The organism is Paracidovorax wautersii, from assembly GCF_900113035.1.
GTDB classification, from domain to species: Bacteria; Pseudomonadota; Gammaproteobacteria; order Burkholderiales; family Burkholderiaceae_C; genus Paracidovorax; species Paracidovorax wautersii.
In genome coordinates, this window is the sequence record NZ_FONX01000006.1 from 56771 (window position 1) to 168625 (window position 111855).

Genomic DNA, 111855 nt, shown 5'->3' on the forward strand with positions numbered 1-111855 from the left:
CAAGGTGTAGGTGGCGGAGGCCGAGGCCACGAAGAGGTTGATCGGCTGGGCCGCATCGCCGACCGGGCGGATGTAGATTTCGCCCTTGTCGCGATCGCACTCGACGATGACCTCCCCGGCCGGATTGACCGCGGGCGATGAGAACGCACCCGCGGGGGAGAGTCCGGGCGTGGCGGAGGGCGAGCCGGGCGAGGCTGGCGGTGCGGAAGCGGGCATCGGCGGGCCGCCGCAATGGCTGGAATGGATGTTGCCGAACACGTCGGTGATCGGCGTGCCCTCGATGCGGATGCGCGTGGGCTCCTTCAACGACACGATGGCCTCGGCGGCGACGCCGTCGCTCGCCTCGACGACCTGCAGCGCATGGGCATGCAGCCCGAAGGACAGGGCCGTGACGAGGAGGATCCGCCGCGCGGCGGGAGGCAGTCGCTTCCAGCGCTCGCGTGTCGGCGGCAAGGGCACGCGTGCTGGCGCGGTTGCGGCGCGCGCGGCCGGGCCTGCGCCGCCGACGGCGCGGCGGGCCACGGGCAGGCGCAGTGGCGTGCGCGCGGTGTCACTTGACCGCATAGGGCACCTCCTTGAATCCGATGACGTGCATGCGAGCGCCGGCATGACCGAAGTCGATGCGGTAGGCCTTGAGTTCGTTGGCGGTCTCGTAGCCGTTCACGAGGGTGCGCAGGCGTCCGCGCACGACCAGCGACTGCGCTTCCTCGCTGGCCACGAGCTGCTGCGGCGCGAATGCCGTCGCGGCGTTGATGCGCTTGAGGCGCTCCGCCTCGACTTCCTGGCGCGCCTTGAGCGCGCCGTATTGCGCCGGGTCGACGTAGCCGAGCAGGATGTCCTTCTTCCAGTCGATGGAGCTGGGGGTGACGTCCAGGATCAGCCAGGCGACGAAGCTGCCCATCTGCTCGAGGTACTCGCTCGATGCCTGGTCGGCCGTGACCCAGAAGGTCTTGCTCAGCGACGGTGGAACGACCACGGTGCGCACCGTCCCCAGGAGCTGGAGGATGACGATGAGCGCGACGAACAAGCCCGCGGCCAGCGCGCCCACGGCCAGGCCCAGTCCCCGGTTGCGCCGGCGTAGCTCCTTGAGGTCGCCGCTGAGTCGCTCGAAGTCCATGGTGCGCCTCGGCTCAGCCGACCATCCGGCGGAGATGGGACGGCGGCGTCACGCGCATCGACGTCGCCGGGTTGGTCGGCAGGTGCCAGTAGAGCCAGTGGAGGGCGAACGCGGGGTGCTTGTCCGCCTTGAGGCGCGATATCCAGCGCGAGATGGCGAACCCGGCGGCCATGCAGACCGCGAACGCCACCTTGCTCGACGACAGGTAGCCGACGAAGAACATGAACACGATGGGCGCGGCGACGTCCACGTCCCAGAAGCCCAGCTTCCAGCTGTCGTCGAGACGCCGCGGGATGTAGGTGTCCGCTTGCATGGGGGCCTCCGGAATCGGGTGCGCCGGGGCTCAGACGACCGCGCCCATGATCGCGCCGGCGATCACCAAGCCGACCGCCGCGAAAATGGCCAGGCCGACATAAAAAAGGACGGGGCCGAAGTTGCGCAGCGCCGACAGCGAGATCAGCGCGACCACGAAGCCGACGAAGCCCACGAGCGCCTTGATGCCGGGGCCGAGTTCCGCGATCTGCGTCAATGCGCTGGTGAGCGGCCCGGTGATGCCCGTGAAGGCCACCAGGTCGAGTGCATGGCTCGGGAACGCGAGCGCCAGTCCCGCGATGGCGAGCGCCAGCAGACAGACGAAGGCGATCAGCTTGCGCGCGGACGAGCGCCGGGCGGCCGGTGCGGGGGCGGAGAGGATGGCGATGCTCATGAAGAACTCCTTTGGAAATGAAGGACTGAGGGACGGGACGGCCGGATGGCGGGCCGGAGGCGCTCGGGCCGCCGGTAGCTGCCGGAGGTGGAGCCGCTGCGGCGCGGCGCGGTGGAGCCCGCGGGCTCTTCGGGTGGATCCGGGCGAAGGCCGCCGGGGGCCGGCAGCGTCCGGATGGCGTCCGTAGGGCGCGTCCTCATGGGGCGTCCTCCGGATCGGATGCCGAGAGCGTGATCTCGACGCGCCGGTTCGCGAAGCGGCCTTGCGCGGTGTCGTTGCTCGCGGCGTAGCAGCACGCTCCGGCGGCCTCGATGTCCACGGCCGCCGGCCAGCGCGGGAGGCGGTGGCGCAGGTGGTCGCGCACTGCGCGGGCGCGCGCCATTGCCAGCGCGTCGTTCACGGCCTGGGGTCCGGCGCTGTCGGTTCTGCCGACGATGCGAAGCCGGTGCAGCGCTCCGGCCTCCGAGGCCTGGCCGGCAGCGGTGTCCAACTGCGCCCTGGCCGCCTCGTTCAGCCGTGCGTCGCCGAACGGGAAACGCACGGTCACGGCGATGTCGCCGCGCCGCTGCGGCCTGGCTGCGCCTTCGGGCTCATCCGGTCTGTCGGGAGATGCGGGGGACGGCTGCGGCGTGGCCGGGACCGCGGTGCCGGCCTCGTGACCCTTCGATGCGGGAGCTTGCTGCGCGGAAGCTTTGCGCGGCGTCTCCGGCGAGGCGAGGGGCGCAAGCGATGCCGGCCTCGGGCCTTGCTCGGCATCGTGTTGCCGTGCGGGAGCAGCCTGCGCAAGGGTCTTGGGCGTGACGCGGGGGCACGCGTCGTCGCTGCACAGCACGAACGGTGCGAAGCGGGCTGTGTCCATCCGGGGGCCGCTTTCCGCCTGCGCGATGCGCAGCGCACCCGTGTGCGGTGCGGCCGCGGCCGGCGCCGCCGCCGAGGGGGCTGCCGGCGGACGCAGCAGGGCGCAGGCGCAGAGCGCGAGTGCGCCCATGCAGCCGGCGATCCAGGTCCCGCACCTCATGGCGCCACCCTCGGGCTGATCCGCACGTGGTAGCGCACGGAGGCCGCCGGGCGGGCCGCCGCTGCGACCGCCGTGCCTGTGCCCGTGCGCGTGCCGCCAGCGGCGGGACCGCGGGACGGGGACGATTGCGCAGCGACGGCGGCAGCCGGCATGGCGGCCGGTGTCTGCGGCAGCCGGCGGTAGACCTTCCACGCATACTCCGAACGGGCCCGGGCGCATGCCTCGCCCTTGAGTTGCGAGCACGCGGCGTTGTAGGCGCCTACCGCGTTCCACGTGACGCCGTGGCGCGCGAACGCATCGGCGAGCAGCCAGGCGCCGACCTGCAGGTTGGTGCAGGGGTCGTACAGATGCGCCTCGGTGATCCCATGGCGCGCGAGCTTCGGGAGGTGCGAGCTGTTGATCTGCATCAGCCCGATGTCCCGCGTGCCGGTGCGTGCCTGGTGCGTGTTGTTGACCGCGCGCGGATTGAGCCCGGACTCGACGCGGGCCACGGCATAGAGAAGGTGGGCGGAGATGCCGTAGCGTTGCGCCGCGACGTCCCAGCACGCGCTCGCCGTGCCCGGCGCGGCGTGCAGCAAGAGTGCGGCGATGAACGGTAGAGATCGCATGACTTGTCCCATGGATGGCGGTCCGCGCCCCGGGAACCGGAGGCGGAGGCGCGACCGGCGGGGCCGGGCAAGGTCGGATGCGGGTGGTCAGGATGCGGCGGTGCAGCCTGGCGGAGGGTCGGGCCGGCGGCGGGTCGCGCAGCCGGTCGGGGTCGGTGGCGCGGGGTCAGCGCTCTGCGTGTGCGGCGTGGGCCGAGGCCCCGCTCGCGCGCTCGGCCATGTTCAACCGGGCCTGGCGCAGAAGTCGGGCGCCGCTTTCATCGATGCGGCGTGCCTGCGCGACGCAGGCGGTGGTGAGCTGGTCGAGCTGGAAGTTCGGGTTCGGATGGCGGTTCGCCGGTGAGCGCTGCAGCTCGCGCAACTGCTCGTACTGCGCGCGCCACATCGATTCGCGCCGGCGCGCCGTGGTGGGAGGACGCAGGACCAGCTGGGTGCCCAGGAACCGGAAGACCTCCTGCTGGTCTGCCGAATTGGCCAGGCTCAACGAGACGGCGGCGCTGATCAGATCGGGGAAGCGGAAGGTGGGGCAGACGTTCGCCGCACTCTTGAGGATGCTGTACAGCCACGCGTATTCCTCGAGCCACAGCCTCGCCTCGACTATGGTGTCGGCGGGCGCCTGCGGGTTGGCAGGGCGGTGCTGGATCGGTTCGTCGCGCGATGACAGGGCATGGTCCATCTCGATCTCCTGAGCGTTGGCGCGGTCCTGGGACCGCGGCCGCATCGAACACAACTCGGTGCCATGAGCGTACGGGCGGCGGTCCATGCTGTCGCCCTGGAATGCGATGGATATGGGGGGGATTTCGGCGACAGCTCTCGGCAAGCGCGCTCGGACGTTGCCTTGGCGCCGCGCCAGCCCTGGGCTTGCGCGAGAGAGCCGCTAGCATTGGCACATCACAACCTGACTGGGAACGCTCTACATGGCCAAGAACGCTGCACGCACCTATGCCGACATCACCAAAGAGATCGAGTTGCTCCAGAAGGAAGCGCAGGACCTGCGCAAGAAGGAGGTCGCGGAGGTCGTGGCGCGCATCAATGAAGCGATAGCGCACTATGGCCTGCGCCCCAGCGATCTCAAGTTCGGTGGGCAACGCCCGAACGTCAAGGCCCAGGTCGCCGGCACCGCGAAGAAGGCGCCGGACAAGCGCAAGGCGCTGGCAGCGAAATACCGGGACGACAAGGGCAATGCCTGGACCGGCCGCGGGCCGCGTCCGCGCTGGCTGCGCGATGCCCTGGAGCAGGGCAAGGTGCTGGAGGACTTCGCGGTCTGAGGCCTGGAGGAACGGTGCTGGACTTCGGCTGCGCATCCGCCGGTCATGACCGGCGGTGGAAGTGCGCGATCGCGCGGGTGGCCAGGGCGCACACCAGAACGGGCGCTGCGGCCCAGGCGGCCGGATGCAGCGTCCAGGGCCAGACCATCGCCAGCACGCTCGCGCACAGCGTGAAGATCGCGGCGCTCACGCACAGGGCGAACATCTCCGGGTCGTGCTGCCGGAACTCCCTGGACTTGACGGCGCGCTCGAGGAAGGCGTCGGTGGCCAGCGCCAACGCGAGGAGCCAGTACTTGGGCAGCCACTCCAGCAGCATCGCGAGGCGGTAGGAGGCCAGAACGAGCAGCGCGTCGATGGAGCGGAAGTAAGGGTTGTTGAACAGCCGCTGGTTCACCCGCGCCATCTCCCGCCCGACGGCCTGGTCCACGCCCGTGTGCGCGGGGGCGCTTGACGCGGCGGGAACCGGCGAGGCGGCGGCGGCATCGGCCTGCAGCTCCATCATCCTGTCCAGCATGCGCTCGGCCGTGTCGGCTCCCCAGAAGTCGCTGTTTTGCTGATGCTCCTGGCGTAGCTGCTGCATGAAGCGCTCGGGCGGCTGTGCTGAGGGCAGGTACAGGACCAGCAGCAACAGTGCCGTCAGCGAGGCGATGGTGACGACGCGGATCATGATGGCCGTGCGCTACCGCGCCCGTGGTCGGGGTCGATGATCTGGAAGCGCCCCTTGATGCGCCTGCCGCCGGAGACGGATGCGAAGTAGTGCAGATTGGGCAGCTTGCCCAGGATGTCCGCCGGCACGGCTTCTTCCTGGGTCTCGGTGATCTGCGTCGAGTAGGACGACGAGAAGTCGCCGAGGTGTGCGTCGGCACCGTGGTTGAGGCCGACACGAACGGTATGGATGGCCGTGCGGCCGAAGGTCTCGACCACGAACTCCTGGGTCGGGCCGTCCTTGGTGCGCAGCGCGATCAGATTGTTGAGGTTGCCGAGCACCATGCGCGCCGCGTCCTCGCTCCCGAGGCGCCGCGCCAGGTCCGCCAGCGTCTGCATCGCGCAGGTGGTGTAGATGCCTCCCTCGGCGCCCTTGTTGAGAATCTCGATCAGGGGGAGGTTGATCACGTTGGAGACTTCGTCCACGAACAGCGAGATGCGCCGGTAGGCGCCCAGGTTGTAGCGCATGCCGGCGCGCGCGGCGAGGTCCGCGAGCGCGAGCGCTCCGATCGCCGACGCCACGGAGGGATCGGGCAGCGAGTCCACGCACATGTACAGCACGTGGCCCGCCTGCTCGATCTTCTCGAGGTTCATGATGGGGCGCGTGTCGTCGGCATCGAAGGGATCGGGCGAGAGGGTCTTGCCGAGGTCGCCCGAGGTGAGCATGGACAGCACCGGCAGCAGGTTGGCCGTGATCTTCTGGTAGTGCTCGCGGTCGTGCCTGAAGGTCCGCACCTGCGCGTCGATGGTCTTCGTGCGCTGCGCCTCCGGGACATGGTGCTCGTAGTACGAGACAAGCCCGAGCAGTTCGTTGCTCGATGCCTCGGAGGGACGGCGGATGTTCCCGCGCTGCGCGTCGTGCAGCAGCTTCTTCATCTCGGGCACTTCGCGCCAGCCGGGCCCCAGCATGGCGGCATAGTGCCGGCGCAGCGTTGCCTCCAGGATCGGCTCGATGCCGCCCTCGATGTAGCGCGTGAGCTTGAGCAGGTTGGGGCGCTCCTCCAACTCCACGAGGCCCTGGACGACCACGTTCACTGCGTCCCAGCCGAAGGCGCTGAAGGCACCGGCCGTGTCCGGCGGCATGATGGACTGGATGCGGGAGGCGACCTCGCTGGGCTTTTGCCAGTTGAAGGTGAAGTCGATGCGAATCCCCGTCTCGGGGAAGGCGGGATGGAATTCCAGGAAGGTGTCGGGCTCGCGATAGCGCTCGCAGGCCCATTTGACGACGCGCTTGAGGCGGTGGCTGTTCTTGGGGTCGATGACGATGACGACATCGCCGCGCCGCACCGCCTGGGTGATGAGGTTGGCGAGCGCGACGCCTTTGCCGGCCTGCGTCGTCCCGACGAGCAGGGTGCCCCCCTCCATGTTCTGCAGTGGCCGGTACAGCGGCCGCTCCTGCGGCTCGACGCCGTGGATGTACGGCAGGCCGATCTCGGCGTCCGGCTGGGGATCGACGCGGTATCCCAGCAGCTTCAGCAGGGCGGGCGGGACCAGATAGTCCCGGTAGTCGATCTTCGCGAGTTCGTACAGGCGTTGGGAATGGACAGGCTGCCACTCGAAGCCCTGGCCGATGTAGACGCTGTCGGGTCCTGCGAGCAGCCTTTCCAGCTGGGCGGGGACGATGACTTCCATCGCGTGGCCGGAAAGGGAAGCACGGACGACGAGCACGCGCAGGGCCTGCGCCGTTCTGGCAAGCGCGGCGAGAAGGCAGGCGATCGCCATCGGCGCCGCCAGCAGCCATGGCAGCGCCCGTACCGCGGCCTCGAACAGGGTCACGGCGAACGCCAGGTACCACGCCAGGCACGCATAGCCCTCGTAGGCGCGCCGCCAGGGCATCTCGTAGCGGCGTACGAGCATCTCAGCGATTCCCGCTGCCTGCGTCCGCCGCGGGCTCCATTCCCGAGACGAAGGGCGGCGCGATGGTCAGGCCCAGGCATGCCTCGCCGCCGAACACCCAGGTCGAGGTGGGCGCCGGTCCGTCGCCGCCGCCCGCCAGCATGCGTGCTTCGCGCAGCGCGCGCAGCGCCAGCGACGGCTCGACATGTCGGCGTTCGAATTCCGCGAGCGCCACGAACAGGCCGGCGGGCGTCGCTGCGGCCATCGGAGCGGCGCTGCCGGTGTTCAGGGCGTCGACGATGTCGACGAGGGCCGCGCGCACGTGCGGAGCCAGGCGCATCGGGGCGTGCAAGGCCAGGGAGGGCGCGACGGGAGGGTCCGCTTGCGCCGCGGAGGAGGCGTCGCTCGCAGATGCGCCCTGGACGGTCGACTGGGGGCCCCCGGTGTCCGCCGCCCGTTCGCCGGTCTCGGGCGCTGGCGTCCCTGGGCCTGCGGCGCCGAGGGCGCTGACCGGCAACTCGAGCTGGTGCGGCTCGGCCCTTGGAGACGCCGCGGGTAGCGGGCCGGGCGCGCGGGAATGCGCGGGCGTGGGCGTGGGCGTGGGCGCGGCACTGCCCTCCGGGGCGGCCCCGAGCTCGGCGGCGAGCGCGTCTGCCAGCGGTTCGGGCCTGGGTTCGAGGCCGGCCAGCACGGCAGCGGCCGCGGCGAGCTTGACCGCTTCCAGCGGTGTCTTGGCGCCGGGGGGCGCGATCGTCCAGAGCGGCTTGCCGTCGGCGCGCGTTTCGAAGACGCCTGCGCCGAGCAGCACCTCCAGCATCGTCTCGGGCGCCTTCGGGACGCCTGGCAGTTGGTCGGCTTCGAGCAGCTTGCGGACGTCAGCGGCCGCGTTCGGCCAGACGAGGAACAGCCCGTCGCGGCCGTACCAGACGCGGGAACGCTCGCTGTTCGGCAGCCAGGCGGGATGGGTCGCAACGAGGCGGCGCAGCGCATCCACGAGATAGCGCTCCAGGTGCGATCCGAGCTGGGGCTTGCCGTAGCGGTCGGCGCTGGCCTTGAGGAACCGGTCGATGACCAGGGCCGCGGAGCGGCGGACCAGCTCGGCCAGGATGTTGTGCTCGCGGTACAGCGGCATCCCCGACAGGCTTGCCATCATGTGCGGGACCACCACCGTGTTGCCCTGGGCCAGATGCTGCAGCGTCTCCACCGGCACGATCTGGGGCAGGACGAACAGCGAGAGGCCGGGGCTGTCGGGGGCGTTCGGGATCCACTTGAGGTAGTAGCGCGTCACGGCATGCTGCGACAGCCACGGGTGCAGGCCGAGCAGATAGGGCTGCCACTCGCTGCCCGCGTGGTCGGTCACGATCACCTGGCCCAGCGTGCGGTGGACTTCAGCGCACAGGCCTGCGATGAACGTGGCCAGGCGCCAGCGCGGCTCCAGGTGCCGGCGCGTCGTGATCGTGGCCCGGCCCGAGAAGATGTGTGCGTCCGTTCCCTGGAGCGCGAAGAAGGCCGTTTCCAGTCCCACTTGCAGAAGGCCGCCCGGCACATTGAAGTAGTTGGCGGGCGTGGCTGGCAGTAGGTGCACGAACGCCGCATAGCGGCGCACGAGCGGCAGCACATCGCGCTCGAAGGTCGGGCGATCGGTGCCGTAGCAGATCTTGATGCGCGACAGCAGATTCGCGTGCGCCGCCAGCAGTTCGTCGAGTCCAAGCGCCGGGAAGCCCGGATCCACCGCGGGGTAGGCGAAGGCGGCTGGCGCCTGCGGTGGCACGGCTGCGGGACTCTCCGGCGCGGCATCGCCGGGCTGCCCCGCAGGGGCTTCTCTTGGTGGAAATGCGTCGACGGGCTGCATGGCCGGTCCTCCGTCCGTGTGCGTGTCCTTCCTCTGTACGGGGGTGGTGCCGGCAACCGGCGAGGTGGGCGCGCGGGCGGATCCGCCGCGGCAGGGTCAGTCGCGCGAGGTGTGCAGCCGTGCGTTCGGAGCGAGGCGCCACTGCAGGCAGGCCGGGTCCGGCAGCGGTGGCGTGGGAAAGCTCATCTGCACCCGCGGGTCGCGGGGAAAGCGGACCATCAGCTTGCAGAAGGGGCAGTTGCCGGCCGCGTGCGCGGCGGCGCCCGCCTCGGCAAGGTGTTCGCTGCCGCAGACGGCACAGGTGACCAGGGAGAAGCAGACCTCCTTGGCATTCCAGATGCCGTCGAGGTGCCGCGCCAGGTCGAAAGCCCGATCGAAGCTGAGCCGGGGCGTGCGCCGGCAGATGCCGCGATAGTGGCGGTACGCGCCCAGCAACGCCTGGGCCGGGTCGAAGTCGAGGCCGCGCAGGCGCCGGTAGAGGCTTGCGAAGACCGATGCCTCCGTGCGGTCCAGCAGCGTGCCGCCGTGGTACCACTCCGGCGTCTCGGGCGAGCGCCCGCGCGGCGGCACGCAGTGGTCGGCATGGAGCAGGCGCAGGATCTGGCGCTGGTGGAGTCCGCTCACGATCTCGATCGTGCGCAGGCGCGCGCCGAGCTGCGCGCATTCCCTGGCGAGCCCGAGCCGCTGGAGCTGGCGCTCCGCGTGGCGTACCGGAGCGGTCGGCAAGGGGGGCGGCGGCACCATGTCGCAGTCACATGCAGGGCGCCTGCTCGGCGGCCGCCACCGGAGCAGCGGGCAGGATCGGCGCAGGCGGATGGACGGCGCAGAGGGCGCCGGCGAGTGGCAGGGGCGAGCGCAGAAGGGTGAACAGGTCGGCGCGCGGAGCGAACAGGGTCTCGTTGCCAACGTTGGCCACGATGGCGAGAATCTGTGTGCTGGACAGTGAGGCGAGGTATCGGGCGTCGGGCTCGCGCAGTCCAAACAGCCCGCAGGCCAGGGTGGGGTCGCGGCTGATGCTGTCGCGCATCGTCAGCAAGAGCGTGAGGTTGGAAAGCTGGACCTCCGAGAGATCGATGGCGACCATGGGTACCTCCTCCTTGGTGTGCCCCCTGGGGGCGAGGTGACGTGCCGTGCTCGGCGCCGATTGGCTGCAGGCAGGTTCGCGCCAGGTTCCGCCTGCATGCGCGTGCAGGCAGGTTAGAGCTTATGCTCTGAAGTGTGATTTTTTCAATAGAAATTGCTCTAAATTGTTTCGACAGGTACCGATGTGGCCTGGAAACCGGCAGATTCGGGGTGGCGGCGGACGATGGAGCGGTTGACGGTCACGAAATCGTGGCAAAGCTGGGTGGCATGGCAAAGAGCGAAATGAACAAGACATCGAGGACCAAATCCCGGGAACTGGAAGTGCAGGCAGCGGATGGGCGCGCCGACGAGGACGCGGCGCTGTCCGTCAGCCTGAAGGCCCGGCTGCTAGAGCGCCTGCGCGATGCCCGGATCCCGGAAGGGCACAAGCAGGCCGTGCACCTGGCGGAGATCACCGGCCGGGCCTACCAGACCACGCGCCGCTGGATCGACTGCACGGCGCCGGGATTGCCGGACCTCGCCTCTTTCAAGCTGCTGTGCACGGGCATGGACGGCGACCCCTCGTGGCTGTTGGGGCTGCTGGGCGAGAAGCGGTCCCTGCGCCAGGCCCTGGCCCCGACGGAACCCGCCGCCGCGCCGGACGGCGAGCCGGAGGAGTGGGTGCAGGATGTGGCGAGCGAGGTGCGCGACCAGATGTATGGCTGCTGCGCCAGGCGGATGCACGGCGACGATATGGAGCCGGACATCGCAGATGGCGACACGCTGTTCGTCGATTTCGCGGTCACCGAGTTCCGCGGCAACGGGAACTATCTGATCGCCTGCGACGGGCGCGAACTCGTGCGCACGCTCGAATACCGGCCGGGCACGGGCCTGGTGCTGGGCTGTGCCAACACCCGGTATCCGGAGACGGTCATCAAGGACGCCGCCGAAAGCACCCGGCGTCAGCTCAAGGTGCTCGGACGGGTCGAGGGCGTCATCCAGGTCCGCAAGTTCTGGAGGGGCTCGGCGCGGCAGGCGCCGCGCTGACCGCACACCGCCGACTGCGGCGAGGGGCCCCATCCCCGGGGCCGGGGATGGGGCCATGCCCGTGCGCCGCTGCGGTTCAGCTTGCTGCGGCGAGGCCTTCCCACTCGCGGGCCGGCAGCTCGATGAGCTTGCCCCCCAGTTCCTCGAACACGGTGGCCCGGTCGTAGTCCGGGATCTCCTGGCTGAAGTGCGTCACGGCATTCACCAGCCCGTAGCCGGAGAGCTCGCCGCCGCTGACCAGATGGCGCAGCACGCCGGCGCGCTCCCCATCGCTGAGCTCGTAGCGGTTGGCCAGCACCTGCACGCTCTTTGCGGGGTCGCCGCGCAGCTGGATGCCCTGGGTCCGTTGCATCTTGCGGGCCGCTTCCAGGAAGGTCGTTTCGGCCACCACGTCCTGGATGACGTCGCGCACCTTGAGGAAGAACGCCCGGTCGTCTGCGAGGAGCGTGTCTTCCTTGTAGACCTGGACGGCATTGTCCTCCGCGCCCAGTGCCCGCCCGATGTGGGTCTTGCGCAGCGCGCGCTCGGGAACGATCAGCCCGTTGCTGCACAGGACGCGGTACAGCAGCGGCTGCACCGACAGCGTGCCGTGCCCGACCTCGGAGTTGGTGATCGCGATGCCCGCCTGCACGATGTCGCCGGGTGCCATCGTGTAGGCCAGCGGCGGAACCACGACCTTGATGTACATCCTCGTGGGCGTGAGCTCCATCGACTCGAAGCGCACGTCGGGCAGGCCGCCCAGGATCGGGATCACCGCGTTGGCCAGGTCGTAGTTGTCCAACCGCCGGTAGCGGTCGGACAGGAAGGCGCGGGCCTGGCCATCCAGGGTTCGCACCATCTTGTGTCCTTCGTCGCACTGCAGCCAGGTGTTGACGTTGCGATCCAGCAGGTCCTGCTGCTCCGTGCGCATGCGCTCGAAGTACGCATAGGGAATGTTCAGCTTGCCGGCCAGTTGGCGGCGCGCGAGCTCGGTGACGGCGAAGCGGCCGCCATCGGGATGGTCGATGACCAGGCGCGTCTCGCCCTGTCCGTCGGTCTCGTGCCGCATCGCCGACGGGGGCAGCACCAGGTCCTTCTTGGTCTCGAGCTGGCGCGTCAGTTCGCGAGCAAGCTCCTCGAGGGTTCGTCCATTGCGCATTTGAATCTCCAAAGACAAATGCGGGGACGCGCCTCCCCTCGGGGAACGGTCCCCGCGGGGTGGTGAACGAAGCGGCGTTCGCCGCTTCACGGTGCGCGCGACGGATGCCGCGTGCCAACTCCAGGGCTGCCTTCGCCGCGCGATGCGCGGCTTGGTCTGGCAGCTACCAGCGGAGCGATGCTCCGGGAGATGCTCCAATGCCTTGTCGCTGACCTCGCCTGTGGCGAAAGTCACCGAGAAGGCGGGTCCGACCTCCGGTCGGACCCGTCCGGGATGGCCCGGGAAGGCGGCGCCTTCGCCGGGACCCCGCCGTCACGCGGCGCGTCTCATCTTTTGCACGATGGACCACCAGACCTCGGCCCAGTCGGCGCCCGGCTTGCGCGGGATGTGGACCTCGACCTCGCGCGCGGGGCCGTGCCGTGCCTCCTTGCGCAGGCGGCGCGCCAGGAAGTAGGAACTGGCCTCCCCGTCGAAGTCGGCGTCAGCGTCGTTGTCGCCGAAGATCAGCACCCGCCGCACGGTGTCCGGCAGCCAGATCCTCTCCAGGTTGCCCGCGCTCAGGCCGGGCCAGACCGGGATGTCCTTGAGCAGGTGCACCGCGATCGCGTTCTCGATGCCCTCGGTGAGGCCGAGCACCTCCGTGGGCTCGAACAGGCGGATGGCCGCGCCGTTGATGCCCGCGGTCAGGACCTTCTTGGCATCGGGCAGGGCCGCCTTGCGCCCGCCGCTCAGGTAGGTGCGGTGCAGCGACACCAGCTGGCCGTCCGGCCCGTCGATGCGCGCGAGCATCGCGGCGTACTCGGCCACGCGGCGGGTCTTGCCGTCGGCACCGCGCTCGTAGTAGCCCAGGCGCGGGTGGTAGCGCAGCGCGCTCGGATAGACGTCCATCCCGAGCCCGCGGCCGCAGAGATAGCGGTCCACCTCGTCGCCCCGCCGGATCTGCAGGCCTTCGTCCCAGATGCGGCGCGCGAGCAGCAGCATGCGCTCGGCGCCGGCCGGCTGCGCGTGGGACGCGGTCGCGGCGGGCAGGCCGCCGACGCACTCGTTGACCTTCTTGAGCGTGGTGACGAAGTCCCAGCCTTTGAGAGCCTGCAGCAGCTTGAAGCCACCGCCCGGCCCGCAAGAATCCCGGTTGCGGCAGTGGTAGTTGCCTTCGCCGTATCGGTCCGTGTACTGGAACCGGTCCGTGCCGCCGCACAGGGGGCACGGCAGGTTCTTGTGCTTGAGGATGCGCTCGTCCACGCCCAGGCAGCGCAGGATCTCGTCCCAGCGGCCGTGGGCGCGTGCCTTGACGTCCTCGATGCGCAGCTCGTATTCCGTCTCCGTCATGGCGACGTCCTGTGCGTTCCGGGCGGCCGCGCGCGTGCGGGCTGCCCAAGTGGTTCTATGCGATGCATGTTTTTCCTCCAATGGATGTGGCGCCCGCGCAGGCGGCCCCGGGGACCGGACCTCCCGCGCGGCAATGGCGCTGGCCTAACGGCCGATCTCGAACGTGAACAGCAGGCCGGCCTGCAGCGCCCGCGACACCGGGTGGTCCGGCCAGTCGGCGGCGCTCACGTACCGCGTGTCGGCAGCCATGGCCTCGCCGTCCTGCGAACGCAGCAGGTAGCCGCTGGGCCGCAGTGCGATGCGGTAGGACTGGATGCGCGAGCCGAGGACCACGAAGGTCCGGCCGGCGATGCCCGTGACGATCTCGCTTTCCTTGATGAGGAACTCGAGTTCCGCGGTGTCGCAGACCGGCACCAGCGGCCGGGAGCGCGCGAAGGTGGCTGCCTGTGTCATGGCTCCACCCCCTGTCCGGAGGTTTCCCTGGCGGGGAGGTCTGCGCACCGGCGCCGGGCCGGGCCCGCGCCGGGGAACGGCGCGGCAGCCGAGGCCGTGCACCGGGACTCGGCGCGGGCGGCCCGCGCTGCCTCGTCGTCCCATCGCGCGGCGACGCCGTAGGCGGCCAGCACGAGCACGAGGCACAGCATGATTTCGAATGAAGACATGGCATCTCCTTGGGTTGCGGAGCCCGCGTCCGCGGGCTCCAGGAAGAGGGGGATCAGGCGAAGAGGTCGCCCTGGAACGAGAGCCACTTGATCTGCTCGTTGATCCACTGGGGGTTCCGGGCGAGCCGAGCCTCGATCCAGCCCGGGTTGCTTGCGAACGCCTCCGCCACCCAGCGCGGGTAGCGTGCGAGCGACTCCATCAGCCACCCCTTCACGTTGCGCGCGATGTGATCGCGGATCTCCTCGCTGTCCACCCGGCCGCAATAGGCGATGGGCGAGAGCGGGCTGCAGCCCACCACGCGCAGGCAGTTGACGAACGAGAAGGGGAGGCGGTCCTTTTCCGGGTCGGTAAAGATCCAGCCCAGGGTCGCGAGCTTCTCGTCCAGCGGCGTTCTCGTGTTCGCCAGATCGCGCACGTCCTTGAGCAGGCGCCAATGGAGATACACGATCTCTTCCACCGTCCATTCGTGCGCGTCGTCGTCGCCGTCGGGATCGATGTCGGACCAGTCGGGCGCCCCGACGATCGAGGCACCCGCCAGCGCGGTGCTGGGGAGGATGTAGAAGACGTCCGCGGACGCTGGCGCGCGCGGGCGGCGGGATGCAATGCTTGTCGGCATGGCTGACTCCAGGAAGGGAGGAGGCAGCCCAATCCCCGTGAGGGGCGGGTGCCCCTCGGGGTGAATACTCTCGGCATGGCGCCGAGGCTCGCGGGTCAATGGACCCAGGCTGGTTTGTAGGTAGGCGGGTGATCCGCCGTGATCGGTGTGCCAGCTACCGGTCGGAAAGAGCTTTCGGCGCAAGGCCAGGCGCTTGCCTCGAAAGCCTGTTCCTGCCGGTGCCGCGGACGTGCGCGCGGCCAATGCTCCAGGGCTCGCAGTCGGGATCCGTCCGGTCGGGGTGTCCGCCGGGCCGGGCCCGCGGGCCAGCTACCGTTGGACAGCACCGTAGCGGGACGGCGGGGCGGGGTCAAGGCGCCCGGCGCCGCCCGCGCGGGCTGTCGCCGAAATGCGCCGGATTCGGGTTGGATTTCGGGTGGCGGCGCGCGCGGCGGGCGCCGAAGATCGGCCGCAGGAACCGAAGCACCGGAGGCGGCGATGGCTGATATCCAGATCGTGAAGACGGACCAGGGCGCGGTCAACGCCCGCATCCTGGCGCGGGAGGCCAAGGCCGACTTCCGCAGGGTCGAGGCGGCGAGCCTGAAGGTCCGCACGCATTTCACGAGCGCGGAGGCCAAGCGGTTGTTCGTGCGCATGTTCAACACGCTGCAGCTCAACGCCCACTTCATTTCCGTGATCGCGCGCACGCGCATCGACCACCAGGACGTCGAGAGGGAGGAGACCTCGCTGCGCGCCGACATCGACGCGGTCAAGAACAGGCTCAACCAGGCGCTCGACGGCGCGGAGGCCCTCTTCAAGGCCCATGGGATCAGCAGCTTCGCGACCTATGACACGCAGCCGCTGGAGATCGAGGTCGGCATCCTGTCCTCGAGCGGGCGGCGGTACCTCGAGGTGCTCAACCAGCTCGACCAGCTGATGCCCTTGCTGCAGACGCTGGAGATCCATGAGGTCATCAGCACCCAGGAGCTGGACATCCAGCGCGCCGCGCTGAAGCGCCAGATCAAGGACATCGCCAATTCGGCGCGCCGGCAGGCCACCGGTCTGCGCAGGCGCATGAATGCAATGGGGGCGCGTGATGGAGATCTGGGCGAGGTGGCCCCTCGGCCGGTTGCGCCAGCGGCCGGCGAACCGCGCATGGACGATGCCGCCGCGCTCGACGTCGGCAATGCCAGCCAGTCCGGGGGCGAGCCCGATCCCATCCTCCCGGCGGCGGAACCAGGGAGCGGGGCTGACGCTGCGCACGAGGCCATGGAGCACGCCATGGGTCCGTCCGTACTCAAGCGTGTGCGCCGCAAGCCGGCAGCCCCGGAAGCGAACGGGGAGGCTGGCAGTCAGCCCGGCGCCCAGCCGGGGGGCGACACGGCTGCCCTATCGGGTACCCCGCCGACTGCGGACGCAGGCGCGCCGGTGGATCCCCCGGCCGAGGTGGTGCCGCGGGAATAGTGCAGCGATCACGAACGGCAACGAGGCGGCGCAATCGCGTCCGCATCGCCGCGGACAAGCGCGCAGACCCTTGAAGGGACCGAACGAGGATGGGGCACAGCGCCATCGGCCCAGAGGCTGGGCGGCGGTCCACAGCGGGCCGGTGGAGGCGAAAAAAACCGGCCCAGATGGGCCGGTCTTTCTGCGGTGCGGCTGGGTTCAGTAGCGACCACCGCCGTAGCCGCCATCGCCGTAGCCGACATCCGAACGGCCGGCTGCACGGTAGCCCTGGGCACCATGGCCACCCGCACCACGACCCTCTTCGCGGGGGCGAGCCAGGTTGACGACGATCGAGCGTCCATCGACGGACCTGCCGTGCAAAGCGCTGATGGCGGCCTGGGCGTTCTCGGCGGAAGCCATCTCGACAAAGCCGAAGCCCTTGGAACGGCCGGTCTCACGGTCCGTCATGACCTTGGCGGAGGCGACGCTGCCGAACTCGGCAAAGTTGCTCTGCAGGCTGGAATCGGTGACGGAGTAGGGGAGGTTGCCTACATAGATCTTGCTGGACATGGAAAAGCCTTTATTCATGGGGCGCGCGCAAGGGCGCGCCGTTTGCGCTAGGGATGTGCATGTGGAGGCCACATGCGGACGGATGGAAGGGACGCGGTGGGGCGCAGTTGCTCAGCACGCCGGAGGGTGCTGCATGCACGTTTGCAGCCAGCCTTGGGTGACTGCGAAGATTCGCGCGGCTTCGCGAGAGGCAAAGGCTCTGTCAAAGCGGAACACTCGACAGTAGCTGCCGTTGCCTTGAGAGCGTTGGACCGAGACGGAGGCGCGGAAGCGGCCACAGTCGGTCTGGTGTGTCGCGGGCGAAACGACGTACTTGCCCATGGGAATGGCGGTATTTGGAATCGGGTTCAGTCGGCAACGCAGGCTGGAATGGACCTGCATGAGCATGGAGAAACGGGATAGGCTGCAGCTCTACAGACCCACCGGGCGGCAATAGCCGCAAAAGCTAGCCGCGCGGGACGATGTGGCGCCTTCGGCGGGCGTTGTCGTGGCTGCTGGGAACAGCCAGTTGAACTGGTTTGAGTATATCTCGATTCGTATGGACGAGAAGCTTGATATTCTTTTTGGTTTTATAAAAGCCCTGCCGCACCGATGCGCTCGGATTCCTTCGGCTCCGCGCGCGAGATGCCTGCCGCCGCTGTCTTTCGAGCCTGCCGCATTCTCCCCAGGCGAGGGCGAGGGAACGACTGCGCCGACACGAGACAAGGTCCGCTGCGGGAAGTCACTCCGACTTGTCTCCCGCGGCGTGGCATTCGGTGCTAGGACGTGGCGCCGCGGCCCGGCACCCTATGCCTCTTGGCGCAGGCGCGATATGGTTCCGGCAGCCCGCATGCGCCCGTGTTCTCCGCGGTGACTTCGGGCGGGGACAGCTGGATCTCCTCGACCCTCCAGCCCTGGAGCTGCTTGCGAATTCTCTTCCTCGCGCCTGCCCGCCGCCGGATGGTCTGCCGTCGCTCGCCGCGGTGACCAGAGGCGTCCGCCGAGCGCGGCCATGAACTTGTCGATCGCCACACCGTCCAGGGGACGTCCACGGTGTGCGCCAGCGTGTTGCGTCCCTAGCGTGGGTGTCATCCTGACCTAGCCCCACGTGAACGAGCGGGTCGGCCACCGACCGGCCTTGCCGGTGTAGGAGTCGAACCATGACCTACCCATCCGAACGTCCTGCCGTGCTGCCCGAGACGGGGTTTCTGCGCGAACGCCAGGTGCTGGTGTTCGTGCCCATCTCGAAGTCGACCCTGTGGCGCCGCGTCGACAGCGGCAGCTTCCCTGCGCCCGTGAAGCTGTCGCCCCGGGTCACCGCGTGGCGGGCCGAGGACGTGCGCCGCTGGATCGCGGACCAAGGAAGCCAGCATCCGCGCTCCCCGGCGTAGCGTCCCGCGAGCGCACGGCGCCGGTCGACCGCGAAGGAGCGGCCTGCGCGCGCATGCGCTCGGGTGGATCCGGAGGCACAGGTGCCCCGCCGTCCCGCACGTACGCGGCATCGCCATGGAAGCGTGGCCTGGCCCCGCTGCGCGCGCGGCCGCAAGGAAGGGACCCGCTGCACGCATTGCCGCTGCCCGTGCGGGGCCAACACTGAAACGCCGCAAGGAGGCTGGCATATGGCGTTTTCGATGGATGACCTGTTATGGATGGGCAAGGTGCTGCAGGCGGCGGGACAGGCCGAGCTGATGCCGCGCTTCAACCGCCTCGCGCCGGACCAGATAGCGCGCAAGACCTCGGCATTCGACGTGGTCACGCTGGCGGATGAACGCTCCGAGGCGGCGATCGCCAGCGACCTGGCGCGCCGGTTCCCGGGCGCGCTCATCGTGGGCGAGGAAGCGGCCGGCCGCGACCCGGAACTGCTGGAGCGCATCGGCGGCCGCGACCTGGCCTTCGTGGTCGATCCGCTCGACGGCACCCGCAATTTCGCCAGCGGTCTTCCGCTGTTCGGCGTCATGGCCGCTGCGGTGGTGCGCGGAGAGATCATGGCCGGCGCGATCCACGATCCGGTGACCGGCAGCACGGCCTACGCGTTCAGGAGCGGCGGCGCATGGCTCGAACATGAAGGCGGCGGGCGCCGCATCGATCTGCGGGTGGCTGCACCGGTGCCCCCGGACCAGATGGACGGCGTCATCGGCACCAACTTCCTGCCCGAGCCGCTGCGCACGCGCGTGAACCAGCGCCTGTCCTCGCTGTCGACCACCTGCTGGCTGCGTTGCGCGGCGCACGAGTACCGGCTTGCGGCGGCCGGGCAGGTCCACGCGCTGTTCTACAACAAGCTGATGCCCTGGGACCACGCCGCGGGCTGGCTGCTGCACCGCGAAGCCGGCGGGCACAGCGCGCATTTCGATGGCTCGCCTTTTCTCCCCGCGCACATGTCAGGCGGGCTGATCTGCGCGCCCGATGCGCGGAGCTGGCGGGACCTGAAGGCGGCGCTGCTGGATTGAGCAGGACGGGGTGGGCTGGGCCTCTCGCGGCCCGGCCGCCGCCGGGGCTGGCACGCGCCCGCCCGTCAGCGAATGGAGCGGCGCAGCGTCTGGGACGGCGCTTCGCCGAACTTGTGCTTGTAGGCGGCGGTGAAGTGGCCCAGGTGCGTGAATCCCCAGCGCATCGCCACCCCGGTGACCGTCTCGTCGCGGGAAGCCCCCTCGAGCAGTTCGGCGCGAACGCGTTGGAGGCGGATCGACTTCAGGAACGCCGCGGGGCTCGTGTCGCGGAAATTCTTGAAGCCGGAATAGAGAGCGCTGATGCTCACGCCCGCGTGTTCCGCGACGTCCGCGATGCTGACCTGCTCGCCTGCATGGGCGTGGATGTACTCCTCGGCGCGGCGCACGTAGTAGGGGGCCATCGGCGGCGTCGGGCGCCGCAGTTCGTCGCTGAGGCTGTTCGACTGTCCGAACAGCAGGGCGCTGACCAGCATCTGCTCCAGGTTGGATCGCGCCGCCGGCGACGCCAGCATGCCGCTGTCGTGGGCCGCCTCGCTCACCAGAAGCTCGATCAGGCGGCGCCAGGGCTCGATCTGGGAACCATCGAGCGCCATCCTGGGGGCGAACTTCACCGGCTTCGACAGGTCCCGTCCGAGATGCTGTCCGCAATGCCGCTCCAGCAGGGAGCGGTCGATCTGCACGATGATCTGGTCGCACCCCTTGTGCCCCAGCAGGTGCAGCGGCTCGGTGGGCGTGACCACGGTGCCCACGCCCGGGCTGGAATCGACGGTGGTGTCTCCGCAGCGCACGACGCACGAGCCCGAGATCGGCATCTGAACCAGGTAGGCGTTCTCCATGCGTCCGGGGCGGACCTCCACGGCGGCGCCGTAGCTGAGGCGGTGCAGCGAAATCGATCCCAGCGTGACGCGGTACATGCGCGTGTCCACGGCGTCCCCGGTGTCCAGGACCCGGAGCTCGTGCGGCGAAAGCACCTCGCCGACGCGGCTGCGGGCCTCGTCGGGGTCGTGCGTTTGAAACAGCTGGCGCGACAGCAGTGCCTGGGACCGGAAGGTCTCCGCAAACCCGGAACTTGGCATCCCTTGTCTCCTTGTCGGTCGACCCGTGCGGCGCATCGACGCGCGTCCGGGCATCTTCTCGTCAGCACCTTCCGCCCGCCGGCTGCCTTGCGTGGCTCGCCCAAGGCACCGGCTTCAATGCAGGCGAACCCAAAAAAATGATCATGATTGAAAATGATCTAGCTCATATCAATCCAAAATACCATGAAGCGCGGGGAAGTGGCATCGGGACATCCCGCAGCCCCCGAGGGGGCGGTTGCCGCAGCCCTGCCGGTAGTGAAGCCGGACTCCGCCCGCTTGTGGCGGCAGCGTGCCGGGCAAGGCACTCTCCGGCCGAGCGGGCGCCCGGGAAGGAGGAGGAGCCGCTGCGCGGCGGGTGCCCTGGCTTCCTGCCCGGATCGAGGCCCGACGCGCTCCGCGGCCGGCGCGCCCCGCGCGCTGGCACACGGCACATGCGATGTGCCATGGACGGGGCCGAGGAACCCGACACACATCAAGAAGATGTAGACCCGGGATAGCCGCTGCAAAAAGCGGATGGCGTGCTGGAGGGGGTGCTGAGATGCTATGCACCAAGAGACAACTCCGCTTGCGAAGGACCGGGCCGCGAAAGCAAAAGAGCCCGGCCGCGCATGACCTCACTCGGTCCTGAGTCCCGCCCGGCCCCGCCGCAGGCGGAGGAGTCTCCCGTACTCCACGTCCTTAGAAGGTGCCGAGAATGCCAAATACTGATTCCGAATTGATCCAGCGCGCGAGAGAGATCGCTCCGCGCATCCGAGCCCGTGCTGCCGAGGCGGCGGTCCGGCGCAAGCCGCACGACGATTCCATCCAGGAACTGATCGAGACGGGTATCGTGCAGATGTTCGTGCCCAAGCGCTGGGGCGGCGCCGAAGCGAGCCTGTCCACCGCGCTGGAGGTGATCGAGATCATCAGCGAGGCCTGCCCTTCGACGGGCTGGATCGCCGCCTTCTACATCATGCACAACATCTATGTGCCGAAGTTCCCGGAGCGGGCGCACGAGGAGCTGTTCGGGAAGAAGGGCTATGTGCTGCTGCCGGCGGCCTCGGCCCCCAACATGAAGGCGCGCAAGGTGGACGGCGGCTGGGAGTTGAGCGGGCGGGCGCTGTGGGGGTCGGGTGTGATGCATGCCGACTGGGTCATGATCGGCGGCATGGCCGAGGATGGCCAGCAGCGCGGCTTTCTGCTGCCCGTGGCGCAGGTCCAGGTCGAGGACAACTGGCACTTCGCCGGCATGTCGGGAACCGGCAGCAACGACTACGTCGCCACCAATGTGTTCGTGCCGGACCACCGTTCGGCCGCCATGGGCGAGTTCTACGAAGGTCCGACGGCGGGGTCCCGCCTTTACGACAACCCGCTGTACTCGATTCCCTTCTTCGTGCTGGTGTACTGCACCTTCGCTCCGGTGATCGTCGGGTGCCTGAAGGGGGCCTTGCGGGCCTACGAGGAAACCGTCGAGCGCCGGGTCCGCAACTTCACCGGGGCGGTGGTTAAGGAGCAGCAGCATGCCCAGATCATGCTGGGCGAGTTCCAGATCGCCACCCGTGCCGCCGACGAGCTGGCGCGTGCCGTCTACGGCCACGCCGCCGAGATCCTGGCCGGCCGTCCATTCACCGTGGACGAGCGTTTGAAGCTGAAGGGGCTGACGGCCTTCATCTCGAAGCACAGCCGGGAAACCGTGAACGCCATGATGGGCGCCTCGGGGGCGTCCAGCTTCCACAACGACCAGGCGCTGCAGCGCATCTGGCGTGATCTCAACACCGTGTCGGTCCATGCATTCGTCGACTGGGACGCGACCCGCGAACTGCACGGCAAACACCACCTCGGCCTGCCGCTGACCTACCCGCTCTTCTGAGCCCCGGGCGAGGGCGGGCGACCTTGCGGCGGGATGGCTCCGCCCTCCCGTCGCCGCGTCCCGCCGCGCGCTCGGCAGTGCCAGGCGCGAGTCGTTGAACCAGATTGAAAAAGGAATCCGAGATGTCAAACAACGCTGTACTGAATCCCTCGCCGAAGGCGAGCGCCACCGCCGCCGCGGCGCCATCGCACGCCGAGCTCCTGGAGCGCGCCCGCCGGATCAGCCGCAAGGCGGAGGCGCGCGCCGAGCAGACGGACCGCGAGCGCTGCATTCCGCGCGAGACCATCGCCGAGCTCTACGATGCGGACCTGATGCGGCTCGTGCAGCCGCCGCAGTGGGGCGGACTGGGCCGCAGCTTCCACGAACTGTACGAACTGGTTTACGAGCTCGCGCGCGGCTGCGGCTCGACCGGCTGGATCTACTGCGTGCTGGCGGGCCACTCCGTCGTGGTGGGCACCTTCCCCGCCGAAGCGCAGGCCGCGGTCTGGGGCGATGACAGGAAGGCCCTGGTTTCCTCCGCATTCGCTCCCACGCTGCAGGCGAGGAAGGTCGATGGGGGCTACGAGATCAGCGGCAAGTCGCCCTTCTCGAGCGGCACCGACCATGCGAGCTGGGCCTTGCTCGGCGGCGTGGTCCTCGACGAGAAGGGGGCACCGGCGCGCAAGCTGTTCCTGGTCCCCCGCAGCGACTATGCGATCCACGACGACTGGTTCGTGATGGGCCTCGCGGGCACCGGCAGCAAGACACTGGAGGTCGCCGGGGCCTTCGTGCCCGAGGTGCGCGTGGTCGACCTGCAAGACTTCTTCAGCGGCCTGGCGCCGCACAGCCTCCAGAGCGCGATGGTTGGCGCGGCGCGCGGCGGCATCGACAGTTTCGTGGAGAGCATCCGCAACAGCCCCGGCAAGTTCGGCGGGCGGCCGCCGGCGGAGCTGGAGCTGTTCCAGACGGTGGTCGGCAGCGCGGTCGGGGACGTGACCTATGCCTGGGAACTGCTCCAGAAGATCACGTGCGAGTGCGAGCCCATCGTGCTGAGCGGGCAGGCGATGCCGCCCGAGCAGATCCTGCGCAACCGCTCGGCAACCTCCACGATTTCCAGGCTGTGCCTCGGCGCGCTCGAGCGGGTATTCGAGCTCAGCGGGGGCCAGGGGATCTACAACAACCGCCTGTCACGCGCGCTGCGCGACGTCCGGGCGGCGGCCAACCACGCTGCGCTCAATGCGACGCTGGCGGGCAAGGATGCCGGCCTGCTGGCCCTCAAGCGCGGTTAGCCCCTGAAGACAACCCGGCCGCGCGGCCGGCCCTGCCGTCGCACATGGCGTCGGCCCGTGCCGCTGGCGCCCCCACCCACAAGAGCTCCCAAGATGACCCAATTGATTGAAATCGCCAAGCCCCCGGAAATCCCGGACCGGCTCAAGCGCGTGCTGCGCTTCACCCCCGCGCCCGTGAGCATCGTCACCAGCTTCGACGAGTTCGGAGAGCCGGTCGGGCTGGCCATGTCGGCCATCATGCCCGTGGCCCTCGAACCCTGCTCGATGGCCATCTCGATCAACCGCGACGGATCGGCGTACCGGCATGTCCGCGCGGCCGGCCTGTTCTGCGTGAACCTGCTCAACAGCGCCACGGAGCCGCACTTCCGGCCCTTCTGCGACCCCAGGCTGCGGGAGCAGCGCTTCAAGGACCCGGCATGGAAGGTCCACGAGGGGCTCTGGTATCTCGACGACGCGCCGGCGAGCATCTTCTGCAGGATCGAGCAGGTCGCGCAGTACGGAACGCACGACGTGGTCATCGGCAAGGTGTTCGACATGTTCTCGTCCGGCGACCAGGACATCCTCGGCTGGGGCGACGGCTCGCTGGGACGCCTCCTGCCAGTCACGCCCCATTGAGCCTCGCCGGAGACAAGCCATCATGAAGCTGTACGAAGTACCCTGGTCCATCCATCCCCGCCGCGTCGGCGTCTACCTTGCCGAGAAGGGCATCGAGGGCATCGAACGCGTGCAGGTCGCCCCGCCGCCGGACAGGACGCGGCGCATCATCGAAGGCGTGACGATCGCCGGCACCGTCCCGGCGCTCGACATCGGCGACGGGCAGGTCATCGGCTCCTCGCTCGCCATCCTGGAGTACCTGGAGGAACGCTTCCCTTCGCCCGACCTGATCGGCGCGACCCCGGTGGAGCGCGCGCGCACGCGGGAGTTCATCACCGTCATCGAGGAGGCCACCGTCTATCTGCGGATCTGGGCCTTCAACGGCAGCCGGCTGTTCGCGGCCGAGGTGGCGCAGGACAAGGCGGTCGCGCGGGCCGGGATGGCGGCATGGCTCGGCAAGCTGCAGCTGCTCGAGCGCATGGTGGCGGACCGGGGCGGGGCGTTCCTGACCGGCGATCGTCTGACCACCGCCGATTGCGTCGGCTTTGCCTTGCTGCAGACCACGACCGAGCTGTTCGGCGTCCCGATCCCGGAGGACTGCCCCAGCCTCCAGGGCTGGTATCGGCGCTTCTCCGCACGCCCGAGCGCAGCGGTGCCCGACTTCCCGCCGGTGCTCGGGCTGAGCCGGGGGCTGGTCCAGCAGACGCAGGAAGGCTGACCGGTGTCCGCACGGTCCGCCCGGATCCATCGCAAGAACATGAACGGAGTATCCATGGAGACATTCAGCGTCTGGGGAGCAGCGACTGCGAGGGTCGTCGTCGCCCTGTTCTACCTGGTCACGGCCCTCGGCCTGGCGAAGGACTTCAAGATGGTCACGGGACTCATGGCGGCCAAGGGCGTGCCGGTGCCGGGACCGCTGCTCATCGTCACGATCCTGGTCTGGGTCGCCGGCGGCGGCGCGCTGATCCTGGGCCGGGGCATCGTGCCTGCGGCGCTGGTCCTGCTCGTCCTGACCGCCATCATCACCCCGCTGAACCATAACTTCTGGGCCGCGCCGGCCCAAGAGCGCGCGAACGAGGTCCAGCATTTCGCGAACAACATCGCGATCATGGCCGGGCTGCTCGCGATTGCCGCGGCGGCGTCCGCACGGCCGCTGTAGGTGCGCGTGCGGCACGCAGAACCATGAGGCAGCCACCATGAGCACTCACCACATTGCCAGCGCCCAGCTGGGTCGCGGCGCACCGGCCCGGAGCGCAGGTGCCGCGTTCGCGGACCGCTGGATCTTCGTCTTCATGGCCGCGCTGTTCGTGGCCACGGCCCTGGCGGGCTTCGTCCCCAGCTCGATCGCCAAGCTCGCTTCCGTGCGCGCGGGCGAGCAGGGGCCGATGCCGCCCGTGCTGCACGTCCATGCCGTGTTGATGGGCGGCTGGCTGGCCCTTCTGCTCGTGCAGTCCGTCCTCGTGGCCACGGGCGCGCCCTGGCTGCACCGGCGGCTCGGCATGCTGGCCTTGCTGGTGGCTCCCGCCATGGTCCTCAGCGGCGTCCTGCTCGTGCCCGTCGTCGACCGGCCGATCCACCAGATGCTGGCGGCGCCCCCGGCCGGCACCGAACCCGCCCTTCTGCAACTGCTGCAGGCGTGGATCCCGAACCGGCCCCTGTCGCAGATCCGCGCCGGCGTCGTGTTTGCCGTGCTGATCGCCTGGGCCCTGTGGGTGCGAACCGGTGATCCGCAGACACACAAGCGCCTCCTGGTCCTGGCCACGGTCTGGCCCTTGGGCGCGGGCATCGACCGCATCCCGCTGCCTGGCACCTACCCGGAAAGCCCGGCCGCGTCCGACCTGTACACGCTGCTGTGGGTGGCGCCGCTGTTCGTCTACGACCTGGTCCGGCACCGCAGGGTCCCGCGCGCCTGGTGGATCTGGCTCGCGGTGTGTCTTCCGCTGTCGGCGGCCGTGCACCTGCTATGGGGCTCGGCCTGGTGGATGGCCCACGGGCCGGAGATCCTGGGCCTGCGCTGACCGGGCCCCAAGACCGCCGCCAGCACCCGGGGGCGCGGTGGCCACGTTCATCGCCGCGGCCGGGCCGGCCTGACGGCACCATTCTTCCGAGGAGCATCATTCCCATGAACATCACGACCGAGCAGATCTTCACCGAGGCGCGAAGCCAGAACGGCTTCCTCGACGCGCCGGTGCCCGACGCGATGCTGCGTTCCCTCTACGACCTCATGAAATGGGGGCCGACGTCCGTCAACTGCCAGCCGGCGCGCGTCGTCTTCGTGCGTTCGGAAGCGGAGAAGGCCAGGCTCGTGGAATGCGTGAGCCCGGCCAACCAGCCCAAGGTGCGTTCCGCGCCCGTGACGGCGATCATCGGCATGGACATGGCGTTCCACGAGCAGTTGCCCAGGCTGGTGCCGCACGTCGACGCGCGCAGCTGGTTCGCGGGCAACGCGCCCATGATCGAAGCCACGGCGTTTCGCAATTCGTCGATGCAGGCCGCCTACCTGATCATCGCGGCCCGGGCGCTCGGACTGGACTGTGGCCCGATGAGCGGCTTCGATGCCGACCAGGTCGACGCGCAGTTCTGGCCCGGCACGCAGGTCAGGACGAACGTGCTCTGCACGTTGGGCAAGGGCGACCCGTCCAAGGTCCATCCGCGGCTGCCGCGCCTCGCCTTCGACGAGGTCTGCCGGCTCGCCTGAAGGGCAGGCTTCGCCCGGCGCGGGTCTGCTGTCCCGGACCCGCGCGGGCCTCGCGCGGGCCTTGACCTGGGTCAATGGGACGGCCACGGGCTGTCCTCGGCGACGCGGTGTCCGCCGGCCGGCTTGGCGGGTTTCCGCTTCGGGCGCAAGGCGCTGCGATGGACAGCGCGGGCCTGCTCCCGAAATCGCCCCCAATTGGGAGCAATTTCGGGCTGGCGCCAGCGGGCGCGAATCCGGAGCATCGGGCTCAGATGGAAGCTGGGCGGATGGCTCGATATGGATTCGGAACGGTTGGAACTCTCCACCATGCTGCTGCTTGCCGTGCTCGGGGGCATGACCTACGAGGCGGTGGCCCGCGAGCATGGCATGACGCGCACCGGGGTCGAGCGGCGCGTCAAGGCGCTCGTGCTCCGGCTGGTCCGCGAGATCGGCGTCGAGGGCCTCAACGAGAGCCGCGCGGTGTTCGTGCGCACGCTGCGCGCGCACCGGCTGGCCATCGAGTCGGCCCTGCAGCGGTATGGGCCCATGGCGCCGGCCGGGAAGACGGATGCGCCCGTGATCCTCTCGGACGAGGACATCCAGGCCGCCATGCGGCGCGCGCGGCTGCACACGGCGACACCCGAGCGGGACGTGGCCATGGTGTGGATCCTGCTCGCGACCGGAGCGCGGCCCCTCGAGGTCGCGCGCATGCAGGTGCGGGACTACCTGAACGACGATGGCACCGTCAGGCTGCATTCCGAGGTCCGCGCCGAGGTGGCGGTGAACCGCCGCAGCCGCCCCCTGTACTTCACCAGCGTGCCGGCGCGCGAGGCCATCGACGCCTATCTCGCGGTGCGGGCCCCGGGATCCGCCGGGGCCCAGCCGCTGGCTTACCGGGGGCTGGACCCGGTGCAGGCACTCTTCCTGACGCAGGAAGGCGCTGCCTTTCCGATAGAGCGCATTCCGACCGCATCGGGCATGCGCTACCTCTGCGAGGAGATCCACTATGCCTATCGCAAGATCTTCCGGCGGATCGGCATCCCCGGCCTGTCGGCGCAGAACGTGCGCCACACGGTGATGCACCGCCTGGTGCGCCGGGGCGCGGACGAGGAGCAGATCGGCGAGCTGCTGGGGATCCGCGACGTGCGGCCGCCCCGGTGCCCGCGGCCGAGCCTGGAGCAGCTCATGGAGGGGCTGGTCTAGGGGGCGTGCTCGCTGCCCGGCAAGTCCCGGTTGCTCGCGGAGCGTTCACCTACGCCGCGGGGCCCGGCGCCCTGCGGCATGGCAGGAGGGTGGGGTCCGGCCTGCAGGAGTGCCGACGGCGCATGCGGGCAGCGTGACGACTGAGACCAGGATCGGACCGGGGACCGATGGCGGTCGCACCGGGGTGCGATTTGCCATGGCGAGGCGCGGCCGTTCGCACAACGGTCGAACTTTGCGTGAACATGGCAGTCCCACCGTCCCGGGAGTGCATGACGATGCTTCGTTGCGGCAACCAGATACGCCTGACCCGGCGCGAGGCCGAGGTCTTCAAAGAGATCACCGACTTCGAGCCGGCGGACATCCGCACGCTCGCCGATCTCGAGCGCTATGTCGCGCAATGCAAGGGCTACTACCATGGAACGTCGTATGCCACTGCCTTTCTGCACTGGCTCATCGACGGACAGCTCGACGCATGCGTCGGGCGTCCGGATGCGCGCCAGGGCGGCCGCTGAGGCGGTAGCGGCGTCGGCGGCGTCCGGCTGAAGGACGGGGCCTCACATTCCGGCCCGCGGCCATGGCGAACCGGGGGTATCCGGGAGGCGGTCAGCGCGCGCGAATGTCACTTATAGAGGGTGCACTCATAGCGAGTGCGCTTATAGCGAGTGCTCTCATATCGAGTAGCTCCATAGCAAGTGATCCGATAGCGTACGGATCAAAGGAGTGCTATGGAACTGGAATACGACCCCCTCGTGTGCTTTGGGCGCCACCTGGCAGCGACGCGCCGCAACGCCGGGGTGTCGCAGGAGGCGCTGGCCTACGACAGCGGCATGTCGAGGAGCTACCTCAGCGAGATCGAACGAGGCTTGCGCAACGTGGCGCTGCGCAACATCTGCGTGCTTGCAGAGACCTTGAGGGTTCCCCCGTCGGCGCTGCTGGAGTTTGACCGCACACCCTCCGCCGACAAGGCGCGGCGCAGTCCCAAGCAGCGCAGTGGCGCGCGGCTGGGCGACGAGGTGGCCACGAAAGGCGGGAGAACGGGGTTGGAGCGCGGAAAGAAGGGCAGGGCGGGGTGAGTGCGGCGTTTGTTGGCGCGCCAGCCCGCTGTCCAGTCGGGGCCGGGCGAGCGCCGATGCGCCCGTGCGCGCCGCATGGGCGGCGCGCAGGGCGTTCGGTCTCTGGCGGGCGGCGGGCTCAGCCTGCCGCCGATGGCCGCACCGCCGGGGCGGTGTCCTCTGCGGCGAGCGCGTGCGTGCCCGTGTCGGTCTTGTCCGCGGCCTTGCGGGCGCGTTCCCTGAAGGACTTCTCTGCCTGGGCGTAGGCGTCACTCTCCATCAGGCGCCTGACCTGGGGCGCTGCGGGCTCTTCTTCCATTTCCGGCAGGCAGGCCACGGCGACGTTGCGGCCTTGGCCCAGCGTCTCGGCGACCGCCCTCGGGAACGAAATGAACACGGCCCGCAGCAGGCTGCGCACGGCCCTGCCGATGCGGCGGTTGCGTGTCTCGCGGCTTTCATGGAGCCGGATGCAGCGCTGGCAGCACAGGTACAGGCCGCGATGGCGGCGCCGGAGCGTCTCGTCGCGTTCGAGTTCCGTCAGGATCTCCGCGGCGAGGGTCTCATCGCGGCGCACTTCGGGGTAGAACTCCACCCAGATCTTCTCTTCCTGCCGCTCGATGGTTTCGAGCCGGTGACGGGCAGGGGACTTCTCTTGGGGCATGGCTAAGCCTCCCGTGGTTGGTGTTGAACATCGGAGGACGCAGGGCCGCCCGGCGTGGCCGCGGAGGATCGCGAACGGCGCGGCGGCGGCGCCGTGCGTGCAGCGGGCTGCAGGCTTCAGCGCCGGAAACCCGAACGCGCCTGTTCGGCGATCCTCATCCATCGGCTGGCGATCCGTTCAAGGTACGCCAGGTCATCTGGTTCGATGTCGCCCAGCCTGCGCCGCTGGACGATCACGGCCCTCACGAGCCCCGGGTCGTCCTTCGCGAGCTGGACGACCGTGGCTGCGATCTGCCTGCGGTAGCGGTCGATCATGCGATCAGGCCTGGGCCGTGGCAGACTCGGCCTGGTCTTGCCGGGGAGCTTGCGCCGCCGTGCCGGACCAGGGCTTGAACAACATCGGAATCCGGCGGGGGGCCGGGAGCTGCGCGGCGCGCGACCCGGATCCGCCCAACAGCACGCACACGGCGCGCTGGGCTCTCATCACATTCGTGATCATGGTGTCCTCCTTCCATGAAAAAAGGGGGACACCGCTCCCCATGCCGGGGAAACATGTTCCCCGTCTGGGATGCCTCAGCGGGGCCGAGGCGCTTTGCGGCGATACCTGGCGGCACGCCATGAACGCCTGCGCCCTGGCGGGTGCGGCACTCGCTCTGGGCCGCATGGCGCAGCGACCGAAGCCGCTGCCCCATCCGGCACGCAGTGGCGCGCCTCAAGGAGAGGACGCGCCACGGTTCGCGGTCCGGCGCAAGGCCGGACCGGGTCTCTGGTCATTCGCATGACCGGGCCGGACGGATCCGGCGCACTGCAAGGCGAGTAACGATCGCGACGCCAGCGAGGCTGGACTTCATTGGGCCTGCGTGCAGGCCCCGATGAAGGCTGGGTGGACTCGATGCCCACGGGTAGCCATGGCACTATCGGTCCGCTTGGCCGCAGGCCGCAAGCGGGGCGCGGACACGCGCCACGTTTCCGTTCCGAAGGGCACGCGGCAGCAAGCGCTTCGGGGTGGCGACGAGCGACGCACCGTGCGGCGGCCGGGCGGGGGACCCGGACCCGCGGACGGACGGACCCACGGGCCGCCGGGTCCCGCCAGCCCATGCGCCGGTCCTGGAGGGGCTGGCAACGCGCCTGCGCCAGGCCGGGCCGCGGGGCGATACGATGCGCGGGGCCGGGCCCGCCCCGCATTCTTCCACTCCATGTCTCGCGAGCGATATGCCACAGGCGCTGCACTATCCCACCATCGAATTCAACGATCTCGACGCGCTCAAGCGCTCGCTGCTGGTCTGGGACCGCGTGCACCGCATCGTTCCCGGCGGATACGTCCCGCAGGACCCGCCGGAGGTGGCGACGGCGGTGGCCGAAGGGGTCATCCTGAACCTGGCCGTCGATGCCGCGGAGAAGTCGAGCGCGGCCCACCGCTTCCTGGACTTCTACGCGCTGCGGGAGTCCCAGCGGACCCGCCTGGCCTGGCCCGCCGGCTTCTCTTCCGAGGCGTTCACCCGCATCAATCCGGACAAGATCGACGCCAAGCTCCTGCCGCTGTTCGAGCAGCTGGCGCAGCGCCTGACCGCCGACGGCTTCCTCGAGGTGCCCCACGAGCATGCCGGCGGCTACATGTTCTACCTGGCGGCCTCGGTGGCGCAGCGCCGCGCGCTGGAGCTGACCACGGACTCCTCCGACTGCTGGGCCGTCGGGACCTATTTCGCGAACGACGGGGCCTTCACCGAGGCGGTTTCCGACGAGCGTGCCGACGCCTACCTCGCGAACCTGGCGGTCGTCGATCTTCTTCCCAGGGACCTCGCCGAGGTGCCCATCGACACCATCCTGCGCTACCGCGAGGACACGGTGGAGCTCCGGCATGCGTTTCAACGGGAGCTGCAGCAGCTGCAGGCGGAGATCTCCCGCTGCAAGAACAAGCAGCACGCCCGCTACATCGTGGCGGACTTCGTGCGGCGCTTCGAGCGGGCGAAGGCGGAGTACCGGGCGTCGCTGGGCTTCTTCCGGAAGGAGGGCGTATACAGCATCCTGTCCGTGGGGCTGCCCGTCGCGGCTGCCTTCCTCTCGCTCCCGGGGCTCGGGGGCGGCGGTCCGTACACGCCGTTCGGGCTGGGCGTGGGCACGCTGGCGGGCGCCGTGGCGGCCCTCGCGACGCGTGAACTGGTCCGCAAGCCGAAGTCGGTGGGGTCGTACCTGGTCGACGCCGAGCGGCTGACCCGCACGCCGAGCCTGCTGCTGCACCGCAAGTTCGAGGAGTTCATGAACGACTAGGGTCCCGCCGCCCTTGCTTCCGGTCGGCGGGGGCGGAGGGTAGGGGCGCGGCACAGGCGCCGCTAGGCCGGGGCCGGGGCCGGGGGCGGGGGCTGGTCGATGCGTTGCGCGTAGCGAAAGCTCAGGCTTTGCTGCTCTCCCGACACGGCGGCCGTTCCGCTGAGGTCGCGCACGCGGGCCTGGCTGCGGCCGTAGGCCTGGACATGGCCGGCCGTCCCGCCAATGTGCGGAAAGAAGGGGACCTCGCAATGGCCTTGCTCGATGAGCGCGCGGTCCTGGTCGTGCATCGGGAGCACGATCTGGTGCAGCACGTTGGAGAACTGCAGCACGAAGATCAGGTAGGGGCAGTCGGCATGGCCGGGGCGCCGGCGCAGCAGGGCGTACTGGAACTGGTCATTGGGCATCGGGCCCGGAAGAAACTGCTCCAGCAGCCGCAGCGGGCGGTAGGGATAGCTTTCGAAGGTGTGCGCGGGCGCCAGGATCCAGCGTTTCAGGTGATCGCATTCACCCGCCTCGGGCTCGGGCATGACGGCCAGCGCCATCTTGACGAGGCATTTGAAGACGCCCATGGGCACGTAGGGCTGGCGCTCGAGCTGCAGCGTGACGGTGCGCGTCTCCTCGTCCAGGCGGTGGCGCGGGTCCTTCTCTCCGAGGCGGATCGCCAGGTTCCGAGGGCCCCGCGCGTCGATGCGCATCTGGTGGTCGCGGGACTTGAACGAAGGCAGCCCCTTGCCCGTGACGCGCCCGGTGGCGCGCATGGGCAAGGTCCACTTGGCGTAGTCGTCCTCGACCATGCGCGCGAAGTGCCGGTTGCACGCGTCGCACTCCCGGCGGTCGATCAGGGCCTTGTTGCCGATCTGCTCCGGAAACGCATGGGCCTTGTCCCGGAAGGACGTCTCGGGGTCGGTCCTGCCGCAGTAGCGGCACCGCCGCGGCGAGAGATCGCCGCCGAGGTACTGCGGCCTGGACGTGGAGCGCAGGAGGCCATGCGCGATTTCGTCGTAGCGCTCGTCATACCACCGGGCCGCGGCTTCGTTCTCCCTGGTCGCGGCGGAAGCGTCCCCGCTCTCCTCGCGCAGCACGATGGCGGCGGAGTCCGGGTGGCGCGCGAGGTACGTGGCCAGGCATTCGGCGGTGCGCGGCACGAACACGACGTCGGTGAGGCCCGCCGTGGCCGCGAGTTCCTCCAGCAGATCCGGGTCCACGCCGGCGGCGAGCAGCGGTCCCGGCAGCCGGCCGACGCGGATCCGCTCCGTGACCAGGTAGAGCACGTGCCCCTCGAGGTCGCAGCGGTTGTCGCGCTCGAGCAGCCCGAGCGCGTCGGCGTCGCAGAGCCCGTCCAGCAGTTCCCGCAGGGTCTTCTTGCACGGGGCCGCGATGCCCATGTCGATGGCTCCGCGCTGGGCGAGCAGGTAGGAGCAGGTCAGCCACCCGGCGGCCAGCGCCGCGGGCTGCTCCGAGAGCGCGGGCGTGTGGATGCGGCGGGCGGCCGCCGTCGGGCGGCCTGGGGCGGGGCTGGGCGATGAAGGCATGGAGCGGAATCCGGGATGCGCCGCGCAGACCAGCTGCTCTTGCACCGTTCCTTCCGGCGCACCCCCTTTTGCGCCTATCGTAGCGCGGCTGTCGTGCTCCGCCGGGATGCGCGGGCCGCGGTGGCGGCGTGTGCCGGTCGCCGGACGCCGCGGACAGCGGGCCTGGCGCCGGGCGGACAGCGACATGGCGCCGATATCGCCTCGATTTCAGCGGCATTCCGGCTTGCGCCGCGCCGCATGGCGGCCGACGATGGGGCAAGCCATCCCTTCGCCCATGGACATCCAGCGGTTCGCCATCGCCGGCAGCGAATTCGATGCGGACGATCCCCGTCTGCAGGAGGCGCTCGCGCTGGCCTACGAGTCGCCGCAGCGGCCGCGGTGCCTGTGCTGTCCCGAAGGGGTGGAGATGTATGTCGCGCGCCACCGACAGTTCGTGCTCAAGCGCATGCCGGGCTCGGGAGGGCGGCACCATCCCGGATGCCCGTCCTACGAGCCCGATGCGCACCAGTCCGGCCTCGGCGAGCTCCTGGGCGAGGCCGTCGTCGAGTCCAGCCCGGGATGCTTCGAACTGCGCGTGAGCTTCCCCTGGAGCCGCGTGGCGGGCCGCGCGGTGCCGCGCGGCGAGGCGCAGGATACCGCCGAGGTGGCCGTCGGGCGGCGGCGCATGACCCTGCGGGCGCTGATGCACTTCCTGTTCCAGAGCGCGGGCTTCAACCGCTGGTCGCCCGCCATGGAGGGCAAGCGCAACCAGGGCGTCCTGCACAAGTACCTGCTGGAGGCCTCCGAGAGCATCACCATCCGGGGCGTGGCGCTGGCCGAGCGGCTGTACGTGCCCGAGCCGTTCTCGGAGAGCGGGCGCGAGGAGGCCGCGCGGCGGCGCAGGGAGAAGCTGGCCGTGCTGCATCCACGCGAGGGGCAGAGCCCCCTCGCGCTCGTGCTCGGTGAATTCAAGGCGTGCGACGCGACGGCGCTCGGCCGCCGGCTCTGGATCAAGCATGCGCCGGATGCCCCCCTGCTGGTGGCGACCCGGACCTGGGAACGCATCGAGCGTGCGTTCGCCCCGTTGTTCGAGGCCTGCGACGCCGACACCGGCAGACGGGTCCACCTCGTCATCGCGGCGCTGATCCGGGCGCGGCGCGAGCACACCTACGAGGTCGACGCGGCGAGCCTGATGCTCACCAGCGAGCAGTGGATTCCCGTGGAGGGCGTGCACGAGCTGGGCCTGCTGCATGCCCTCGTCGCGCAGCGCCGGCGCTTCGTCAAGCCGCTGCGCTACGACGCCCGGACGGCGGCCGCCTTCCCCAATGCGCTGCTGCTGGACGCCGGCGGCCAGCCCCTGCCGCTGCACGTGGTCAGTGCCTTCATGCCGGCGAAGGACCGCGCGACGAAGGAGAAGATGGCGCAGGCCGCGGGTGCGTGGATCTGGCGCCTCGACGAGCCCATGCCCGCGTTGCCAGAGGCGCGTTTGGCGCCGCCGGGGGGCGGCATGCGGGCGCTGCGCGGGGCGGGGCCGTGAACGGAGGGCAGGCGGGCCGGACGGCCTGGGTCCATGGGCCTACTTGCGCGGGAGCATGCCGGAGACGATCAGCGTCAGCGCGGCGCGCAGGTCGCGCAGCCCGCGCGCCATGCTGGGATGCGGGTGGGAGCGCAGCCACAGGTCCAGCTCTCCGTAGAACACGGAGCGCACGACGCGCGTCGCGAGCATCGGGTCCACGGTGCTGGCGAGCTCGCCCGAACGGATCGCGGCCTCGAACAGGTTGCTGAGCTCCCGCTGCACGATCTCCTTGCGCCGGTCCACGCTCACGCTTTGCGGCGTCGGGCCGATGTCCGCGTTGCCGCGCTCATGCAGCTTCAGCAGGCCGATCGGGGCCTCGGTGCTGAAGAAGCGCAGGAAGGGCTCGTACCAGCGCAGCAGCCGGTCGATCAGCGGGCCGGGCTTCTTGACCGCCGCCGAGGATTCGGCGAGGACGTCGTCCATGTCCTCGTTGAACACGAGAAACAGCAGATCGCGCTTGTCCTGCGCGTAGAGGAAGACCGTCGCGTGCGAGACCTCCGCGAGCTGGGCGATCTCCCGCGTGGTCGCGCCGTCGAAGCCCTTCGAGATGAACACGCTGCGCGCCGCGGTCTTGATGCGATGCAGCTTGTCCTGCTTGTGGCGTTCGCGCAGCCCGGCGGGCTTGTGGGGCTGCGGCTTGACGCCCGGCGCCTTTGCGCCGCGACGCTGTGCCTTTGCCGGTGACCTGGAGGGAGCGGGATTGGAGGAAGCCATGTTCTGTGGTGGAGCCGGCCGGGTGGGGCCATGACTGGGGTGGGAAAACGGTCCAAGGGGCCTGGGCCGGCAAGGCCCGCCGGCCGCGGGCGGTGGCGACCCCTCTAGGCGATCGCCCGCTCGCGCGCGCGGTCCTCGCCGAAGAGGTCGAAGACCACGCCGCGCAGCCACTGGTTGACGGGGGAGCGGTGCACCTTCGCATGCCAGAAGGCATTGATCGAGATCTCGGGCAGGGCCACGGGATGCGGCCGGGACGTCAGGCCGAACGGCTCGGCGAGCCGGTCGGCGAGCTTGTCCGGCACGGTGGCGATCAGGTCGGTGCGCTGCAGGATGTGGCCGACGCTCACGAAATGGGGGATGGTCAGGCGCGTGGTGCGGTCGACGCCGGCCCGGCGGATCAGCTCGTCCACCGTGCCGTGGCCGGTCCCTGCCGAGACGATCACGAGGTGCTGGGCGGCCTTGATGTCGGCCAGCGACAGCCGCTTCCGGTCCAGTGCGTGGCCCTGGCGGAACAGGCAGACATAGTGCTGCCGGAACAGCCGCCGCTGGAAGAAGCCCGCCTTGAGCTGGGGCAGGAGACCGATGGCGAGATCCACCTTCCCGGACTCCATGTCGTCGCGCAGGTTGACGGCGGTGTTGCGTACCGTGTTCAGTGTGGCGCCCGGCGCTTCGCGGGTCAGGCGCTCCACCAGCGCGGGAAGGAAGACGATCTCGCCGATGTCGGTCATCCCGATCGTGACCGGACGGTTCAGCTTCGCCGGGTCGAAGTCATTCTGCTGGTTGATGCCGCTGTGGATCATCGCCAGGGCGTAGCCGACCGGCTCGGCCAACTGCTCGGCGAAGGGCGTGGGGACCATCCCGGAGGAAGTGCGCAGGAACAGTTCGTCCCCGAACAGCCGGCGCAGCTTGGCCAGGGAGTTGCTGACGGCGGGCTGGGTGAGGTTGAGGTTGTCCGCGACCTTGGAGACCCGCCGCTCCACCATGAGCTGGTGAAACAGCACCAGCTGGTTCAGGTCGATGTCAGAGAGCTCCAAGGGATGTCCTCTCCACCGGGGTCGTGATGGACGCGGGCCTGCGCGCGGGCCGCGCGGCGCAACCCGTCCCGGCCCGCGTTCCGGCAGCCCCATGCTTCGGGCCGCCACTGTTTCTGCTGCTCAAGATGCTGTCTCCGTTGTGGACCCCAGGGGCCCTTATCACATGAACTGACTAGGATTATAAATAACCATGCTCATGTAAAGGATGAATCGGGCTGGGCGGAAGTTTTTGCGGCGTGCGCATCGGGGCGCAGGGCAGGGCGGGGCCGGCGGGGCCGGACAACGCAGAGTGATGGCGCGCAAAGGGCCTGGATGCGCGCAGCGGCGCGGGCTGGCGCGGGACGGCGGGTGGCCTTGCATCGCCCTGCGGCGGGGAGAGCCGGTGCCGCGCAGGCGGGTTCCGGGGGCGGAAGCGGGGCAACATCATTCGGAGTGATGTTGCACATTCAAGCGATTCTATTGGCTGATCTGCTGCGGGAGTCAATCATGGCGTTTGTTCGGTGCATAACAAAAAGCCAGCCCCACGCAGCATGGAAGTCCTCGTTCAGCCCCTCAATCGTGTCGTCCAGGTCGAGCCTGGGGCGAACCTCCTCGACGCCTTGCGCGCCGCGCAGGTGCCGATGTCGTACTCCTGCCTGGCGGGGCGGTGCGGCACGTGCCGCTGCCGCGTGATCGACGGCGAGGTAATGGACAACGGGCGGGAGCAGCAGTTCCCGCTGGACGCGGGCGAGACCTACGTGCTCGCATGCCAGACCCACATCACCGGATCCTGCACGATCGAGATTCCCGAGCCCGACGAGATCGTGGTCCATCCGGCGCGCATCGTCAAGGCGACGGTGAGCGCGGTGGAGGACCTGACGCACGACATCAAGCGTCTCGTGCTCAAGCCGGCCAAGCCGATCGAGTTCTCGGCGGGCCAGTACGTCCAGCTGCAGTTCACCCCGGAGCACGCCCGTCCATACTCGATGGCGGGCACCGCCGGCGACGAGATGTTCGAGTTCCACGTGCGGCTCGTGCCCGACGGGCGCGTCACGGGCTACATCGCCGGCGACCTCAAGGTGGGCGACGCGGTGAAGGTCAGCGGCCCGCTGGGGTCTGCCTACCTGCGCCGCAAGCACGATGGCCCCATGCTCTGCGTCGCCGGAGGGACGGGGCTCGCGCCGATCCTGTCCATCGTCCGCAGCGCCGTCGCCGCCGGCATGGCCAACCCGATCCATCTGTATTTCGGGGCGCGCTCGCCGCGCGACGTCTATGGCCGCGAATGGCTCGAGCAGCTGCGCCGCGAGCATCCGGCGCTGCACGTCCACGTCGTCGTCGCCTCCGGCCATGGCGGCGGGCCCCTGCGCACCGGCCTGGTCACGGAGGCGATCGAGCAGGACCTCGGCGACCTGTCCGGCTGGCGTGCCTACCTGTGCGGGTCGCCGCCGATGGTCGAGGCCGCATCGCTGGTCGTGCGCCGCAAGGGAATCGCACCGGGGCACGTCTACGCCGACGCGTTCTACAACCAAGGTACCTGACAAGGAGAAGACCCCCCATGGATGCTGCCGTCCGTCCTTCCTCGACGCTGAGCGAACGCTCGGCCTTCTACGAGCGCATCGGCGCCCATGGCCTGACGCCGCTGTGGGAGGTGCTGGGCGCGCTGGTCCCGCCGCAGCCGCGCTCGCCGGTCCAGGCCGCCCATTGGCGCTATTCGGCGCTGCGCGAGCATGTGATGGAGTCGGGCCGGTTGATCACCGCGGAGGAAGCCGAGCGCCGGGTGCTGATCCTGGAGAACCCCGCGCTGCGCGGCCAGTCCTGCATCACGCAGTCGCTCTATGCGGGACTGCAGCTCATCATGCCGGGCGAAGTGGCCCCCGCGCACCGCCACACCCAGTCGGCGCTGCGGCTCGTGCTCGACGGCGAGGGCGCCTACACGGCCGTGGACGGCGAGCGGACCACGATGCGCCGGGGCGACTTCATCATCACGCCGGCATGGACCTGGCACGACCATGGCAACCTGGGCAACGAGCCCGTCGTGTGGCTGGACGGGCTGGACATTCCCATCGTGCGCTTCCTGGACGCAGGTTTCGCCGAGAAGAGCCCCGAGCAGTACCAGCAGCCCCTGCGGCCGGAGGGCGATGCGCTCGCGCGCTACGGGGCCAACATGGCTCCGATGGACTACCAGCCGAGGACCTGGGAGCCGACGCGCGTCTTCGTCTACCCGTTCGAGCGCACGAAGCAGGCGCTGCTGGGCATCTCCCACGGCGCGCCGAATGCGCACGAAGGCTTCAAGCTGCGCTACCTGAACCCGGCGACCGGCGCGTCGCCGATGCCCACGATCGGCGCGTACGCGCAGCGCCTGCCCGCCGGCTTCGAGACCCGGCCCTACCAGAGCACCGACGGCACGGTGTACGTGTGCCTCGAGGGCAGCGGCGAGGCCGCGGTGGGTGAGCAGACATGGCGTTTCGAGGAGAACGACGTCTTCGTCGTGCCGTCCTGGCAGCCGCTGCGGCTGCGCGCCGGCACCGACGCCGTGCTCTTCAGCTTCTCCGACAGGCCGGTGCAGCAGGCGCTCGGCCTGTGGCGCGAAGCGCGCCTCTGAGGAAAGACGCCACGGTGCAGCCCCCATTTTTGAAGGACCTTCTGATGAAACTCGCCATCGACCCGCCCCACCTGCACACGCTGTCCATCGCCGGTGGCACCGAGCGTTTCCCGGTCAACCGCATCTACTGCGTGGGCCGCAACTACGCCGCGCATGCCCGCGAGATGGGCAAGGATCCGGACCGCGATCCGCCGTTCTTCTTCATGAAGCCGGCTTCCGCCGCGGTCGACGCGGCGCAGCCCGCGACCGTGCCGTATCCGCCCAAGACCAAGAACTACCACCACGAGATCGAGCTCGTCCTGGCCATCGGGCGGGGCGGCAGCGACATCCCCGTCGACCGCGCGCTGGAGCACGTCTTCGGCTACGCCGTCGGGCTGGACATGACGCGGCGCGACCTGCAGCTCGACGCGCGCGACAAGGGCCGCCCCTGGGAGTTCGGCAAGTCGTTCGCCTTCTCGGCCCCGATCGGGCCGCTGCACCGTGTCCAGGACGTCGGCCATCCCGCGCAAGGCGCGATCAGCCTGACCGTGAACGGGCAGCCGCGCCAGGCCTCGGACATCTCGAAGCTCATCTGGTCCGTCGCGGAGTGCATCGCCTACCTGTCGGAGTACGAGGCGCTGGAGCCCGGCGACGTGATCATGACCGGCACGCCGGAGGGCGTGAACGCCGTGCTGCCGGGCGACGCGATGCGCGGCGAGATCCAGGGGCTGGGGGCCATCGAGGTCCGGGTCGCCTCCTGACGACGCCGGCCCCAAAAGACAAGGAGACCACGATGAACCAGACGACGAACATCTTTCCGGACCAGCCGCGGTGGGAGACCGAAGGCACCCACCGCATCCCGTTCCTCACCTATACGAGCGACGAGATCTACCGCCGCGAACTGGAGCGCTTCTTCTACAAGGGCCACTGGTGCTATGTCGGCCTGGAAGCCGAGATCCCGAACCCGGGGGACTTCAAGCGCACCGTCGTCGGAGAACGCTCGGTGATCCTCGTGCGTGACGCCGACGGCGGGATCAATGTCGTCGAGAACGTCTGCGCCCACCGGGGCATGCGCTTCTGCCGGGAGCGCCACGGCAACCGCAAGGAACTGGTCTGCCCCTACCACCAGTGGAGCTACACGCTCAAGGGCGACCTGCAGGGCGTGCCATTCCGGCGGGGCGTGAAGCAGGACGGCCAGGTGCACGGCGGCATGCCGGCGGACTTCAAGACCACGGACCATGGGCTCACCAAGCTGAAGGTCGCGGTGCGCGGCGGCGTGGTGTTCGCTTCGTTCGACCACGAGGTCGAGCCGCTCGAGGACTTCCTTGGCCCGACCATCCTGGGCTACTTCGACCGGCTCTTCAACGGGCGCAAGCTCAAGATCCTCGGCTACAACCGCCAGCGCATTCCGGGCAACTGGAAGCTGATGCAGGAGAACATCAAGGACCCCTACCACCCGGGCCTGCTGCACACCTGGTTCGTCACCTTCGGGCTCTGGCGCGCCGACAACAAGTCGCAGCTGCGCATGGACGACAAGCACCGGCATGCCGCGATGATCTCGACCCGCGGCACGGGCGGCAAGGCCGAGCAGGTGACCCAGGTGTCGAGCTTCAAGGAGAGCATGCAGCTCAACGATCCGAAGTTCCTCGACATCGTGCCCGAGCCCTGGTGGGGCGGGCCCACAGCCGTGATGACCACGATCTTCCCCAGCGTCATCCTGCAGCAGCAGGTCAACAGCGTCTCGACGCGCCATATCCAGCCCAACGGCCACGGCAGCTTCGACTTCGTCTGGACCCATTTCGGTTTCGAGGACGACGACGAGGTGATGACCCAGCGCCGGCTGACGCAGGCCAACCTCTTCGGTCCGGCCGGCTTCGTCTCGGCCGACGACGGCGAGGTCATCGAGTTCTCGCAGCAGGCCTTCGAAAGCAAGCCCTTCCACCGCGCGGTCGCCGAGCTCGGCGGCCACGGGGTCGAAGACACCGAGCACATGGTCACCGAGACGCTGATCCGGGGCATGTACCGCTACTGGCGCGACGTGATGGAGGCCGAATGATGGCGGCGACCCTGAACTTCGAAGACTGGCTGGCGCTGACCCAGCTGCACGCGGACTACGCGAGCGCCGTCGACTCCGGCAACTGGGACCTGTGGCCCGAGTTCTTCACCGAGGACGGCGTCTACCGCCTGCAGCCGCGTGAGAACCACGAGCGCGGGCTGCCGCTGGCGACGCTGTCGTTCACGAGCAAGGGCATGCTCAAGGACCGCGTGTACGGCATCAAGGAGACGCTGTTCCACGATCCCTACTACCAGCGCCATGTCGTGGGCAGCCCGGTGGTGCGCGGCCTCGACGAGGGCCGCATCCGCTGCGAATCCAACTATGCGGTGTTCCGGACCAAGCTGTCGGACGCCTCGACCGTGTTCAACGTCGGGCGCTATCTGGATGTGGTGGTGCGCACCCCCGAAGGCCTCAAGTTCGCGTCCCGGGAGTGCATCTACGACACCGAGATGATCCCCAACTCCATCATCTATCCGGTCTGAGGCCACCATGCAGACAGCCGCTACGAACCGTCCTTCGAGGCCGGCGAACGTGCGCCGATGGCGTCTGCTCGGCGCGGGGCTGCTGGCGGCCACCTTGGTCGCCGGCGGCCTGCTGCTTCGCGAGCCGCCCGAGGAATGGGGCTGGGCGCAGGCGGCGATCGCAGGCTGCCTGCTGTGGTCCCTCACCTTCTGGTGGCGGCTGGAACTGCCGGCAGAGGCGGCGCCGCCCGACACAGGCCGGACGCCTGCCGAAATGCTGCCCGACCCCGAACCGCCGCCTGCGCTCGAGCCAACGGTCTCGGCCACTGACTTCTCCTACGACCTGCAGCGCCTCGATGCCTCCATCCAGACGTGCATCGGCCTCATGGATCGGGCCACCGAGATGGCGCGCGGCGCCGGCGCAAAGATCGAGGAAGGTGCGGCATCGGTGCGCGAGATCGGCGGGGCGATCTCCAGCCTCGACGAGATCCTGCACGAGTCGTCCAGGACCTTCGGGGAGCTGCGCACGCGTGCTTCGCGCATCGCGGACGTTGCCGGAAGCGTCAAGACCATCGCGCGGCAGACCAACCTGCTGGCGATCAACGCCGCCATCGAGGCGAGCCGCGCAGGCCAGATCGGCCGCGGGTTCGGCGTCGTCGCTGCGGAAGTGAAGGCCCTGGCGGCGCGCAGCGACCTCGCGGCGGCCGAGATCGAGAAGCTGGCCGACGGGCTGCAGCAGAGCTGCGCCCTGACCGAGCAGCAAGTGAGCCGTGCGGCGGACGTGAGCGAGACGGGCCAGCGCTTGAACAGCTCCGTGCAAGGTGTCATACGCGATGTCCAGGAGAGCGCGGCGCAACGCGTGAAGGTGGTGGCGGAGGTCGCCGACGGCCTGCACCTGCAGCAGCGCGTCCTGCAGCGGATGCAGCAGTCGATGGCCGGCGAGGCGATGCCGGCGGTCCATGCGCAGCGCCGGGCGGCGCCAAAGATTCCAAGCCCCATGAGATCAACCTGAGAGTACCGAGCATGAGTGAAGCACCCTGGACCGACGTCCTCGCAGCGGATGAGCTGCCCACCGACGATGTCTGCGGCCTCGCGGTGGACGGGCGCGACATCGCGATCTACACCGTCGCCGATGCCGTCTACGCGACCGACAACATCTGCACGCACGGCCACGCGCGCCTGTGCGACGGATTTCTCGACGGGCACGAGATTGAATGCCCTTTGCACCAGGGCAAGTTCGACGTGCGCGATGGCCGTCCGCTCTGCGATCCGGTGACGGTGCCGCTGCGGCGGTACCCGGTCCGCGTCGAAGGTGGGCGGGTGTACCTCCAGCTGGACTGACCGCATGTCTGCCGCAGAAGTGAACACCATGGATCCGTCGGCCGTGCCGCGCACGGGGCTCAGCCGACGGCGTTTCGCGTCGCTGGCGTGCGGCGTGGCCGCCGTCGCTGCAGGCGGCGGGGCGTTCGCCCAGGGCGACGCGCGCGTGGCCAGAGTGCTGGTCGGGTCCCAGGCGGGCGGCGTGGCCGACGCGATCGCGCGCATCTTCGTGAGCCGGCTGCGGGGCGCGTTTCCGGGGGATGTCATCGTGGACAACCGGCCCGGCGCCGGCGGCCGGCTGGCCGTCGAAGCGCTGCGCAGCGCGCGGCCCGATGGCAGCACCCTGCTGTTCACCGCGGACTTCGTGTTGACGGTCTACCCGCACAGCTACCGGAAGCTGCCCTACGACCCGCTGCGTGACTTCGCGCCCATCGCCGCGCCGGTGCGGACCGCGCTGGTGCTGTCGGCCGGTCCGGCGCTGCCCGCGAGCGTGAAGACCCTGACCGATTTCTTGCGCTGGTGCCGTGCCCATCCCCAGCAGGCCGCCTATGCATCGCCGGGCGCCGGCAGCACGGCCCACTTCGCGGGCTTCATGCTCGCGAAGGCGGCCGGCGTCGAACTGACGCATGTGCCCTACAAGGGCGGCGCCCCGGCCCTGCAGGACCTGCTCGGAGGGCAGATCCCGGTCAGCTTCAACCCGGTGGGCGAGGTGCTTCCCTACCTGCAGAGCGGGAAGCTGCGCGTGCTGGCAACCACGGGCGCCCGGCGCAGCCGCCTGCTCCCGCAGGCGCCCACGCTGGCCGAGGCGGGCTTCCCGGGGATCGTGATCGAACCTTGGCTGGGATTCCTGGCGCCCGCCGGGACGCCGGAGGCGGTCGTGGCCCGGCTCTCGGCAGCGATCGGCGATCTGGCCCGGCAGGCCGATGTGGCCGAAGCCCTCGACCGCCAGGGACTGGACGTGGTGGCGTCGACGCCGGCGTCGCTCGCGTCCCAGATCCGCAGCGACCTGGACCTCTGGGCCCCGGTGGTCAAGGCATCGGGCTTCACGGCGGAGGACTAGCGGCGCTCATGCGCGATCGACCCGGACGCGCGCGGCGCGGCGGTTTCTTGGAAGAACGACCCAAAGGAGACAGAAATGATGATCCGAGCACTCTGGAAAGCAGCATGCGGTGCAGCCATGGCAGCACCGCTCCTCGCGGCGCAGGCCGCCAACATCGGCCTGGTGGCGCCGCTGTCGGGGCCGCAGGCGATCGTGGGCCAGGACCAGGTCGACGGCTTCATGCTGGCCGTCGAGCAACTGGGCGGAAAGCTCGGCGGCCAGGCCACCAGCGTGTTCAAGGAGGACGACCAGCTCCGGCCCGAGGTGGGGCAGCAGGCCGTGCGCAAGCTGATCGACAAGGACAAGGTGGACGCCATCGTCGGGCTGTCGTTCTCCAACGTCCTCATGGGCAGCCTGCCGCGCATCGCGGAGTCGGGCGTGGTCGCGATCGCGACCAATGCCGGCCCGTCGCCGATCGCCGGCGCGCAGTGCAAGCCTTCGGTGTTCTCGATGGCGTGGCAGAACGACGGCGCGGCCGAGGCGATGGGCAAGTTCGTGCAGGACAAGGGCGTCAAGCGCGTCTACCTGATGGCGCCGAACTACCAGGCCGGCAAGGACATGCTGGCCGGCTTCAAGCGCTTCTACAAGGGCGAGGTGGTCGACGAGGTCTACACCCAGGTCAACCAGCTCGACTACTCGGCCGAGATTGCGCAGCTGCAGGCGGCGCGGCCGGATGCCGTGTTCGTGTTCTATCCGGGCGGCATGGGGATCAACTTCGTCAAGCAGATGAGCCAGTCGGGCCTGAGCGGCAAGCTGCCGCTGTATTCGGTGTTCACGGTCGACGGCACGACCCTGCCGTCGCTGCGCGAGGCGGCCGTCGGCACCCTCAGCGGCGGCATGTACGACGCGGCGCTGGACACGCCGGAGAACCGCAGCTTCGTCGCGGCCTTCGAAGCGAAGTACAAGCGCACGCCCAGCCTCTACGCCGCCACGGGCTACGACGCGGCGAACCTGCTCGACATCGCCCTGAAGAAGAGCGGAGGCGATGCGAAGAAGCTGGCGGCGGCGGTCAAGGCCTCCGCGCCGGAGCTCAAGTCGGTGCGCGGCCCGTTCCGCTTCGGCAAGAACAACATGCCGGTGCAGGACTACTACGCGTTCGGGACCGTGCGCGAGGGCGGGAAGGTGACGACCCGGGTCGTGGGCACGCCGCTCAAGGCGCATGTCGACGCCTACGCCGCGCAGTGCCCGCTGAACTGAGGAGCGGCCCGTGAACCCCACGCTGCTGCTCGCGCAGCTGCTCAACGGCCTGCAGTACGGCGTCCTGCTGTTCCTGCTGGCCGCGGGCCTGACCCTGGTGTTCGGGATCATGAGCTTCGTGAACCTGGCGCACGGATCGCTCTACATGGTGGGCGCCTATGCCGCGGCGCTGGCCTACGGCGCCGGGGCGTCCTTCGCGCTGGCGATGCTCGCGGCGATGGCCGCGGCATTCGCGGTCGGGCTGATCCTGGAGGCCACGGTCGTGTCCCGGCTGTACCGGCGCGACCACCTGGACCATGTCCTGGCCACCTTCGGCCTGGTCATGTTCTTCAACGAGGCGGTGCGGATCGTGTGGGGCCCCCAGCCCTTGTTCGTCCAGGTCCCCGACAGCCTGGCCGGCACCGTGGACCTGCTGGGCTTCGGCTATCCCCTCTACCGCTTCGCGATCATCGGAGCCGGGCTCGTGGTCGCCGCCGGCAGCTACCTGCTCATCCACAGGACGCGGGTCGGCATGCTGATCCGCGCCGGCGCGCAGAACCCGCAGATGGTGGCGGCGCTCGGCATCCCCATCGGGCTGCTCAACGCATTCCTCTTCGCCGTGGGCGCCATGCTGGCCGGCGTCGCCGGCGCCATGGCCGGACCGGTGCTGTCGGTGCAGTCGGGGATGGGGGACGCCGTGCTCATCACGACCCTCGTCGTCATCGTCATCGGCGGCATCGGCTCGGTCACGGGGGCCTTCTACGCGGCGCTCATCGTCGGCGTCGTGGACACGATGGGCCGGGTGTACCTGCCCCTGCTGCTGCGCCAGGTCGCCGACCGGTCGGTGGCCGACGCGGCGGGCCCCGCGCTGGCGTCGATGAGCGTGTACCTGCTGATGGCGCTGGTCCTCGCCCTGCGCCCGCAAGGCCTGTTTCCCGCGCACCGCACCTGAGGGGCCGACGATGACCGACTTCCTTCGACCGTCGCGCGCGCTGCTGCCGCTGCTGTTCGTCCTGCTGGCCTGCGTGCCCTTCGCGGCGGCCGCGGCGCAGCAGCCGTTCTGGACCTCGTTCTTCGCGCGCATCCTGGTCTATGCGATCGCGGCGAGCGCCTTGAACCTCGCCCTCGGCTACGGCGGCCTGGTGAGCTTCGGCCACGCCCTGTTCCTCGGCGTCGGCGCGTACGCCGTCGCGCTGCCCGCGTTCCACGGCATCGGCAGCGGCTGGGTCCACCTGCTGTTCTGCCTGGCCGGCGGCGCCGCGGTGGCGCTGGTGATCGGCGCGATCAGCCTGCGCACCTCGGGGATGGCCTTCATCATGATCACGCTCGCCTTCGCGCAGATGGGCTACTTCCTGCTGGTCAGCCTGAAGGTCTATGGGGGCGACGACGGACTGCCCCTGGCCGCGCCGAGCCGCTTCGGCGCGCTGGACCTCGGGTCCGCGCCGGTGCTGTACGGGGCCGCGTGGGCCGTGCTGCTCGCGCTGACCTGGTGGATGTCGCGGCTGCGGGCCGCGCCCTTCGGCATGGCCCTGCGGGCCGCGCGCCAGAACGCCCGGCGCGTCGATGCCATGGGGCTGCAGTCGCGGCGCCTGCAGCTCGCGGCCTTCACGCTGTCCGGCACGGCGTGCGCGCTGGCCGGCGCCTTGCTCGCGAACCTGAATGCCTTCGTGTCGCCGAGCTCGATGTCCTGGTCCGTGTCCGGGGAGCTGATCGTGATGGTCGTGCTGGGCGGCATCGGCACGGTGGCCGGGCCGGTGGTGGGCGCGCTGGTCTTCCTCGGACTCGAGGAGGGATTGAAGGGGGTCACCGAGCACTGGATGGTCCTGTTCGGGCCGCTGATCGTGCTCATGGCCTTGTTCGGGCGCCGCGGCATCGTCGGCTGGATCGAGGCCCTGGAGCTGTCCCGGTGGCCCGCCAGGGCCGGCACCGGACGGGGGAGGCGCTGATGGCTTCGCTGCAAACGACCGATCTGGTCAAGCACTATGGCGGTCTCACGGTCACGGACCGCGTCTCGCTGGACATCCGTCCGGGCGAGCTGCACGCCGTGATCGGGCCGAACGGCGCGGGCAAGACGACGCTGATCAACCAGCTGAGCGGCGAGCTGCGTTCCAGCGCGGGGACGGTCCGTTTCGACGGCCGGGACGTCACCGGCTGGGCCGTGCACCGGCGCGCGCGCGGCGGCCTGCTGCGCTCCTACCAGATCACCTCGGTCTTCGAGGAGTTCACCGTGCTGGAGAACGCCGCGCTGGCTGCCCTGGCGGCGCGGGGCCACGCATGGCGGTTCTGGCGTCCCCTGCTGGCCGACGCCACGGCCAGGGCGGCCGCCGAGGAGGCGCTGCACGCCACTGGCCTGGACGCCCATGCGGGGACGCCCGCGGGCGAGCTGGCCTACGGGCAGCGGCGGCAGCTCGAGCTGGCCATGGCGCTCGCGGCCCAGCCCAGGTTCCTGCTGCTGGACGAGCCGATGGCCGGCATGAGCGTCCAGGAATCGGCCGACGTGACGCGCTTGCTGCAAGGGCTCAAGCGGCGCTACACGATCCTGCTGGTCGAGCACGACATGGACGCCGTGTTTGCGCTGGCCGACCGCATCAGCGTGCTGGTCTATGGCCGGCTGATGTTCACAGGCAGCCCCGAGGAGATCCGCGAGCATCCGGAGGTGCGTGCCGTCTACCTGGGCGAAGAGCTCGACTGAGGGGCCGACGATGCCATCACCATTTCTCTCGGTGCGCAACCTGCAGGCCGGCTACGGCCGGGCCCAGGTGCTCTTCGACGTGTCGTTCGACATCCAGCCGGGCGAGGTCGTCACGCTGCTCGGGCGCAACGGCATGGGCCGGTCGACCACCATCAAGTGCCTGTTCGGCATGCTGCCCCTGACCTCGGGAAGCATCGCCATCGGCGGACGGCGGGCCAACGGCCTGCCGTCGCACCGGATCGCGCGCAGCGGCCTCGCGCTCGTGCCCGAGGGGCGGCAGATCTTCACGGCGCTGACCGTCGAGGAGAACCTCGTCGCGACCGCGCGGCCGGGACCGGATCCCGACCCCTGGAGCCTCGACCGGGTCTATGGGATGTTCCCCCGGCTGAAGGAGCGCCGCGCCAACCTCGGCTGGCAGCTCTCGGGCGGCGAGCAGCAGATGCTGGCCATCGGGCGCGCGCTGATGACCAACCCCCGCCTGCTCGTCCTGGACGAGGCGACCGAGGGGCTGGCCCCCGTCATCCGCGAGGAGATCTGGCAGACCCTGGCCGCGCTCAAGCGCGGCGGGCTGGCGCAGATCGTGGTCGACAAGAACGTGCGCAGGCTGCTGCCGCTGGCCGACCGCCACTACGTCATCGAGAAGGGCCGCATCGCCTGGCAGGGGGATTCCGACGCGCTGCGCCAGCAGCCCGACATCGTTCACAAGTACCTGGGAGTGTGACATCTTGGACCTCAAACTCTATGACTTCTTCCGCAGCGGCACCTCGCACCGGCTGCGCATCGCGCTGAACCTCAAGGGGCTTTCCTACGCCCGCGCGGCCATCGACCTGCGCAGCGAGCAGCACCTGGGCGGGGAGTACAAGGCGGTCAACCCGCAGCAGCTGGTTCCCGCGCTGGACATCGGCGACGCGGTCCTGATCCAGACGCCCGCGATCATCGAGTGGCTGGAGGAGCGCTACCCCGAGCCGCCGCTGCTGCCCGCGGACTCCCTCGGGCGCGCGCGCGTGCGCGCGCTCGCCGCGATCATCGGCAACGACGTCCATCCGGTGAACAACCGCCGGATCCTCGAGGCGCTGCGCCACCGGTTCGGCGCCGGCGAGGATGCGGTCAACGACTGGTGCGGCACCTGGATCGCCGCCGGCTTCGATGCCTTCGAGGCGCTGGTGCGCGCGCAGGCAAGGCCGGGCCCGTTTGCCTACGGCGAGCGGCCCACGGTGGCCGACGTCTACCTCGTGCCGCAGATCGAGAGCGCCCGCCGCTTCCAGGTGGACCTGCAGCGCTGGCCGCGCCTGCTGGAGATCGACGCCGCGTGCGCCGGGATCGACGCCTTCCGCAGAGCGGTCCCGGCCGCCCAGCCGGACGCGGGCTGAGCCGCGGCGGCGGGACGGCGCAGCCATGCCGGAGTTGCCGTCGGGACTGGACCTGAACCTGCTGCGGGTGCTCGTCCAGGTGCACCAGGACCGCAAGGTGTCGCTGGCGGCGGAGCACCTGGGGATGTCCCAGCCCGCGGTCAGCAGCGCGCTGCGGCGGCTGCGCGCCGTGACCGGCGACAAGCTGTTCGTGCCGACGGCGCGCGGCATGCAGCCGACGCCGCTGACCGAGCAGATCGCGCCGCGCCTGGCCGCGGCGCTGGCCAGCATCGGCGACACCATGTCCGGCCAGGTCGCGTTCGACGCCGGCACCAGCACGCGGTGCTTCACGCTGGCCATGACGGACATTGGGGAGTGCCACTTCCTGCCGCCGCTGGCGCGCCTGCTGCGCGAGCGCGCGCCGGGGGTGAGCCTGGCGACGGTGCGCAACACCGCGATCAACCTGCGCTTCGCGATGGAGCAGGGCAAGGTCGACCTCGCCCTGGGCCATCTGCCGGACCTGAGCAACGACTTCCACCAGCGGGTGCTGTTCATGCAGCGCTACGTCTGCCTGTTCCGCAAGGGGCACCCGCTGGACGTCCCGGAGATCGCGCTGCAGCAGTATGCGCAGGCCGAGCATGCCATCGTGCTGTCGGTGGGAACGGGGCATGGCCGCGTCGACGAGGTGATCGAGCGGGCCGGCGTGCAGCGGCGCATCCTGCTGCGCGTGCCGCACTTTGTCGCGCTGGCCGACGTGCTGGAGGACTCGGACCTCGTGGCCACCGTGCCCGAGGTGTTCGCGCGGCGCAGCGTGCGCCGCTTCCACCTGAGCTACCGGCCGCATCCGGTCGCGCTGCCGCCGATCGAGATCGGCCTCTTCTGGCATACCACGTACCATCGCGATCCCGCCAGCGTCTGGCTGCGGGAGCTGATCGCGGACGCATTCTTCGAAGCCCCGGCGGACCCGCGGCGGCACCGCCCGGTGGGGGAGGGCGCCGCCGGGTCCGTTGCACCTGAGGGGGGATTTTCCCGATGACCACTTTCCTGAACCCCGAGGGGATGCACCCGCCTCTCGGCCCCTATTCCCACATGGCGCTCGTGCCGGCGGGCGTGCAGACCGTGACGATTTCCGGGCAGGTGGGCATGCGCGCCGACGGGAGCGTCCCCGGGTCGCTGGCCGAGCAGGCCGACCAGGCACTGCGGAACATCGCCGAAAACCTGTCCTCCGTCGGCCTCGGGATCGACGCGCTCGCCAAGATCACGACCTTCGTCGTCGCCGGCCAGGATGCCCGGTGCCTGCGGGAGGTGTTCGCCCGCCATCTCGGCGCGCACCGGCCGGCGTCCACCGGGATGTTCGTCCACCAGCTCATGGATCCGGCGCTGCTGATCGAGATCGAGGCCATCGCGGTGTTCATGCCCGCGGACGGTCCGGCGCGCCCGGCCTGAAGCCGGCCGGCAGGGGCGCTCCCGCCGCGCAAGCCTGCGGCGCCGGATGCCGTGCGCGGCCGGCCTGTCCCCGCCGCGGCTCCGGCCCGGGGCCGGGGCTAGGCGAGCCCCAGCGGCGCGGGCGTGCGCTGAACGATCTCGCGGAAGCGCTGCCGGAAGGCGTCGGCCTCCCCGAAGCCGCTCAATGGATCGGCGTTCTCGCAGAAGGCCCCGGCGATCTCGGCCCAGTCCGCGGGCGTCAGATGGGTCTCCGCCAAGGGGATCAGCTCCTGCTCCTCCGCCCGGATGTGCCGCCAGGTGAACTCCGCATAGGTGGCCACGGTGCGCTCCAGCATCTCCATGCTCGCGGGCACGCCGGCCTCGAGGTTGCCGAGGTGCCTGCGGATCTCGCCCAGGGCGCGGGGCTCGTGCGCGTGCTGCCGCTGCAGCTCGTCGATGAGCGCGTCGGCCTCGCCCGTGCGCGCGCGCAGCAGGCGGAACAGCCACTGGTCCTCCTTGGGATGGTGCAGGCGGTCGGGGAAGGCGTCGATGTAGTAGACCATCGACCACAGCAGCGGGAAATCCACCGCCGCCCGCTGGCCGCGGAGCTCCGCCAGCAGGTCCCTGAGGTTGCGGACGACGGCCGACAGGCTGCCGTGCTCGGCGCGGATGGTGTTCAGTGCCAGGGTGCGTGGTTCCGTCATGGGATGCTCTCCAGGGCTGCGGGCGAACGCTCAGGGCGCCTCCGCGGCGACGATCAGCGCGTCCAGCGCGAGGGCGCCGTCGGCATAGACCCGCAGCGGGTTGATTTCGACCTCCTGCACCTCCGGGTGCGCCTCCATCAGTGCGGCGATGCCCTGCAGCGCGTCCGCGATCGACGCCCGGTCGCACCGCGGCAGATGGCGGAAGCCATCCAGCAGGGCCCGGCCGCGCAGGCTGTCGAGCATGCGGTCCACGTCGGGGCGGGCCAGCGGCAGGTGCCCGATCGCGGTGTCGCCCAGCGCCTCGGCCAGCACGCCACCGAGGCCCACCATCACGCACGGTCCCCACGACGGGTCGCGCACGCCGCCGACGATGAGGTCCACGCCCGGCGCGGCCATCGCCTCCAGCAGGTAGGACCGGGCGCCGCGCAGGGGGATTGCCTGCAGGGCATCGAGCGCCGCGTCGAGCTCGGCGTGCGAGCGTAGATTCAGGTGCACCCCGCCTGCCTCCGTCTTGTGCAGGATCTCGCCGGTGGCGATCTTCGCCACCACCGGGGCGCCCAGCGCGTCGAAGGCGCTGTGCGCCTCCTCGCGCGACGTGCAGAGCCGGCGCGCGGCCACGGGCACCCCGAACCGGGCCATCAGGTCCTTGGCGCCGTGCTCGTCGAGCGCCCCCGGCGGCAGGGCGGCAGGAGCCGGTGCGGGGGCCCGCGGCGGCGCCGCGACGGCCTGCGCGGCCCGGTGGCGCGCCTGCGCGTCGGCGGCCAGGGCCCGCGCGGCCAGGATCAGCCGGTCGGGGCTCTCGAGCAGCGGGAGGCCGGCGCAGGCGAGCGCCGCCCGGGTGGGCCGGACGTCGTCCTCCAGGCCGAGGCTGCCGAACAGCACGGGCTTGTCGAGCCGCTGCGCCAGCGGCGCCAGGGACGTGACGGGGTCGAGCACATCCGGCTCGTGCAGCGCGAACACCAGCACCGCGTCGATGCGCGGGTCGGCGGCCACGGCGTCGACGACACCGGCGAAGCTGGCGCCGGGGCGGCCGGTGTCCACCGGGTTCTTCACATAGGTGAGCGGCGGCAGCAGGGTCTCGATGCGCGCCTGGCTGCCTGCCGACAGGACCGGCAAGTCGATGCCGGCGCTGCGCAGGCCGTCCGCGATGAGCAGGCCCGGCCCGGCCTGGCCCGTGACCAGCCCGAAGCCGGGCCGGGCCAGCGGCGCGAGGCGCCGCGTCGCCAGCACGGCCGCTGCCTGGGCCAGCGCCTCGGTGCCCTCGACCACGACCGCGCCGGCCTGCTCCAGCCCCGCCACCGTGCGGGCATGGGACCCCATCAGGTTGCCGGTGTGTGAGCGCGCGAAGTCGCCCACGTCGGCGCGGCCCGCCACCAGCGCGGCGACCGGCTTGCGCGCGACGGCGCGGCGGATGGCGTCGGCCAGCCGGCGGCCCTGGCTGACGCCCTCCAGGTGCAGCGCGATCGCGGCCGTCTGGTCGTCGTCGGCGAGCCAGTCCACCAGGTCGGCGGCGTCGACGTCGACCGCGTTGCCCAGGCCGACGGCCAGGGACACGCCGTGGCCCAGGCGGTCGAGCTGCATGGCCAGCGTGAGGTTGACGCCGCCCGACTGCGCCACCACCGCGACGCGGCCGGCGCGCAGCCGCTCGGTGCCCGGCACGAAGCAGGCAACGCAGCCCGCCGCGGGGTGGACGAAGCCCGAGGTGTTGGGACCGAGCAGGCGCATCCCGGTGCGCTGGCAGGTGTCGCGCAGGCGCTCCTGCAGGCGGGCGCCGGCGTCGCCGGTTTCGCCGAAGCCGCCGGCGATGATCCACACGGCGCCGATGCCGGACGCCGCGGCCTCGTCGACGAGGTCGGCGCACAGCGGCGCGGGCACGGCGAGGATCGCCAGGTCCACCGGCGAGGGCAGCGCGGCCAGGCCCGGGACGCATGCGTGGCCCTGCACGCGGGCCTCCCGCGGGTGCACGGCCAGCACGGTGCCGGGAAACCCGGCCAGCGCCTTGAGCGCGTGGTAGCCCGCCTTGGCGGGATCGTTCGATGCCCCGACGACGGCGATCGAGCGGGGGCGCAGCAGGCGCGTGAGGTTGCGCGCGCGCGCATCGGGGGGAGTGACGTGCTCGTCCATGGCTCAGGCCGGGGTGGCGGCGGCGTCGGGGTGCAGCTGCTCGTAGGCGGCGGCGAGCCGGGGGTCGCGGCGCTTCATCTCCGCGTGGCTCACGCGGCCGGTGCGGGTCATGTAGCTGTAGGCGAACTCGACCGGGCTGCAGCGTGCCATCAGCTCGTCCATGCCCTCGTACCAGCGCAGGCTGACGTTGGCGGCATCCCAGATCTTCTTCATCGGGGGCAGCCGCAGGGACTGGAACTGAGCCAGCGCCGCCGGCACGTCGGCCGTGCCCTGGAAGGCCTTGAACAGCGCGACCGCGTCCTCCATGGCCAGGCGGGTGCCCGAGCCGATGGAGAAGTGGGCGGTGCGCAGCGCGTCGCCGAGCAGCACCACGTTGCCGAAGCTCCAGCGCTCGTTCCAGATCGCCGGGAAGTTGCGCCAGTGCGACTTGTTGGTGAGGATGGGATGGCCGCCGAGGTCGTTCGCGAAGACCTCCTCGCACAGGCGGATCGTGTCCTGCTCGCCCAGGTGCTCGAAGCCGGCCCGCTGCCAGGTGTCCTCCTGCACCTCCACGAGGAAGGTGCTCATGCCCGGGCTGTAGCGGTAGTGGTGGGCGCAGAAGACGCCGTGCTGCGTCTGGCGGAAGGTCAGCGTCAGGCTGTCGAAGGGCTTGGAGGTGCCGTACCAGATGAACTTGTTGGGCCGCCAGTCGCAGGTCGTGCCGAACGCCCGCTCGTTCTCGGCGCGCACCCAGGAGAACGCGCCGTTGGCGGCGACCACCAGGTCGGCGCCGGCGAGCTCGGGCGCATCGAGGCCCGTGACCTCCTTCTCGAACTCGATCCGCACGCCGAGCTTCTCGACGTGGGCGTACAGCAGCGTCAGCAGCTCCAGGCGGCCGACCGCGGCGAAGCCGTTGCCCGCGATCGCGATGCGGGTGTCGTTGTGCGCGATGGTCAGGTCCGGCCAGGTCTCCATGTGCGGCATGAGGTACTGGTACATCGCCTCGTCGTCGGCGCGCAGGAACTCCAGCGCGCGGTCCGAGAACACGACGCCGAAGCCCCAGGTGGCGTCGCGCGGGCTGCGCTCGTACACGACGATGTCGTGCGAGGGGTCCCGGCGCTTCATCAGCGCCGCGAAATATAGGCCTGCGGGGCCGCCGCCAAGGATACGGATCTTCATGCTTGCTCCTGTCTCTGCGTTGTGGTGATGGGTCAGCGGGACGCGGTGGCCTCGCTGTTGAGCTTCTCGGTGATGACCTCGCGCAACTGCCGCTTGAGGATCTTCCCGACCAGGCTGGTGGGCAGGCGGTCGACGACCTCGAGCCGCTCGGGCAGCTTGAAGCTGGCGATCTGCTGGGCCTTCAGGAATCCGATCAGTTCGTCGAAGCCGAGGGGCTGACCGCCGTTGGTGACGACGAAGGCGCAGGCCTTCTCTCCGAAGACCGGGTCCGGCATGGCGACGAGCGCCACCTCCTTGACCTTCGGGTGCTTGTGGATCAGGTTCTCGATCTCCTCGCAGCTGATCTTCTCGCCGCCCCGATTGATGAGGTCCTTCTTGCGCCCCTCGGCGAACACGTAGCGGCCCTTCTTGCGGACGATGTCGCCCATGCGGTAGAAGCCGTCCTCGGTGAAGGCCTCGCGGTTCTTCTCCGGCGCGTTGTAGTAGCCGGCGATGGTGTAGGGGCCGCGGGTCAGCAACTCGCCCGGCTCACCGTCGGGCACCTCGCGCCCGTCGTCGTCGACGACCTTGATCTCGTCGTCGTCGCAGACCGGCGCGCCGGAGCTCTCCAGCAGGAGATCCTCGGGGTCGTCGAGACGGGTCATGTTGATCAGGCCCTCGGCCGTGCCGTAGATCTCCTGCGGGATGGCGCCCCACTGCCCGTGGATGCGCCGGCGCAGCTCCGGCGCCAGGCGCGCGCCGCCGTTTTGCACCACGCGCAGCGAGCGCAGGTCGTGGCGCGAGGGGACGTCGGAGTTCAGCCATCCGGTGATCAGCGGCACGGCGGCCGCGATCACGGTCACGCCGTGCTTCTCGACCAGGGGGAACACCTGCTCGGCCTGGGTGCCATGGCCGATGACGACGGTCCCGCCGTAGTAGAAGACCCCGAGCATGCCGGGCGCGGCCAGGTTGTAGTTGTGGCCCAGCGGCAGCAGGGCGAGGAAGACGGTGTTCTCGTCGAAGCCCGCGGCCCTGGCACACAGGCGCGCGTTCAGGACGTAGTCGTCGTGCGTGCGGGGAATGAGCTTGGAGATCGAGGTCGTGCCGCCGGACAGCAGCATCACGGCGACCTCGGCGGCGTTGACCCAGACGGCGTCCAGCGCCTGGCGCGCCGCTTCGTCCATCGGTTTTTCGAGCAGGTCGCGCAGGCTGTGCTGCCCGGCCAGCGCACCGTCGAGCACGAAGGCGCAGCGCAGCGTGGGGCACTCGCGCTGCATGTCCTGGGCCAGCGCGCGGTAGTCGTAGTTCCCGTGCACGCCGGGCACCATGTAGGCGACCGCCCCCGAGGCGTCGATGAAATGCCGGATCTCGCTGTGCCGGTGCGCCCGCAGCGCCATGACCGGGATCGCGCCGATGCGGCTCAGGGCAAGGAAGGCAATCACGAACTCGGCGGAGTTCGGCAACTGCATCACGACCCGATCGAGCGGCCGCAGTCCGGCGCCCAGGAGCGCGGCGGCCAGTGCCTCGGCCTTCGAGAGCAACTGGGCATAGCTCAGCACGCTGTCGTTCTCGATCACGGCAGGCTTGTCGGGGTACTGCGCCGCGGCGGCGCGAACGATCTCGACGATGGGACGGCCTTCCCGGTATCCCGAGGCATTCCAGCGCAACAGGTCCTTGGTCGGCCAGGGCACGCATCCGACAAGCATGGGTTCTCTCCTTGTGTTCTGTTCGCCGCGACGTTGCGACGATGGAGAGACTCTAGGAACGGAGCCGTGCATGAGCCAGCCGGCCCCGGGCATGGTCGCTATTCAGCAAACAAATACCTCGGCGCCGGAGCCATGGCGAATTTATGTTCCTGAATGGCGAGTATTTCCGTGGCGCAGTGGCTCGCGGGGGCGAAGCTTCCTAAGCTGCCCAGACCCCCAACCACAAGGAGAACGAGACATGAATGCTGTTCTGGGCCGCGCCGACGAGCTCCCACAGGACTACTACGAGGGCCTGCGCCAGCGCCACCTGATGCCGCTGTGGCCATCGCTGCGCGCCGCGCTACCCCATGGCAAGCCGGCACGCCGCACCCAGCCCGCGCTGTGGCGCTATGCCGATGTGCGCCCGGAGCTGATGCGCGCGGGCGAACTGGCGCCCATCGAGAAGGCGGAGCGCAGAGTGCTGGTGCTGTGCAATCCCGGCATGAGCCTGGAGGAGCTGAAGGCCACGCCGAGCATCTACATCGGGCTGCAGCTCATCCTCCCCGGCGAGACGGCGCCGAACCATTTGCACACGGCGATGGCGGTGCGCTTCGTGATCGAGGGACGCGGCGGCTACACCATCGTGCGCGGGGAGAAGCTGCCGATGGAGAAGGGCGATCTCATCCTCACGCCGCCGGGGCTGTGGCACCAGCACGGCCACGACGGCAGCGAGCCCGTGGTGTGGCTGGACGCACTGGACCTTCCCATCGTCCAGGGCATGGAGGCCTCGTACAGCATCGAGGGCGTGCCGCAGGAGGTCAGCGTGCAGAACCAGGAGACCCTGGCGCGCTTCCGGCGCGGCGGCGTGCTGCCCTATGCCCACCTGGACGGTCCGCGCGAGGACTTCCCGATGCTGCGCTTCCCGTGGGCCGACGTGCGCGCCGCGCTGCTCGAGCTGGCGGGCGTCACGCCGGCGCAGGAGCCCGTGCATCTGGCGTACGTGAACCCTATGACCGGGCGGGAGTGCATGCCGACGCTGGGCTTCTCGGCGCTGATGCTGCGCCCGGGGGAATCCCGGCGGCTGCGCCGCCGGTCGGCCTCGGCCGTCTTCCACGCCGTCGAGGGGCAGGGCAGCGCGGCGGTGGACGGCAACTTCCTGCACTTCGAGGTCGCGGACACGCTGGCATGCCCCACCCATGCCCAGGTGACGCTGACCAACGGCTCCTCCAAGGAGCCTGCCTTCCTCTTCATGGTGGATGACGCGCCGACCCAGCGCAAGCTTGGCTTCTTCCAGCAGTTCGACTGAGCCCGCCCGGCGCCGGCGCCGCGCGCCGGCGGCTGCCTGGAGGCGGCGCTCCGATCGAAGCGCCGGGCCGGCCGGGCGTTCCCGAGGCAGCAATGTCCGTGCGCCGCGTCCCCGTGGCCGAAGCCGGGGCCTGCTCCCGCCCCGGTGCGCACCTTTCCGAAGAACGCCCCCGACGCTCCCGGCCGACGGACGGCGCGGTCCGCTGCGACCCTGCCGGCGATCGCGGGCCCCAGCGGCACGCGCGTGCGCCGCGCGCGGCCGGAGCCGACAGCGCGCGCACACCTACAGCTTAAGGGTTAGTCCCGACGCATCAGTTTGACTGCCTCCATAAAATAACCATGCTCAGAAATATTCTGGGTCATTAATAAGCCAAAAAAATGAAGGAGACAGGGCTCCGGCATGGAGCTGCGGACACACGGCGCACCGGTCCCTGCGATCGGACCGGCCCGGTGCGCCCCTTGGCCCTGTGCCATGCATTTCGTTCAAAACCCCCCATGGAGACAACATCGTGAAGAGAACGAGGATACACAGCCGCTTTCGTGCGGCGCACCCCGCACTGGCGGCGGCACTCGCGCTGGCCTTTCCGGCCGCGCACGGTTTCGAATTCGACACCGGCAACCCGGACGTCAAGGTCCGCTGGGACAACACCTTAAAGTACAGCAACGCCTTCCGCCTGAAGAGTCCGTCGAGCCTGCTGCTCTCGGACCCCAACGGGGACGACGGCGATCGCAATTTCAAGAAGGGGCTGATCTCCAATCGCCTGGACCTGCTCAGCGAACTGGACGTCACGGCCGGCAACTTCGGCTTCCGCATGAGCGGCGCGGCGTGGTACGACGACGTCTACAACCGCAGCAACGACAACAACGCGCCCGGAACGGTCAACCACCTCTCGCGTCCCTACAACGAGTTCACGGACGCGACGCGCAAGCTGCAGGGCCGCAAGGGCGAACTCCTGGACGCCTTCGTGTTCGGCCGCTTCGACCTCGGCGAGCAGCGCGCGACCTTCCGCCTGGGACGCCACGCGCTGCTGTGGGGCGAGAGCCTGTTCTTCGGAGCCAACGGGATCGCGGGCGGCATGGCGCCGGTCGACATCGCCAAGGCCGTGTCCGTCCCCAACACCCAGTTCAAGGAACTGATCCGTCCCACGGGACAGGTCTCGGGACAGGTCCAGATCAATCCCGACGTCTCCGTCGGCGCGTACTACCAGTACCGCTGGGAGCGCAGCCGCATTCCCGGTGTCGGCAGCTACTTCGAGACCAGCGAGTCGGCGGCGCCTGGCACGGAACGCTACTTCTTCGGACCTGCGTACGCCACCAAGGGGAACGACATCGAGGGCCGGAACTCGGGCCAGTACGGCCTGCAGCTGCGCTTCCGCGGCGGCGAGACCGACTATGGCCTCTACGCCATCCGCTACCACGACAAAACGCCGCAGCTGTACTTCCGCGGCCTCGTCGCGGGCGTGCCGTCCCAGTACTTCAGCGCCTATCCGGAGGACATCAAGGCCTTCGGCGCCAGCTTCAGCCGGACCTTCGGCTCGGTGAACGTCGCGGGCGAGGTCTCGGTGCGCCACAACATGCCGCTGGCCAGCGATGCGCAGGTGGACGTGGCGGGAACCGGAAACAACCGCGGCAATGCGCTCTACGCGGTGGGGCGCACGGCGCATGCGCAACTGTCCTGGATCGCGAACCTGGACCCGAACTTCATCTCGCGCGAGTCGAGCCTGCTCGGCGAGATCGCGTGGAACCGCACCACGAGCGTCACCCGCAACCGCGCAGCGCTGAACCCGAACGGGGACCGCGACGCCGTGAACATCCGGGTGGCCTACGAGCCGCAGTTCCGGCAGGTGTTCTCGGGCGTGGACCTGTCCGTGCCGGTCAGCGTCGGCTACGGCTTCGGCAACTCCTCCGCGCTCGGCTCAGCCTTCCTCGGCGACAAGGTGGGCAACCTGAGCATCGGCATTGCGGGCAACTACCTCCAGGTCTGGCGCTTCAGCCTCGGCTACACGCACTTCTTCGGCCCCGAAGGAACCTTCGTCGAGAACCGCCACGTGTCCTACAAGCAGGCGCTGAAGGACCGCAACTTCATCTCGCTATCTGTGAACCGCACATTCTGACCGGAGGCTGAACAGCATGAACATTCGACACACACTCATGATGACCGCAGCGGCGACCGCGCTTGCTGCCGCCCAGCCGGTGCTGGCGGGCGTGTCCGCGGACGAGGCGGCGAAGCTCAAGACCACGCTGACGCCGCTGGGCGGGGAGCGCGCCGGCAACAAGGACGGGACCATCCCGGCCTGGGACGGCGGCATCGCCAAGTCCGGCGCCGCCGAAGCCTCCGGCGGCCGCCGGGGCGACCCCTTCGCCAACGAGAAGCCGCTCTTCACGGTCACCGCGAAGAACATGGAAGAGCACGGCGCGAAGCTCACGGACGGCGTCAAGGCGATGCTGAAGAAGTACCCGGACAGCTTCCGCCTGAACGTGTACAAGACGCACCGCACCGCGGCCGCGCCGCAGTGGGTGTACGACAACACCGTCAAGAACGCCACGAACGGCAAGCTCGAGGGCGACGTGCCTTCCAACATCTACGGCGGCATTCCCTTCCCGATCCCGAAGACCGGTGCGGAGGTGATGTGGAACCACCTGCTGCGCTGGAACGGCGAGGCCTTCGGCTACGCGACCCGGCAGTACCAGTTCACCGCGGACGGCAAGCGCGTCCTGGTCAGCGCCGCGGGCGGCGACTTCCAGGTGCCCTACTACTTCAAGGACGGCTCGTGGGAGCAGTTCGAGAAGACGCAGGAATACTGGCTGTTCCGCGTGGCCAGCACCGCGCCGCCGATGCGCGCGGGCGAGGCCCTGACCATCCGCTACAACCTGAACGCCGACAAGGATCAGGGCTGGACCTACCTGGCGGGCCAGCGCCGCGTGCGCAAGATCCCCAACCCCTGCTGCGACAGCCCCAACCCCAGCAGCGGCGGCCTGGGAACGATCGACGAGACGCAGGGCTGGAACGGCCGGATCGACCGGTTCGACTGGAAGATCGTGGGCAAGCAGGAGATGTACATCCCCTACAACAGCAACCGCCTGCTGCAGCCCACCAAGGACGAGGAGATCCTCGACGCCCACCACCTCAAGTCGGACTACCTGCGCTGGGAGCTGCACCGCGTCTGGGCCGTCGAGGCGACCGTGCGCCAGGGCAAGCGCCATCTGGCCTCGAAGCTGCGCTACTACTGCGACGAGGACACCTGGATGTGCGTGCTGGGCGACCGCTGGGACGCGAAGGGCGAGCTGTGGAAGACGCTCTGGCTGATCCCCGTGGTCATCCCGGAGCTGCCCGCGGTGTTCGGCGGCACCTTCGGCGCGGTGGACCTGCTCTCGGGCACCGGCTTCGTGTCGACGGTGTTCAACGAAGGCACCCAGTACACGATCAAGGCGCGCCAGAAGGACACGCTGTTCACGCCCGATGCGATGGCCGGCGAGGGTGTGCGCTGAGCCGGCGCTCCCCGGATCAACCCTGCAGTGCGCGCAAGGGGAGGGCGAAGACCGAAGACGCCACGCTTCGGGCTTCGCCTTCGCGGCGCGCGCACGCGAGGGCAGCCCGGCGAGGCTGCCGTTGCGATGAGGGGAAATTGTTCGCTGCGTTAGGAATTTCCCGATGAGATGTACTGTTTTTTCGAGCCGCTCGATCCTGGTGGGGGGGGCTCTTTTTTTTTCCCTGGGTCTGGCCAGCGTCCACGCGGACGCCGTGCGTGAGCCCCTGGCCCGCGCTGCCATCCAATCCCGCTCTGCGCTGAGCTCTGTCTTCCTCGACCTGGCCAGGGCCGGAAAGCGGCTGGTGGCCGTGGGCGCGCGCGGCGTCGTCCTGCTGTCGGACGACGACGGCGCGAACTGGCGCCAGGCCAGCGTGCCGGTGAGCGTCACGCTCACCCGCGTGCGCTTCGCGGGCCCGAAGACGGGCTGGGCCGTCGGGCACTTCGGAACCGTGCTGCACACCGCCGATGGCGGCGAGACATGGCAGCGGCAGCTCGACGGGACGACGGCCGCGAAGCTGGCGCTCGAAGCCGCACAGGCCCGGGCGCAGGCCATGCCTGGCAGCGAGTCCGGCAGGAAGCGCCTGGCCGAGGCCGAGCAGCTCGTGAAGGACGGCCCCGACAAGCCCTTCCTCGACCTGCACTTCTTCGACGACCGGAACGGCGTCATCGTCGGCGCGTTCAACCTGATATTCGGCACCCATGACGGGGGGAAGACCTGGCTTCCGCTGCTCGACCGGCTCGACAACCCCATGGGCCTGCACCTGTACGCCATCGCGGGGATGGACGACACGGTCATCATCGCGGGCGAGCGCGGGCTGGTGTTCCGCTCCGACGACCGCGGCGCCACCTTCGCCCGGCTGAGCACGCCCTACGCGGGCACCTATTTCGCGGCTTCGTTGACGCCGCCGGGCAACGTCCTCCTCGCGGGGCTGCGGGGCAATGTGCTGCGCTCCAGGGATCTCGGGTCGACGTGGGAGCGGCTGGAGGGCGCCCCCCCGGTCTCGATCTCGGCGATGGCGGCGGTCGATGCCGAGACCACGCTGCTGGCCAACCACGCCGGACAGCTGTATGCCACGCGCGGCGGGCGGCTCGAGCATGTGCGGGCGCCGGCGCTGCCGCCGCTCGCCGCGCTCTTGCCGCTGAATGACAACAAGCTACTGGGCGTCGGCATCCGCGGCGTGACCCCGGTGACGCTTTCCACGAATGCCGGGAGGTGAGCATGGCCGTCGCAAACAACACGGCATCGCAGCCGATCGTCACGAACCTCGAGGACTTCGACCGGCGCTCCGGGACCCTGGTCGAGCGCCTGCTCTTCAACAACCGCCTCGTCGTGGTGCTTCTGTGCGTGCTGGTCACCGCCGTCCTCGGCTTCCAGGCGACGAAGCTGCGGCTGAACGCGAGCTTCGAGAAGATGGTGCCCACGGGCCATCCCTACATCGTCAACTACCTCGCGCACCAGAAGGAGCTGACGGGGCTCGGCAATGCCGTGCGCATCGCCGTGGAGAACCGTTCCGGCACGATCTACGACGCGGACTACATGGCCGTGCTGCAAAAGATCAGCGACGAGGTCTTCCTCATTCCCGGCGTCGACCGCTCGTTCATGAAATCGCTCTGGACGCCGAACACGCGCTGGACGGCCGTGACCGAGGAGGGGCTCGACGGTGGGGCGGTGATCCCGGATGGCTATGACGGCTCGCCCGACAGCCTGCAGCAGCTGGCGGTGAACGTCTCGCGCTCCGGCGAGGTCGGCCAGCTGGTGGCGCTCGACGCCAAGTCCAGCGTCATCTATGTCCCGCTCCTGTCGATGGACCGCGAAGGCCGGCCGCTGGACTACGGCCAGTTCTCCAGCGCGCTGGAGCAGGTGCGCAGCAAGTACCAGAGCGAAACGACCGGGATCCGCATCACCGGCTTCGCGAAGATCGTGGGCGACCTCATCGACGGGCTGCAGGAGGTGCTGCTGTTCTTCGCCGCATCGCTCGTCATCGCCAGCGCCATGGTCTACTGGTACACGCGCTGCGTGCGCAGCACGGTGCTCGTCGTGCTGAGCTCGCTGGTGGCCGTGGTCTGGCTGCTGGGCCTGCTGCCCACGCTGGGCTACGCCCTCGATCCCTACTCGATGCTCGTCCCCTTCCTGGTGTTTGCGATCGGCATGAGCCACGGGGCGCAGAAGATGAACGGCATCATGCAGGACGTCGGCCGCGGCGTGCACAAGCTCATCGCGGCCCGCTACACCTTCCGGCGCCTGTTCCTGGCAGGCCTCACGGCCATCCTGGCCGACGTCGTGGGGTTCGCGGTGCTGCTGATTATCGACATCCAGGTGATCAAGGAACTGGCCGTCGCCGCGAGCATCGGCGTCGCCACGCTGATCTTCACGAACCTCATCCTGCTGCCGATCCTGCTGTCGTTCACCGGGGTGAGCGCGAAAGCCGCCGGCCGCAGCTTCACCACGGAGCTGGCCGACATCAGCGGCGGCCGCAAGCACCCTCTGTGGCGCTTCCTCGACCTGTTCACGCAGCGCCGCTGGGCCACCGTCGCGATCGCCGGCGCCGCCGTGCTGGCCGTCGGCGGCCTGGCCGTCGGCAGCCAACTGAAGATCGGCGACCTGGACCCGGGCGCCCCCGAGCTGCGGGCGGACTCCCGCTACAACCGGGACGTGGCGTTCCTCAATGCCCACTACGGAGCCAGCAGCGACGTGTTCGCGATCATGGTGAAGACGCCCGAAGGGGCCTGCACCGACTACGAGACGCTGATGCGGGTCGACACGCTGGAGTGGGAGCTGCAGCAGATCCCTGGCGTTGAATCGACCAATACGCTCGCGCACCTGACCCGGCGGGTGCTCATCGGGCTCAACGAGGGGGACTTTCGCTGGTATGAGCTGCCGAAGAACCAGGACATGCTCAATACCGTGGCGTCCCGTGCCGCGCGTGGGCTCTACAACGATGCCTGCAGCCTGCTGACCGTCTATGCCTACCTGAGCGACCACAAGGCCGAAACGCTGGCGCGCGTGGTCGCCCACGTCGAGCGCTTCGCCGAGGCCAACAACACGCCGGATGTCCAGTTCCTGATGGCCGCCGGCAGCGCGGGCATCGAGGCGGCCACCAACGTCGTGGTGAAGCAGGCCTGGTACGAGATGTTGCTGCTGGTCTATGCCGCCGTGATCGTGCTGTGCTTCATCACCTTCCGCTCGTGGCGCGCGGTGGTCTGCGCGGTGATTCCGCTCATGCTGACCTCAATCCTGGCCGACGCGCTCATGGTGAAGCTCGGCATGGGGGTGAAGGTGTCGACGCTGCCGGTGATCGCCCTGGGCGTGGGAATCGGCGTGGACTACGCGCTCTACATCCTGAGCGTCATGCTGCAGCGCCTGCGCGAGGGAATGACGCTGTCGGAGGCCTACTACCGGGCCCTGCTGTTCACCGGCAAGGTGGTCATGCTGACCGGGGCGACGCTCGCCGCGGGGGTGATCACCTGGGCGTTCTCGGACATCAAGTTCCAGGCGGACATGGGGGTGCTGCTGGCGTTCATGTTCCTCTGGAACATGCTCGGCACGCTCATCCTGCTGCCGGCGCTCGCCTGCTTCCTGCTGCGTGGCCGCGCCACGGCGACCGCGGTGCCCGCGGACGTCGCCGTGCCAGGGACGGGGGCCGTTGTGCACCCGTGACGCACCGGGAGGGCGCGTGGCGGCCGGAAGGGATGCGCCCGCCGCCGCGGCCCGGCCGGTCCCTGGCGTCCCCGCGCTTCCCGCGCGCCCGGGCCGCTTCAGGGTAAATCCCAGGCGGAAACGCAGCCGGCTCCATGTTTAATACTGCTTATAAATAAGCGTGCTCATAAAAGAGTGAATGTAATGTCTGATTCTGTGAAGGTGGATGCAGGCCCCCTCGAGGTGGTCGTGCACCGTATAACGTCGCTGACCCCCTCGATCAAGGAGTTCGAACTGCGCCCGGCGGGCGGCACGCGGATGCTGCCGCCGGCGGAGCCCGGGGGGCACATCAAGGTGGAAACGGGCAATGGCCAATGGCGTGCCTACTCGGTGGTCAACCATGGTGACACCGAGCGCTACGTCATCGCCGTGAAGCTGCGCGGCGGCTTCTCCGAAGGTTCGCAGTTCATGCACGACTTCGTGGGCGAGGGCGACGTGCTGAACGTGATGCCGCCCCAGAACGGCTTCGCGATGGCGCAGGAAGCCGTGCGCGCCGTGCTGATCGCCGGGGGCATCGGCATCACGCCCATCATCAGCCTGGCCCGCAGCATGAAGACGCACGGCGTGCCCCTTGAGTTCCACTACCTGGGCGAGCGCGAGGGCGAAATGGCCTACGCCGACGCCGTGCGGGACGAGTTCGGCGCCGGCGCCAGGCTGTACTTCACGGCCGAGCAGGGCAAGCCGGCGCTGCGCGACTTGGTCGGGGCGTTCCACCCCGGCACGCACCTCTATGTGTGCGGTCCCGAGTCGCTGCTGCTGGACACCCGCAAGGAGGCGGTCTCCTGGCCGCCGGACAACGTCCATTACGAGCTCTTCCTCAATCCGCCGGACAGCCCGGCCGCCATCGCGCAGCCGGCCTACGCGTTCGAGATCGAGCTGGCGCGCTCGGGCAAGGTGCTGGCGGTGCCCGCGGACAAGACCATCCTGGATGTCCTGACCGACGTGGGCATCCACCTGCCCAGTGTGTGCCGCGCGGGCTTCTGCGGCACCTGCGTCGTTCCCCTGCTTGAGGGCGAGGCCGAGCACCGCGACACGGTTCTGTCGGAAGAGGAGCGAAAAGACAGGATCCAAACCTGCTGCTCGCGCGCACCCGCCGGTGCGCGGCTAGTTCTTGATCGTTAAAAAAGGAGAATCCACATGACAACTGCCGATTTGACGCGGCCTCCCTACCGCGCCACCGAGCCCGTGGTCCGCACCACGCACATGCTGTGCGGGACCCTGCTGGCGCAGGACCTGCGCAAAGCCCGCCAGTTCTACGAGGAGATCCTCGACCTGGAGTGCGTCGACCTGGGGCCGGACCGCATGCTCGCGCGTCCCCGTACCCAGCGCAAGCCCGGACAGCGCAACTTCGTGCTGGACGTGCGGCGCGGCGACCGCATCGCCAATCCGCAGCGCGTCTTCCACCACTGGGGCCTGGATCTCGACTCCAAGGCCGCGGTGGACAAGATGCACCGGCTGCTGACGGCCCGCAAGGCGGAGCTGGAGATGCAGCAGGTCCTGGAGGCGCGCTTCCAGCATGGCGCGTACTCGTTCTATTTCAGCGACCGCGACAACAACTGGTGGGAGTTCCAGTACCTGCCCGCGTCGAAACTCGAACATGTTTTCACAGGAGATGCAGTATGACCGAGCAAGTGTTGGACAAGCCGCGCAGCGAGCAGTTCCTGGGGATGTCCCACGGCACGCTCGAATGCCGCACGATCGCCGCGGCGCGCACATTTCGCACCGAATTCCTGGGGCTGGGCACGATCAAGCACTCGGATGTCTCGTTCGTCACCTGGGCGGATGACACGAGCTTCTATCTGGCCTGCGTGGAAACGGGGGACCAGACGGGCGAGCAGGGCCTGGAGAACCGCTGGGAACTGTCCGTTCGCAGCGACGAGGAAGTGGTGGCAGCCTACCAGCAGGCCGAGCAGAACCGCGATCGCTGGCAGATCCGCGCCGTGACGCCGCTGTCCGAGCAGGACGGCTTCAAGTGGTTCGCGGTCCAGGACGCGGACGCCAACTGGTGGGGCATCAGCTCGCGCGGACCCGAGTGGTTCGACCAGGCGTTCGCCAGCGTGGGTGCAGCCCAATGAAGCTCGTGTCTTTCGAGAAGGAGCAGGCGACGCGTGCGGGTGTCGCGCTCAAGGACGTGGTGCTCGACGTGACCCGCCTGCAGGGAGCGACTGGTGGCGCCGCCGCCTTTCCGGGCGAGATGAAGGCGCTGCTGGCGAGTGGCCGGCTCGCGGAGCTCAAGCAGGCCGTCGATCGCGTGGCCGGCGATGCCGCGCTGCTCGCCGAGCTGCGCCGCACGGGTGCCGCGGTCGCCGCGGCGGAGGTGCGCCTGGTCGCTCCGGTGCCGAACCCGGGCCTCGTGCTCTCGAGCGGCGGGGCCTACCGGGACCACCTCAGCGAGATGGCGGTGCAGAGCCACCGCGATCCCATCGGCTTCATCAAGGGCTCGTCCGCGGTCTGCGGCCCCCATGACGCGATCGTGCTGCCGAGCACCGCGCCGGACATGGTGGACTGGGAGGGCGAGTTCGCCTGCGTGATCGGCAGGACCTGCTTCGAGGTCTCGCCGGAGGAGGCGCTGGACTGCGTCGCGGGCTACACGCTGATCAACGACGTTTCGGCGCGGGACTGGATGCTTGGCTTCCTGGGCGCCAAGGGCGAGGCGCCGCTCGATGTCTACATCAAGGGCAGCATGAACGTGCTGGGCAAGCAGTACCCCACGTTCTGCCCCATGGGCCCTTGCATCGTGACCAAGGACGAGCTGCGGGACCCGGGCAACGTGGATCTCTCGACCATCGTCAACGGCGAGGTGATGCAGTCGGCCAACACCCGGGACCTGATCCACGGGCTCGGGCAGACGCTCTCGTACTTCTCGCGCTGGTTCCGCTTCCAGCCTGGCGACGTCATCTCGACGGGGACGCCGGCGGGCATCGGCTTCGCCCGCAAGCCTCCGCGGTTTCTCCGGCCCGGGGATGTCGTGGAGGTCCGGTCCGAGCAGATCGGCTCGCTGCGCAACGTGGTCGCCGGCCGCTGAGACGGGCCCTGCCGAGGGGCCGCCCGCCGGCCCGGAGGTCCGCCAGGAGCGGCCCATAGGGCGCCTCGTACCCGCGCGCCGGGTGCGCGGCGCCCTTGTCATTGACGGGGCGGATCGTCGCTCGCCCCCCGGCTGGACGCGCAGCCACGCATCGGCCGGCCGTGCACCGTGGGCGACGGCCCCCGGATGCGGCCTTCTTCGGCGCCCGCGCCCCGGCGGGCGGCCTACCGCGCGCCCGGCGCGGAGACACCTCGGGCGCCGACCAACCCCTTCGCCGCTGCGGCAGGCGCGGGCAGACCCGGGACGGCAGGGCCGTGCGCGGGAGGAGGTCGAGGGCGCCCGCGGTCCTGCCGTGAGCCGTTCCCCAGGCATGCGCCGGCTTGCCTGCCGCCCGACGCGGGCGCGGCATGCCCCGGTCCGTGCCGTCTGCTACGCGTGTTCGCGCAGTCCCTCGAAGACCAGGCGCAGCGCCGCGCGCAGCGACCGCAGGCCCGCGTCGACGTCGCGGTCGGTCGTATGCAGCCAGCGGTCCATCTCGGAGAGGTAGATGGCCCGGATCACGTGGGCGGCGGGCGCGGTGCCGACGCGCGCAGCCACCGAGCCGGCGGCCTTGCAGGCATCGATCGAGGCGCTGATGGCTTGCAGCGTCGCCTCCGAGCGCTGCTGCACCCGCTGCATCTGCGGCGTGCCGCCCGTGGCGGCGGTGCCGTACTGGTGGATGCCGACCAGGCCGATCTGGGGATCGTTGGCGAAGTACTGGTAGAAGGGACCGAACAGCTGCAGCAGCTGATGGAGCAGGGGCTTGGCGTGATCGACCGCGGCGAGCGCTTCTTCCGCGACGCGGTCGAGGTCGTCGTTGAAGACCAGGAACAGCAGGTCGCGCTTGTCCTTCGCGTACAGGAACACCGTGGCGTGGGACACCTCGGCGATCTCGGCGACCTCGCGGGTCGTCGCGGCGTCGAAGCCCTTCTCGAGGAACACCTTGCGCGCTGCGGACTGGATTCTCCGGAGCTTGTCGAGCTTGTGCCGCTCGCGCAGGCCGAGCGGACGTTCGGAGGCGCCGCCGACGGCTGCCGCTGGGGGGTGGCGTTGGATCTTGGGGGATTTGCTCTGCATTACGGGGTGTACTCAAGGTTGATCGCGCTTATTTTCGATGTTGCCACATCGAGGCATGCGAAGGACCCAGTGAGGAATTCGCGCCTCCGCGAGGCTGGCCGGCGGCGTGGCGTCCACGAAGGCCCCTCGGGGCCGCTCCTGTCATCCTGCCGAGATCGCCGTTCGGGTCCGCAAGGTGCACCGGCGGCTGGGGGCGGGCTAGCTGCGTCCGACGGCCTGGCGGACCAGATCGACCAGGTCCTTGTGCACGCCCTTGAGGCTCTTGCCGGCGAGCACCATGTCGTCCATGACGCCGAGCATGCCCTTCTGGACGAAGATCGCCGTTCGGTAGAGGTCCTTGACCTTCCAGCTGCCGCGCGTGTTGCCGGCCTCGAGCAGCGCGACCAGGTCCTTGATGTGGGGCTGCTCGCGCGGCGTCCACCGGAAGCCGGCGCCGGCGAAACCGATGTCCTGGCGGCGGATGATCATGGCGTAGGCATCGCAGGTGGCGCGGACCCAGGTCTCCAGGCGGACCACGGGATCGTCGGACCGCTGCTTCGCCAACTCGCTCTCGATGTGGCCGTCGAAATCCTCGCTGACCGACTCCCGGATCGCCAGCAGCAGGGCCGCCTTCGATTCGTAGTGGTGGTAGAAGGTGCCCTTGGCGATGCCGGCATGCGCCGCGATGTCGTCGATCGTCGTCTCGTCGATGCCCTTGCTGAGGAACAGCTCCGTGGCGACTTCCAGGAGTTCGCGGGCGCGCTTCATCCCGCGCGGCTGGGAGCGCCTTGGCGCGGGTCCGCCCGTCGGCTCCGCTGGTTTTCTCGTCGTGTTCAAGACCTGTCCTCTGGATGGGCAATGCCCCTCGCGGATCTGCGCCGGCGCGCTGCGCTCCGATGGGAATGTGCCAGTTTAGTGCCGCACGCGGCCCGCATGAGCGAGGTCATGCGCCGCGCCCGGGTCCGCCCCGCGCCGCCAGCGCGCGCTCCACCCTTCGAAGCGCCTGGCGCTTGCGACGCAGCAGCGCCCGGTAGGCCTGGATGGCCGAACGGGACGCGGCTTCCTGCCTGTCGTCGGTCATCGCGACCACTTCCCGGATGTCGGCCAGGCTGCAGCCGAGTTCGCGCGCCGCCACGATGAGTTCCAGACAGCGGATGTCCTGCGCGCCGTAAAGACGGTGGCCCGACGGGCTTCGCCTCGCGGGGGCCAGCATGCCCGCGCGCTCGTAGAAGTGAATGGCGCTCGGCCGCAGCCCGAAGCGTTCGGCCAGAAGGCCGATCGGAAACAGCGCTGCGTCATCCGGCATCACCTGGCTGGGCCCTGGGCGGGGTGGAACTGCCGGGCGCGGTCGGCCTTGCAGGCGGGCGCCATGCAGATCCATGGGAGGCTCAGGCGAAATTGGCCTCGGCGAACTTCCAGTTCACCAGGTTGCCCAGGAAGGTTTCGACGAACTTCGGGCGCAGGTTGCGGTAGTCGATGTAGTAGGCGTGCTCCCACACGTCCACCGTCAGCAGAGCCTTGTCGGCCGTGGTCAGGGGCGTGCCGGCGGCGCCGGTGTTGACGATGTCCACGCTGCCATCGGCCTTCTTCACCAGCCAGGTCCAGCCCGAACCGAAGTTGCCCACGGCGGACTTCACAAAGGCTTCCTTGAAGGCGGCGTAGCTGCCCCACTTGGCGTTGATGGCTGCGGCCAGCGCGCCCGAAGGCTCACCGCCACCCTGGGGGGCCATGCAGTTCCAGAAGAAGGTGTGGTTCCAGATTTGCGCAGCGTTGTTGTAGATGCCGCCGCTCGACTTCTTGACGATCTCTTCGAGCGTCATGGATTCGAACTCGGTGCCCTTTTGCAGGTTGTTGAGGTTCACCACGTAGGCGTTGTGGTGCTTGCCGTGGTGGTACTCCAGCGTCTCCTGGCTGTAGTGCGGGGCCAGGGCGTCGATGGCGTAGGGCAGCGGGGGAAGGGTGTGTTCCATGGTGGGTTCCTTTCGGTGGGGTTGTGAAACTGTGGACGGGAAATTCTGCACCAGGCGTTGGCGAGGCTCGGTCTTCAGAAGCGCGCCGAGAGGCGCAGCAGAACGAGGTTCGCGCCGGGGTTGGGCTTCTTGATGCTGGCATTGGACACGTGGCGCGCGCGCAGCGATACCTCGTAGGCGCCGTCCCGGCCGAAGCGACAGCCCAGACCCAGCGCCTCGGTGAACTGGAAGGCCGTGCTGAAACGCTCCGTGCCCGCGGCGTAGACGTGGTCGAACACGGCGGCGCCCAGCCCAAGGTCCATGAACCAGCCCGACCCAACGCCGCCGATGGCGTGGCGCCAGACCAGCAGGCCCGCGAGGTGCGCGAAGGTCCGGTGGCCGCCCTCCATGCGCGAGGCACGCCAGGCGCCGAGGGAGACGTCCCCGTGCAGGGACATCGGTCCGGCGTTGCGCGCAAGCCAGTCGGGTGCCCGCACAGGCAGGAGCAGCCCCACCGAGGCGACCTCGGTGCGCTGCGAGCCTGCCGTGACGCCCATGTCCGTGTAGAAGCGGGCGGACGAGGGGCCCTCCGGCTGGGCGTGGGCTGCGGCGGGCGCGAGCCAGGCCGCGAGGGCCAGTGCCGCCGCGGCGCAGCGCTGTGGTGCGGCAGCCGCCATGGCTTACCTCGCCGCGAGGCCCGCGCTGGCCGTATCCGCGCCGTCGCCGGTGCCAGCGCCGCCCCGCTGCGCCAGCGCCTCGCCGCGCCAGCCGCCGCCCAGCGCGCGGAACAGGGTCGCCAGCGCGATCTGCCGCTGGGTCTGCACCTGCACCAGCGCCATCTGGCTGGCGAAATCGCTGCGCTGCGCGTCCAGGTAGCGCAGGTGATCGTCCGCGCCGCTGCGGTAGCGCGCTTCCGACAGCCGCAGCGACGCGGCGCTGGATCGCGCCAGCGCCTGCTGTGCCTGCTCTTCTCGCAGCAGGGTGTCCGTGGCCGCCAACGCGTCGGACACTTCGCGGAAGGCCGTCTGGATGGTCTGCTCGTAGGCTGCGACGGCGATGTCCTTGCGCACCTGGGCCAGGTCGAGGTTGGCGCTGTTGCGCCCGCCGTCGAAGATCGGCAGCGTGATCTGCGGCGCGAAGGACCACGCCCGCTGGCCCGACTCGAACAGGTTGGACAGCTCGGCGCTGGAGGTGCCGAACAAGCCGGTCAGCGAGATGCGCGGGAAGAACGCTGCGCGCGCCGCGCCGATGCTGGCATGGCGGCCCTGCAGGCGGTGCTCGGCGGCGCGGATGTCCGGGCGCAGCGCCAGCAGGTCTGACGGTGTGCCCGGCGCGAGGTCCTGCACCAGCAGCGTGCCGGTGTCCGGACGCGCCAGCAGCAGCGACCGCACATCGCTCACGCCGACCAGCAGTGCCAGGGCATTGCCTGCCTGGCGGAACTCGCGGTCGATGCGCTCCAGTTCCACGCGGACCTGCTGGGTCAGGCCGAGGGCTTCCTGGTAGTCCAGGTCGGTGGCCGCGCCCAGGGTGCGGCGCTGCTCGACCAGTTTGAGCGAGGCCGCGCGCGCTTCCAGGGTCTTGGTCGCGAGCAGGTAGTGCTGCTGTGCGCCGTCACGGCTCAGATAGGCCTGGATTACCTCGGCGACCAGGCTGATGCGCGCACTGCTCGCAGCCTCCTCGGTCGCGAGGTACTCCTGCAGGGCCGCCTCGGACAGGTCGCGCACGCGGCCGAACAGGTCGATCTCGAAGGACGCGAGCCCCACGCCGGCCTGGTAGCTGCTCTGCACGCTGGGCATGCCCGGCGCGCGCAGATCCTCCGGCACGCGCTGGCGCGCGCCGCCGCCTTCGGCCTGGATGCCCGGCAGGCGGTCCGCGCGCTGCACGCGGTATTGCGCGCGCGCCGCCTCGACGTTGAGCAGGGTCTGGCGCAGGTCGCGGTTGTTGGCCAGCGACAGGTCGATCAGCTTGCGCAGTGTCTCGTCGGTGACGAAGGTCTGCCAGTCAAGCGTGGCAGCGGCGGATGCTTGCGGGGCAGCCACAGCGCCTGGTTGCGACGCTTCTGCGCCGTCGGTCCACTGCCCGGGAATGGGGGCATCGGGCCGCTGGTAGGTCGGTGCCAGCGAGCAGCCCGCCAGCAGCAGCGCGGCCGCCAGCGCGCCCAGCGCGGACCGGGTCGGGGAAGGCATGAATGGATTACGCATGGTTCGGAACCTCCTCGGCCAGTTCGCGCTCGCGCTCGGACGCGGCCGCCGCGCGGTGGTCGCGGGCCAGCAGGGTGTAGATGGTGGGCAGCACGAACAGGGTGAACAGCGTGCCGATCAGCAGGCCGGCCACCACCACGATGCCGATGGAGTAGCGGCTGGCGGCACCAGCGCCACCGGCGAACAGCAGCGGGATCAACCCGGCGACCATCGCGGCGGTGGTCATCAGAACGGGCCGCATACGGATCATGGCCGACTTCAGCATGGCGTCGGTCGGGCTCAGGCCCTCGTGCTTCTGGATGTCGTTGGCGAAGGACACCATGAGAATGCCGTGCTTGGAGATCAGGCCGATCAGCGTCACCAATCCGATCTGGGTGTAGATGTTCATGGTGGCGTAGCCCAGCCACAACGGCAGCAGCGCACCGCAGATGGCCAGCGGCACCGTCACCAGAATCACCAGCGGGTCGCGGAAGCTCTCGTACTGCGCGGCCAGCACCAGGAAGATCACGATCAGCGCGAAGCCGAACGAGACTATCAGGCGGTTGCCTTCCTTGACGAACTGGCGGCTATCGGAGAGCCAGTCGACCTGAGAACCCGGCGGCAGCGGCTGCGCCTTGAGGAAGTCGACCGCCTGGCCCATGGTGACACCTGGCATCAACACCGCCGACAACGTGGCCGAGTTCATCTGGTTGAACTGTGGCAGTCGATTGGCCTGCGGTTGGACCTCCACATCGACCACGGTGGACAGCGGCACCAGCCGTCCTGACTCGGCGCGCACGTAGTACCCGGTCAGGTCGCCCGGCGCGCGGCGCTTGTCCTGCGGCACCTGGGCGATGACGTCGTAGGAGCGGTCGAACCAGTTGAAGCGGTTGATGTAGTTCTCGCCGACCAGGATCGCGAGCGTGTCGGCCACCGCGCTCATGGTCACGCCCATCTCGCCGGCCTTGCCGGCATTGATGGTCAGGCGCGCCTGCGGGCTGTCGAAGGCGAGGTCGCTGTCAACGAAGGCGAACAGGCCGCTGCCCCAGGCGGCGCCCTTGATGGCCTCCAGCGCGCCATAGAGCTCGCTGAACTCGGCCGGCGAGCGCAGCACCATCTGCACCGGCAGGCCGTCGCTGCCCGCCGGCAGGGCTGCCGGCTGGAAGGCGGTGACGAACGACCCGGTGATGCTCGCGCTGCGCGCGTTGAGCGCGCCCTCGACCTGCCTGGCCGTCATCTGGCGCTCTTGCCAGGGCTTGAGCACGATGCCGCCGAAGCCGACGTTCTGGCCGTTGTTGCCATTGACCATGAAACTGCTCTGGTAGTCGGGGAACTCCCGGAACACCTTCTCTACGGCCAGCCCGGTGCGCTCGGTGTAGTCCACGTTGGCGTACTGCGGCGACTTGGTCTGCACGAACACATAGCCCTGGTCTTCGCCCGGCGCCAGCTCGCGCTGCACGCCGAGGAACAGCACCACGATGCCGCCCAGCACCACGGCGCAAACGATCAGCACCGCGGCGCGGGCGTGCAGCACATGGGAGAGCAGCCGCCCGTAGGCGGTCGATAATTTGTGCATGGTGCGCTCGACGGCCTGGGCGAAGCGGCCCTCGTTCATCTGCGCATTGAGCATGTAGCTGCTCATCATCGGCGAGAGGGTCAGCGCCACCACGCCCGAGACGATCACCGCGCAGGCCAGCGTGAAGGCGAACTCCTTGAACAGCGCGCCGGTGATGCCGCCCATCATGCCGATGGGCGCATAGACGGCCGCAAGGGTGATGGTCATGCCGATGACCGGCCAGACGATCTCGCGCGCGCCGACGATGGCGGCCTTGGCCGGCGACAGCCCTTCCTCGATGTGCCGGTGGATGTTCTCCACCACCACGATGGCGTCGTCCACCACCAGGCCGATCGCCAGCACCATCGCCAGCAGGGTCAGCAGGTTGATCGAGAAGCCGAAGGCCAGCATCAGTGCGGCCGCACCCACCAGCGACAGCGGGATGGTGACGATGGGAATGATCACCGCGCGGAAGGTGCCCAGGAACAGGAAGATGACCACCACGACGATGACCACGGCTTCGAGCAGGGTCTTCATCACCTCGTCGATGGAGGCGTTGACGAAGCGGGCCATGTCGAAGACGTTGACCACCTTCATGCCCGGGGGGGCGGAGCGTTGCAGCTCGGGCAGCAGCGCATTGACGCCCGCGACGATCTCCAGGGGGTTGCCGTCCGGCGTGGGAGAGATCGACAGCGCGACGCTGCGCGCGCCACTGCTCAGGAAGCCGCTGTCGTAGTTCTGCCCGCCCAGCTCGACCGTGGCCACGTCGCCCAGGCGGACCACGCTGCCGGTGGCGCGCTTGATCACCAGGTCGCGGAAGTCCTGGATGCTGCGCATGTCGGTGGCGGCGGTGATCGGAATCAGGTTGTCCTGCCCGCGCAGCGCGCCCGGTGCGGCCTGCACGTTGTTGGCGCGCAGAGCGCCGGCGAGGTCGGCCGCGGTCAGGCCGCGCGCGGCCAGCTTGATGGGATCGACCCACAGGCGCATGGCGAACGTCTGCCCGCCGCCGGCGTCGGCCGACGCCACGCCGGACACCGAGGTGATCTGCGGTTGCGCCACGCGGGTGATGAAGTCGGTGATCTCGGGGATGGTCTGTTCGTCGCTGACGAAGGCCAGGTACTGCACGGCCGATACGCCGTCGGTGATCTTGTTGATCTGCGGGTCGAACGCGCCCTCGGGCAGCCGGTACTTGACTTGCTGCACCTTGGCCAGGACCTCGGTCATGGCACGGTCGGCATCGGCATTGAGCACCAGCTTGGCCTTGATCTCGCTCTTGCCGAGCGTCGAGGTCGAGGTCAGGTATTCGATGCCGTTGGCGCTGGCGATGGCCTGGGCGATCGGGGTGGTGACGAAGCCCTGCATCACCTCCTGCGAGGCGCCGGGGAAGTTGGTCGTGATCACGATGGTCGCGCTCTCCATCGCCGGGTACTGGCGCGTGGGCAGCGAGAACAGTGCGGCCAGGCCCGTCAGCAGGATCAGGGTGCTGAGCGTGATCGAGAGGATCGGCCGCTTGATGAACAGGTCGGTGAAGGTCATGGCTCACCTCCCGCCGGCGGATGCGGCGGCCGCGGCGGGTCTGTCCACCACGCGCAGGTCGGTGCCGGGGCGCACGCGCAGCTGCCCTTCGGTGATCACCACGTCGCCGGCCTTCAGGCCGCGCGCGATGACGACCTGGTCGCCGATGCGCCGCCCCACGACGATGGGCACGATCTCGGCCTTGCCGGTCTTCTCGGGGGTGAGCTCGCGTACCACGGCGGCGGCGTCGCCGGAGGCCGAGGTCATGACGGCCGAGACGGGCAGCGTCAGCGCGTCGGCCTCGGGGGGCAGGGCCACGGCCACGGTCGCGTACATGCCGGGCTGCAGCCTTCGGTCCTTGTTGTCCACCTCGGCCTGGATGGAGGCGTTTCGGGTGTCGCGGCCGACCTGAGGCTCGATCGCGCTGATGGTGGCCTGCACCGGCTCGGCGCCGGCCGTGTCGATGCGCACCTGCACCGGCTGGCCGACCTTGACCCGCGCCAGTTCCTGCTGGGGCACGTCGAAGTTGGCGTAGAGCCTGTTCAGGTCGGTCAGCGTCACCGCCGCCTCGCCCGGGTTGAGGTACTGGCCCAGATCGATGCGGCGCAGGCCCAGCTCGCCGTCGAACGGGGCGCGGATGCGCTTCTGCCGGATGCGTGCCTCCAGTTGCTGGACCTGCGCGGCGGTCTGGTCGCGCTCGGCCTGGCGCTGCTGCAGGATCTCGCGGGACTGGGCGCCAGTGGCGGCCAGCTCGCTGGCGCGCGCGAACTGCTGCTGGGCGAAGGCGGCCGCGGCCTTGACGGCGGCAAGGTCGGCCTGCTCCGGGCCGTCGTCGAGCTGGACCAGCACCGTGCCGGCCTTGACGCGCTGTCCGGGCTTGAAGGAAATCGCGGAGACCCGGCCCGCGACCTCGGCCGAGAGCGTCACCTGGCGCACCGCGCGCAGCTCGCCCAGGGCCTCCAGGCTGACCGGGGCGGCCTCGGCCTTGAGCGTGGTGGCCACCACGTCGATGGGACCGCCGCCGGCCCAACCCCCGCCGCCGGACAACCTGGCCGTGCGCCAGTACCAGAGGCCGCCGCCGATCAGGGCGATGACCACGACGGAGACCACGATCGCCTTCCATGGCGATCCTTTATGGGCAGATGCAGACGGCTGCCCGGCCGAATTTTCACTGACGCTCATTGGGACTGTCCCTCCGGATAAAAACCGACTAACAGTCGGTAACATGCGAATTATTCGACCGTCAGTCGGTTTTTGTCAATACAATCCCCATGCCGCACCCAAGGGTGCGGGCGCGCTTCCGAACCGCGTGCATCCATCAGGAGGTCTTGCCATGCCATATCCGTCGACCCGCCGCCTTCTCGTCACCGGCGCCACCACCCCCTTGGGCCGCCGGGTCGCGGAACTGCTGCTGCGCTCCGCAGAGGTGTCCGTGACCACGACCAGCCGCACCCCTGGCCAGCTCGCCGATCTCGCCGCGCGCGGCGCGCAGGTGCGCAGAGCCGACTTCGACGATCCCGCCTCGCTCGACGCTGCGTTCGCCGGTGCAGAGGGGCTGCTGCTGGTCCGTGCCGGTTTTCCCGGCACGGACGGCTTGCGCCGGCACCGCGCCGCCGTGGAGGCGGCCGTGCGTGCAGGGGTCCGGCACATCGCCTGTACCTCGGTCGTCTGCCCGGATCCCGCTTCGCCGCTCGGCCAGGAGCATGTGGCAGCGGAGGCGGCGATCGAGGGATGCGGCATCCCGTGCACCATCCTGCGCTTGGCTCCGCTGGCCGAGTCGCTCTTCTGCAGGATTCCCCTGGCGCTGCGGGTCGGCCATTGGCCGAGCTCGGCCGGTGCGGGGCGTGTGGCCTACGTGGCGCGCGACGACGCGGCCGCTGCGGCAGCTGCGGCCATGAATGCACGGATGGCGGAACGCCAGCGGCTGGACCTCACCGGGCCGGAGGCGCTCACGCCTGCCGAGGTCGTTGCCGCATGCAATGCGGTCTTCGGCGCCGGCATCGGCCTCGTGCCCCTGGACGACGGGTCGCTGGCCGGCGACCTGGCCGCCGCCGGGATGGCGGCGGCCCTCGTGAAGCAGGCGGTGGAGATGGGGTCTCCTCGTTTTCAGTGCAATAAGTGACGGTACGAAAAGCTAGCACTGGCGCGGAGGTGGTGTTGGTAGATCGTTGATTTCATTGACTTTCCTGTTCACTTTCAAATCTGCGATTCGTGGCGTCAAACCGTGGTCGGTTTCATCCATTGGTGCCAGTTATCGATGCATTTGGCCGCGAAGGCAGGATTTGGTCAGCATAGCGGTCAACCGGGAAGCGAAACACACCCCGCAAGTTGATGCTCTCCAGCCTGGTGGGCGCAATCTTCCCGATCAGTTCCGGTGGAATGACCTGGCGGCGGTTCGACCAGCGATCCAGGACCGCCTGCATCTGTGAGGTATTCCACGCCATCACGATGTTGGCCATCAGGCTCAACGCATCGGCCACAGCCTGCATTTCATCGACACGTTTGGCCTGCGCCGGGCTGATCCGGCCGGTATAAATGGCGCGCTTGAGGGCGTTAACAGCCTCGCCCCGATTGAGCACCCGGCGCAACTCGTTCCTGAAAGCGTCCTTGACAAAGTAGTCAGCCAAAAACGCCGTACGCAGCAACCGCCCCAATTGCACGCCAGCCTCATAGATTGGATCGCCCTGGGCGGCAGAACCGAACCGCGCAAGAGCTGCCACCGCACTGGCATGTCCGCTCATGACCGAGGCTGCCAGGTGCACCAGACTATCCCAATGCTTTTCGATCAAAGCGACGTCGACATTGGCTTCGCACACCGCAGCGATTTCTGCGGGCACTTTGGTGCCGCGTGGCACAAAGAGGTGGCGCTGTTTGAGTTCCTTCAACCGCGGGCAAAGATCAAAACCAAGCAAACGGGCATGTGACATGGCAAAGTCGGTGTAGCCATGGGTATCCACAGCAAGCTGGCTGGTCTCCAGCTTTTCTTGGCGGATGACACCTTCAATGGCCACGCCCGCCTGGCGCTCATTGAGCACAAAGGGCTGCGCATGGAAGATGCCCCACCGGTCTTTTACATGGGAGTAGATTCCAATGGAAGGTGTGTTGCGCCGAGGATCAAGCCGGGCTTGCCACACCCGTTTGGTGGTCTCCATGCTCATCATGTCAGAAGATGCCAAATCGGACCGCCCCCAGGTGGCGGCAATCGGGTGTCGCTGCATGAATTCCAGCACAGCCTGGCAGGCCTGGCTCAGACGCCGTTCGTCCCGCGCCCAGCGCATGGCCTGGCGAATGCTGGTGGCAGACAATTGCGGAATCATGCGCGCGCATTCGACCGCAGTCAGACTGGTGCCGTGGGCCATGATGCCGGCATAGACCATCAGCAGCTCGTCGGTAGAGCGCGGCTCACGTCCGAGCATGATCCAGCTAAAGCGCACCTGGGCGTCAACGGCCAGAATCACTTCCGGCAATTGAACCTCACCGATGCGGTGATCCAAAGCCGCGCGCAGCTTGGTCACTTCTGGGTCTTCGTCCTCTGCGGGCAATGGCGACAAATGGAGTTCATCATCCACGCGCAGTACGCCACTGCGGGCTGCAGCGGCCACCGCATCGACACCGGCAGTTACTCTGGCCAGCAAAGGCTTCAAGAAAGTGGCAGCCTTGCTGGGTAACGATAGACGGGCATAGTGTTTCTTGGACTCTGCCTGCCAACGCTCGTCCGTGAAGAACAAGCGCGCACGACCCCGAAAGCTCAGGCTGTGCTCAATCCAGACCGAGCCATTGCGCACCGCGCGGCGCAGGGCAAACAGGGTGGCCACCTCCAACGCCTGAAACGCCCGTTCCCGGTCTGGGCTGGAGATCGAAACCTGCCAGATCATTCCCAGACTTGGTGCCACCACTTCAACTGGCAGCTTTCTGGATCCTTTGAGATATAAAGCTTGCAGCTTGGCAAGGTACTCGATGGCAGGATGCTCGCCGGTGGCCTGCCAGGGCAGCTTTGCAATGGCGACGAGCAACGACCGCACGGGGCGAATTCCATCAATCAATCCCTCGCGGACCAGGGAGGCCCTGCTCGGTGGTTTGCGTTTCTGGGTTTCGGTGATCAAGGCTTCAAGACGGGCACGCAACTCAGCATCTGGCACCGCACCTTGCGCGCTCAAGGCAACAAGTTCGCCGAGCAGCGTTTTGTACATTGCGGCCCAATTGACGGTAGCGGGGACATCGGCGGCAGCCTGACGCCACAGATCGGCGATCCGGCGCTGCACCATAAGGATCAACTGGTCTGTGGTGGTGAACAGGCAATACCGAAGAAAGCATGCGACCTCCACGGTGCGCGCTGGCTCTTTGATCTTGGCTCCGGCTGAGGGCGGCCTGGAGACAAGTCGGCGCGCGTAGCGGCGCAAGATGAGATCGGGGATGTCTGCCAGGTGCTTATGAACGTCCAGCGTGTAAAGCAGGTCGATGCGCTCCAGTACCTCGCTGATTTGGCGGGTTGAGTGTTTCGCCGGTGCAGCCCATAGCCAACTCTGCTGGGTTTGTCCATCTGGGCGCAGCTCTGAAACTGAGGCTCGCCAGCGATCAAGTGTTGCTGGATCAACGCTGGCGGCGATGGCGGTGCCTGTTTCAACTTCAAGCTGGGCAAGTGCCGCCGCAATCAGTGTCCGAATTGCCCGCTCGTGCACGATCACCAGCTTGTTCTTGTACAGCCATTGACGCGCCCGCACGAGTAGCTGATCGCGGTCGGCGCAGCGCGCCACTTCGTCGCGCAGTTCACGTACCAGTGAGCGGCGCTGGTGCTCGCTCATCCACTGGAATCCAAGGACCGTGCAGGCTACTTGTTGGTGATCGAATAGCGTGCGCCCGCGTTCATACATGGCTCTCAGCGAGGCGACTTCTGGTGCTGCAATGCCAAGCTCGTTGCCAAGGTGGCGCCACAAGGCTACTGGAATTACCCGAAAGGCACCGAGCAAACGCCCACTCATGCGCAGGAAACCAATATGGAGCGCCAGACCAAGCTTGTGGGAATCACCTCGGCGTGCATTGATTGCGTCGCGCTCGGCACCATCGAAGGTGAAAAATGCCTTCATCTCGAAGTCGCTGATATCGCGGGGGAGCCCACGCATCCCCAAAAACGTTGTGTGCCAACCCTGCATCGTGAACCTCAAAAGTGGGAGGCCACCATACCCGTTTACAAAGCGAACAGGAAAGTCAATGAAATCAACGGTCTACCCAGACCACCCCCGCGCCAGTGCTAGCTTTGCGTACCGTCACTTATTGCACTGAAAACGAGGAGACCCCGACCCAGACATCTATGCCGCGGGCGACGTGGCCAACCAGCCGAACACCTGGGCGGGCGGCCGTCTGCGATGCGAGTCGTGGGCCAATGCCCAGAATCAGGCCATCGCCGTGGGCAAGGCCATTGCCGGCGGCGAGGTGGCGTACGACGAGATTCCGTGGTTCTGGTCGGATCAGTACGACCTGAACCTGCAGGTGCTCGGCGTGCCGTCGAACGAGCTCGAGGGCACCCTGCGCGGCTCCGCCGAGGAGGGGGCGTTCTCCGTGTTCCAGATCTCTGAGGGCAGGCTGCGCAGCGTGCTGTCGGTGAACGTGCCGCGCGACATCAAGGTGGCCAAGCGCTGGCTCAAGCAGGGGACCTGCCCGCCGCCGGAGGTCCTCGCCGACCGCACGGTCCGCCTGGACAAGCTCTGAGCGGGCTGCTCGCGGGGCGGCCCGGTGCCGCTGCCGCCTGCAGCCCGGCCACTGGGCGCGTGCGCAGGAGGGATCGGCGCGGGAGCGCCGACGCTATTCGACCCGCAGCTGCGCGGCGACCATCGCGCTCAGGCTGTTCGCGAACTCATCCACGCTGATCTTCTCGGCCCGGTACTTCCAGCGCTTGACGTACCAGTCCTGGATGACGCTCTGCAGGTGCGCCGCCAGCAGGAAGGCTTCCCGGTCGCCCATCTCGCGCACCTGCCGGATCTGCCGCGCCATGGCGGCCTGGAAATCCACCTCGGCGGCCCTGGCCACCTTGCGCTGATCAGCCTCGAGCACGCGCGACTCCATGTACACGAAATAGAACCACGGCTGCAGCAGCTCGGACATGAAGACGTGCGCCCGCAGGCTGCTGTCCAGACGCACCAGCGGCGCCAGAGACGCCTCGTCGAACCAGCGAGGGATCTCGCCGCCGATGTGCCGGATCAGGTCCTCGACCATGGCGGCCAGGGCGTCCTTGCTCTGCAGGTAGCCGTAGAGCCCGCCCATGGACAGGCCGGTGGCCTTGGACAGGTCCCGCAGCGTCATCGCGCCGAAGCCCACCTGGTTGGCCAGCTGGAAGGAGGCCTCGAAGATGGCCCGCAGATTGGCCAGCGCCACCGGCACGCGCTTGACCGTGATGGCGTGCGCGTTGCGCGCGTACACCAGCTCCCACAGCGTGTCGGGCGGGATGGGGTTGATCCGCTTGAACTGTGCGAAGGTGAATCGGGGCTCGAGACCGAGGGACAGGGGCATGGCGGGAAGGCGTGGACGCGGTCGGGTGGGGGGCGGGGCAGGTTGCCCGAATTGACCGCCGGTCGGGAATGATTGTAAACTCCCTCAAAAACCGAGCGAGCGCTCGGTGTTTATTTCGAGCGAGACAACCCCACATGGCCACTGCCACCATCAGCGAGCGCGAGCTCGCCTTCCTGCTTTACGAAGTCCTGGACACCGCGGGCCTGCTGCGGCGCGAGCGCTATGCCGAGCACTCGCGCGAGGTCTTCGACGCCACGCTGGAGACGGCGCGCCAGCTGGCCGAGGATTTGCTGGCGCCGCATCTGCGCGAGGGCGACGAGAACGAGCCACAGTTCGAGAATGGCCGGGCCCGCCTCGTCGCGCCGACCCGCGCGGCGTGGCAGGCCATCGCGGATGCCGGGTTCCTCAGTGCGCACTGGGAGCAGGCCGAGGGCGGGCTGCAGCTGCCGGAGGTCGTGCTGCGCGCGGCGATGAGCGCCTTCTACGCGGCCAACGTCGGCACGGCGGCCTATGCGATGCTGACGATCGGCGCGGCCAATCTGCTGCGCACCTTCGGCAGCCCACAGCTCCGGGCCCGCTACCTCGCGCCGCTGGGCGACGGCCGCTTCGCCGGCACGATGGCATTGACCGAGCCGTCGCAGGGTTCCGCCCTGGGCGACATCAAGACCTACGCCGTGCCCCAGGCCGATGGGAGCTACCGCGTTTTCGGCCAGAAGATGTTCATCTCCGGCGGCGAGCAGGACCTCACCGAGAACATCGTGCACATGGTGCTCGCGCGCATCCAGGGCGCGCCGCCCGGCGTCAAGGGCATCTCGCTGTTCCTGGTGCCCAAGATCCTGCCCGGCGAGCACGGGGCGGCGGACACGCCGAACGACGTGGCGCTGGCCGGGCTGCTGCACAAGATGGGCTGGCGCAACACCACCTCCACCGTGCTGTCCTTCGGGGAGAAGGGCGGCGCGGTGGGCTGGCTGGTCGGCCGCGAGCACCAGGGCCTGGCCCACATGTTCCAGCTGATGAACGAGGCGCGCATCGGCGTCGGCGTCATGTCCGCCAGCATCGCCTGGCGCGGCTTCAGCGAGTCGCTGGCCTACGCGCGCGAGCGGCCGCAGGGCCGCCTGCCGTCGAACAAGGATCCGCTGTCGCCGCAGGTCAAGCTGGTCGAGCACTCCGACGTGCGCCGGATGCTGCTGGTGCAGAAGGCCTACGCCGAGGGCAGCCTGGCCCTGTGCCTGTACGCCTGCAGCCTGTTCGAGGACCAGCACACCCATCCGGAGCCGCCGGCGCGCGCAGCGGCCGGCCGGCTGCTCGACGTCCTCACGCCGGTCGTGAAGTCCTGGCCTGCGCGCTACGGCGCGGCGGCCAACGACCTGGCCATTCAGGTGCTCGGCGGCGCGGGCTACACGCGCGACTACCCGCTGGAGCAGCTGTACCGCGACCAGCGCCTGAACATGATCCACGAGGGGACCGAGGCCATCCACGGCATCGATCTGCTCGGCCGCAAGGTGCTGGCGGAGCAGGGCGCGGGGCTGCGCCTGTTCGTCGACACCGTGCGCCAGGACGCCGGGCGCGCCTCCGAGGCGGGCCTGGGCGACGAGGCGGCGGCCCTGTGCGCGGCGCTGGACCGCCTGGTGGAGGTCAGCGCGGGGCTCGCCGCGCTGCAGCGCAGCGAGCCCGACCTCGGCCTGGCCAACGCCACGCTGTACCTCGACGCGTTCGGGCGCGTGACGCTGGCCTGGATCTGGCTGCTGCAGGGGCGGGCGGCGGCGCGCGCGCTGCCGGCCGCCAGCGGGGAGGCCGCCGACCACTACCGCGGCAAGCTGCAGGCCATGCGCTACTTCTTCCAGTGGGAGCTGCCGCAGACGCACGCCCAGTGGGCGTTGCTCGCGCGTGCCGACCGCTGCGCCTACGACATGCGCGACGCGTGGTTCATCTGAAGCCGCGACGCATTCCCTTTCCATCTCCACCGCAGGACCTTATGAGCCAGGCCGTCATCGTTTCCGTCGCGCGCACCCCCATCGGGCGCGCCTACAAAGGGGCATTCAATGCCATCAAGTCGCCCACGCTGCTGGGCCATGCCATCGGGCACGCCGTCGCGCGCGCCGGCGCCGGCCCGGACGAGGTCGACGACGTCGTCGTGGGCACGGTGCTGGGCGCCGGCACGGCCGGCATGAACCTGGCGCGCAACGCCGCGCTCGCGGCCGGGCTGGGCGTGGCGGTGAGCGGCCAGACCCTGGACCGCCAGTGCGCTTCCGGGCTCATGGCGGTGGCGACGGCCGCCAAGCAGATCATCGTGGACGGCATGCGGGTCGTGGTCGCGGGCGGCCAGGAAAACATCTCCGCGGTGCAGAAGGGCTACTTCGACTGGGCCTCGGCGGAGGCGGACCCCGCCGTCCAGGCCAAGGTGCCGCACGCCTACATGCCCATGCTGCAGACGGCGGAGTTCGTCGCCAGGAAGTACGGGATCGGCCGCGAGGCGCAGGACCTGTACGCGCTGCAATCGCAGCAGCGCACGGCGGCGGCCCAGCAGGCTGGACGCTTCGACGCCGAGATCGTGCCCCTGCCGTCGCGCATGGCCGTGGTCGACAAGGAGACCCAGGCCGTCAGCCACCGCGACGTGACCCTGGCCCAGGACGAGGGCAACCGCCCGGAGACCACGCTCGAGAGCCTGGCCGCGCTCAAGCCCGTGATCGAGGGCGGCAGCGTCACGGCGGGCAATGCCAGCCAGCTCTCCGATGGCGCCGCCGCCTGCGTGCTGATGGACGATGCGCTCGCGGCGCAGCGCGGCCTGAAGCCCCTGGGCATCTACCGGGGCATCGCGGTGGCCGGCGTGGCGCCGGAGGAGATGGGCATCGGGCCCGTGCTGGCGGTGCCCAAGCTGCTGCGCCAGCACGGCCTCACCGTCGACGACATCGGCCTGTGGGAGCTGAACGAGGCCTTCGCCTGCCAGGCGCTGTACTGCCGCGACCGGCTGGGCATCGACCCGGAGCGCTTCAACGTCAACGGGGGCGGTATCTCCGTGGGGCATCCCTACGGGATGAGCGGCGCGCGGCTCGTGGGCCACGCGCTGATCGAGGGGCGCAGGCGCGGCGCGCGCTATGTGGTGGTGACGATGTGTGTGGGCGGCGGCATGGGCGCGGCCGGACTTTTCGAGGTGGTGGCATGAACGGAATCAAGAACTCCCTGGCGGGCAAGACCCTCTTCATCACCGGCGCGAGCCGGGGCATCGGCCTGGAGATCGCGCTGCGGGCCGCGCGCGACGGCGCCAACGTGGTCATCGCGGCCAAGACCACCGAGCCGCACCCCAAGCTGCCGGGCACCATCTACACGGCCGCCGAAGCGGTCGAGCAGGCCGGGGGCAAGGCCCTGGCGCTCGTGCTGGACGTGCGCGACGAGGAGCGGGTCAAGGCGGCCGTGGCGCAGGCGGCCGAGCACTTCGGCGGCATCGACGCCTGCATCAACAACGCGTCGGCGATCAACCTGGCCAAGTCCGAGGACATCGACCTCAAGCGCTTCGACCTGATCCAGCAGATCAACATGCGCGGCACCTTCGTGACCTCGCGGGCCTGCATCCCCTACCTGCGCCAGAGCAGCAACCCCCACATCCTCGCGCTGTCGCCGCCCTTGACCCTGCGCGCCGACTGGTTCGCGCAGCACCTGCCCTACACGATGTCCAAGTACGGCATGTCGATGGTGATGTTCGGGCTGGCCGAGGAACTGCGCGAGGCCTGCATCGCCTGCAACGCGCTGTGGCCGCGCACGACCGTGGCCACGTCGGCGGTGGAGTTCGCGCTCGGCGGCGACGCGATGCTGCGGCAGTCGCGCAACCCGCAGATCATGGCCGACGCCGCCCACGCCATCCTATGCCGGCCCGCGCGCGCCTACACCGGGAATTTCGTGCTGGACGACGACGTGCTGGCCGAGGAGGGCGTGACCGATTTCGATCGCTACCGCAACGATCCGGCCAGCGCGCTGCTGCCCGACATCTTCGTGGACCCCGAGGCGCCGCTGCCGCCGGGATCGAGCTACGCCCCGGCGTCCTGACGCGCGCCGGGCGACCGGCGACTGCGCGTTAGTGCCTATTCCGGTCCGCGCGCAGATGCAGGATAATGAGCACGATTATAAATAGTCGTGCTCAATTTACATGGGGAGACGAAACAGCTTCCGCGGGCGACGCCGGCGGCCAACGGGCCGGGCGTTCGCCCCCGCAGGAGCGTGGTGACCGGGCCGTCCGCCCGGGCCGGTGGCGTCTCCGTACCGAACGCGAGATTCTCGAACAACACCCACGCCCGGACCGCTCCACGTCTTCCGCCATGACCTCTCCCATCACCTTCTCCCGCGACGGCCGCATCGGCCTGGTCGAGATCCACAATCCTCCGGTCAACGCCCTGTCCATCCCCGTCGTCGACGGGCTGGCATCCGCACTGGAGCAGTTCGAGGCGACCCCCGACCTGGACGCGCTCGTGCTGTACGGCCGCGGGCGCACCTGGGTGGCCGGCGCCGACATCACGGCCCTCGAGCAGCCCGGTTTCCCGACGGCGCGCTTCAACACCTTCCTGGCCCGCCTCGAGGCGCAGGCGCGCCCCGTGGTCGTGGCGTTGCACGGCACGGTGCTCGGCGGCGGCCTGGAGCTGGCCATGGCCTGCCACCACCGCGTGGCGCAGCCCCAGACGCGCCTGGGCCTTCCCGAGGTGAAGATCGGCATCATTCCGGGCTCCCTGGGCACCCAGCGCCTGCCCCGGCTCGCCGGGGCCGAGCTTGCGCTGGAGCTGATCTCGAGCGGGCGCATGATCGGCGCGGCGCAGGCGGCCTCGGCCGGACTGGTGGACGCGATCGCCGAGGGCGAGCCGCGCGCCATCGGGCTGGCCGCGGCCCGGGCCGTGCTCGCGGCGGGCGCGCCGCTGCGCCGCGCCAGCACGCTGACCGCCGCGCCGGCCTCCGCCGAGGCGCTGGACCGGGCGGAGGCGGCCGCCGCGAAGAAGCCCGGCTGGCCGCAGCTCGCCGCCGCCGTGCGCTGCGTGCGCGCGGCCCAGGAACTGCCGTTCGCGCAGGGCGCGGCGGTCGAGGCGGCCGAGTTCGAGCAACTGGTGCCCTCGCCCTCTGCGCGCGCGCTGCGCCACCTGTTCTTCGCCGAGCGCGAGGCGATGAAGATCCCCGGCCTGCCGCGCGACACGGCGTTGCGCCCCGTCCGCAAGGTCGGCATCGTCGGCGCCGGCACGATGGGCGGCGGTATCGCGATGAACTTCGCCAACGCCGGTATCCCCACGGTCGTCGTGGAAGTCTCCGACGAGGCCCTGCAGCGCGGCCTGGGGCTGGTGCGCAGGAACTACGAGGCCAGCGCCGCCAAGGGGCGGCTCACGCGCGAGCAGGTCGACCAGCGCATGGCGCTGCTGCAGGGCGCCCTCGACTACGCCGCTCTGGGCGACTGCGACCTGGTCATCGAGGCGGTGTTCGAGGACCTCGCCCTCAAGACCGAGGTCTGCGCCAGGCTGGGCGCGGCCGTCAAGCCGGGCGCCATCATCGCCACCAACACCTCCACGCTGGACGTGGACGCGCTCGCGCGCGCCACCGGCCGCCCGGCCGACGTGGTGGGAATGCACTTCTTCAGCCCGGCCAACGTGATGCGGCTGCTGGAGGTGGTGCGCGGCGCGGCCACCGCGCCGGACGTGCTGGCCACCGTGATGAAGCTGGCCTCCACGATCGGGAAGGTGCCGGTGGTCTCGGGCGTCTGCTACGGCTTCATTGGCAACCGCATGGCCGAGGTGTACATGCGCGAGGCGGAGTTCCTGATCCTGGAGGGCGCCGAGCCGGCGCAGGTGGACGCGGCCGTGGAGGCCCTGGGCATGGCCATGGGGCCGTGCCGCATGCTCGACATGGCCGGCGTGGATGTCGGCGCCCGCACCGTCATCGAGTACGGCAAGGCTGGCGGGCTACCGCCGGATCCGAGCTACCGGGCGCTGGTGCGCAAGCTGTTCGAACTCGGCCGCTTCGGCCAGAAGACCGGCGCCGGCTACTACCGCTACGAGGGGCGCAGTCCGCTGCCCGACCCGCAGGTGACCGCGATCGCCGCGGCGCTGGCCGCGGAACACGGTATCGCGCGGCGCGAGCGCATCGGGCCCGAGGAAATCGTCGAGCGCCTGATGTACCCGCTGATCAACGAGGGCCTGAAGATCCTCGACGAGGGCATCGCCTACCGGCCCGGCGACATCGACGTGGTGTGGGTGGCGGGCTATGGCTTCCCCGACCACCGCGGCGGGCCGATGTGGATGGCCGGGGAGATCGGGCTGGACGTCATCGCCGGCCGCCTGGCGCACTACGCCGCGCAGCGCGGCAACCCCTACGGCTATTGGACGCCGGCCCGGCGGCTGGCGGCCGCCATCGCCGGCGTAGCCCACGAGACACAGGAGACACCATGAAGATTTCATCGACCTTGCAGGAGGTCCAGCCGGACCGCTATGGACAGGAGGCGGACAGCGCCCTCCTGTCGGGCACGGAGGCCCTGGCGCGGCTGCCGCTGGAGCAGCGCTGGCGCGACCGGGCCGCCGGCCTCAACACCGGGGGCTTCATCTCAGGCTACCGCGGCTCGCCGCTGGCCACCTACGACATGGAGCTGCTGCGCCTGAAGGACCGGCTCGAGGCGGAGAACATCAAGTTCCAGCCGGGCGTCAACGAGGACCTCGCGGCGACGGCCGTGTGGGGCACGCAGTTCGTCCAGCTGTATCCCGGCGCCAAGGTCGACGGCGTGTTCGGCATCTGGTACGGCAAGAGCCCGGGCGTGGACCGCAGCGGCGACGCCCTGATGCATGCCAACACCGCGGGCACGGCGCCGCTCGGCGGCGCCATCGCGCTGGTCGGCGACGACCACGCCGCCAAGTCCTCGTCGCGCTCCGCGCAGTCCGACCTGCAGCTCAAGGCCCTCGGGCTGCCTATCCTGTATCCCTGCAACACGCAGGAGATCCTGGACTACGGCCTGCACGCCATCGCGATGAGCCGCTACGCCGGCTGCTGGGCATCGCTGAAGCTCGTCACCGACGTCGTTGAGACGACCAGTGTCGTCGACGTGCGCCCCGCGCGCCTGCAGGTCGCCCTGCCGCCGCTGCCCACCGACCCGCCTGCAGGCCTGCACATCAAGCGCAACGAGCCGCCCCTCGAGATGGAGGCGCGCCTGTACGAGCACCGCATTCCCGCGGCGCTCACCTATGCGCGGGCCAATGGCCTGAACCAGATCCGGCTTCAACCGAAGCAGCCGCGCCTGGGCATCGTCTCGGCCGGCAAGAGCTGGAGCGACGTCCGCGCGGCGCTGGCGCTCCTCGGGCTGGACGATGCCGGGGCGGAAGCGGCCGGCCTGCGCCTGCTCAAGCTCGGGCTGATCTGGCCGGTCGATCCGCAGATCACCGCCGAGTTCGTCCAGGGCCTGGAGGCCGTGCTGGTCATCGAGGAAAAGCGTCCCTTCATCGAAGAGCAGCTGCGCGCCATCCTGCAGGAGCTGGGGGGCGGCGCGCAGGTGCGCGTGGTCGGCAAGGCGATGCCGCCCGGCATGGGACGGCCCGAGCCCGGGCAGCTGCCGATCTCCGGCGAGCTCTCGCCCCAGATCGTCGCGCGCTCGATCGCGCTGCTCGCGGGCATTCCGTCCACCGACGCCGTGCAGATGGCGCCGGCCTCACCGGGCCCGGTGCGCATGCCCAACTTCTGCTCGGGCTGTCCGCACAACACGTCCACCGTGGTGCCCGAGGGCAGCCGGGCGATGCCCGGCATCGGCTGCCACGGCATGGCGATGTGGATCCGCCCGGAGACCACGGGCACGGTCACGCACATGGGCGGCGAGGGGATGTTCTGGGTCGGCCAGTCGTCCTTCACCGACGAGCGGCATGTCTTCGTGAACATCGGCGACGGCACCTTCTACCACTCGGGCAGCCTGGCGCTGCGCCAGGCGGTGGCGGCGCGCGTGCGCGTGACCTACAAGGTCCTGTACAACGGCTACGTCTCGATGACCGGCGGACAGCACCACGATGGCGACGTCACCGTGGCCCGGATCATCGACATCGCGCGCGCCGAAGGCGTGGGCCGCATCGTCGTGGTCACCGACGACACCGGACGCTACGACGGGGTGACGCTGCCCGATGGCGTGACGCTGCGCCCGCGCGTCGAGCTCGATGCGGTGCAGCGCGAGCTGCGCGAGTTCGACGGCGTGTCGGTGCTGGTCTATGACCAGGCCTGCGCCACGGAGCTGCGCCGGCTGCGCAAGCGCAAGAAGGCGCCCGACCCCGACAAGCGCACCTTCATCAACGCCGAGGTCTGCGAAGGCTGCGGCGACTGCGGCGTCAAATCCAACTGCATGTCGGTCGAACCGCTGGAGACCGAGCTCGGCCGCAAGCGGCGGATCAACCAGTCCAGCTGCAACAAGGACTTCTCCTGCGTGGAAGGCTTCTGCCCGAGCTTCGTCACCGTCCACGGCGGGCAACTCAGGCGCCCGGCGCGCGGCGGGGCCGCCGGTGGCGACTGGCCGGCGCTGCCGGAGCCGACGCTGCGCGGCGTGGAGGGCGGCTACAACGTCCTGCTGGCCGGCATCGGCGGCACGGGCATCGTGACCGTGGGCACGGTCCTGGGGCAGGCGGCCCAGCTCGACGGCCTGGCCACCAGCCTCCTGGACCTGACCGGCCTGGCGCAGAAGTACGGCGCCGTGATGACGCACCTGCGCTTCGCGACCGATGCGGCCGCGATCCCGAGTTCGCGCCTCACGGTCGGCGAGGCCGACGCGGTGATCGGCTGCGACCTGATCGTGACGGCGAGCCAGGAGGCCTTGTCCAAGGTCGCCGCCGAGCGCAGCTTCGTCGTCGTGAACACGGCGGTGAACCCCACCGGCGAGTTCACCAAGTCCCCCGACTGGGATCCGCACGCCGAGCAGTTGCTCAACCGCCTCGGCGAGCGCACCCAGGGCCATCTGCACGCGCTCGACGCGAGCCGCCTGGCCACCACCCTCATGGGCGATGCGATCGCCATCAACATGTTCCTGGTCGGCTTCGCGTGGCAGCACGGCCGCATCCCGGTGACGCTGGCGGCGCTGCAGCGGGCGATCGAGCTCAACGGCGTCGAGGTCGATTTCAACCGCCAGAGCTTCGAGTGGGGCCGGCGCGCCGCCGTGGACCTCAAGGCGGTCGAGCGCGCCGCGGCCAAGGCCTCGGATGGCCAGGTCATCCAGTTCGCGCCGCGGCCGCTGCAGCGCGTGGAAGACATTGTGGAGGACCGCAGCCGCCGCCTGACCGACTACCAGAACAGCGCCTACGCGCAACGCTACCGCGATCGGGTGGCCAAGGTGCAGCGCAAGGACGCGGCCATCGGCGCCAACGGCCGCCTGGCGCGCGCGGCCGCGCGCTACTACTACAAGCTGCTGGCCGAGAAGGACGAGTTCGAGGTCGCCCGCCTGTACAGCGCGCCGGAGTTCCGGCGCTCGATCGAGGCGCAGTTCGAGGGCGACTACAAGCTGCACTTCCACCTGGGGGCCTGGCCGTTCGGCCGGCGTGACGCCGAGGGCCACTGGCACAAGCGCGAGGTGGGACCCTGGATGCTGTCGGCCATGGGCGTGCTGCAGCGGCTGCGTGGCTTGCGCAACACCTGGCTCGATCCCTTCCGCCGCACGCCGGAGCGCAAGCTGGCCCTGGGCCTGCTCGCGCGCTACGAGGCGGATCTCGATCTGATCCTCGGGCAGGCGGCGCCGGAGACGGCTGATGCGGCGGTCGAACTCGCGGCGCTGCCCGAACGGATTCGCGGCTACGGCCATGTGCGCCAGGCGCACGCGGACAAGGTCGAAGGAGTGCGGGCGGAGCTGCGCGAGCGCCTGGCTCGCCAAGGGGCGGAGCAGCTGGCGGCCTGACGCGCACCGGGCCGGAGCGTGTCTCCGGCCCACCCAGGCGCCCCGGAGAGGGCGCACTGAGTAAGTAGAACAAAACGAGACCAGGAGACATGTCATGAGCACAGCTTCGCTGCGGCACCCGCCGCCGCCCCCGCGCGCGTCCCGCCGCACGCTCCTGCGCGCCGCGGGCGCGGCGGCGGCCTGCCTCGCCGCCCCGGCCCTCGCACAGCCGGGCGCCGTCGTGAAGTTTACGGTGGGCTACCCGCCCGGGGGGCTGATGGACGCCATCGCGCGCTTGCTGGCGCAGGGATTGGAACGGGAACTTCGGCGAACCGTGATCGTGGAGAACCGCCCCGGGGCGGGCGCGCGGCTGGCCGCAAGCCTCTTCAAGCGCCAGCCAGCGGACGGAACGAACCTGATGCTGGCCACGGACTCCCTCATGGTGCATGCGCCGCATGTGTTCACGAGGCTCGGCTTCGACGTGTTCCAGGACTTCACGCCGGTGGCGGCGGTCTCGAGCTTTTCCTATGTGCTGGCCACGGGTCCGGACCCCAGGGCCGACTCGCTGGGGGCGCTGGCCGAATGGCTCCGCAGAAGCCCTGATCGCGCGGCGTTCGGCCACCCCGGCGCGGGCAGCGCGCCGCATTTCTTCGGACTGGTGCTGGGCGAGAAGTTTGGCGTGCCGCTGACGGCCGTGCCCTACCAGGGCGGCGCCCCCCTGCTGACGGCGCTGGCGTCCGGCGGGCAGATCACCTTTGGCGTCAACGCGCTGGCCTCGGACATGCTGGAGTTCCACCGGTCCGGCAGGACGCGCATCCAGGCCGTCACCGGCGACCAGCGCAGCGCGCTGCTTCCCGACGTTCCCACCTTCGGTGAACTCGGCTATCCGTCCGTGCCCCGCGGCTGGTCGGCCCTCTACCTGCCGCACGACGCGGCGGCGGAGGTGGTGTCGCGCCTGAACGAGGCGCTCCAGGCGGTGCTGGCGCAACAGGAGGTGCGCGAGCGCATCGCCGGCTTTGGCATGCAGACCGAGAGCGGCAGCGCGCAGCGGTTGGCCAGGCTCGCCCGCGCGGACTACGCTACCTGGAAGCCCATCATCGAGAAGTCCGGCTTCAAGCTGGACAGCTGACGCGATGACAGGCACGGATGGACAAAAGGGGCCCGGGCTCCTCGAGGATGCATCCCCGGTCCCGGCGCGGCATCTGCCGCACCGGGAAACCCTGGCGCTTGCGGCCATGGAGGCATCTCCCGACGGGATCCTGATGGTGGACCGGGCAGGGCACATCGTCATGGTCAATGCGGCCATGGAGGCCATCTCCGGCTATGCGTCCGAGGAACTGTGCGGACAGTCGGTAGGCATCTTCCTTCCGCCGGCCGCCCGCGACGCGCACGCCCGCCAGCTGGAGGCGTATTTCCGGTCGCCGTCGGGCAGGCCCATGGGCAGGGGACAGGATTTCCGGATCATGCGCAAGGACGGCAGCCTGACGGCCGTGGCTATCGCGCTGGGCCACACGGATGTCTCCGGCGGAACCGCCGTGGCATTCGTGCGCGATATCTCGGACGTGCGCGGGCTGGAGGCCAGGATCCGCTTCCAGGCCACCCACGATACGCTGACGGGCCTGGCCAACCGCTGGCAGTTTGGCCTGGAACTCGAACAGGCCATCGCCGTTTCGGAGCGAACGGGCCAGTCCTTCGCGTTGTTGCTGCTGGACCTGGACGACTTCAAGGCCATCAACGACGGCTATGGGCATGCCGCGGGCGAACGGCTGCTGCTGGAGGCGTCGCGGCGGCTCCAAAGCGCGCTGCGTGCCGGCGATACCGTGGCGCGGCTCGGTGGCGACGAGTTCACCGTGGTCCTGCCCGCGATCGCGCAGCCCCAGGACGTGGAGCAAGTGGCCGCCAAGCTGCTCGGTGTCCTGTGCCAGCCCTACCGGATGCACGGCTTCGATCTGGCGTTCAGCGCCAGCCTGGGAATCGCCGTGTATCCCAGGGATGCGCGGGACGCCACCACGCTGCTGCGCTACGCGGACATGGCCATGTACCACGCCAAGAATTCCGGCCGCGCCAGCTACGCCTTCTACGCGCACCACATGGGCTGGCGCATGGAGGAGAAGCTCCAGCTGCGCGAGCAGCTCAAGATCGCGCTGGACTCCGACGGGCTGGAACTGCACTACCAGCCGCAGGTCAATGTGGCCACGGCCGAGGTCGAATCAGTGGAAGCACTGCTGCGATGGACCCATCCCCAACTCGGGGAGATCCCGCCCAGCCGTTTCATCCCCGTGGCGGAGGCCACGGGCATGATCCTCGCACTGGGTGCCTGGGTGATCGACCGCGCGTGCCGGCAGATCGCCGCGTGGACGGAGGCCGGCCTGCCGCTGCGTGTCGCGGTCAACCTGTCGACGCAGCAACTGCGCCAGGTGGACCTCGTCGAGCAGATCGAGCGCAGCCTGGCTCGGCATGGCGCGCGTCCCGATCTCCTGGAGATCGAAGTGACCGAATCGGAAGCCATGGCGGATCCGGAGCAGGCCAGGCAGGTGCTGTGGCGCCTGCAACGGCTGGGCATCTCCATCACGCTGGACGATTTCGGGACCGGTTATTCCTCGCTGGCCTATCTGAAGCATCTGCCGGTGTCGCGCATCAAGATCGACCGCGATTTCCTGCGCCCTTTGTTGCGCAGCCCCGAAGATGCCGCCCTCGTGCGGGCCATCGTCGTGCTGGCGCAGACCCTGGGCCTGCGGGTGGTGGCCGAGGGCGTGGAGAGCACCGAGCAGCTTTCGCTGCTCGTGCGCTACGGCTGCGATGCGTACCAGGGCTGGCTGTTTTCCAAGGCCGTGGCGGCGCACCAGATTGCCGGGCTGCTGCGGTCGGCGCCGCCGGACGACGCGCTCCCGCCCACCCATATCGATGCGGCGAACGAGACGTGGGCCCGCCGCATCCCTTCTGAAGTCCAACTGTCCAAGTAGGAGAACCGCCATGGGAAATGCATTGGTGCATTCGGGAGACGCAGCGCAGCCTGGATCGAAGCCCCGCCCCGGATGGGCGCGGCGCCGTCTGCTGCGCGCCGCGGCCTGGCTCGCGCTGGCACCAGCCGGCTGGGCCTTCGCCGCCGAGCCGCTGGTCATTGGCCAGTCCCTGCCCCTGGGCAGCGCCGACGACGGCAGTGCCGCGCGCGCCAGTGCGGGCGCCCGGGCCTACATCGAGTTCGTCAACGCCTCGGGAGGCATCCGCGGGCGGCAGCTCAAGCTGCTCACCTTGGACGATGGAGGCGACCCGCGCCGCCACGTCGACAACCTGCGCCAGCTGGTCACCCAGCACAAGGCGGTCGCGTTGCTCAACTGCGTGGGCGATGCCGCCTGCGCGGCGGGCGCGCAGGTGGCGCGCACCGAGAAGGTGGCGCTGATCGGCCCGATGTCGGGGGCGGCAGCCCTCGGCCGGGACGCCAACCCTTATGTGTTCCGCACGCGCGCGACCTATGCGATGGAGGCGGAGGCGCTGACCAAGCAGATGCTGGCGCTCGGCACGAGCAAGGTCGTGATCGTCACCGACCGGCTTCCCGTCTCCGAGGGCGCGGCCGCGCTGCAGGAGGCCTTCGCGCGGCAGCGCATCGCATCGACCGTGCTCGACGTGGACCCTTCCGCGTCGGCATCGGTGGCGCGTTTCCGCTCCGAGGCCACTTCGGGCAGGTACCACGCGATGTTCGTGGACATGGGCGTGGAGGGCTTCGCACTCGTATCCAGGCTGAGCCAGGAAGCCAGCGACCGGTGGCCGTTGTTCGTCACGACCTTCGCCGCGGGCAACGTGAACTCGCTGCTGACCGGGTTCTCGGGCAGGGTGGTGGGTTTCACCTCGGTCGTTCCCAACCCCGAGGTCGCGTCGATCCAGTTGACCCGGGACCTGCAGGAGCACGCGGAGCGTTTCGCGGGCGGCGGACAGGCGGTGACCTTCGCCGGGATGGAGGGCTACATCAACGCGCGCATCTGCGTGGACGCGCTGCGGCGCGCCTCCGCGGCGGGCATGGTCGACGCGCGCGGCGTACTCGCCGCCATGAACACCATGGGCAGCGTCGATCTCGGGGGCTTCACCGCGAATTTCTCGGCCTCGCCCTCCGCCGCCTCCGACCGGGTCGATATCGTCGTGCGGTCGCGCAGCGGGCACCTGTTGAAGTGACGCCGGCATCCCGCCGCCTCGGCGCTGACTGCCTAGCCCTGCGTGAATCTCGTGCAAGGGTCCGACTGCAGAGACGGCCGATCACCGAGGTAGAAAGTCCCCGGACTTCAGTGACCGGATGCCAATAGTTGTGGCGCCACCTGACGCAGCAGCGTGCGAAGCCACTTGTTCGCGCCGTCGCCATGGACCCGACGATGCCAATGCTGAACCACGGTGAAGCGGGGCTGGGCAATGGGCAGCGCGAAAACGTGCAGACGCGGCCTATCCGGATGGAGGGCGACAAGGCTCTCGGGTACGGCCGCCACCAGGTCGGACTGCGCAACGAGCGAGGGCACGGACAGAAAATCCGGAACCTGTAGCTGCACTCGGCGGGAAGGCGAGAGAGCGGCCAGCGCGGCCTCGATGCGTCCGATGGCCGGGCCGCGCGGCGTGACCACACAATGCGCGCTGCGCAGGTAGCCGCTGACCGTCTGCAGCTCTGCGCGCAATGGATGGGATTTGCGCGCAATGCCGACGTACTGCTGCTCCAGCAGCCGTTGGCGATAGAGGTTCGGATGGGCCTTGCTGGGCGTGCCGATCACGAGGTCGATCCGGCCCGCCTCGAGCTCGGCCCACACCTCCTCGCCGCCTGCACGCACGATCTCCAGTCCGATGCGCCAGTCTTCGTTGGCGATGCGCCGCAACAGGCCGGGCAGGAACACAAGTTCCGCCACGTCGATCATGTGGATGCGGAAGACCCGGCTGGAGCGCTGCGGATCGAAAGACTCGCTCAGTCTCTGGACGCGCTCGAAGTCGAGCAGCAGACGCTCGGCCTCGGTGGCAAGCTTGATTGCCAGCGGCGTGCGCGTCAACTGGTTTCCCGATCGCTCGAACAGCGGGTCGCCATAGTGCGCGCGCAACCGGGACAGCGCATGGCTGACCGTCGATTGGCTCAGGTTGAGGCTCGCTGCTGCGGCAGTCACGCTGCCATGCCGGGCCAGCGCTTGCACCACCCGCAGCAGGTCAATGTCGAGGGCCATGCGTCAATTTCAGGGTTATCGATGCCGTCGATGGATTCTATGGCCCACGTCGTTGGGCGTCGCGCCGAGCCGTTCCTAAGATGGCTGTGGATTCGCCCACAACAAGGAGACACGCATGCTTCGTCAGTTCGTTCGATTCATTGCCGCCGCGCTCGCGTTTGGCGCGTGCGGCGTTCAAGCTCAGCCGCAGACGGGTTTTCCGGTCAAGCCCGTTCGCATCGTGATTCCCTACCCGGCGGGAGGACCAGTCGATGCTGCGGGCCGCCAGATTGCCAAGGGCATGCAGGAGATGCTCAAGCAGCCCGTGATCGTCGACAACAAGCCGGGAGCCAGCAGCACCATTGGCAGCGCCGAGGTTGCACGGGCCCCAGCGGACGGCCATACGGTGCTTCTGACGCTGGCCGATAGCTTTACCTACGTTCCTCACCTCTTCAAGAAGCTGCCCTACGACCCCTTTAAGGACTTCGCATTCGTCACCCAGTTGGCGCTGACACCGCCTGTGCTGATCTTGCGGACCGACGCGGGTGTCTCAGGGCTGAAGCAAATTGGCCCGGGCGGTGCTGCGCTCAACTACGGCACGTGGGGCCCAGGGAGCTACCCGCACCTGATCGGCTCGGCGCTAGCCCGGCAGACGCGCGGCAACCTGACCATCGTCGCCTACAAAGGAGGTGCGCCCGCCGCGCAGGATCTCATGGGCGGACATATCCAGATGACGATCGCCAGCATTCCGCAGGCTTTGGACATCCAGCAGAAGGGCCTTGCCACCATTTCCGCCATCGCCGGCACGCAGCGTTCACCGCTGATCCCCGACGTCCCCACCTTCGTCGAGCTGGGCTTCACCGATCCGACTTTCGCGGTCCCGATCTGGCTGGGCCTGGCCGCACCCGCCGGAACTCCCGTGTCCGTGGTGAGCCGGCTTCGGGATGCCGCGGTCGCGGCGCTGAAGCTGCCGGAGACGCAGAAGTTCCTCCAAGGCTTCGGATGGCGCGCGCTGGGCAACTCGCCGTCCGAGTTCCGCGCGGCGGTGGAGCGCGAGGGGCCTGTGATCGCGGAAGCCATGAGGCTCGCGGGCGTACAGCCGGAGTAGCCGAGCGATGCCGTCGAAGGGTTGTACCCATGCCGAGGAGTGGCGCATCCCCAGCACCTCGGATCCTGATGCGTGTCTGTTTGTCCGAAGGCGCGGCAAGCCCGGATCGGTGCCCGCGGTGTTGGTTCACGGCTTCTTTCAGCCGGGGTCGGCCATCCTGGACGTTCCCGGCTATTCGCTCCAGCAGGCGCTTGCGGACGCGGGGCTGCGTGTCTATCTGTTCGATCTTCGTGGCTATGGCCGTTCGAGCCGCCCGGCCTTCATGGAAGTCCCGCCCCAGCACAGCCGCCCTGCGCTGGGCTGCATGGCCGATGCGGTCGCAGACCTCGCCGACGTCGTGGCGTTCGTGCGAAAGCAAGAGGACGTCGCCTGCGTGGACCTGATCGGCTATTCGTGGGGCACGGCTCGCAGCGCCAACTTCACGCTGGCGGCCCCGGGGTGCGTGCGCCGCCTGGCCCTCTACGCGCCGGTCTGGCGCCCCGCCGCTGGCGCCGCGGCGAACGTCGGTGACGGCAAGGTCCCCCCAAACCTCGACCCCCGCCTTGGCGGCTACACCGTCGTGTTGCGTGGTGCGCTGAGGCGTGGATGGGACTGGGAGATTGGCGCTGCCGACGCGGCGGAGTATCGAGACCCCGCTGCGCTGGCGTGTGCGGAAAGCTCGCTGATGGATTCCGACCAAGGGCGTGGCAGCTCTGCCGAAGGCTTCCGCGCACCCATGGGCCCAAAGGTGGATGCGCTTCAGGTGCTCCGGGGAGGACAGCTCTTCGATGCACCCCGGCTGCGCCACGACCTCCTTCTGGTGCGAGGCGCGCAGGACAAGCTCTCGAGCGAGGGTGATGCCGCGGCCCTCTTTGAGTCTCTCGGGTCGCCGCACAAGCGGCTCGTGACCATAGACCGGGGTACGCACCTTCTGCATCTGGAGCATGCGCGGTGGCGGCTGGTGGACGAACTGGCGGGATTCCTCGCGGGCGACAGGGTGTGAACTGCGCGGTCGGACTGTGGCCTCCAGTCATCCGCGTCCCGGGTTCCGCGAGCCCGTAGTTCGCTCTCGGGCTGGTGGGCTCCATCAAGACGCGCATCTGCGTGGACACGCTGCAGCGCGCCTCCGCGGCGGGCATGGTCGACGCGTGCGGCGTACTCGCCGCCATGAACAACATGGGCAGCGTCGATCTCGGGGGCTTCACCGCGAATTTCTCGGCCTCGCCCTCCGCCGCCTCCGACCGGGTCGACGTCGTCGTGCGGGCGCGCAGCGGGCACCTGCTGAAATAGCACGGGCCGCCGTTCGTTTCCCGCCTACGCCCGCGAGCAAGTGCGCGTGCGACCGCTGCGCCAGCAGTTCTCCAGTGCATCGCACCGATCGCCGATGGGCCGTGTCCGTGCGAACCGGCCCTAGTCGCGGCGCGAGGGCCGCCGGGCCGCCGGCGATGCGCTGGCGGTCCCTGAGCGGCCGGGGGTCGCTTGACCGCCTCGCGCCGAAGCCCCGGTACGGAGGACATCGATCAGCATGTCCATGGACGCGGTCCGGGTGCGGTCCTTCAGCGTGACGAGCCCCATGGCCACGGCAAGCGGGTTCTGGTCTTCCAGCTGCGACAACTCGCGCACCTGGAGGCTGCACAGCCCACAGCCCGGGCGCTCCGCGCCCATGGCCTGCGGCGCGGCGAGGATGACGGCATCGGTCCGAAGCGCGTACTCGCGCAGGACGATGACGCTCTCGCATTCCAAGGCCAGCGGCAGCATTCCCTTCTCGTCGCGGGCGATCAGCTTCGCCAGCCGGGCGCTCAGGATCGCGGGGATATGGACGGAGGCGAGCCGCTGCGCCCGCAGCTCCCCGAGGGTCACGGTCGCGCGGCCGGCCAGGGGATGGCCTTCGCGGCACATCAGGCTGAGCCGCATGCGCCCGATCGGCTCGACCGCGCAGCGTTCATGGTCGATGAGCTCGCGCACATCGGCGACGAAGAAGTCGAGTTGCTCCTCCATCAGCCTTCTTTGCAGCTCCCGGGTGTGCGCGACGTCCAGCCGCACGCCGACGCGCGGGTGGGCTTGCTGGAACGCGGCGATGGCGGGGAGCACCACCGCCGGCGCGGACAGCGGGCCCGCGCCCACGACCAGGTCGCCGAGCTCGCCCGTGCGCAGGAGCCGCAGCTCCTCGGACAGCTCCTCGCTGCTCAGCAGGAGCCTTTTGGCCCTGGCGAGCACCCGCTCGCCTGCCATCGTGAGCCGGACCCCGTTCGCCCGCCGGTCGAAGAGGGGCATCGACACGGACTCCTCGAGGGCGGCGACGCTGCGGCTGAACGCGGAGGCCGACAGGAAGGCCCGCTCCGCCGCGCGCCCGAAGTGCTGTTCCTCGGACAGCAGCACCATGTGGTGGAGCTGTTTCAGGTTGATGGGCATCGCTGTCGCCTCCTGTGTTGCGCATGGCCGCCAGGCCCGCGCGCTCCCGGCATCCGCGCGGTTCACTCGCGGGACACGGGGTCCGCCAGATCCGGTGGGCCGCCATGGCGCTTCAGGGCGCGGCGGTCGCCGAGGCCGGCGCCTCGGTGCCGTCCTGCGGTGCCTGGGGGTCCTGGGCCGCGTCGAAGGATTCCTCGAGGAGCCGGGCCATGTCCTCCAGGTTCATCACGAACTGCGCGAACTCCAGCCGGCGGTCCTTGAGGGCGATGCCGCGCCTTGCGGGGGCCATGGCGGCATGCTGCGTCTGGAGTACGGACTTCCCATCCAGGTAGTCGAGCAGGTCGTCGACCTCGAAGGCCTCGGCGCGCCAGAAGCGGCGCGGCGGCTCTCCGGGACCTCTTCCCACGTAGCCGCGCACCAGCAAGTTGATCAGCTCGTGCGCCTGTCGCACCGGGTGGGCGCCGCAGCGGTAGCCGCTGAAGGCGCGGTTGGCCGTGACCACGCAGGTGCGCACGCGCGCCGGGGCGGTGGCGTCCCAGCCAAGCGCCTTGAAGAGCCGCGCCTGGTTGCCGGGTTCCGCGAGCCATAGGGCGCGGAGGTCCAGTTGCTCCTCTGCCTTCAGGACCAGGTCGTAGCTGTTGCGCAGCTCGTGCGGCGAGCACGGGTGGTAGGCGTTCTTGCATTCGATGACGAAGAGCACGCCATCGCGGTAGCAGAAGATGTCGGTCTCGCGCCTGCCGCTGATGTTGAAGTCGAAGCTCTCCCGCACGAGAAAGCCCGCTTGCCGCAGCGCCGTCGCCACGGCCACCTGCATCGGATCGTCGGCCGCCGCGGTCACGCCCTTGATCCCGCTGGCGTGCATGATGCTGCGCGCGAGGTTGGACTTGGCCACGATCGCCGGTGGAATGGCGATATAGTCGCCCTTGGGGTCCAGCGAGTGCACGAACGGCCGGTACTGGAGGTCGATGTACACGTTGGCGCCCGCCGCGGAGTTCGTCGTCGGCAGCGACAGCAGCGAGATCAGCTCCTGCGCCTTCTCTGGCGACATCACGACCTGCAGCATCCGCAGCAGATCCGCGCGTGGCGCGACCATCACGGTGGACCGAAGCCCCAGGACCCTGCGCTTCACTGGGTCGTCCACCGTTTCCAGCTTCTTGCGGAACATGGTGTCGATGAGGTTGAACAGCCGTTGCGCCTTGAGCAGGTCCATGATGGAGAGCTGCCCGCTGACCCGCAGGTCGGTGCTGCCGGGCGGCTGGAAGGTGTCGATCAGGGCGCCTTGGAGGAGAGGGAACTCCTCCAGGAACGGGCCGTCGACATTCAGGATCTCGATCAGCGGCGCAAGACTTGGCAGCGTGATCACGAACCGCTCTACGGGCTCTGTCCGGAGCGAAACGAACTCCAGCAGGCCGGCCTGGAAGAACGCGGACAGCGCGTCCTGGAACGAGGGCAGCTTCGGCTGCTCACCGCCCAGGTGCCGCTCGGACGAGGCCGCGCGTATCAGCAACTGCTGGTCGGCCTGGATGTAGCCCAGCCGGACGGATCGTTCGAATTCGGGATCGATGGCCGAGACCAGCACCCCGGCGGGGGTGGCTTGCGCCTTGTACGGAAGGCCATCGAGCAGGACCTCCGCGTCGATCAGCTCGTTGAGCCTCAGGGCGTCCACCAGCAGGCTGGAATAGACGCCCTCATGCGCCGATGCGGCGTGGTCGTCGGTCCAGGTCCACGTCCGGGCGCCGATGCCGGGACCGTCCCGCGAGATCATGTAGAGCCGGGAGAACGCCGATGCGAGCTCGGTGGCGCTCCAGCGCAGCGGCTGGCTCTCGTCGGCCTGCTCGCTGCCCAGCCAGTTGATGGAGAACGAGGAGTTGACGAGCGCCAGCAGGGTCTTGAGGGCCGCGCCTCGGCGCGCCTTCAGGCGGTCGACGATGCTCCGGTGGATCTGCCTCGCGGGCCCGGCGAGCGCCAGCAGCGCCTGCACGGACTGCAGGTACTGGACCTGCTCGGACGGCAGCGGCGAGGTCGCGGACAGTTCGAGCGCCGCCGCCACGATCTTCTTCAGGCAGCCGCCGTCGTATCCATAGCGCGAAGCGCGCAACAGGCCGTCCTTGCGCATGCGCGCGAGCCACGTGCTGCCGTCGAGGCGCAGCAGGGCCAACGTGGACGCCACGGCGTCGCGGCGGTCGTTCGCTGCGATGCACCCGGCCAGGCGCTCGTAGAGAGCCTTGGCCTCTTCACGCGTGGCGGTGGGCGCCGGCAGTGCCTGGGCCGCCGCCGCCATGGCGGACAGGGTCGGTGCCTTCAAGAGTTCGGCGATGCATGCGGCCAGGTCCAAGAGGGGCTCCTTCGTGTATTCAGCGCGGGCCTGGCCCGACCGGCCGCCTTCGTCGCCGGCTGCCGCGCCGTTGGCGCGCGGCACCTCCATCTTATTGCAAGGATTGCAACGCTAGGCGGCTTAAATTGCATTGGACGCAAGCTGCCGCCTTGGCTACTCTCCTGGCGAACACGGTACTGGGCGGCCCCGCGCGCACCGGCCCGCAACAAAAGAGACAAAGGAGACAGCGATGGCGTATTCGAGGAGAAGGATCCTGCAGGCCGGGTCGGCTGCGATGGCGCTGGCCGCGTCCGGTCCGCTGCGCGCGGCGCCGGGGCCCGAACTGGCGCGCATCCTCGTGGGCTTTCCGCCGGGCACGACCACGGATGTCGTTGCCCGCAAGATCGGGGACCGGCTCGTCAACGACTATGCGCCGGCCGTCGTGGTGGAAAGCCGCCTCGGGGCGGGCGGTCAGCTCGCCGTGGTCGCGGTCAAGGCCGCGGCGCCCGACGGCGCCAGCATTCTCGTCACCCCCATGTCGATGCTCGGCGTCTATCCGTTCACCTACCGCAAGCTTCCCTATGACCCGGCGGCGGATCTCGCGCCGGTGTCCATGGCCGCAACCCTCGATTGCGGCATCGCGGTCGGCCCCGCGGTCCCGGAGCAGGTGCGGACGGTGAACGACCTGATGGCCTGGTACAAGGCGCACCCGGACCGCGCCAGCATGGGCTCGCCCGCCACGGGGTCGACGCTGCATTTCGCGGCCATCTCGCTCGGCAGGGCGGCGGGCGTGGAGATCACCCACATCGGCTACAAGGGCTCCGGCGCGGCGATCACGGACATGATCGGCGGCAACCTTCCGGCGCTCTGCAGCCCGCTGGGCACTTTCCTGAACCAGCCCAGGCTGCGGCTCCTCGCGACGACCGGGTCCGAACGGAGCCGGTTCACGCCCAAGGTGCCCACGCTGGTGGAGCAGGGCTTCAAGAACATGGTGTTCCAGGAGTGGTACGGCGTCTACCTGCCCGCCGGGGCACCCGCGTTCGCGGTGCAGAAGCTCCATGCGGCCGTGCACCGCGCGCTGGCGTCCAAGGAGGTGGAGGAGAGCTTCGCGTCCTTCGGGATGGAGGTGTCGCCGTCCACGCCTGCGCAACTGACGGAGGCGCTGCGCGATGCCCAGAAGAAGTGGGAGCCGATCGTCAAGAGCATCGGCTTCAGCGCCGACAGCTGAAGCGCACGCTCCCGGCCCTGCCATCCGGCCGCGACCCGCCGCAGCCGCGCCGGCGCTGCGCGCGGCACCGGCAACCGCAGCGGCCCCTGGGTGCCGCCGCTGCATCCATCGCTTCGCCCGCACGCATCCGCCCGCACGCATCCGCCTGCACGCATCCCACTGCCTTACCCCGGGGTCGGCCGGCCGCCTTCGCCCGCGACACTGCGCGACCGCCCCGGCTGGCAGACCAGCCCGGGGCCCTGCGGCTGGCCACGGCCGGGGGTTGAAGCCCGGTGCGAGGCGTGGAAGATGCAGGCGGAGGTGTCAGACATGTCCTTTCGAATGCAGTTGGCCTCGCTCCCGGACGGCGCGGGGTCCTTTGAGGTGTTGAGCTTCGCGACGGTGCGTCGCCCGGCGCATGGCGCCGCGCGCCCCTTCGACCCCGTGCTCGCGGCCACCGTGGGCACGCAGCTGGAGTACGGCAACCTTTTTGCCTATCTGTTCCGCCGGTTCGGCTATCCCAACGAGCCCTGGGACCGGCGCAACGAGCTGGCGCGCTATCTGCTCTCGACGCGCCGCGCCGACTTGTTCCTCGGCGTGGCGCCCCGGCTCGACGGCCGCGCCGATCTCAGCCTGGTCTTCCTCGGCCCCGCGGGACTTGGACAGGCGGCCCGGTCCTTCTGCAGCGCGCCCGTCGAGGCCTGGGAGGGCAGGGCGATCGCGCACGGCGCCCCGAGGGACTGGCCGGGGTGGCTGGGGCCCGCCTCTGCCGCCTCCAGAGCAAGCACCGACCCGCCAGGGAACCCCGCGGACGGCCCGGCACGCCGGCTGCGCGAGGCGCTGCGGCCCCGGCCCGGCGATCCTCCCTCCGTGGCGCTGCGCAAGCGCCGGTACCTGCAGCGCTGCCATGAGCTCTACGCGCGCGTCGAGCCTGCGCCACGGCCGCTGCAGCGGCCCGCCGCATTGAAGGACTGGTCCGATGCGGATCCGCTCAAGCCCTACGCCCTGGCCGCCACACAGGCGCTGCGCGAGCTGAAGCGCGACGTGCGGCTTGGCGACGGCGCGATCGATGTGTTCGGGGCCCGGGCGCCCACTCGGCGCGCGCTCGCCGGCGCGGAGTCCGCCGACCTGTCCTGGAACGCGCTCGTGCCGCAGAACGCCCCGCTCGTCGCCGAGTTGCAGCGGGCGCTCGTGCGCCTCGGCAGAGGCGACGCGCGGCTGGGTGTGGCCCGCGCATTGGCCCTGCTGCAGCGCGAGCCCGGGCGCGCCAGCCGCTGAGGAGCGTCGCATGCAACCCACCGGACGACCGAACAGCGCCAGCGGCTGCCGTCCGGTGGCCTGCGTCTGCCCGCTCCAGGGGACGGTCCGCCGGAATAACCTGCCCGATTTCCGTGCAATCGCAGCAAAATCGGTAGTTGCGTTGCCCGGCACTGCGTGTCGGGCGGCCTGCCGACAGCAATATCCGCTGGCGGCGGGGAGTCGTTGGCCGCCCACAAGGTAGACCAGTGTGTTCCATGTCCATGCACGGTGCGCCCGCCGCCGTGGGGATTCTCTGGAAGGAGGGTGGGCGGGAGAAGAGCCATGGAGAACTGGGCGGGATCCCTGATGCAGGCCATCGACCCCGACGGCGCCGAGGACGAGGTGTTCGCCCATATCGCGTTCGCCGCCAGGGGCCTGGGCTTCGAGTGGTGCGCGTTCGGGCTGCGCGTGCCCCTGCCGGTGACCGATCCGAAGGTCATGCTGGTCAACGACTACCCCGCGGTGTGGCAGCACCGGTATCTCGAGGCGGGCTACGTGCGCGTCGACCCCACGGTGCTGCACGGGCGCAGCAGCCAGGTGCCGCTCGTCTGGAGCGAACAGGTCTTCGCATCGACCCCGGGGCTGTGGTCCGAGGCGCAGTCCGCAGGCCTGCGCTACGGCTGGTGCCAGTCGAGCCTGGACGCGTACGGGGTGACGAGCATGCTCAGCCTGTCGCGCTCGTCCGAGCCGATCACCGGCACGGAGATGGCGGACAAGCGGATGCAGATGTCCTGGCTGGTGAACATCGCGCACATGGCACTGGGCCGCCACTTCAAGCCCAGGCTGTACGGACCGCCGGGCGCCGACCTGACGGCCCGGGAGACGGAAGTGCTCAAATGGACCATCGACGGCAAGACCGCCGGGGAGATCGCGCTCATCCTCTCGATCAGCATCGATACGGTGAACTACCACGTCAAGAACGCGACCCTCAAGATGAATTCGCCCAACAAGGCAACCGCCGCCGTTCGCGCGCTCGCGATGGGCCTGCTGTCGTGAGAAGCGCAGCGACGGTTTGACGGGCCGCCGCCGCTCTCCGAAACTGTCGGGTGCGCGCGGCGGAGCGCCCGGCCCGCGGCATAGGCGCACGATGACGACATGACATGGCAATACGGTCCCGCGTACGGTGAAGGTCCCTGGCTGTCCAGCACGGATGGCTTTGTGCGGCTGTCGCTGGACGCCATGCTCGACCTTCGGCTGGAGCACATGCTTTCGCGGCTGGAACAGGACCCCCAGGACATTGCGCGGTGCGGCGCACAGACCGCGATCTGCGGCTACAGCGAGTGGTTCAGCCGCGCCGCGCCGTGCCTGAGCATCGGCTGGGACTGGCGGCTGGTGTGCGCGCCGGGCGTGCTCGGGCTGGCGCGCGTGGGCTGGCCCCGCAGCAACGTCATGTTGATCGACCGGCATGGCGCCGACTACGCCTGGCGGCGCAATCTCGAAGTCCTGGGCACCGTGGTGGACGCGCTGCCGTGGCGCGACAACCCGCGGCAGGTCCTGTTGCGCTGCACGCTATAAGTGTCCTCCAGCAGTTGGTAGTACCGCAAAGCGCGGGCTGACGATGCAATGGCGGCTCGTCAGTCGTTGCTGGAGGCCGATGTGGAGATTATTGAAGGCACCCCGAGGTCCCTGTCGCCGGAATTGTTCGAGGGCATTGCGCGTTACCGGCACAAGGTGTTCATCGAGACGCTCGGATGGGAGCTTCCGGCCCGCGAGGGGCTGGAGCTGGACCAGTTCGACCGCCCCGACACCATCTATCTGGCCGCCCGCGAGTACGACGGCCGCCTGGTCGGCACCGCCCGCCTGATGCCGACCGACAAGCCCTATCTGCTCGGCGAGGTGTTCCCGCAGCTGATGGGGGGCGTCGAGCCGCCGCGGCGCGCCGACGTCTGGGAACTGTCGCGTTTCGCGGCCGTGGATTTCGCGCAGGCGGGGGCCCATCCCCTGGGCCAGTTCTCGTCGCCGGTCACCCTGCAGCTGCTGCGCGAGGTGCTGCGTCTGGCGGCCGACAACGGCGTCCAGCGCCTGATCACGGTGTCTCCGCTCGGCGTGGAACGGCTGCTGCGGCGAGCCGGCTGTGCCGCCCACCGCGCGGCGCCGCCGGTGGTGATCGGCGGGCAACCGCTCTTCGCGTGCTGGGTCGAAGTGCAGGGACGGCTGTCGAGCTGATGGACCCCATGTGCGATCCCACATGCAGGTTGCCGGCAGATCTCGGTCCGCCTGGCGCCCCACCGCCGCCGTCTGCGGCAGCCGACATGGCGCCGGATGCCCGTGAACCGGGTCCGCGGCGCGCAGGCGCCGCGGTGCAGCCGCCACAGACCCATGGCCAGCTTTCGCTCCTGATCACCGATGGGGCGGTATGGGACCTTCGGCGCGCCGCCCGGCGCAGCGGATGCCGTCTCGCCGAAATGCTGCTGGCGATGTTCGGCCTGGCGCTCGACCGGCAAGGACTGCATGGGGAGGCATCGATCACCGTTCTTTGGCCGGAACCGGGCCAGGGTGGGGCGATGCAGCGCGGCGTCGCCGGTGGCGCCGTGCAGCCGCGCGACGAGACGGCCATGCCGAAGGACATGCGCCGGGCGATCGCGGGCGGTGCTGGCCCCGGCATGGCATACGCCGACGCGCGGGGCGGCGTGGCTTTCCGGTACACGCGGTGCTGGCTGGGAGAGGCGACCATCGCGCGGCTGCTCGAGTCCGACGCGTCAGGTGATCGGGGCGGTGATGGCGGGTTCGATCTGCTGCTCGCGATCAGCGAGTTCGATGACGAACTGCTGCTGGAATGCTTCTACCGGACCGCTGCGACGACCGAACCGTCCGCCCGCCAGTTGCTGCAGGCTTATGTGAGCGACCTTGCAGACATCGCGCGCTCGTCTTCCGAGCCCACCGGCGCACGTGGCTGATCCCCTGGGCCGACCCCTGCCGGCCCGGGACGCGAGGTGCTTCGTCGGCGGGCCGGTTGGAGAGAGGCAAAGGCCGAAGCAGGAGGAACTCACGCCGCGGGCGACGGTACCGATGGCGTGGCGCGCCAACCGTGCAGCAGTGCCTCGACGTGCAGGCTGAGAAAGCGCTGCTGGTCGAAGTCGTTGGGCTGCGGGGTGCGCAGTCCTCCCGCATGCTCCCACAGCGAGAGGAAGAGCATGGGTGCGAGCACGAGCTTGACGGCGTATTGCATTTCGGGAATGCGCAGCTCGCCGCGTTCGACACCCCGCCGCAGGATGCGGCCGACCAGTTCGTTGCCGGGCTCGATGACCTCGCGCCGGTAGAAGTCCGACAGCTCGGGGAAGTTCTGTGCCTCGCACAGCATCAGCTTGGAGATGCCCGCGGCCGGCGTGTCCCCCACGCGCCGCCACCACACCTGCATGCAGTAACGCAGCAGTTCTTCCGTGCTGCCCTCGAAGCTGTCCAGCTCGCGGCCCCATTCGGCGAAGCGTCCTGCGATGACCTCGCGCACCACGGCCTTGAGCAAGTCTTCCTTGGTGGAGAAGTACAGGAACAGCGTGCCCTTGGAGACGCCCGCCCGGGCTGCCACTTCGTCGACGCGGGTGGCGGCGAACCCCTTCTCGACGAACAGCGCGAGCGCCGCCTCCAGCAATTCGCCCGGGCGCGCCTGCTTGCGCCGCTCGAACCTGGAGCCTGTCGCGGAAATGGAAGTGGTGGAGTCCAACGTGCGGTTCTTCTTGTGATCGTGCGGTGGTTGATTGGGCCACACCTGCATGCGGCGTCAATCCGGAGGTACCTGGGGCAGTTCGGGCGCGGCGGAGTCGGCTGCGGCCCCGCGCCGCCCGGCATCGGGACGGGCAGGGCCGCGGCACCGGCCTCAGGGCGCGGTCCGTGACGCCTCGCGATGCCGCGCCCGCAGGTGCATGCGCATGCGCCGCGCGTGCTCGCCCTGCGGGTCCGGCAGCAGATGCTGCTGGATCTGCCAAGCCGCAGCGTCTCCAGCACGGCGCTTTCGGCCTGTGGATCCCACAGCACGGACGGGGCGCCGGTAGCGGCTCGCCGGGCGCGGCGCTAGAGGGCACGTGCCCCCGGGGAAGGAAGTGCCGCAGTTGCGACCTTGACGCGGCCACAGGGCGTGCTGCAGCGTATCCGCCGGGATAAGGAGCCAGCGCCGGAAGCCTGGAATCGTTGCCGGTCCCGCGGCGGCACTTGCTCGGGTCCAGGGCGCTGCGCCGCAGCCTGCGATGCCATGCGCTGCCTGCGCCTCGCGGTCGCCGCCGGGGTTGACCGGGCCGAAACGGGGGCGATGCTGGGCCATGCTCACCCCCGACGAGAAGCAGCTGATGCAACGGTGTCTCGACGCGATCCGCGAACGATCGCCGGGGTTCCGCGCGCGCCGCCCGCAGCTGCAGATGATCGCGGCGGTGGCGCACGCGCTTGCCCGCGTCGATGCCAGCGACGCAGAGCGAAGCGACGGAGCGCACCTCGCCGTGATCGAGGCCGGAACGGGCACCGGCAAGACGGTCGCCTATCTGCTGCCCGCACTGGTGCTGGCGCACTTGCGCGGCCGCAAGCTGGTCGTGTCCTCGTCCACCGTCACGCTGCAGGAGCAACTGCTGCACAAGGACGTGCCGGACCTGCTGCGCTTTCTGCCGTTCCCGGTCTCCTACGTCGTGGCCAAGGGCCGGCGGCGCTTCCTGTGCCCGGCGCGGCTCGCGCAGCGTCTGGACCAGCAGGCCGCGGTCGAGCCGCGCGACGCGCCCGGGCAGCAAGACGACGCGGCGGCGGACGGTGCCGGCGTGCGGCCGCTGCGCTGGTTCTCGCGCCTGGCCGAGGCCTTCGATGCCGGCCGCTGGTGCGGAGACCGCGACGCCTGGCCGCAGGTGATCCCGGAGTCCGTCTGGGCCAGCGTCACGACGGACCGCCCGGGCTGCCTGGGCAGCCGCTGTCCGAGCTATGCGCGCTGCCCCTTCTACCAGGCCCGCCAGCGTGCCAAGGAGGCCGACCTCACCATCGCCAACCACGACCTCGTGCTGGCGGCAGCGGACATGGAGCCCGGCAGCACGCTGCCCGATCTGCGCGAGGCGCTGGTAGTCTTCGACGAGGCGCACAGCCTGCCCTCCAAGGTGGTGGACCACTGCGCCTCGCGCCACTCCGTGTGCAGTGCGGCCTCCTGGGTGTCCCATGCGGCCCGCGATGCCCGCGCCGCCGTCACGGCGCTGCGGCTCGGCCGGTTCGGCCCGGATCTCCCGGATCCTGCCCTCCCTGCCGCGCGGCTGTGCGCGGCGCTGGAGCGCCTGCTGGAGGCCGTGGGGCGGCACTGCGAGTTCGCTGGCCAGCAACGCATCAGCCGCTTCGCAGGCGGCGTGCTGCCTGTGGAGGTGCGGAAAGCGGGCGCTGCCGTGCTGGACGCAGCGCGCGCGATGGGCCAGGACCTTCTGACGCTCCGCACGGCGCTCGTGGACCGCGCAGGCGATCGTGCCGAGGCCGTGCAGCCGCACCTGGCCACGCTCGGGGGGTACTTCCCGAAACTGGAGGAGCTGGTCGCGACCTGGGACTGGATGCTGTGCGACGAGACG

Annotated in this window: 106 protein-coding genes (2 of these 106 only partly in view); 62 read left to right on the plus strand and 44 right to left on the minus strand. The window is 69.5% G+C overall.

Annotated elements, in window-relative coordinates; all coding sequences use genetic code 11:
• The 7 genes from BM070_RS10855 to BM070_RS10885 all read right to left on the minus strand — a co-directional run.
• On the minus strand, nt 1-564 hold the 5' portion of the coding sequence (locus tag BM070_RS10855) for a type-F conjugative transfer system secretin TraK (protein ID WP_059400271.1). Its footprint begins 441 nt before the window's first position; 564 of the gene's 1005 nt are visible here — the first part of the coding sequence; the start codon lies at nt 562-564; its stop codon lies off the left edge, out of view.
• Entirely contained in the window at nt 551-1117 is a 567-nt protein-coding gene (gene traE, locus BM070_RS10860) for a type IV conjugative transfer system protein TraE (protein WP_059400272.1), read from the minus strand. The genes BM070_RS10855 and traE overlap by 14 nt, the downstream gene beginning before the upstream one ends.
• Nucleotides 1118-1130: 13 nt before the next feature.
• The gene (traL, locus tag BM070_RS10865; protein WP_059400273.1) at nt 1131-1430 is read right to left on the minus strand and encodes a type IV conjugative transfer system protein TraL; all 300 of its coding nucleotides are present in this window, start codon (nt 1428-1430) and stop codon (nt 1131-1133) included.
• Nucleotides 1431-1460: 30 nt separating this feature from the next.
• Complete coding sequence (locus BM070_RS10870; RefSeq protein WP_059400274.1) at nt 1461-1823, minus strand: hypothetical protein; 363 nt, start codon at nt 1821-1823, stop codon at nt 1461-1463.
• A gap of 196 nt (nt 1824-2019) precedes the next feature.
• Nucleotides 2020-2811 (minus strand): OmpA family protein, encoded by a 792-nt coding sequence (locus BM070_RS10875; protein ID WP_059400275.1) that lies wholly within the window; start codon nt 2809-2811, stop codon nt 2020-2022.
• A 26-nt stretch (nt 2812-2837) separates the two neighbouring features.
• Entirely contained in the window at nt 2838-3449 is a 612-nt protein-coding gene (locus tag BM070_RS10880) for a lytic transglycosylase domain-containing protein (RefSeq protein ID WP_082136755.1), read from the minus strand.
• A 166-nt stretch (nt 3450-3615) separates the two neighbouring features.
• The gene (locus BM070_RS10885; protein WP_059400442.1) at nt 3616-4125 is read right to left on the minus strand and encodes a hypothetical protein; all 510 of its coding nucleotides are present in this window, start codon (nt 4123-4125) and stop codon (nt 3616-3618) included.
• 241 nt (nt 4126-4366) lie between these two features.
• On the opposite strand from BM070_RS10885, the gene BM070_RS10890 reads away from it, so the two are divergent.
• Nucleotides 4367-4717: an H-NS histone family protein gene (locus tag BM070_RS10890; RefSeq protein WP_059400276.1), complete on the plus strand. Its 351-nt coding sequence runs from the start codon at nt 4367-4369 to the stop codon at nt 4715-4717.
• A gap of 43 nt (nt 4718-4760) precedes the next feature.
• Here BM070_RS10890 and BM070_RS10895 read toward each other — a convergent pair whose 3' ends face one another.
• The 5 genes from BM070_RS10895 to BM070_RS10915 form a co-directional block, all read right to left on the minus strand.
• Nucleotides 4761-5384, minus strand: a complete 624-nt coding sequence (locus tag BM070_RS10895) for an IncC plasmid conjugative DNA transfer DtrJ family protein (RefSeq protein WP_059400277.1) — start codon at nt 5382-5384, stop codon at nt 4761-4763.
• Nucleotides 5381-7279, minus strand: a complete 1899-nt coding sequence (gene traD / locus BM070_RS10900; RefSeq protein WP_059400278.1) for a conjugative transfer system coupling protein TraD — start codon at nt 7277-7279, stop codon at nt 5381-5383. Before traD ends, BM070_RS10895 begins: the two co-directional genes overlap by 4 nt.
• Before the next feature lies 1 nt (nt 7280).
• The gene (gene mobH / locus BM070_RS10905; RefSeq protein ID WP_082136756.1) at nt 7281-9110 is read right to left on the minus strand and encodes a MobH family relaxase; all 1830 of its coding nucleotides are present in this window, start codon (nt 9108-9110) and stop codon (nt 7281-7283) included.
• Nucleotides 9111-9206: 96 nt separating this feature from the next.
• Complete coding sequence (locus tag BM070_RS10910; protein ID WP_172739418.1) at nt 9207-9836, minus strand: FlhC family transcriptional regulator; 630 nt, start codon at nt 9834-9836, stop codon at nt 9207-9209.
• A gap of 25 nt (nt 9837-9861) precedes the next feature.
• Nucleotides 9862-10194 carry a hypothetical protein gene (locus tag BM070_RS10915; RefSeq protein WP_059400281.1) on the minus strand — a complete coding sequence of 111 codons (333 nt, stop codon included), beginning with the start codon at nt 10192-10194 and terminating at the stop codon, nt 9862-9864.
• Nucleotides 10195-10460: 266 nt separating this feature from the next.
• On the opposite strand from BM070_RS10915, the gene BM070_RS10920 reads away from it, so the two are divergent.
• A complete protein-coding gene (locus tag BM070_RS10920; RefSeq protein ID WP_162015738.1) occupies nt 10461-11219 on the plus strand; it encodes a S24 family peptidase in 759 nt (252 codons plus the stop codon).
• Nucleotides 11220-11295: 76 nt separating this feature from the next.
• Here BM070_RS10920 and BM070_RS10925 read toward each other — a convergent pair whose 3' ends face one another.
• From BM070_RS10925 to BM070_RS10945, 5 genes are all read right to left on the minus strand, one after another.
• Nucleotides 11296-12357: a DUF932 domain-containing protein gene (locus tag BM070_RS10925; RefSeq protein WP_059400283.1), complete on the minus strand. Its 1062-nt coding sequence runs from the start codon at nt 12355-12357 to the stop codon at nt 11296-11298.
• Nucleotides 12358-12669: 312 nt separating this feature from the next.
• On the minus strand, nt 12670-13686 hold the full coding sequence (locus tag BM070_RS10930; protein WP_059400284.1) for a DUF7146 domain-containing protein: 1017 nt from the start codon (nt 13684-13686) through the stop codon (nt 12670-12672).
• A gap of 144 nt (nt 13687-13830) precedes the next feature.
• On the minus strand, nt 13831-14139 hold the full coding sequence (locus tag BM070_RS10935; protein ID WP_059400285.1) for a hypothetical protein: 309 nt from the start codon (nt 14137-14139) through the stop codon (nt 13831-13833).
• On the minus strand, nt 14136-14348 hold the full coding sequence (locus tag BM070_RS10940) for a hypothetical protein (RefSeq protein WP_059400286.1): 213 nt from the start codon (nt 14346-14348) through the stop codon (nt 14136-14138). The genes BM070_RS10935 and BM070_RS10940 overlap by 4 nt, the downstream gene beginning before the upstream one ends.
• Nucleotides 14349-14401: 53 nt before the next feature.
• Nucleotides 14402-14965, minus strand: a complete 564-nt coding sequence (locus tag BM070_RS10945) for a hypothetical protein (RefSeq protein ID WP_059400287.1) — start codon at nt 14963-14965, stop codon at nt 14402-14404.
• 477 nt (nt 14966-15442) lie between these two features.
• Here BM070_RS10945 and BM070_RS25125 point away from each other — a divergent pair, with 477 nt between their 5' ends.
• On the plus strand, nt 15443-16408 hold the full coding sequence (locus BM070_RS25125) for a DUF1845 domain-containing protein (protein ID WP_242455310.1): 966 nt from the start codon (nt 15443-15445) through the stop codon (nt 16406-16408).
• Between the two features lie 198 nt (nt 16409-16606).
• Here BM070_RS25125 and rbp read toward each other — a convergent pair whose 3' ends face one another.
• Both rbp and BM070_RS25130 read right to left on the minus strand, forming a co-directional pair.
• Nucleotides 16607-16957 carry an RNA-binding regulator gene (gene rbp, locus BM070_RS10955; protein ID WP_059400288.1) on the minus strand — a complete coding sequence of 117 codons (351 nt, stop codon included), beginning with the start codon at nt 16955-16957 and terminating at the stop codon, nt 16607-16609.
• Between the two features lie 111 nt (nt 16958-17068).
• A complete protein-coding gene (locus BM070_RS25130; protein WP_082136757.1) occupies nt 17069-17278 on the minus strand; it encodes a hypothetical protein in 210 nt (69 codons plus the stop codon).
• An 818-nt stretch (nt 17279-18096) separates the two neighbouring features.
• Here BM070_RS25130 and BM070_RS10965 point away from each other — a divergent pair.
• Nucleotides 18097-18327, plus strand: a complete 231-nt coding sequence (locus BM070_RS10965; RefSeq protein ID WP_059400289.1) for a helix-turn-helix transcriptional regulator — start codon at nt 18097-18099, stop codon at nt 18325-18327.
• A 123-nt stretch (nt 18328-18450) separates the two neighbouring features.
• A complete protein-coding gene (locus BM070_RS10970; protein ID WP_245785184.1) occupies nt 18451-19383 on the plus strand; it encodes an inositol monophosphatase family protein in 933 nt (310 codons plus the stop codon).
• Between the two features lie 65 nt (nt 19384-19448).
• Here BM070_RS10970 and BM070_RS10975 read toward each other — a convergent pair whose 3' ends face one another.
• Nucleotides 19449-20459, minus strand: coding sequence for an AraC family transcriptional regulator (locus tag BM070_RS10975; protein ID WP_059400291.1), 1011 nt, complete (start codon nt 20457-20459; stop codon nt 19449-19451).
• A 694-nt stretch (nt 20460-21153) separates the two neighbouring features.
• Between BM070_RS10975 and BM070_RS10980 the strand changes: the two genes are divergently transcribed.
• The 10 genes from BM070_RS10980 to BM070_RS25335 all read left to right on the plus strand — a co-directional run bounded on the left by BM070_RS10980 (nt 21154) and on the right by BM070_RS25335 (nt 29123).
• Nucleotides 21154-22308 (plus strand): acyl-CoA dehydrogenase family protein, encoded by a 1155-nt coding sequence (locus tag BM070_RS10980; protein WP_082136759.1) that lies wholly within the window; start codon nt 21154-21156, stop codon nt 22306-22308.
• Nucleotides 22309-22430: 122 nt separating this feature from the next.
• Nucleotides 22431-23576: an acyl-CoA dehydrogenase family protein gene (locus BM070_RS10985; RefSeq protein ID WP_059400293.1), complete on the plus strand. Its 1146-nt coding sequence runs from the start codon at nt 22431-22433 to the stop codon at nt 23574-23576.
• Between the two features lie 93 nt (nt 23577-23669).
• Nucleotides 23670-24191: a flavin reductase family protein gene (locus BM070_RS10990; RefSeq protein WP_059400294.1), complete on the plus strand. Its 522-nt coding sequence runs from the start codon at nt 23670-23672 to the stop codon at nt 24189-24191.
• A gap of 22 nt (nt 24192-24213) precedes the next feature.
• The gene (locus BM070_RS10995) at nt 24214-24888 is read left to right on the plus strand and encodes a glutathione S-transferase family protein (protein ID WP_059400295.1); all 675 of its coding nucleotides are present in this window, start codon (nt 24214-24216) and stop codon (nt 24886-24888) included.
• 54 nt (nt 24889-24942) lie between these two features.
• The gene (locus tag BM070_RS11000) at nt 24943-25329 is read left to right on the plus strand and encodes a DoxX family protein (protein ID WP_059400296.1); all 387 of its coding nucleotides are present in this window, start codon (nt 24943-24945) and stop codon (nt 25327-25329) included.
• Between the two features lie 37 nt (nt 25330-25366).
• Nucleotides 25367-26188, plus strand: a complete 822-nt coding sequence (locus BM070_RS11005; protein WP_059400297.1) for a hypothetical protein — start codon at nt 25367-25369, stop codon at nt 26186-26188.
• A gap of 104 nt (nt 26189-26292) precedes the next feature.
• The gene (locus BM070_RS11010; RefSeq protein WP_059400298.1) at nt 26293-26868 is read left to right on the plus strand and encodes a malonic semialdehyde reductase; all 576 of its coding nucleotides are present in this window, start codon (nt 26293-26295) and stop codon (nt 26866-26868) included.
• Nucleotides 26869-27159: 291 nt separating this feature from the next.
• Nucleotides 27160-28050: a tyrosine-type recombinase/integrase gene (locus tag BM070_RS11015; RefSeq protein WP_139222802.1), complete on the plus strand. Its 891-nt coding sequence runs from the start codon at nt 27160-27162 to the stop codon at nt 28048-28050.
• Between the two features lie 269 nt (nt 28051-28319).
• Nucleotides 28320-28562 carry a hypothetical protein gene (locus tag BM070_RS11020; RefSeq protein WP_242455311.1) on the plus strand — a complete coding sequence of 81 codons (243 nt, stop codon included), beginning with the start codon at nt 28320-28322 and terminating at the stop codon, nt 28560-28562.
• Between the two features lie 213 nt (nt 28563-28775).
• Nucleotides 28776-29123, plus strand: coding sequence for a helix-turn-helix domain-containing protein (locus BM070_RS25335; RefSeq protein ID WP_082136761.1), 348 nt, complete (start codon nt 28776-28778; stop codon nt 29121-29123).
• 118 nt (nt 29124-29241) lie between these two features.
• Here BM070_RS25335 and BM070_RS11030 read toward each other — a convergent pair whose 3' ends face one another.
• The 3 genes from BM070_RS11030 to BM070_RS11040 form a co-directional block, all read right to left on the minus strand.
• On the minus strand, nt 29242-29763 hold the full coding sequence (locus BM070_RS11030; RefSeq protein ID WP_059400300.1) for a hypothetical protein: 522 nt from the start codon (nt 29761-29763) through the stop codon (nt 29242-29244).
• Nucleotides 29764-29879: 116 nt separating this feature from the next.
• Nucleotides 29880-30077 carry a hypothetical protein gene (locus BM070_RS11035; RefSeq protein ID WP_059400301.1) on the minus strand — a complete coding sequence of 66 codons (198 nt, stop codon included), beginning with the start codon at nt 30075-30077 and terminating at the stop codon, nt 29880-29882.
• 4 nt (nt 30078-30081) lie between these two features.
• A complete protein-coding gene (locus tag BM070_RS11040) occupies nt 30082-30261 on the minus strand; it encodes a hypothetical protein (protein ID WP_139222803.1) in 180 nt (59 codons plus the stop codon).
• A 713-nt stretch (nt 30262-30974) separates the two neighbouring features.
• Between BM070_RS11040 and BM070_RS11045 the strand changes: the two genes are divergently transcribed.
• Nucleotides 30975-32030 carry a DUF6236 family protein gene (locus tag BM070_RS11045; protein ID WP_059400303.1) on the plus strand — a complete coding sequence of 352 codons (1056 nt, stop codon included), beginning with the start codon at nt 30975-30977 and terminating at the stop codon, nt 32028-32030.
• Between the two features lie 62 nt (nt 32031-32092).
• On the opposite strand, the gene BM070_RS11050 is transcribed toward BM070_RS11045, so the two are convergent.
• Nucleotides 32093-33562 carry an HNH endonuclease gene (locus BM070_RS11050; protein WP_092939579.1) on the minus strand — a complete coding sequence of 490 codons (1470 nt, stop codon included), beginning with the start codon at nt 33560-33562 and terminating at the stop codon, nt 32093-32095.
• A gap of 274 nt (nt 33563-33836) precedes the next feature.
• Between BM070_RS11050 and BM070_RS11055 the strand changes: the two genes are divergently transcribed.
• Nucleotides 33837-35078, plus strand: coding sequence for a DUF1173 family protein (locus tag BM070_RS11055; RefSeq protein ID WP_059400444.1), 1242 nt, complete (start codon nt 33837-33839; stop codon nt 35076-35078).
• Nucleotides 35079-35117: 39 nt separating this feature from the next.
• On the opposite strand, the gene BM070_RS11060 is transcribed toward BM070_RS11055, so the two are convergent.
• Entirely contained in the window at nt 35118-35831 is a 714-nt protein-coding gene (locus BM070_RS11060) for a TetR/AcrR family transcriptional regulator (RefSeq protein ID WP_059400305.1), read from the minus strand.
• 104 nt (nt 35832-35935) lie between these two features.
• A complete protein-coding gene (locus tag BM070_RS11065; RefSeq protein ID WP_059400306.1) occupies nt 35936-36865 on the minus strand; it encodes a LysR family transcriptional regulator in 930 nt (309 codons plus the stop codon).
• Nucleotides 36866-37395: 530 nt separating this feature from the next.
• Here BM070_RS11065 and BM070_RS11070 point away from each other — a divergent pair.
• The 16 genes from BM070_RS11070 (at nt 37396) to BM070_RS11145 (ending at nt 51024) form a co-directional block, all read left to right on the plus strand.
• Entirely contained in the window at nt 37396-38382 is a 987-nt protein-coding gene (locus BM070_RS11070; protein ID WP_059400307.1) for a 2Fe-2S iron-sulfur cluster-binding protein, read from the plus strand.
• A 17-nt stretch (nt 38383-38399) separates the two neighbouring features.
• Nucleotides 38400-39446, plus strand: coding sequence for a gentisate 1,2-dioxygenase (gene gtdA, locus BM070_RS11075; protein ID WP_059400308.1), 1047 nt, complete (start codon nt 38400-38402; stop codon nt 39444-39446).
• 44 nt (nt 39447-39490) lie between these two features.
• On the plus strand, nt 39491-40186 hold the full coding sequence (locus BM070_RS11080) for a fumarylacetoacetate hydrolase family protein (protein ID WP_059400445.1): 696 nt from the start codon (nt 39491-39493) through the stop codon (nt 40184-40186).
• A gap of 32 nt (nt 40187-40218) precedes the next feature.
• Complete coding sequence (locus BM070_RS11085; protein WP_059400309.1) at nt 40219-41481, plus strand: aromatic ring-hydroxylating dioxygenase subunit alpha; 1263 nt, start codon at nt 40219-40221, stop codon at nt 41479-41481.
• Nucleotides 41481-41963 (plus strand): aromatic-ring-hydroxylating dioxygenase subunit beta, encoded by a 483-nt coding sequence (locus tag BM070_RS11090; RefSeq protein WP_175518475.1) that lies wholly within the window; start codon nt 41481-41483, stop codon nt 41961-41963. Before BM070_RS11085 ends, BM070_RS11090 begins: the two co-directional genes overlap by 1 nt.
• A gap of 7 nt (nt 41964-41970) precedes the next feature.
• Nucleotides 41971-42954 (plus strand): methyl-accepting chemotaxis protein, encoded by a 984-nt coding sequence (locus BM070_RS25255; protein ID WP_082136762.1) that lies wholly within the window; start codon nt 41971-41973, stop codon nt 42952-42954.
• 11 nt (nt 42955-42965) lie between these two features.
• The gene (locus tag BM070_RS11100; RefSeq protein WP_059400311.1) at nt 42966-43283 is read left to right on the plus strand and encodes a non-heme iron oxygenase ferredoxin subunit; all 318 of its coding nucleotides are present in this window, start codon (nt 42966-42968) and stop codon (nt 43281-43283) included.
• A gap of 4 nt (nt 43284-43287) precedes the next feature.
• Complete coding sequence (locus BM070_RS11105) at nt 43288-44322, plus strand: Bug family tripartite tricarboxylate transporter substrate binding protein (RefSeq protein WP_059400312.1); 1035 nt, start codon at nt 43288-43290, stop codon at nt 44320-44322.
• A gap of 117 nt (nt 44323-44439) precedes the next feature.
• Entirely contained in the window at nt 44440-45558 is a 1119-nt protein-coding gene (locus tag BM070_RS11110) for an ABC transporter substrate-binding protein (RefSeq protein WP_245785185.1), read from the plus strand.
• A gap of 10 nt (nt 45559-45568) precedes the next feature.
• Nucleotides 45569-46489 (plus strand): branched-chain amino acid ABC transporter permease, encoded by a 921-nt coding sequence (locus BM070_RS11115; RefSeq protein ID WP_059400314.1) that lies wholly within the window; start codon nt 45569-45571, stop codon nt 46487-46489.
• 10 nt (nt 46490-46499) lie between these two features.
• Entirely contained in the window at nt 46500-47483 is a 984-nt protein-coding gene (locus BM070_RS11120; RefSeq protein WP_059400315.1) for a branched-chain amino acid ABC transporter permease, read from the plus strand.
• On the plus strand, nt 47483-48229 hold the full coding sequence (locus BM070_RS11125) for an ABC transporter ATP-binding protein (protein ID WP_059400447.1): 747 nt from the start codon (nt 47483-47485) through the stop codon (nt 48227-48229). Before BM070_RS11120 ends, BM070_RS11125 begins: the two co-directional genes overlap by 1 nt.
• 10 nt (nt 48230-48239) lie before the next feature.
• On the plus strand, nt 48240-48950 hold the full coding sequence (locus BM070_RS11130; protein WP_059400316.1) for an ABC transporter ATP-binding protein: 711 nt from the start codon (nt 48240-48242) through the stop codon (nt 48948-48950).
• 4 nt (nt 48951-48954) lie between these two features.
• Entirely contained in the window at nt 48955-49599 is a 645-nt protein-coding gene (gene maiA, locus BM070_RS11135; RefSeq protein ID WP_059400317.1) for a maleylacetoacetate isomerase, read from the plus strand.
• A gap of 25 nt (nt 49600-49624) precedes the next feature.
• Nucleotides 49625-50614: a LysR family transcriptional regulator gene (locus BM070_RS11140; protein ID WP_063840190.1), complete on the plus strand. Its 990-nt coding sequence runs from the start codon at nt 49625-49627 to the stop codon at nt 50612-50614.
• Nucleotides 50611-51024 (plus strand): RidA family protein, encoded by a 414-nt coding sequence (locus BM070_RS11145; RefSeq protein WP_059400318.1) that lies wholly within the window; start codon nt 50611-50613, stop codon nt 51022-51024. The genes BM070_RS11140 and BM070_RS11145 overlap by 4 nt, the downstream gene beginning before the upstream one ends.
• 98 nt (nt 51025-51122) lie before the next feature.
• On the opposite strand, the gene BM070_RS11150 is transcribed toward BM070_RS11145, so the two are convergent.
• The 4 genes from BM070_RS11150 to BM070_RS11165 are packed head-to-tail and all read right to left on the minus strand — an operon-like array spanning nt 51123 to nt 56674.
• Nucleotides 51123-51707 (minus strand): hemerythrin domain-containing protein, encoded by a 585-nt coding sequence (locus tag BM070_RS11150; RefSeq protein ID WP_059400319.1) that lies wholly within the window; start codon nt 51705-51707, stop codon nt 51123-51125.
• A 30-nt stretch (nt 51708-51737) separates the two neighbouring features.
• A complete protein-coding gene (locus tag BM070_RS11155) occupies nt 51738-53831 on the minus strand; it encodes an acetate--CoA ligase family protein (RefSeq protein ID WP_059400320.1) in 2094 nt (697 codons plus the stop codon).
• Between the two features lie 3 nt (nt 53832-53834).
• Nucleotides 53835-54989, minus strand: a complete 1155-nt coding sequence (locus tag BM070_RS11160; protein WP_059400321.1) for an FAD-dependent monooxygenase — start codon at nt 54987-54989, stop codon at nt 53835-53837.
• Between the two features lie 32 nt (nt 54990-55021).
• Entirely contained in the window at nt 55022-56674 is a 1653-nt protein-coding gene (locus tag BM070_RS11165; protein WP_059400322.1) for a (2,3-dihydroxybenzoyl)adenylate synthase, read from the minus strand.
• A gap of 238 nt (nt 56675-56912) precedes the next feature.
• Between BM070_RS11165 and BM070_RS11170 the strand changes: the two genes are divergently transcribed.
• The 9 genes from BM070_RS11170 to BM070_RS11210 all read left to right on the plus strand — a co-directional run bounded on the left by BM070_RS11170 (nt 56913) and on the right by BM070_RS11210 (nt 68210).
• Nucleotides 56913-57959 (plus strand): cupin domain-containing protein, encoded by a 1047-nt coding sequence (locus BM070_RS11170; protein ID WP_059400323.1) that lies wholly within the window; start codon nt 56913-56915, stop codon nt 57957-57959.
• A 508-nt stretch (nt 57960-58467) separates the two neighbouring features.
• Nucleotides 58468-60072: a DUF1302 domain-containing protein gene (locus tag BM070_RS11175; RefSeq protein WP_245785186.1), complete on the plus strand. Its 1605-nt coding sequence runs from the start codon at nt 58468-58470 to the stop codon at nt 60070-60072.
• A 16-nt stretch (nt 60073-60088) separates the two neighbouring features.
• Nucleotides 60089-61447, plus strand: coding sequence for a DUF1329 domain-containing protein (locus BM070_RS11180; protein ID WP_059400327.1), 1359 nt, complete (start codon nt 60089-60091; stop codon nt 61445-61447).
• 163 nt (nt 61448-61610) lie between these two features.
• Complete coding sequence (locus BM070_RS11185) at nt 61611-62705, plus strand: WD40/YVTN/BNR-like repeat-containing protein (RefSeq protein ID WP_059400328.1); 1095 nt, start codon at nt 61611-61613, stop codon at nt 62703-62705.
• Between the two features lie 2 nt (nt 62706-62707).
• Entirely contained in the window at nt 62708-65146 is a 2439-nt protein-coding gene (locus tag BM070_RS11190) for an efflux RND transporter permease subunit (RefSeq protein WP_059400329.1), read from the plus strand.
• A gap of 183 nt (nt 65147-65329) precedes the next feature.
• Complete coding sequence (locus BM070_RS11195) at nt 65330-66307, plus strand: PDR/VanB family oxidoreductase (protein ID WP_063840191.1); 978 nt, start codon at nt 65330-65332, stop codon at nt 66305-66307.
• 15 nt (nt 66308-66322) lie between these two features.
• Nucleotides 66323-66808 carry a VOC family protein gene (locus BM070_RS11200; protein ID WP_082136763.1) on the plus strand — a complete coding sequence of 162 codons (486 nt, stop codon included), beginning with the start codon at nt 66323-66325 and terminating at the stop codon, nt 66806-66808.
• On the plus strand, nt 66805-67260 hold the full coding sequence (locus BM070_RS11205; RefSeq protein ID WP_059400332.1) for a VOC family protein: 456 nt from the start codon (nt 66805-66807) through the stop codon (nt 67258-67260). Before BM070_RS11200 ends, BM070_RS11205 begins: the two co-directional genes overlap by 4 nt.
• Nucleotides 67257-68210: a fumarylacetoacetate hydrolase family protein gene (locus BM070_RS11210; protein ID WP_059400333.1), complete on the plus strand. Its 954-nt coding sequence runs from the start codon at nt 67257-67259 to the stop codon at nt 68208-68210. Before BM070_RS11205 ends, BM070_RS11210 begins: the two co-directional genes overlap by 4 nt.
• Nucleotides 68211-68639: 429 nt before the next feature.
• On the opposite strand, the gene BM070_RS11215 is transcribed toward BM070_RS11210, so the two are convergent.
• The 8 genes from BM070_RS11215 to BM070_RS11250 form a co-directional block, all read right to left on the minus strand.
• Nucleotides 68640-69326, minus strand: a complete 687-nt coding sequence (locus BM070_RS11215; RefSeq protein WP_059400334.1) for a TetR/AcrR family transcriptional regulator — start codon at nt 69324-69326, stop codon at nt 68640-68642.
• Between the two features lie 198 nt (nt 69327-69524).
• Nucleotides 69525-70073 carry a TetR/AcrR family transcriptional regulator gene (locus BM070_RS11220; protein WP_059400335.1) on the minus strand — a complete coding sequence of 183 codons (549 nt, stop codon included), beginning with the start codon at nt 70071-70073 and terminating at the stop codon, nt 69525-69527.
• Nucleotides 70074-70248: 175 nt separating this feature from the next.
• Nucleotides 70249-70686, minus strand: coding sequence for a helix-turn-helix domain-containing protein (locus tag BM070_RS11225; RefSeq protein ID WP_082136764.1), 438 nt, complete (start codon nt 70684-70686; stop codon nt 70249-70251).
• Nucleotides 70687-70693: 7 nt separating this feature from the next.
• On the minus strand, nt 70694-71275 hold the full coding sequence (locus BM070_RS11230; protein WP_059400337.1) for a superoxide dismutase: 582 nt from the start codon (nt 71273-71275) through the stop codon (nt 70694-70696).
• Nucleotides 71276-71349: 74 nt separating this feature from the next.
• Nucleotides 71350-71931: an acyloxyacyl hydrolase gene (locus BM070_RS11235; RefSeq protein WP_059400338.1), complete on the minus strand. Its 582-nt coding sequence runs from the start codon at nt 71929-71931 to the stop codon at nt 71350-71352.
• Between the two features lie 3 nt (nt 71932-71934).
• Nucleotides 71935-73440 carry an efflux transporter outer membrane subunit gene (locus BM070_RS11240; protein ID WP_059400339.1) on the minus strand — a complete coding sequence of 502 codons (1506 nt, stop codon included), beginning with the start codon at nt 73438-73440 and terminating at the stop codon, nt 71935-71937.
• Between the two features lie 7 nt (nt 73441-73447).
• Nucleotides 73448-76525, minus strand: coding sequence for an efflux RND transporter permease subunit (locus tag BM070_RS11245; protein WP_059400340.1), 3078 nt, complete (start codon nt 76523-76525; stop codon nt 73448-73450).
• Nucleotides 76526-76528: 3 nt separating this feature from the next.
• Nucleotides 76529-77614 (minus strand): efflux RND transporter periplasmic adaptor subunit, encoded by a 1086-nt coding sequence (locus BM070_RS11250; RefSeq protein WP_245785187.1) that lies wholly within the window; start codon nt 77612-77614, stop codon nt 76529-76531.
• A 223-nt stretch (nt 77615-77837) separates the two neighbouring features.
• Here BM070_RS11250 and BM070_RS11255 point away from each other — a divergent pair, with 223 nt between their 5' ends.
• Nucleotides 77838-78626, plus strand: coding sequence for an NAD(P)H-binding protein (locus BM070_RS11255; RefSeq protein WP_059400342.1), 789 nt, complete (start codon nt 77838-77840; stop codon nt 78624-78626).
• 112 nt (nt 78627-78738) lie between these two features.
• Here the strand turns inward: BM070_RS11255 and BM070_RS11260 are convergent, their stop codons facing one another.
• Nucleotides 78739-81654, minus strand: coding sequence for a Tn3-like element IS1071 family transposase (locus BM070_RS11260; RefSeq protein WP_003049965.1), 2916 nt, complete (start codon nt 81652-81654; stop codon nt 78739-78741).
• A gap of 172 nt (nt 81655-81826) precedes the next feature.
• Between BM070_RS11260 and BM070_RS11265 the strand changes: the two genes are divergently transcribed.
• Nucleotides 81827-82210 (plus strand): oxidoreductase C-terminal domain-containing protein, encoded by a 384-nt coding sequence (locus tag BM070_RS11265; protein ID WP_175518476.1) that lies wholly within the window; start codon nt 81827-81829, stop codon nt 82208-82210.
• Nucleotides 82211-82303: 93 nt separating this feature from the next.
• Here BM070_RS11265 and BM070_RS11270 read toward each other — a convergent pair whose 3' ends face one another.
• The gene (locus BM070_RS11270; protein WP_017404938.1) at nt 82304-83008 is read right to left on the minus strand and encodes a TetR/AcrR family transcriptional regulator; all 705 of its coding nucleotides are present in this window, start codon (nt 83006-83008) and stop codon (nt 82304-82306) included.
• A 134-nt stretch (nt 83009-83142) separates the two neighbouring features.
• Between BM070_RS11270 and BM070_RS11275 the strand changes: the two genes are divergently transcribed.
• The 8 genes from BM070_RS11275 (at nt 83143) to BM070_RS11310 (ending at nt 97022) form a co-directional block, all read left to right on the plus strand.
• Nucleotides 83143-84942 (plus strand): acyl-CoA dehydrogenase, encoded by a 1800-nt coding sequence (locus tag BM070_RS11275; RefSeq protein WP_017404939.1) that lies wholly within the window; start codon nt 83143-83145, stop codon nt 84940-84942.
• Nucleotides 84943-84983: 41 nt separating this feature from the next.
• The gene (locus BM070_RS11280; RefSeq protein ID WP_059400371.1) at nt 84984-86171 is read left to right on the plus strand and encodes an acetyl-CoA C-acyltransferase; all 1188 of its coding nucleotides are present in this window, start codon (nt 84984-84986) and stop codon (nt 86169-86171) included.
• Complete coding sequence (locus BM070_RS11285; protein ID WP_059400372.1) at nt 86168-87049, plus strand: SDR family oxidoreductase; 882 nt, start codon at nt 86168-86170, stop codon at nt 87047-87049. The genes BM070_RS11280 and BM070_RS11285 overlap by 4 nt, the downstream gene beginning before the upstream one ends.
• Before the next feature lie 269 nt (nt 87050-87318).
• The gene (locus BM070_RS11290) at nt 87319-89421 is read left to right on the plus strand and encodes a 3-hydroxyacyl-CoA dehydrogenase NAD-binding domain-containing protein (RefSeq protein ID WP_059400373.1); all 2103 of its coding nucleotides are present in this window, start codon (nt 87319-87321) and stop codon (nt 89419-89421) included.
• A complete protein-coding gene (locus BM070_RS11295) occupies nt 89418-92876 on the plus strand; it encodes an indolepyruvate ferredoxin oxidoreductase family protein (RefSeq protein WP_059400374.1) in 3459 nt (1152 codons plus the stop codon). The genes BM070_RS11290 and BM070_RS11295 overlap by 4 nt, the downstream gene beginning before the upstream one ends.
• Before the next feature lie 94 nt (nt 92877-92970).
• Complete coding sequence (locus BM070_RS11300; RefSeq protein WP_059400375.1) at nt 92971-93984, plus strand: tripartite tricarboxylate transporter substrate-binding protein; 1014 nt, start codon at nt 92971-92973, stop codon at nt 93982-93984.
• 4 nt (nt 93985-93988) lie between these two features.
• Nucleotides 93989-95818 carry a putative bifunctional diguanylate cyclase/phosphodiesterase gene (locus BM070_RS11305; protein WP_082136770.1) on the plus strand — a complete coding sequence of 610 codons (1830 nt, stop codon included), beginning with the start codon at nt 93989-93991 and terminating at the stop codon, nt 95816-95818.
• Nucleotides 95819-95828: 10 nt separating this feature from the next.
• Entirely contained in the window at nt 95829-97022 is a 1194-nt protein-coding gene (locus BM070_RS11310; protein ID WP_059400376.1) for an ABC transporter substrate-binding protein, read from the plus strand.
• Between the two features lie 107 nt (nt 97023-97129).
• On the opposite strand, the gene BM070_RS11315 is transcribed toward BM070_RS11310, so the two are convergent.
• A complete protein-coding gene (locus BM070_RS11315) occupies nt 97130-98041 on the minus strand; it encodes a LysR family transcriptional regulator (protein WP_059400377.1) in 912 nt (303 codons plus the stop codon).
• 115 nt (nt 98042-98156) lie between these two features.
• Between BM070_RS11315 and BM070_RS11320 the strand changes: the two genes are divergently transcribed.
• The 3 genes from BM070_RS11320 (at nt 98157) to BM070_RS11330 (ending at nt 100397) form a co-directional block, all read left to right on the plus strand.
• On the plus strand, nt 98157-99128 hold the full coding sequence (locus BM070_RS11320) for a Bug family tripartite tricarboxylate transporter substrate binding protein (RefSeq protein WP_059400378.1): 972 nt from the start codon (nt 98157-98159) through the stop codon (nt 99126-99128).
• A 7-nt stretch (nt 99129-99135) separates the two neighbouring features.
• Nucleotides 99136-100110, plus strand: a complete 975-nt coding sequence (locus BM070_RS11325; RefSeq protein WP_082136771.1) for an alpha/beta fold hydrolase — start codon at nt 99136-99138, stop codon at nt 100108-100110.
• Between the two features lie 74 nt (nt 100111-100184).
• Nucleotides 100185-100397 carry a hypothetical protein gene (locus BM070_RS11330; protein WP_059400380.1) on the plus strand — a complete coding sequence of 71 codons (213 nt, stop codon included), beginning with the start codon at nt 100185-100187 and terminating at the stop codon, nt 100395-100397.
• A gap of 120 nt (nt 100398-100517) precedes the next feature.
• Here BM070_RS11330 and BM070_RS11335 read toward each other — a convergent pair whose 3' ends face one another.
• Together BM070_RS11335 and BM070_RS11340 are read right to left on the minus strand one after the other, a co-directional pair.
• Nucleotides 100518-101519 (minus strand): LysR family transcriptional regulator, encoded by a 1002-nt coding sequence (locus BM070_RS11335; RefSeq protein WP_059400381.1) that lies wholly within the window; start codon nt 101517-101519, stop codon nt 100518-100520.
• 112 nt (nt 101520-101631) lie between these two features.
• The gene (locus BM070_RS11340; protein WP_139222804.1) at nt 101632-103854 is read right to left on the minus strand and encodes an endonuclease; all 2223 of its coding nucleotides are present in this window, start codon (nt 103852-103854) and stop codon (nt 101632-101634) included.
• Nucleotides 103855-104083: 229 nt separating this feature from the next.
• On the opposite strand from BM070_RS11340, the gene BM070_RS11345 reads away from it, so the two are divergent.
• The 6 genes from BM070_RS11345 (at nt 104084) to BM070_RS11370 (ending at nt 109236) form a co-directional block, all read left to right on the plus strand.
• On the plus strand, nt 104084-105061 hold the full coding sequence (locus BM070_RS11345) for a tripartite tricarboxylate transporter substrate-binding protein (RefSeq protein WP_063840195.1): 978 nt from the start codon (nt 104084-104086) through the stop codon (nt 105059-105061).
• Nucleotides 105062-105370: 309 nt separating this feature from the next.
• Entirely contained in the window at nt 105371-106318 is a 948-nt protein-coding gene (locus BM070_RS11350; protein ID WP_139222805.1) for a hypothetical protein, read from the plus strand.
• A gap of 303 nt (nt 106319-106621) precedes the next feature.
• Entirely contained in the window at nt 106622-107335 is a 714-nt protein-coding gene (locus tag BM070_RS11355) for an autoinducer binding domain-containing protein (protein ID WP_059400385.1), read from the plus strand.
• 99 nt (nt 107336-107434) lie between these two features.
• Complete coding sequence (locus BM070_RS11360) at nt 107435-107854, plus strand: DUF4902 domain-containing protein (RefSeq protein WP_059400386.1); 420 nt, start codon at nt 107435-107437, stop codon at nt 107852-107854.
• Between the two features lie 48 nt (nt 107855-107902).
• Complete coding sequence (locus BM070_RS11365; RefSeq protein WP_092939581.1) at nt 107903-108505, plus strand: acyl-homoserine-lactone synthase; 603 nt, start codon at nt 107903-107905, stop codon at nt 108503-108505.
• 86 nt (nt 108506-108591) lie between these two features.
• The gene (locus tag BM070_RS11370; protein ID WP_139222806.1) at nt 108592-109236 is read left to right on the plus strand and encodes a hypothetical protein; all 645 of its coding nucleotides are present in this window, start codon (nt 108592-108594) and stop codon (nt 109234-109236) included.
• Nucleotides 109237-109325: 89 nt separating this feature from the next.
• Here the strand turns inward: BM070_RS11370 and BM070_RS11375 are convergent, their stop codons facing one another.
• Nucleotides 109326-110000 carry a TetR/AcrR family transcriptional regulator gene (locus BM070_RS11375; RefSeq protein ID WP_059400451.1) on the minus strand — a complete coding sequence of 225 codons (675 nt, stop codon included), beginning with the start codon at nt 109998-110000 and terminating at the stop codon, nt 109326-109328.
• Nucleotides 110001-110592: 592 nt separating this feature from the next.
• On the opposite strand from BM070_RS11375, the gene dinG reads away from it, so the two are divergent.
• On the plus strand, nt 110593-111855 hold the 5' portion of the coding sequence (gene dinG / locus BM070_RS11380; RefSeq protein WP_059400388.1) for an ATP-dependent DNA helicase DinG. The gene runs 891 nt beyond the window's last position; 1263 of the gene's 2154 nt are visible here — the first part of the coding sequence; it begins with the start codon at nt 110593-110595; its stop codon lies off the right edge, out of view.

Excerpts from the sequence above, each read along its gene's own strand:
- BM070_RS11170 (WP_059400323.1), top strand. The coding sequence starts at position 56,913 with ATGAATGCTGTTCTGGGCCGCGCCGACGAGCTCCCACAGGACTACTAC.
- BM070_RS10965 (WP_059400289.1), top strand. The coding sequence starts at position 18,097 with ATGACCTACCCATCCGAACGTCCTGCCGTGCTGCCCGAGACGGGGTTT.
- BM070_RS11225 (WP_082136764.1), bottom strand. The coding sequence starts at position 70,686 with ATGGATCTGCATGGCGCCCGCCTGCAAGGCCGACCGCGCCCGGCAGTT.
- BM070_RS11180 (WP_059400327.1), top strand. The coding sequence starts at position 60,089 with ATGAACATTCGACACACACTCATGATGACCGCAGCGGCGACCGCGCTT.
- BM070_RS11090 (WP_175518475.1), top strand. The coding sequence starts at position 41,481 with ATGGCGGCGACCCTGAACTTCGAAGACTGGCTGGCGCTGACCCAGCTG.
- BM070_RS10920 (WP_162015738.1), top strand. The coding sequence starts at position 10,461 with ATGGCAAAGAGCGAAATGAACAAGACATCGAGGACCAAATCCCGGGAA.
- BM070_RS11185 (WP_059400328.1), top strand. The coding sequence starts at position 61,611 with ATGAGATGTACTGTTTTTTCGAGCCGCTCGATCCTGGTGGGGGGGGCT.
- BM070_RS10985 (WP_059400293.1), top strand. The coding sequence starts at position 22,431 with ATGTCAAACAACGCTGTACTGAATCCCTCGCCGAAGGCGAGCGCCACC.
- BM070_RS10890 (WP_059400276.1), top strand. The coding sequence starts at position 4,367 with ATGGCCAAGAACGCTGCACGCACCTATGCCGACATCACCAAAGAGATC.
- BM070_RS11215 (WP_059400334.1), bottom strand. The coding sequence starts at position 69,326 with ATGCAGAGCAAATCCCCCAAGATCCAACGCCACCCCCCAGCGGCAGCC.
- BM070_RS25130 (WP_082136757.1), bottom strand. The coding sequence starts at position 17,278 with ATGGGCAAGTACGTCGTTTCGCCCGCGACACACCAGACCGACTGTGGC.
- BM070_RS10885 (WP_059400442.1), bottom strand. The coding sequence starts at position 4,125 with ATGGACCATGCCCTGTCATCGCGCGACGAACCGATCCAGCACCGCCCT.
- BM070_RS11305 (WP_082136770.1), top strand. The coding sequence starts at position 93,989 with ATGACAGGCACGGATGGACAAAAGGGGCCCGGGCTCCTCGAGGATGCA.
- BM070_RS10930 (WP_059400284.1), bottom strand. The coding sequence starts at position 13,686 with ATGACGGAGACGGAATACGAGCTGCGCATCGAGGACGTCAAGGCACGC.
- BM070_RS11245 (WP_059400340.1), bottom strand. The coding sequence starts at position 76,525 with ATGACCTTCACCGACCTGTTCATCAAGCGGCCGATCCTCTCGATCACG.
- traE (WP_059400272.1), bottom strand. The coding sequence starts at position 1,117 with ATGGACTTCGAGCGACTCAGCGGCGACCTCAAGGAGCTACGCCGGCGC.
- BM070_RS10935 (WP_059400285.1), bottom strand. The coding sequence starts at position 14,139 with ATGACACAGGCAGCCACCTTCGCGCGCTCCCGGCCGCTGGTGCCGGTC.
- mobH (WP_082136756.1), bottom strand. The coding sequence starts at position 9,110 with ATGCAGCCCGTCGACGCATTTCCACCAAGAGAAGCCCCTGCGGGGCAG.
- BM070_RS11275 (WP_017404939.1), top strand. The coding sequence starts at position 83,143 with ATGGCCACTGCCACCATCAGCGAGCGCGAGCTCGCCTTCCTGCTTTAC.
- BM070_RS10915 (WP_059400281.1), bottom strand. The coding sequence starts at position 10,194 with ATGGTCGCCATCGATCTCTCGGAGGTCCAGCTTTCCAACCTCACGCTC.
- BM070_RS11350 (WP_139222805.1), top strand. The coding sequence starts at position 105,371 with ATGTCCTTTCGAATGCAGTTGGCCTCGCTCCCGGACGGCGCGGGGTCC.
- BM070_RS11055 (WP_059400444.1), top strand. The coding sequence starts at position 33,837 with ATGGACATCCAGCGGTTCGCCATCGCCGGCAGCGAATTCGATGCGGAC.
- traD (WP_059400278.1), bottom strand. The coding sequence starts at position 7,279 with ATGCTCGTACGCCGCTACGAGATGCCCTGGCGGCGCGCCTACGAGGGC.
- BM070_RS11050 (WP_092939579.1), bottom strand. The coding sequence starts at position 33,562 with ATGCCTTCATCGCCCAGCCCCGCCCCAGGCCGCCCGACGGCGGCCGCC.
- BM070_RS11365 (WP_092939581.1), top strand. The coding sequence starts at position 107,903 with ATGGCGGCTCGTCAGTCGTTGCTGGAGGCCGATGTGGAGATTATTGAA.
- BM070_RS11060 (WP_059400305.1), bottom strand. The coding sequence starts at position 35,831 with ATGGCTTCCTCCAATCCCGCTCCCTCCAGGTCACCGGCAAAGGCACAG.
- BM070_RS11300 (WP_059400375.1), top strand. The coding sequence starts at position 92,971 with ATGAGCACAGCTTCGCTGCGGCACCCGCCGCCGCCCCCGCGCGCGTCC.
- BM070_RS11040 (WP_139222803.1), bottom strand. The coding sequence starts at position 30,261 with ATGATCACGAATGTGATGAGAGCCCAGCGCGCCGTGTGCGTGCTGTTG.
- BM070_RS11110 (WP_245785185.1), top strand. The coding sequence starts at position 44,440 with ATGGCAGCACCGCTCCTCGCGGCGCAGGCCGCCAACATCGGCCTGGTG.
- BM070_RS10925 (WP_059400283.1), bottom strand. The coding sequence starts at position 12,357 with ATGCGCAATGGACGAACCCTCGAGGAGCTTGCTCGCGAACTGACGCGC.
- traL (WP_059400273.1), bottom strand. The coding sequence starts at position 1,430 with ATGCAAGCGGACACCTACATCCCGCGGCGTCTCGACGACAGCTGGAAG.
- BM070_RS11195 (WP_063840191.1), top strand. The coding sequence starts at position 65,330 with ATGTCTGATTCTGTGAAGGTGGATGCAGGCCCCCTCGAGGTGGTCGTG.
- BM070_RS10945 (WP_059400287.1), bottom strand. The coding sequence starts at position 14,965 with ATGCCGACAAGCATTGCATCCCGCCGCCCGCGCGCGCCAGCGTCCGCG.
- BM070_RS11150 (WP_059400319.1), bottom strand. The coding sequence starts at position 51,707 with ATGACGGAACCACGCACCCTGGCACTGAACACCATCCGCGCCGAGCAC.
- BM070_RS11280 (WP_059400371.1), top strand. The coding sequence starts at position 84,984 with ATGAGCCAGGCCGTCATCGTTTCCGTCGCGCGCACCCCCATCGGGCGC.
- BM070_RS11085 (WP_059400309.1), top strand. The coding sequence starts at position 40,219 with ATGAACCAGACGACGAACATCTTTCCGGACCAGCCGCGGTGGGAGACC.
- BM070_RS11020 (WP_242455311.1), top strand. The coding sequence starts at position 28,320 with ATGACGATGCTTCGTTGCGGCAACCAGATACGCCTGACCCGGCGCGAG.
- BM070_RS11230 (WP_059400337.1), bottom strand. The coding sequence starts at position 71,275 with ATGGAACACACCCTTCCCCCGCTGCCCTACGCCATCGACGCCCTGGCC.
- BM070_RS11325 (WP_082136771.1), top strand. The coding sequence starts at position 99,136 with ATGCCGTCGAAGGGTTGTACCCATGCCGAGGAGTGGCGCATCCCCAGC.
- BM070_RS10995 (WP_059400295.1), top strand. The coding sequence starts at position 24,214 with ATGAAGCTGTACGAAGTACCCTGGTCCATCCATCCCCGCCGCGTCGGC.
- BM070_RS10940 (WP_059400286.1), bottom strand. The coding sequence starts at position 14,348 with ATGTCTTCATTCGAAATCATGCTGTGCCTCGTGCTCGTGCTGGCCGCC.
- BM070_RS25255 (WP_082136762.1), top strand. The coding sequence starts at position 41,971 with ATGCAGACAGCCGCTACGAACCGTCCTTCGAGGCCGGCGAACGTGCGC.
- BM070_RS25335 (WP_082136761.1), top strand. The coding sequence starts at position 28,776 with ATGGAACTGGAATACGACCCCCTCGTGTGCTTTGGGCGCCACCTGGCA.
- BM070_RS11155 (WP_059400320.1), bottom strand. The coding sequence starts at position 53,831 with ATGGACGAGCACGTCACTCCCCCCGATGCGCGCGCGCGCAACCTCACG.
- BM070_RS11290 (WP_059400373.1), top strand. The coding sequence starts at position 87,319 with ATGACCTCTCCCATCACCTTCTCCCGCGACGGCCGCATCGGCCTGGTC.
- BM070_RS10870 (WP_059400274.1), bottom strand. The coding sequence starts at position 1,823 with ATGAGCATCGCCATCCTCTCCGCCCCCGCACCGGCCGCCCGGCGCTCG.
- BM070_RS11165 (WP_059400322.1), bottom strand. The coding sequence starts at position 56,674 with ATGCTTGTCGGATGCGTGCCCTGGCCGACCAAGGACCTGTTGCGCTGG.
- gtdA (WP_059400308.1), top strand. The coding sequence starts at position 38,400 with ATGGATGCTGCCGTCCGTCCTTCCTCGACGCTGAGCGAACGCTCGGCC.
- BM070_RS11105 (WP_059400312.1), top strand. The coding sequence starts at position 43,288 with ATGTCTGCCGCAGAAGTGAACACCATGGATCCGTCGGCCGTGCCGCGC.
- BM070_RS11160 (WP_059400321.1), bottom strand. The coding sequence starts at position 54,989 with ATGAAGATCCGTATCCTTGGCGGCGGCCCCGCAGGCCTATATTTCGCG.
- BM070_RS11190 (WP_059400329.1), top strand. The coding sequence starts at position 62,708 with ATGGCCGTCGCAAACAACACGGCATCGCAGCCGATCGTCACGAACCTC.
- BM070_RS11220 (WP_059400335.1), bottom strand. The coding sequence starts at position 70,073 with ATGAAGCGCGCCCGCGAACTCCTGGAAGTCGCCACGGAGCTGTTCCTC.
- BM070_RS11000 (WP_059400296.1), top strand. The coding sequence starts at position 24,943 with ATGGAGACATTCAGCGTCTGGGGAGCAGCGACTGCGAGGGTCGTCGTC.
- BM070_RS11145 (WP_059400318.1), top strand. The coding sequence starts at position 50,611 with ATGACCACTTTCCTGAACCCCGAGGGGATGCACCCGCCTCTCGGCCCC.
- BM070_RS11285 (WP_059400372.1), top strand. The coding sequence starts at position 86,168 with ATGAACGGAATCAAGAACTCCCTGGCGGGCAAGACCCTCTTCATCACC.
- BM070_RS11360 (WP_059400386.1), top strand. The coding sequence starts at position 107,435 with ATGACATGGCAATACGGTCCCGCGTACGGTGAAGGTCCCTGGCTGTCC.
- BM070_RS11255 (WP_059400342.1), top strand. The coding sequence starts at position 77,838 with ATGCCATATCCGTCGACCCGCCGCCTTCTCGTCACCGGCGCCACCACC.
- BM070_RS11335 (WP_059400381.1), bottom strand. The coding sequence starts at position 101,519 with ATGCCCATCAACCTGAAACAGCTCCACCACATGGTGCTGCTGTCCGAG.
- BM070_RS11130 (WP_059400316.1), top strand. The coding sequence starts at position 48,240 with ATGCCATCACCATTTCTCTCGGTGCGCAACCTGCAGGCCGGCTACGGC.
- BM070_RS11235 (WP_059400338.1), bottom strand. The coding sequence starts at position 71,931 with ATGGCGGCTGCCGCACCACAGCGCTGCGCCGCGGCGGCACTGGCCCTC.
- BM070_RS10880 (WP_082136755.1), bottom strand. The coding sequence starts at position 3,449 with ATGCGATCTCTACCGTTCATCGCCGCACTCTTGCTGCACGCCGCGCCG.
- BM070_RS10975 (WP_059400291.1), bottom strand. The coding sequence starts at position 20,459 with ATGCCAAGTTCCGGGTTTGCGGAGACCTTCCGGTCCCAGGCACTGCTG.
- BM070_RS10980 (WP_082136759.1), top strand. The coding sequence starts at position 21,154 with ATGCCAAATACTGATTCCGAATTGATCCAGCGCGCGAGAGAGATCGCT.
- BM070_RS11125 (WP_059400447.1), top strand. The coding sequence starts at position 47,483 with ATGGCTTCGCTGCAAACGACCGATCTGGTCAAGCACTATGGCGGTCTC.
- BM070_RS11240 (WP_059400339.1), bottom strand. The coding sequence starts at position 73,440 with ATGCCTTCCCCGACCCGGTCCGCGCTGGGCGCGCTGGCGGCCGCGCTG.
- BM070_RS11100 (WP_059400311.1), top strand. The coding sequence starts at position 42,966 with ATGAGTGAAGCACCCTGGACCGACGTCCTCGCAGCGGATGAGCTGCCC.
- BM070_RS10990 (WP_059400294.1), top strand. The coding sequence starts at position 23,670 with ATGACCCAATTGATTGAAATCGCCAAGCCCCCGGAAATCCCGGACCGG.
- BM070_RS11140 (WP_063840190.1), top strand. The coding sequence starts at position 49,625 with ATGCCGGAGTTGCCGTCGGGACTGGACCTGAACCTGCTGCGGGTGCTC.
- BM070_RS11355 (WP_059400385.1), top strand. The coding sequence starts at position 106,622 with ATGGAGAACTGGGCGGGATCCCTGATGCAGGCCATCGACCCCGACGGC.
- BM070_RS11320 (WP_059400378.1), top strand. The coding sequence starts at position 98,157 with ATGCTTCGTCAGTTCGTTCGATTCATTGCCGCCGCGCTCGCGTTTGGC.
- BM070_RS25125 (WP_242455310.1), top strand. The coding sequence starts at position 15,443 with ATGGCTGATATCCAGATCGTGAAGACGGACCAGGGCGCGGTCAACGCC.
- BM070_RS11080 (WP_059400445.1), top strand. The coding sequence starts at position 39,491 with ATGAAACTCGCCATCGACCCGCCCCACCTGCACACGCTGTCCATCGCC.
- BM070_RS11260 (WP_003049965.1), bottom strand. The coding sequence starts at position 81,654 with ATGCAGGGTTGGCACACAACGTTTTTGGGGATGCGTGGGCTCCCCCGC.
- BM070_RS11345 (WP_063840195.1), top strand. The coding sequence starts at position 104,084 with ATGGCGTATTCGAGGAGAAGGATCCTGCAGGCCGGGTCGGCTGCGATG.
- BM070_RS11200 (WP_082136763.1), top strand. The coding sequence starts at position 66,323 with ATGACAACTGCCGATTTGACGCGGCCTCCCTACCGCGCCACCGAGCCC.
- BM070_RS11270 (WP_017404938.1), bottom strand. The coding sequence starts at position 83,008 with ATGCCCCTGTCCCTCGGTCTCGAGCCCCGATTCACCTTCGCACAGTTC.
- BM070_RS11295 (WP_059400374.1), top strand. The coding sequence starts at position 89,418 with ATGAAGATTTCATCGACCTTGCAGGAGGTCCAGCCGGACCGCTATGGA.
- BM070_RS11210 (WP_059400333.1), top strand. The coding sequence starts at position 67,257 with ATGAAGCTCGTGTCTTTCGAGAAGGAGCAGGCGACGCGTGCGGGTGTC.
- BM070_RS11035 (WP_059400301.1), bottom strand. The coding sequence starts at position 30,077 with ATGATCGACCGCTACCGCAGGCAGATCGCAGCCACGGTCGTCCAGCTC.
- BM070_RS11030 (WP_059400300.1), bottom strand. The coding sequence starts at position 29,763 with ATGCCCCAAGAGAAGTCCCCTGCCCGTCACCGGCTCGAAACCATCGAG.
- BM070_RS11370 (WP_139222806.1), top strand. The coding sequence starts at position 108,592 with ATGGCGCCGGATGCCCGTGAACCGGGTCCGCGGCGCGCAGGCGCCGCG.
- BM070_RS11120 (WP_059400315.1), top strand. The coding sequence starts at position 46,500 with ATGACCGACTTCCTTCGACCGTCGCGCGCGCTGCTGCCGCTGCTGTTC.
- BM070_RS11310 (WP_059400376.1), top strand. The coding sequence starts at position 95,829 with ATGGGAAATGCATTGGTGCATTCGGGAGACGCAGCGCAGCCTGGATCG.
- BM070_RS11045 (WP_059400303.1), top strand. The coding sequence starts at position 30,975 with ATGCCACAGGCGCTGCACTATCCCACCATCGAATTCAACGATCTCGAC.
- BM070_RS11005 (WP_059400297.1), top strand. The coding sequence starts at position 25,367 with ATGAGCACTCACCACATTGCCAGCGCCCAGCTGGGTCGCGGCGCACCG.
- rbp (WP_059400288.1), bottom strand. The coding sequence starts at position 16,957 with ATGTCCAGCAAGATCTATGTAGGCAACCTCCCCTACTCCGTCACCGAT.
- BM070_RS11315 (WP_059400377.1), bottom strand. The coding sequence starts at position 98,041 with ATGGCCCTCGACATTGACCTGCTGCGGGTGGTGCAAGCGCTGGCCCGG.
- BM070_RS11070 (WP_059400307.1), top strand. The coding sequence starts at position 37,396 with ATGGAAGTCCTCGTTCAGCCCCTCAATCGTGTCGTCCAGGTCGAGCCT.
- BM070_RS10895 (WP_059400277.1), bottom strand. The coding sequence starts at position 5,384 with ATGATCCGCGTCGTCACCATCGCCTCGCTGACGGCACTGTTGCTGCTG.
- BM070_RS11010 (WP_059400298.1), top strand. The coding sequence starts at position 26,293 with ATGAACATCACGACCGAGCAGATCTTCACCGAGGCGCGAAGCCAGAAC.
- BM070_RS11205 (WP_059400332.1), top strand. The coding sequence starts at position 66,805 with ATGACCGAGCAAGTGTTGGACAAGCCGCGCAGCGAGCAGTTCCTGGGG.
- BM070_RS10875 (WP_059400275.1), bottom strand. The coding sequence starts at position 2,811 with ATGGGCGCACTCGCGCTCTGCGCCTGCGCCCTGCTGCGTCCGCCGGCA.